This window comes from uncultured Anaerococcus sp. (assembly GCF_963512375.1).
Taxonomy (GTDB): domain Bacteria; phylum Bacillota; class Clostridia; order Tissierellales; family Peptoniphilaceae; genus Anaerococcus.
The window spans coordinates 1-115343 of the sequence record NZ_CAUPMI010000005.1 but is presented as its reverse complement, the minus strand read 5'-3'; the positions used below and the strand labels follow the sequence as shown (position 1 = coordinate 115343).

The 115343-nt window shown below is 36.9% G+C and carries 104 protein-coding genes; 54 read left to right on the top strand and 50 right to left on the bottom strand.

Annotation, left to right across the window (positions count from 1 at the left end; translation table 11 throughout):
* Positions 1-551: 551 nt before the first annotated feature.
* Both RRB46_RS03750 and RRB46_RS03745 read left to right on the top strand, forming a co-directional pair.
* A complete protein-coding gene (locus RRB46_RS03750; RefSeq protein ID WP_311537538.1) occupies positions 552-1043 on the top strand; it encodes a sigma-70 family RNA polymerase sigma factor in 492 nt (163 codons plus the stop codon).
* A complete protein-coding gene (locus RRB46_RS03745) occupies positions 1033-1608 on the top strand; it encodes a zf-HC2 domain-containing protein (RefSeq protein ID WP_311537537.1) in 576 nt (191 codons plus the stop codon). Before RRB46_RS03750 ends, RRB46_RS03745 begins: the two co-directional genes overlap by 11 nt.
* A gap of 59 nt (positions 1609-1667) precedes the next feature.
* Here the strand turns inward: RRB46_RS03745 and pepF are convergent, their stop codons facing one another.
* Genes pepF through RRB46_RS03725 form a run of 4 tightly spaced genes read right to left on the bottom strand, consistent with a single transcriptional unit; the run spans position 1668 to position 6069 of the window.
* Positions 1668-3446: an oligoendopeptidase F gene (gene pepF, locus RRB46_RS03740; RefSeq protein ID WP_297687796.1), complete on the bottom strand. Its 1779-nt coding sequence runs from the start codon at positions 3444-3446 to the stop codon at positions 1668-1670.
* An 11-nt stretch (positions 3447-3457) separates the two neighbouring features.
* Complete coding sequence (locus RRB46_RS03735) at positions 3458-4273, bottom strand: hypothetical protein (RefSeq protein ID WP_297687798.1); 816 nt, start codon at positions 4271-4273, stop codon at positions 3458-3460.
* A gap of 1 nt (position 4274) precedes the next feature.
* Complete coding sequence (locus RRB46_RS03730) at positions 4275-4958, bottom strand: rhomboid family intramembrane serine protease (RefSeq protein WP_297687800.1); 684 nt, start codon at positions 4956-4958, stop codon at positions 4275-4277.
* Between the two features lie 28 nt (positions 4959-4986).
* Positions 4987-6069, bottom strand: coding sequence for a glycerate kinase (locus tag RRB46_RS03725; protein WP_311537536.1), 1083 nt, complete (start codon positions 6067-6069; stop codon positions 4987-4989).
* Positions 6070-7292: 1223 nt separating this feature from the next.
* On the opposite strand from RRB46_RS03725, the gene RRB46_RS03720 reads away from it, so the two are divergent.
* The 7 genes from RRB46_RS03720 (at position 7293) to RRB46_RS03690 (ending at position 14791) form a co-directional block, all read left to right on the top strand.
* A complete protein-coding gene (locus RRB46_RS03720; RefSeq protein WP_297687805.1) occupies positions 7293-8201 on the top strand; it encodes a DMT family transporter in 909 nt (302 codons plus the stop codon).
* Positions 8202-8326: 125 nt separating this feature from the next.
* Positions 8327-8896, top strand: coding sequence for an alkyl hydroperoxide reductase subunit C (gene ahpC, locus RRB46_RS03715; RefSeq protein WP_296128529.1), 570 nt, complete (start codon positions 8327-8329; stop codon positions 8894-8896).
* Positions 8897-8898: 2 nt separating this feature from the next.
* Positions 8899-10428 carry an alkyl hydroperoxide reductase subunit F gene (gene ahpF, locus RRB46_RS03710; RefSeq protein ID WP_297687807.1) on the top strand — a complete coding sequence of 510 codons (1530 nt, stop codon included), beginning with the start codon at positions 8899-8901 and terminating at the stop codon, positions 10426-10428.
* 875 nt (positions 10429-11303) lie between these two features.
* Positions 11304-11987, top strand: coding sequence for a ZinT/AdcA family metal-binding protein (locus RRB46_RS03705; RefSeq protein WP_311537535.1), 684 nt, complete (start codon positions 11304-11306; stop codon positions 11985-11987).
* Entirely contained in the window at positions 11971-13335 is a 1365-nt protein-coding gene (locus tag RRB46_RS03700; protein WP_296128520.1) for a metal ABC transporter solute-binding protein, Zn/Mn family, read from the top strand. Before RRB46_RS03705 ends, RRB46_RS03700 begins: the two co-directional genes overlap by 17 nt.
* Positions 13332-14003, top strand: a complete 672-nt coding sequence (locus tag RRB46_RS03695) for an ATP-binding cassette domain-containing protein (RefSeq protein WP_311537534.1) — start codon at positions 13332-13334, stop codon at positions 14001-14003. Before RRB46_RS03700 ends, RRB46_RS03695 begins: the two co-directional genes overlap by 4 nt.
* Complete coding sequence (locus tag RRB46_RS03690) at positions 13997-14791, top strand: metal ABC transporter permease (RefSeq protein WP_311537533.1); 795 nt, start codon at positions 13997-13999, stop codon at positions 14789-14791. Before RRB46_RS03695 ends, RRB46_RS03690 begins: the two co-directional genes overlap by 7 nt.
* A gap of 125 nt (positions 14792-14916) precedes the next feature.
* Here the strand turns inward: RRB46_RS03690 and RRB46_RS03685 are convergent, their stop codons facing one another.
* The 7 genes from RRB46_RS03685 to deoC all read right to left on the bottom strand — a co-directional run bounded on the left by RRB46_RS03685 (position 14917) and on the right by deoC (position 22327).
* Positions 14917-15678 carry an ATP-binding cassette domain-containing protein gene (locus tag RRB46_RS03685; protein ID WP_311537532.1) on the bottom strand — a complete coding sequence of 254 codons (762 nt, stop codon included), beginning with the start codon at positions 15676-15678 and terminating at the stop codon, positions 14917-14919.
* Positions 15665-16540, bottom strand: a complete 876-nt coding sequence (locus tag RRB46_RS03680) for an ABC transporter permease subunit (protein ID WP_311537531.1) — start codon at positions 16538-16540, stop codon at positions 15665-15667. The genes RRB46_RS03685 and RRB46_RS03680 overlap by 14 nt, the downstream gene beginning before the upstream one ends.
* A gap of 14 nt (positions 16541-16554) precedes the next feature.
* Entirely contained in the window at positions 16555-17547 is a 993-nt protein-coding gene (locus RRB46_RS03675; RefSeq protein ID WP_296128507.1) for an ABC transporter substrate-binding protein, read from the bottom strand.
* Positions 17548-17948: 401 nt separating this feature from the next.
* Positions 17949-19250 (bottom strand): pyrimidine-nucleoside phosphorylase, encoded by a 1302-nt coding sequence (locus RRB46_RS03670; RefSeq protein ID WP_311537530.1) that lies wholly within the window; start codon positions 19248-19250, stop codon positions 17949-17951.
* Between the two features lie 10 nt (positions 19251-19260).
* Positions 19261-20463 (bottom strand): nucleoside transporter C-terminal domain-containing protein, encoded by a 1203-nt coding sequence (locus tag RRB46_RS03665; protein WP_311537529.1) that lies wholly within the window; start codon positions 20461-20463, stop codon positions 19261-19263.
* A gap of 9 nt (positions 20464-20472) precedes the next feature.
* Positions 20473-21648: a phosphopentomutase gene (locus RRB46_RS03660; RefSeq protein ID WP_311537528.1), complete on the bottom strand. Its 1176-nt coding sequence runs from the start codon at positions 21646-21648 to the stop codon at positions 20473-20475.
* 10 nt (positions 21649-21658) lie between these two features.
* A complete protein-coding gene (deoC, locus tag RRB46_RS03655) occupies positions 21659-22327 on the bottom strand; it encodes a deoxyribose-phosphate aldolase (protein ID WP_296128482.1) in 669 nt (222 codons plus the stop codon).
* A gap of 200 nt (positions 22328-22527) precedes the next feature.
* On the opposite strand from deoC, the gene RRB46_RS03650 reads away from it, so the two are divergent.
* A complete protein-coding gene (locus RRB46_RS03650; RefSeq protein WP_311537527.1) occupies positions 22528-23319 on the top strand; it encodes a DeoR/GlpR family DNA-binding transcription regulator in 792 nt (263 codons plus the stop codon).
* Positions 23320-23388: 69 nt separating this feature from the next.
* Here the strand turns inward: RRB46_RS03650 and RRB46_RS03645 are convergent, their stop codons facing one another.
* The 4 genes from RRB46_RS03645 to RRB46_RS03630 form a co-directional block, all read right to left on the bottom strand.
* The gene (locus RRB46_RS03645) at positions 23389-25464 is read right to left on the bottom strand and encodes a heavy metal translocating P-type ATPase (protein ID WP_311537526.1); all 2076 of its coding nucleotides are present in this window, start codon (positions 25462-25464) and stop codon (positions 23389-23391) included.
* Positions 25461-25796: a DUF6110 family protein gene (locus RRB46_RS03640; protein WP_311537525.1), complete on the bottom strand. Its 336-nt coding sequence runs from the start codon at positions 25794-25796 to the stop codon at positions 25461-25463. The genes RRB46_RS03645 and RRB46_RS03640 overlap by 4 nt, the downstream gene beginning before the upstream one ends.
* Positions 25797-25969: 173 nt before the next feature.
* The gene (gene argF, locus RRB46_RS03635; protein WP_311537524.1) at positions 25970-26980 is read right to left on the bottom strand and encodes an ornithine carbamoyltransferase; all 1011 of its coding nucleotides are present in this window, start codon (positions 26978-26980) and stop codon (positions 25970-25972) included.
* A 68-nt stretch (positions 26981-27048) separates the two neighbouring features.
* Positions 27049-28038, bottom strand: coding sequence for a DUF4236 domain-containing protein (locus RRB46_RS03630; protein WP_311537523.1), 990 nt, complete (start codon positions 28036-28038; stop codon positions 27049-27051).
* 165 nt (positions 28039-28203) lie between these two features.
* On the opposite strand from RRB46_RS03630, the gene RRB46_RS03625 reads away from it, so the two are divergent.
* Positions 28204-28458, top strand: coding sequence for a DUF1232 domain-containing protein (locus tag RRB46_RS03625; RefSeq protein WP_311537522.1), 255 nt, complete (start codon positions 28204-28206; stop codon positions 28456-28458).
* 32 nt (positions 28459-28490) lie between these two features.
* Here the strand turns inward: RRB46_RS03625 and RRB46_RS03620 are convergent, their stop codons facing one another.
* The 11 genes from RRB46_RS03620 to RRB46_RS03570 all read right to left on the bottom strand — a co-directional run bounded on the left by RRB46_RS03620 (position 28491) and on the right by RRB46_RS03570 (position 48031).
* The gene (locus tag RRB46_RS03620; protein ID WP_311537521.1) at positions 28491-28934 is read right to left on the bottom strand and encodes a hypothetical protein; all 444 of its coding nucleotides are present in this window, start codon (positions 28932-28934) and stop codon (positions 28491-28493) included.
* 60 nt (positions 28935-28994) lie between these two features.
* Positions 28995-30809, bottom strand: a complete 1815-nt coding sequence (gene glmS / locus RRB46_RS03615) for a glutamine--fructose-6-phosphate transaminase (isomerizing) (RefSeq protein ID WP_311537520.1) — start codon at positions 30807-30809, stop codon at positions 28995-28997.
* Positions 30810-32076: 1267 nt separating this feature from the next.
* Positions 32077-32265: a hypothetical protein gene (locus RRB46_RS03610; RefSeq protein WP_106461222.1), complete on the bottom strand. Its 189-nt coding sequence runs from the start codon at positions 32263-32265 to the stop codon at positions 32077-32079.
* Positions 32262-33878 carry an oligopeptide/dipeptide ABC transporter ATP-binding protein gene (locus RRB46_RS03605; RefSeq protein WP_311537519.1) on the bottom strand — a complete coding sequence of 539 codons (1617 nt, stop codon included), beginning with the start codon at positions 33876-33878 and terminating at the stop codon, positions 32262-32264. The genes RRB46_RS03610 and RRB46_RS03605 overlap by 4 nt, the downstream gene beginning before the upstream one ends.
* Complete coding sequence (locus RRB46_RS03600; RefSeq protein WP_311537518.1) at positions 33868-34869, bottom strand: ABC transporter ATP-binding protein; 1002 nt, start codon at positions 34867-34869, stop codon at positions 33868-33870. Before RRB46_RS03600 ends, RRB46_RS03605 begins: the two co-directional genes overlap by 11 nt.
* A gap of 8 nt (positions 34870-34877) precedes the next feature.
* Positions 34878-36833: an ABC transporter permease subunit gene (locus tag RRB46_RS03595; RefSeq protein ID WP_311537517.1), complete on the bottom strand. Its 1956-nt coding sequence runs from the start codon at positions 36831-36833 to the stop codon at positions 34878-34880.
* A gap of 1 nt (position 36834) precedes the next feature.
* A complete protein-coding gene (locus RRB46_RS03590) occupies positions 36835-37797 on the bottom strand; it encodes an ABC transporter permease (RefSeq protein WP_296129896.1) in 963 nt (320 codons plus the stop codon).
* 512 nt (positions 37798-38309) lie between these two features.
* Positions 38310-40493: an ABC transporter substrate-binding protein gene (locus RRB46_RS03585; RefSeq protein ID WP_311537516.1), complete on the bottom strand. Its 2184-nt coding sequence runs from the start codon at positions 40491-40493 to the stop codon at positions 38310-38312.
* Between the two features lie 440 nt (positions 40494-40933).
* Positions 40934-43132, bottom strand: coding sequence for an ABC transporter substrate-binding protein (locus RRB46_RS03580; protein WP_311537515.1), 2199 nt, complete (start codon positions 43130-43132; stop codon positions 40934-40936).
* Between the two features lie 349 nt (positions 43133-43481).
* Positions 43482-45698: an ABC transporter substrate-binding protein gene (locus RRB46_RS03575; RefSeq protein ID WP_311537514.1), complete on the bottom strand. Its 2217-nt coding sequence runs from the start codon at positions 45696-45698 to the stop codon at positions 43482-43484.
* Between the two features lie 401 nt (positions 45699-46099).
* The gene (locus RRB46_RS03570; protein ID WP_311537513.1) at positions 46100-48031 is read right to left on the bottom strand and encodes a peptidoglycan amidohydrolase family protein; all 1932 of its coding nucleotides are present in this window, start codon (positions 48029-48031) and stop codon (positions 46100-46102) included.
* A 261-nt stretch (positions 48032-48292) separates the two neighbouring features.
* Here RRB46_RS03570 and RRB46_RS03565 point away from each other — a divergent pair, with 261 nt between their 5' ends.
* The gene (locus RRB46_RS03565; protein ID WP_311537512.1) at positions 48293-49243 is read left to right on the top strand and encodes a hypothetical protein; all 951 of its coding nucleotides are present in this window, start codon (positions 48293-48295) and stop codon (positions 49241-49243) included.
* A gap of 57 nt (positions 49244-49300) precedes the next feature.
* Here the strand turns inward: RRB46_RS03565 and RRB46_RS03560 are convergent, their stop codons facing one another.
* Positions 49301-49810: a GNAT family N-acetyltransferase gene (locus RRB46_RS03560; RefSeq protein WP_311537511.1), complete on the bottom strand. Its 510-nt coding sequence runs from the start codon at positions 49808-49810 to the stop codon at positions 49301-49303.
* A gap of 184 nt (positions 49811-49994) precedes the next feature.
* Between RRB46_RS03560 and RRB46_RS03555 the strand changes: the two genes are divergently transcribed.
* Entirely contained in the window at positions 49995-50447 is a 453-nt protein-coding gene (locus tag RRB46_RS03555; RefSeq protein ID WP_311537510.1) for a YhcH/YjgK/YiaL family protein, read from the top strand.
* A gap of 50 nt (positions 50448-50497) precedes the next feature.
* On the opposite strand, the gene RRB46_RS03550 is transcribed toward RRB46_RS03555, so the two are convergent.
* Positions 50498-52021 (bottom strand): ATP-binding cassette domain-containing protein, encoded by a 1524-nt coding sequence (locus RRB46_RS03550; protein WP_311537509.1) that lies wholly within the window; start codon positions 52019-52021, stop codon positions 50498-50500.
* Between the two features lie 382 nt (positions 52022-52403).
* Here RRB46_RS03550 and RRB46_RS03545 point away from each other — a divergent pair, with 382 nt between their 5' ends.
* Complete coding sequence (locus tag RRB46_RS03545) at positions 52404-52661, top strand: AbrB/MazE/SpoVT family DNA-binding domain-containing protein (protein WP_311537508.1); 258 nt, start codon at positions 52404-52406, stop codon at positions 52659-52661.
* A 359-nt stretch (positions 52662-53020) separates the two neighbouring features.
* Here the strand turns inward: RRB46_RS03545 and RRB46_RS03540 are convergent, their stop codons facing one another.
* The 14 genes from RRB46_RS03540 to dnaA all read right to left on the bottom strand — a co-directional run bounded on the left by RRB46_RS03540 (position 53021) and on the right by dnaA (position 67515).
* Complete coding sequence (locus tag RRB46_RS03540) at positions 53021-54685, bottom strand: zinc-ribbon domain-containing protein (RefSeq protein ID WP_311537507.1); 1665 nt, start codon at positions 54683-54685, stop codon at positions 53021-53023.
* A 96-nt stretch (positions 54686-54781) separates the two neighbouring features.
* Positions 54782-55789, bottom strand: coding sequence for a zinc-ribbon domain-containing protein (locus RRB46_RS03535; RefSeq protein WP_311537506.1), 1008 nt, complete (start codon positions 55787-55789; stop codon positions 54782-54784).
* Positions 55790-55885: 96 nt separating this feature from the next.
* A complete protein-coding gene (locus tag RRB46_RS03530; RefSeq protein ID WP_311537505.1) occupies positions 55886-57187 on the bottom strand; it encodes a DUF438 domain-containing protein in 1302 nt (433 codons plus the stop codon).
* A 70-nt stretch (positions 57188-57257) separates the two neighbouring features.
* A complete protein-coding gene (locus RRB46_RS03525; protein ID WP_311537504.1) occupies positions 57258-57560 on the bottom strand; it encodes a cupin domain-containing protein in 303 nt (100 codons plus the stop codon).
* Positions 57561-57584: 24 nt separating this feature from the next.
* Positions 57585-57749: a hypothetical protein gene (locus tag RRB46_RS03520; protein ID WP_296127617.1), complete on the bottom strand. Its 165-nt coding sequence runs from the start codon at positions 57747-57749 to the stop codon at positions 57585-57587.
* The gene (locus tag RRB46_RS03515) at positions 57746-58513 is read right to left on the bottom strand and encodes a SigB/SigF/SigG family RNA polymerase sigma factor (protein ID WP_311537503.1); all 768 of its coding nucleotides are present in this window, start codon (positions 58511-58513) and stop codon (positions 57746-57748) included. Before RRB46_RS03515 ends, RRB46_RS03520 begins: the two co-directional genes overlap by 4 nt.
* Positions 58506-58847, bottom strand: a complete 342-nt coding sequence (locus tag RRB46_RS03510) for an anti-sigma regulatory factor (RefSeq protein ID WP_311537502.1) — start codon at positions 58845-58847, stop codon at positions 58506-58508. Before RRB46_RS03510 ends, RRB46_RS03515 begins: the two co-directional genes overlap by 8 nt.
* Positions 58848-58849: 2 nt before the next feature.
* Positions 58850-59155, bottom strand: coding sequence for an STAS domain-containing protein (locus tag RRB46_RS03505; protein ID WP_297687868.1), 306 nt, complete (start codon positions 59153-59155; stop codon positions 58850-58852).
* A gap of 1 nt (position 59156) precedes the next feature.
* Positions 59157-61595, bottom strand: coding sequence for a DNA gyrase subunit A (gene gyrA / locus RRB46_RS03500; RefSeq protein ID WP_311537501.1), 2439 nt, complete (start codon positions 61593-61595; stop codon positions 59157-59159).
* An 8-nt stretch (positions 61596-61603) separates the two neighbouring features.
* Positions 61604-63505, bottom strand: coding sequence for a DNA topoisomerase (ATP-hydrolyzing) subunit B (gene gyrB, locus RRB46_RS03495; protein ID WP_311537500.1), 1902 nt, complete (start codon positions 63503-63505; stop codon positions 61604-61606).
* On the bottom strand, positions 63492-64586 hold the full coding sequence (gene recF, locus RRB46_RS03490; protein ID WP_311537499.1) for a DNA replication/repair protein RecF: 1095 nt from the start codon (positions 64584-64586) through the stop codon (positions 63492-63494). Before recF ends, gyrB begins: the two co-directional genes overlap by 14 nt.
* The gene (locus RRB46_RS03485) at positions 64586-64792 is read right to left on the bottom strand and encodes an RNA-binding S4 domain-containing protein (protein ID WP_311537498.1); all 207 of its coding nucleotides are present in this window, start codon (positions 64790-64792) and stop codon (positions 64586-64588) included. The genes recF and RRB46_RS03485 overlap by 1 nt, the downstream gene beginning before the upstream one ends.
* Positions 64793-64799: 7 nt before the next feature.
* Entirely contained in the window at positions 64800-65912 is a 1113-nt protein-coding gene (gene dnaN, locus RRB46_RS03480) for a DNA polymerase III subunit beta (protein WP_311537497.1), read from the bottom strand.
* 223 nt (positions 65913-66135) lie between these two features.
* Complete coding sequence (dnaA, locus tag RRB46_RS03475; protein ID WP_311537496.1) at positions 66136-67515, bottom strand: chromosomal replication initiator protein DnaA; 1380 nt, start codon at positions 67513-67515, stop codon at positions 66136-66138.
* A gap of 721 nt (positions 67516-68236) precedes the next feature.
* On the opposite strand from dnaA, the gene rpmH reads away from it, so the two are divergent.
* From rpmH to dcm, 8 genes are all read left to right on the top strand, one after another.
* Positions 68237-68371, top strand: coding sequence for a 50S ribosomal protein L34 (rpmH, locus tag RRB46_RS03470; protein WP_037326218.1), 135 nt, complete (start codon positions 68237-68239; stop codon positions 68369-68371).
* A gap of 24 nt (positions 68372-68395) precedes the next feature.
* The gene (gene rnpA, locus RRB46_RS03465) at positions 68396-68746 is read left to right on the top strand and encodes a ribonuclease P protein component (RefSeq protein WP_296127595.1); all 351 of its coding nucleotides are present in this window, start codon (positions 68396-68398) and stop codon (positions 68744-68746) included.
* The gene (gene yidD / locus RRB46_RS03460; protein ID WP_234025866.1) at positions 68736-68951 is read left to right on the top strand and encodes a membrane protein insertion efficiency factor YidD; all 216 of its coding nucleotides are present in this window, start codon (positions 68736-68738) and stop codon (positions 68949-68951) included. Before rnpA ends, yidD begins: the two co-directional genes overlap by 11 nt.
* Positions 68952-68992: 41 nt before the next feature.
* Positions 68993-69712 carry a YidC/Oxa1 family membrane protein insertase gene (locus tag RRB46_RS03455; RefSeq protein ID WP_296127592.1) on the top strand — a complete coding sequence of 240 codons (720 nt, stop codon included), beginning with the start codon at positions 68993-68995 and terminating at the stop codon, positions 69710-69712.
* Positions 69709-70731, top strand: coding sequence for an RNA-binding cell elongation regulator Jag/EloR (jag, locus tag RRB46_RS03450; RefSeq protein WP_311537495.1), 1023 nt, complete (start codon positions 69709-69711; stop codon positions 70729-70731). Before RRB46_RS03455 ends, jag begins: the two co-directional genes overlap by 4 nt.
* A 47-nt stretch (positions 70732-70778) precedes the next feature.
* Positions 70779-70967 carry a hypothetical protein gene (locus RRB46_RS03445; RefSeq protein WP_311537494.1) on the top strand — a complete coding sequence of 63 codons (189 nt, stop codon included), beginning with the start codon at positions 70779-70781 and terminating at the stop codon, positions 70965-70967.
* A 118-nt stretch (positions 70968-71085) separates the two neighbouring features.
* Positions 71086-72555 carry a Sau3AI family type II restriction endonuclease gene (locus RRB46_RS03440; protein ID WP_311537493.1) on the top strand — a complete coding sequence of 490 codons (1470 nt, stop codon included), beginning with the start codon at positions 71086-71088 and terminating at the stop codon, positions 72553-72555.
* An 11-nt stretch (positions 72556-72566) separates the two neighbouring features.
* Complete coding sequence (gene dcm / locus RRB46_RS03435; RefSeq protein ID WP_311537492.1) at positions 72567-73826, top strand: DNA (cytosine-5-)-methyltransferase; 1260 nt, start codon at positions 72567-72569, stop codon at positions 73824-73826.
* 370 nt (positions 73827-74196) lie between these two features.
* Here dcm and RRB46_RS03430 read toward each other — a convergent pair whose 3' ends face one another.
* Positions 74197-74850: an MgtC/SapB family protein gene (locus tag RRB46_RS03430; RefSeq protein WP_311537491.1), complete on the bottom strand. Its 654-nt coding sequence runs from the start codon at positions 74848-74850 to the stop codon at positions 74197-74199.
* Positions 74851-74909: 59 nt separating this feature from the next.
* Complete coding sequence (locus tag RRB46_RS03425; protein WP_265237340.1) at positions 74910-76586, bottom strand: Na/Pi cotransporter family protein; 1677 nt, start codon at positions 76584-76586, stop codon at positions 74910-74912.
* 308 nt (positions 76587-76894) lie between these two features.
* On the opposite strand from RRB46_RS03425, the gene mnmE reads away from it, so the two are divergent.
* The 16 genes from mnmE (at position 76895) to ftsH (ending at position 92609) form a co-directional block, all read left to right on the top strand.
* Positions 76895-78259 (top strand): tRNA uridine-5-carboxymethylaminomethyl(34) synthesis GTPase MnmE, encoded by a 1365-nt coding sequence (gene mnmE, locus RRB46_RS03420; protein ID WP_311537490.1) that lies wholly within the window; start codon positions 76895-76897, stop codon positions 78257-78259.
* A complete protein-coding gene (gene mnmG / locus RRB46_RS03415) occupies positions 78249-80144 on the top strand; it encodes a tRNA uridine-5-carboxymethylaminomethyl(34) synthesis enzyme MnmG (RefSeq protein WP_311537489.1) in 1896 nt (631 codons plus the stop codon). Before mnmE ends, mnmG begins: the two co-directional genes overlap by 11 nt.
* Entirely contained in the window at positions 80137-80769 is a 633-nt protein-coding gene (rsmG, locus tag RRB46_RS03410) for a 16S rRNA (guanine(527)-N(7))-methyltransferase RsmG (RefSeq protein ID WP_297687906.1), read from the top strand. The genes mnmG and rsmG overlap by 8 nt, the downstream gene beginning before the upstream one ends.
* 27 nt (positions 80770-80796) lie before the next feature.
* Entirely contained in the window at positions 80797-81588 is a 792-nt protein-coding gene (locus tag RRB46_RS03405; protein WP_311537488.1) for a CPBP family intramembrane glutamic endopeptidase, read from the top strand.
* A 90-nt stretch (positions 81589-81678) separates the two neighbouring features.
* A complete protein-coding gene (locus tag RRB46_RS03400) occupies positions 81679-82887 on the top strand; it encodes a CinA family nicotinamide mononucleotide deamidase-related protein (protein ID WP_296127570.1) in 1209 nt (402 codons plus the stop codon).
* Entirely contained in the window at positions 82865-83740 is an 876-nt protein-coding gene (locus tag RRB46_RS03395; RefSeq protein ID WP_311537487.1) for a ParA family protein, read from the top strand. The genes RRB46_RS03400 and RRB46_RS03395 overlap by 23 nt, the downstream gene beginning before the upstream one ends.
* Complete coding sequence (locus RRB46_RS03390; RefSeq protein WP_311537486.1) at positions 83737-84708, top strand: ParB/RepB/Spo0J family partition protein; 972 nt, start codon at positions 83737-83739, stop codon at positions 84706-84708. The genes RRB46_RS03395 and RRB46_RS03390 overlap by 4 nt, the downstream gene beginning before the upstream one ends.
* Positions 84701-85261, top strand: a complete 561-nt coding sequence (locus RRB46_RS03385) for a cyclodeaminase/cyclohydrolase family protein (protein ID WP_311537485.1) — start codon at positions 84701-84703, stop codon at positions 85259-85261. The genes RRB46_RS03390 and RRB46_RS03385 overlap by 8 nt, the downstream gene beginning before the upstream one ends.
* Complete coding sequence (locus RRB46_RS03380; RefSeq protein ID WP_311537484.1) at positions 85258-85731, top strand: DUF4446 family protein; 474 nt, start codon at positions 85258-85260, stop codon at positions 85729-85731. Before RRB46_RS03385 ends, RRB46_RS03380 begins: the two co-directional genes overlap by 4 nt.
* A gap of 77 nt (positions 85732-85808) precedes the next feature.
* Positions 85809-86801, top strand: a complete 993-nt coding sequence (pta, locus tag RRB46_RS03375) for a phosphate acetyltransferase (RefSeq protein ID WP_311537483.1) — start codon at positions 85809-85811, stop codon at positions 86799-86801.
* A gap of 64 nt (positions 86802-86865) precedes the next feature.
* Positions 86866-88251 (top strand): DUF1538 domain-containing protein, encoded by a 1386-nt coding sequence (locus RRB46_RS03370; protein ID WP_311537482.1) that lies wholly within the window; start codon positions 86866-86868, stop codon positions 88249-88251.
* 1 nt (position 88252) lies between these two features.
* The gene (locus RRB46_RS03365; RefSeq protein WP_311537481.1) at positions 88253-88849 is read left to right on the top strand and encodes a P-II family nitrogen regulator; all 597 of its coding nucleotides are present in this window, start codon (positions 88253-88255) and stop codon (positions 88847-88849) included.
* Positions 88850-88858: 9 nt separating this feature from the next.
* Positions 88859-89167, top strand: a complete 309-nt coding sequence (trxA, locus tag RRB46_RS03360; RefSeq protein ID WP_296127556.1) for a thioredoxin — start codon at positions 88859-88861, stop codon at positions 89165-89167.
* On the top strand, positions 89167-90024 hold the full coding sequence (locus RRB46_RS03355) for an NAD(P)/FAD-dependent oxidoreductase (RefSeq protein WP_311537479.1): 858 nt from the start codon (positions 89167-89169) through the stop codon (positions 90022-90024). Before trxA ends, RRB46_RS03355 begins: the two co-directional genes overlap by 1 nt.
* A gap of 96 nt (positions 90025-90120) precedes the next feature.
* Positions 90121-90591, top strand: coding sequence for a MarR family winged helix-turn-helix transcriptional regulator (locus RRB46_RS03350; RefSeq protein WP_106461269.1), 471 nt, complete (start codon positions 90121-90123; stop codon positions 90589-90591).
* Positions 90588-92609, top strand: coding sequence for an ATP-dependent zinc metalloprotease FtsH (gene ftsH, locus RRB46_RS03345; protein ID WP_311537478.1), 2022 nt, complete (start codon positions 90588-90590; stop codon positions 92607-92609). Before RRB46_RS03350 ends, ftsH begins: the two co-directional genes overlap by 4 nt.
* Before the next feature lie 235 nt (positions 92610-92844).
* On the opposite strand, the gene RRB46_RS03340 is transcribed toward ftsH, so the two are convergent.
* Genes RRB46_RS03340 through larE form a run of 5 tightly spaced genes read right to left on the bottom strand, consistent with a single transcriptional unit; the run spans position 92845 to position 95934 of the window.
* Entirely contained in the window at positions 92845-93045 is a 201-nt protein-coding gene (locus tag RRB46_RS03340; RefSeq protein ID WP_296127548.1) for a DUF4177 domain-containing protein, read from the bottom strand.
* Between the two features lie 28 nt (positions 93046-93073).
* On the bottom strand, positions 93074-93439 hold the full coding sequence (gene larC / locus RRB46_RS03335; RefSeq protein WP_311537477.1) for a nickel insertion protein: 366 nt from the start codon (positions 93437-93439) through the stop codon (positions 93074-93076).
* Positions 93440-93480: 41 nt separating this feature from the next.
* Positions 93481-94338: a LarC family nickel insertion protein gene (locus RRB46_RS03330; protein ID WP_311537476.1), complete on the bottom strand. Its 858-nt coding sequence runs from the start codon at positions 94336-94338 to the stop codon at positions 93481-93483.
* A 1-nt stretch (position 94339) separates the two neighbouring features.
* A complete protein-coding gene (gene larB, locus RRB46_RS03325; RefSeq protein WP_311537475.1) occupies positions 94340-95098 on the bottom strand; it encodes a nickel pincer cofactor biosynthesis protein LarB in 759 nt (252 codons plus the stop codon).
* On the bottom strand, positions 95095-95934 hold the full coding sequence (larE, locus tag RRB46_RS03320; RefSeq protein ID WP_311537474.1) for an ATP-dependent sacrificial sulfur transferase LarE: 840 nt from the start codon (positions 95932-95934) through the stop codon (positions 95095-95097). Before larE ends, larB begins: the two co-directional genes overlap by 4 nt.
* Positions 95935-96165: 231 nt before the next feature.
* Here larE and sppA point away from each other — a divergent pair, with 231 nt between their 5' ends.
* The 5 genes from sppA (at position 96166) to RRB46_RS03295 (ending at position 102974) form a co-directional block, all read left to right on the top strand.
* Positions 96166-97149: a signal peptide peptidase SppA gene (sppA, locus tag RRB46_RS03315; RefSeq protein WP_311537473.1), complete on the top strand. Its 984-nt coding sequence runs from the start codon at positions 96166-96168 to the stop codon at positions 97147-97149.
* Positions 97139-97612, top strand: a complete 474-nt coding sequence (locus RRB46_RS03310) for an RDD family protein (protein ID WP_296127538.1) — start codon at positions 97139-97141, stop codon at positions 97610-97612. The genes sppA and RRB46_RS03310 overlap by 11 nt, the downstream gene beginning before the upstream one ends.
* Before the next feature lie 186 nt (positions 97613-97798).
* Positions 97799-100327, top strand: a complete 2529-nt coding sequence (locus tag RRB46_RS03305) for a ribonucleoside-diphosphate reductase subunit alpha (protein WP_311537472.1) — start codon at positions 97799-97801, stop codon at positions 100325-100327.
* Between the two features lie 1197 nt (positions 100328-101524).
* Positions 101525-101905, top strand: a complete 381-nt coding sequence (locus tag RRB46_RS03300; RefSeq protein ID WP_106461834.1) for a phage holin family protein — start codon at positions 101525-101527, stop codon at positions 101903-101905.
* Positions 101906-101915: 10 nt separating this feature from the next.
* Positions 101916-102974 (top strand): ribonucleotide-diphosphate reductase subunit beta, encoded by a 1059-nt coding sequence (locus RRB46_RS03295; RefSeq protein ID WP_296129994.1) that lies wholly within the window; start codon positions 101916-101918, stop codon positions 102972-102974.
* Between the two features lie 45 nt (positions 102975-103019).
* Here the strand turns inward: RRB46_RS03295 and RRB46_RS03290 are convergent, their stop codons facing one another.
* Entirely contained in the window at positions 103020-104114 is a 1095-nt protein-coding gene (locus tag RRB46_RS03290) for a hypothetical protein (RefSeq protein WP_311537471.1), read from the bottom strand.
* 101 nt (positions 104115-104215) lie between these two features.
* On the opposite strand from RRB46_RS03290, the gene RRB46_RS03285 reads away from it, so the two are divergent.
* From RRB46_RS03285 to RRB46_RS03235, 11 genes are all read left to right on the top strand, one after another.
* Positions 104216-104539: a V-type ATP synthase subunit H gene (locus tag RRB46_RS03285; protein ID WP_296129989.1), complete on the top strand. Its 324-nt coding sequence runs from the start codon at positions 104216-104218 to the stop codon at positions 104537-104539.
* Positions 104526-106451: a V-type ATP synthase subunit I gene (locus RRB46_RS03280; RefSeq protein ID WP_311537470.1), complete on the top strand. Its 1926-nt coding sequence runs from the start codon at positions 104526-104528 to the stop codon at positions 106449-106451. The genes RRB46_RS03285 and RRB46_RS03280 overlap by 14 nt, the downstream gene beginning before the upstream one ends.
* Entirely contained in the window at positions 106448-106915 is a 468-nt protein-coding gene (locus RRB46_RS03275) for a V-type ATP synthase subunit K (RefSeq protein WP_296129985.1), read from the top strand. The genes RRB46_RS03280 and RRB46_RS03275 overlap by 4 nt, the downstream gene beginning before the upstream one ends.
* 15 nt (positions 106916-106930) lie before the next feature.
* Complete coding sequence (locus RRB46_RS03270; protein WP_311537469.1) at positions 106931-107479, top strand: V-type ATP synthase subunit E; 549 nt, start codon at positions 106931-106933, stop codon at positions 107477-107479.
* 2 nt (positions 107480-107481) lie between these two features.
* Positions 107482-108477, top strand: coding sequence for a V-type ATPase subunit (locus RRB46_RS03265; RefSeq protein WP_296129980.1), 996 nt, complete (start codon positions 107482-107484; stop codon positions 108475-108477).
* On the top strand, positions 108470-108781 hold the full coding sequence (locus tag RRB46_RS03260) for a V-type ATP synthase subunit F (RefSeq protein ID WP_297687954.1): 312 nt from the start codon (positions 108470-108472) through the stop codon (positions 108779-108781). The genes RRB46_RS03265 and RRB46_RS03260 overlap by 8 nt, the downstream gene beginning before the upstream one ends.
* Positions 108782-108792: 11 nt before the next feature.
* Positions 108793-110562, top strand: a complete 1770-nt coding sequence (locus RRB46_RS03255) for a V-type ATP synthase subunit A (protein WP_296129973.1) — start codon at positions 108793-108795, stop codon at positions 110560-110562.
* Entirely contained in the window at positions 110555-111922 is a 1368-nt protein-coding gene (locus RRB46_RS03250; protein WP_106461286.1) for a V-type ATP synthase subunit B, read from the top strand. Before RRB46_RS03255 ends, RRB46_RS03250 begins: the two co-directional genes overlap by 8 nt.
* A gap of 9 nt (positions 111923-111931) precedes the next feature.
* Complete coding sequence (locus RRB46_RS03245) at positions 111932-112570, top strand: V-type ATP synthase subunit D (RefSeq protein WP_265215135.1); 639 nt, start codon at positions 111932-111934, stop codon at positions 112568-112570.
* Between the two features lie 125 nt (positions 112571-112695).
* Positions 112696-114282 (top strand): Na+/H+ antiporter NhaC family protein, encoded by a 1587-nt coding sequence (locus tag RRB46_RS03240; protein ID WP_311537468.1) that lies wholly within the window; start codon positions 112696-112698, stop codon positions 114280-114282.
* A gap of 75 nt (positions 114283-114357) precedes the next feature.
* Positions 114358-115343 (top strand): CorA family divalent cation transporter (locus RRB46_RS03235; RefSeq protein WP_311537467.1); only part of this gene is annotated, 986 nt, incomplete at its 3' end.

Below are 115343 nucleotides of genomic sequence, written 5' to 3'. Positions count from 1 at the left end.
TATATCAAGAATCATTTACTGTAAAGAAATTTAACTAGGTTATAGTTGTTATTCTCCAAAGTAATTATTTTTTTCTATATATAATAGAAGTTTAATAATCAACCTTGATTATCTTATTATTATATTTTATTCCGGTTCAGTGTCGCTAACTTGTTGCGACTCTTATATAATACCACGAAGTTTTTATCTTGTCAAATATTTTTTGAAGTTTTTTTAAAATATTTAAGTTTTTCCGATAAATACCTTCAGCAGCATTAATATTAGTATACGATATATTTCTTTGCTTGTCAAATATTTTTTTAAATATTTTTTTGACTTATAAGCACTTCCATATCTCGTGCCTATATAATGTACTAGCTTTTTTTATTTATGTCAAATGATTTTTGACATTTTTTTATATTTTCTTATTATTTTTTTATACCTTCTATATATATGTATTATTTGTCATTTAGAATCTTCTAATATTTGTAACACTTTCAATATTCATTCGTTATTATATTAGAAGGCTCTATTAAGGAGGTAGAATATTTGGTAGATTTAAGGAGATATAGATGGATTTTGCCAAGATTTATGAAGATTACAACAAGGATGTATATAGGTTTACCTTGAGCCTTTGCTCTGATAGTGACTTGGCAATTGATATTTGCCACGAGACCTTTGCCAAGGCCCTTGATAAGATTGATAAGTTTGACGGGTCTGTTGATATTAGGGCCTGGCTTTTTACCATTGCCAGAAATTGCCTATATGATTATTATAGGAAACATAAAAGGATGAGTGATGGTTTTGATCTAAGCAGGGTCGCTGATGATAAAATTTCTTTTGTCGAAAACCTTGCTGATAAGGACCTAGCTCTTAGGGTCCATATCTTTCTTCATTCTATGAAAGAGCCCTACAAGGAGGTTTTTAATCTCAGGGTCTTTGGAGAACTAGATTATAAGAGCATTGGCAAGATTTTTGGCAAGACAAACACCCGGGCTAGGGTTACTTTTTACAGGGCTAAGAATATGATTATAGATTATTTGGAGAAAAATAATGAAATATGATTGTGATATAGTTAAAGACTTGATGCCTCTTTATATAGATGATTTATTAAGCGATAATTCTAAAAAATTCGTAGAAGACCACATAAATAATTGTGAGTCTTGCAAAAAATATTACGAAAAATTATCTGGTGAAGTTAAAATCCCTTCTAGTAAAGACCTTAGAAAATCTGATCTTAAACCTATTGAATATCTTAAGGCAAATCTTTCTAAAAAAATTATAACAAGGGTCTTGGGGACTATCCTTATAATAGGGCTTTCTGTGAGTGGATTTATTTTTGTAAACCATTATGACCTGCCAGTTGACCCAGCTAAGATGGAGTTTTATGAAAAAGACGATTATCTAATGATGAAATACCAAGGCAAGGGTGGAATCTTATTTTCTGCCAACGGCTCTTGGGAAAACCAAAAAATCTGGACAATAAAATTCTGGCAAACCCCTTGGACTAGGTATATAAGACCTTTGTATAGGAATGAACAATATGACAATGATCTTGTTGAACTTGAAAAAGTTGATAAGGTCTACGATGAGAATGGCAATGTTTTATGGGAGAAGAAGGACAAATAAATATTTACATGCAAAAACACCCTCTTTACTTGAGTAAGAAGGGTGTTTTTCGTTTATTATTATAATATTGCTTCTCTTAAGTCCTTCATAGCCTTTCTTGCTACATCCATGGCAGATTCCATGGCTTCTTTGTTTGTCATGTCGACTCCTGCTTTTTTGAGGACTTCTAGTGGATATTCGCTTTCGCCTGCTTTTAGGTAGTTTAGGTAAGCTTTTCTATCTTCGTCTGTTCCGTGTAGGATTTTTTGGCTTAGGGCTACTGCGCTCATGAAGCCTGTTGCGTATTGGAATACATAGTAGAACATGTAGAAGTGTGGGATTCTTGCCCATTCTGCTGCTATATAGTCATCTACTTCTATGTCTTTGCCGAATAATTCTTCGTTTAGGTCTTTGTAGATTGCGTGTAGTCTTTCTGCTGGGATTGGTTCTCCTGCTTCCACTAATTTATTTACCTTGTGTTCAAATTCTGCAAACATTGTTTGTCTAAATACTGTTGATTTGAATTGGTTTACAAAATAGTTTAGGAGATATTTTGTTTCTTCTTCGCTTTGACTATGTTTTAGCATGTAATCTAATAATAGAAGCTCGTTGGTTGTTGATGCTATTTCTGCTAAAAAGATTGAATATGAACCATATTGGTATGGTTGGGTTGATCTTGTGTAGTAGGAATGCATAGAGTGGCCTAGCTCGTGAACTACTGTAAATACGTCATTTATGGTGTTGGTGTGATTTAGTAAGATGAATGGTTGGGTATCATAAGATCCTGATGAATAGGCACCAGATCTCTTGCCTTCGTTTGGCATAACGTCAAACCATCTTGATTCAAAACCTTCTCTTGCAACTTTTACATATTCTTCACCAAGTGGTGCTATAGCTGCTAGGACTATTTCTTTTGCTTCGTCAAATTCGATTTTTCTGTCATAGTCTTCTACTAGTGGCACATAGATATCGTGGAAGCCTAGGTCATCTACGCCTAAGTATTCTTTTCTAAGTGTGGTGTAGTCTCTGTGGATGTCACTATTTTCATGAACTACTTCTAGGAGATTGTCATAAATTTCTTCTGGAAGGTTGTTTTTGAAAAGTGACATTTCTCTTGCTGATGAGAATTTTCTTAATTTCGCTTCTACGTTATGAGCTGTAAATTCACCATCTAGAGTTGATGCTAGGGTGTTTGAGTATTGTCTGTAGGTCTTGTAATATTTCTCATAAACCTGGCGTCTGAAGTCCCTATCTGGGTCTTCTTGGAGGGTTACGAAGTTAGCATCAGATAATCTTATCTCTTCGCCATCCTTTTCTACACTTGGGAAGGATAGGTCGGCGTTATTAAAGATCATGTAGGTGTTTTGTGGGTTATTCTTTAGCTTGCCAAAGGCTGCTAAGATTGTTTCTCCATTTTCATCTAGGACATGGTCTTTGTTTCTGAAAATATCGTCAAAATAGTGTTTTAGGTATGAAATTTCACTATCTTCTAGGTATTTATCTATAACTTTTTTATCTGTTGATAAGAGCTCTGGTTGTACAAATGAAAGGGCACTTGATGCTCCTACCCATGTATTTTGAGCTACTTGGCTCATTTCTTGGTACTTGGTTACCCTGGTATCTTCATCTGATTTTAGGGATGAAAATACATAGGCCTTTTCCATCTTTCTAGAAAATTCTTCATCTAATTTGAGGTAGGCCTTGAAATTTTCAAGGCTTGATGTGATTTTTCCCTTATAAGATGTAAGTTTGTCTACAAGAGCCTTTATCTCTTCTATGTCTTTATAAAAATCTTCATCATTCTCATAAATGGATGAAGTGTCCCATTTTAATCTTTCTTCTATTTCGTTTCTTTGCATTAAATATCCTCCTATTTTATATTTAATATTGTACCTTTTTCATTTTCATATTTTATAGTTAATATCTTATTTTTAGGGTCGCTAGGCATATTTCCTACAGAAATCTCATCGCCGTCTAGGCTCGCCTTTATTTTTTTGTATTTTATGTTATAAGCTGTTAGGATTTCTCCTAGGTGGTCATCTTCTGCACCTAGCCTATCTCCTATGAGACCTTCTAGGTCATGGGCTTGGCCTTGCTTAGTTTCTAGTAGATTGCCTAGCCTATAGACCTTGGTTGTAGGATCTTGTAAGGAATTTTCAAATTTAAAGGAATCTATTAGCGACATATATTTATTGTATAGAAAATATGCCGAAGATGTAGAATCCTCATTTATTACGACCTGACTAGCTAGTAGGACAGGTCCTGAGTCAGATTCTATTACATCAAATGACACCTTAGAAAATAAACCACCTGGGCTTATGACTGGTCCATATTCCTTTTCTACCAATTGGTCGTTCTTCTCAAAAGATAAAACAGCAGAAAAAGAGTCTGGTGAATATGATGACTCAAGAACAGATATACCTAGATAATTATCCCCTAGACCAAAATCCTTTAAAAATCCGATAGCATCTTCTATAGCTACTGCAGATCCCATCTTGCCCTTGCCATAAGTTTCTTCAAAATCAAGGCTAGATGAACCTGAATTTGTAGATGGCAGGTATTTTATCTCTGGAAATTCAATCTCTTCGGATTTTTTAGGAGTGTTTTTGGCTTCAAATTCTGCCTTTGATTCAAAACCGCAAGAGGTCAATGTCAAAAGGATACCCAAAATCAATATTTTTTTCATGTCAGACTCCTAAAAGCGACTTATTGCCTATCCTTATAAGGATAAAGGCCAAAGCTAATGTAGCTAGACCTGCCACAACTTGTCTAGGAATAGATAGGTCTCTTCCAACAACTGGCAAGGCATTGGCAAGGATAAATCCTCCCACAAAACCGCCCAAGTGGCCAAGAACGCCCACTCCAGGCATAAGGAAGGAATAGATCACGTTAATTACAACTATTGACACAAAGCTTGCCCCAAAACTATGGAGGATGGCATCATCCCTATAGACAAGCATCATGCCGATAGCTATACCCAAAAGCCCATAAAGACTAGTAGATGCCCCAGCAGATACCGTATAGACATCGCCAAAAGCGTAAGAAACAAGGTTACCAAAAATCCCGCAGACTAGGTAGATTATAAGAAATCCAACAGATCCATATAGCCTTTCAAATATAGGACCGATATTGTAAAGGAAATACATATTAAACATAATATGAAAAAATCCTATGTGGATAAAAGAAGCCGTAAAAAGCCTCCACCAATCCCCTTGACCTACGAGAATCTTGGAATTTGCACCAAATTTTATCAAATTTTCAATACTTTCACTACCACCGCTAAGGCTCATAAGCACAAAGACAATCACATTAATAATCATCAAAGCCGATGTGACCTTAGCTTGGCTAAGTCTTTCTAAATTAATATTCATAAGATGATTATACCTCTTATCCTCTCAATTAAAGCAAGGTCGCAACCCTTTTGGCAAGAGAGCCTATTTCCTTATACATATCCTGCCTATCAAAAGTATCCCCAAGCTTGTAAGAAATAATCTTATCAAAATCTCCCTTATCCTCAACCTTCTTATTAGAGGCATCTTCAAGAAAGATAATCTCAAGGTCCTTGTTATATCTTTTAGCAAGTTTAGCCACATTTTGAGATGAATAGGCCCCAAATTGCTCTACATTTTCACCTAAAATAAGGACATCCTTATCCCTTATTAGCTTTTCAAAATCAAGGGTCTTCATCATAAAGTCCATAGACTTAGTAATCTTGGTCTTAAAGAAGAGATAAAGGGCCCAAGCCACTCCACCACCAGAACCAAGGCCTGGCATATCTACAGAGCCTGTACCAAGTTCATCTTCGATAATCTTCTTAAAATTCTTAGACCCCTTAAAAAGCCTAGCCGTATCAAGGTCGCTAGCGCCCTTTCTGTAGACCCTATCCTCAAGGAAAGAATTTTCACCAAAAAGAGTCTTAAAGGTGGATGTAGCTATGACAATCTTAACATCTCTAAGCCTCCTATCAAGGCCAGAAATATCAGCCCTAGCCACCCTTTCCATATTTTCGGCAATAGGATTAAGTTCTCTATCATCAGGATCATAAAACCTAGCCCCCAAGGCATAGAGCATACCCATACCCAAATCGTTAGTAGCAGTATCTCCGATACCTATATAAAAGGACTTGGCCCCATTATTAAGGCCATCAAGAATCATCTCCCCAAAACCAAGAGAAGAAGACTCCATAACCCTGAGCTCTTCCTTATACAGAAGCCTAATTCCAGAAGACTCAGCCATCTCCATAACAGCCAAATCATCCTTAAGTATGTATCTGGCTGTGATCACATCATTTAGGGGATTATGTACATTGACATATTTATATTTCCCCTTAATCACAGCCTGCATAGCTTCAACAGTTCCATCACCCCCATCCAAAAAGGGCATGACAGTCACATCTTCATTCATATTGTTTTTAAAAACATTTCCGATTTCAACGGAATTTTCAAAAGTTTTTATAGAATCAATTCCAATTAATATTTTCATCTTATCTCCCATCCTTATAATATATACCCTAGAAAATTAAAATTTATTAAAGAAAAAGGACTTATTCAAAAATAAAGGCAAAAAACTTTACAAATTAGCTATTTGCTGCTATACTAATTAAGAAGGTTAAGAAACTTTCGCTGTTTAACTCATGAAATCTACATAATGATTTCAACCATCAGGGCCATTAGTATTTAGCTAATGGCTCTATTTATATGCAACAGACGAAAGGGCTAGCTGAGGAAAGTAATGTTTTTATCTACGATGCTCCTATTCGTCGCATCTCCGATAAAAAATTACATAAGGTTCTACATCTATTTTTCAAAATTGAAAAATAGTGTAGATCAGCTAGATATCGCCTGCGATATCTAGCTTACCATTAGCTGTTTAACTCATGAAATCTACATATGATTTCAACCATCAGGGCCATTAGTATTTAGCTAATGGCTCTATTTAATGGTAGCAAAAATATTGTAAGCAATATTTTTGCGGTTCTCAACATTTAGCAAATGACGGAGTCCTGAAGCCTAAATGTATGAAGAACCTTATGCAGCGAATAAAAATTGATGCGACGAATAGGAGCATTGATTTTTGTGAGTCGCATGGATAGACAAATAGTATGTTGTCGCATGGGTAGATGAAAAGTATGTTTCCAAAGATGTTAGAACATAAGTTATGTAGGTTTGAGATAATTTTAATAAGCACCTGTAGCCGATGTATATACGAAGCCCAATAAATAAAGAACCATGGTCCTCATAAAGCCGGATGGGCTTGATTTTCACTGCCTTCGAAAGGGGAGTACCGTGAGACTGGCTTGTTCTCTGCCATATCAAAGAAGCTTTACGACCGTGATATCCCATCTTTATTTTTATGAGTCGCATGGATTGTAAATAGCTTATTTCGTATCTTTTATATAGCAGCCTTTAATATCTATAATAATCTAAATAGCCACCTATAACCGATGTACCCACAAAACCTTACATATATAAAGAACCAAGAGTTTTCTCACTACGTTCGAAAAGGAAGGGTCGTAGTGCTGAATAAATTTTTATCCTTAAATATTCTTATTTTCTTATCTTGCATATTTCCCTTTTTCCTACCTGTCATATCGAGGAAGCCTTATAACTGATATATCTCATACTCCTTTAAAATTAGTTAATTTTTGCTATATTCTCTTTATTTGGTAAAGTTAAATAGTAAGTTATTAATTTCAGGAGGAGAATTTGTTAAAAAATAAGAAAACAGCTATTATATTTTCTATCTTTGCCATGTTCCTTTGGGGATCGGCTATTCCTACTATTAAGACTACCTATATAGAGCTTGCTGTGGCTAGTACTGATACAGGTCTTAAGATTCTTATAGCGGGAATTAGGTTTTTTATGGCAGGGATTATTACCCTTATATATTTTAAGATTTTTAATAAAGATGTAGTAGACAAGAGTCAGATTAACTGGAAATTCATTATAATTTTGGGTCTTATCCAGACCTTTATCCAGTATATGTGCTACTATATAGGTCTATCAAATACTGCGGGTGTTAAGTCATCTATTATCCAGTCAGCAAATTCCTTTATAGTGGTTATCATCTCATTTTTCCTACTTCCAGGTGATAAGATTGACAAGAGAATTATCATTGCCCTTATCATGGGTACTGCCGGTATTATTGTCACAAATATGGGCAAGGAAGCAGGAGATAGCCCACTTAAGCTGACTGGTGAGGGTTTGATTCTTTTATCAACTACAATCAACGCCCTATGTACAGTCCTTGTTAGAAAATATGGCCAGGGCCAAAACGCCTATATCATGACAGGGGTCCAATTTTTGATAGGGTCGACTATCCTTATAATAACGGGATCTATACTTAAGGAAGGAAGTCTGGTATTTACAGCCAAGGCTGCCATCTTACTTTTATATGCTGCCTTTATTTCAGCCACCGCCTTTAGCATCTGGACAATTGTCCTTATGAACCACTCGGCAGGAGAATTTGGAATTTACAAGCTCTTTGTCCCACTTTTTGGATCTGTCCTATCAGTTATAATACTAGGAGAGACTTTTACTACAAATCTTGCTATCGGTATGATTTTAGTTTTATCAGGGTCTTTGATTTTAAATACTAAAAAGAAAAGAGCATAAATTTAGCTTTCGCTTATGGCGAAGGCTTTTTTTATGCAAATTTTTATAAAAACTATTTCCCTTGACTTTTTAAATTAGAATGATTATAATTATTATTATAGAATATAAATAAAAAGGAGAAAATTATGGCTTTAATCGGAAAAACATTACCACAATTTGAACTTGACGCATACAATCCAGCTAAGGAAGAATTTATAAAGGTGACAGATGAGGACCTAAAGGGTTCTTGGACTGTTCTTATCTTCTACCCAGCTGACTTTACTTTTGTATGCCCTACAGAGCTTGAAGATATGCAAGAATCATACGCAGAGCTTAAAGAACTTGGTGCTGAAGTTTACTCAGTATCTGTTGATACACACTTTGTTCACAAGGCTTGGCATGATAATTCTGAAGCTATAGGCAAGATTGAATACACAATGATTGGCGATTCTAATAAGGATTTAACAAGAGCTTTAGACCTACTTGATGAATCAGGCAAGGCTCACAGAGCTACTCTTGTTCTCGACCCAGAAAATGTCATCCAAACTGTTGAAATCAACGCTGATGGCATCGGTAGAAAGGCTAATGTAAATATAAACAAGGTTAAGGCTGGAAAATATATAGCAGCTCACCCAGGCGAGGCTTGCCCAGCTAAATGGGAATCAGAAGAAAGCGCAACCCTTACACCAGGACTTGACCTAGTAGGTAAAATCTAATAATGTTAGATAATAATCTAAAAACCCAGCTAGCCCAATACCTTGACCTCCTCAAAGGGGAGGTCACTATTGGGCTTTCTGTTGATAATAGCGAAAATTCCAAAAAAGTTAAGGAATTTATAGACGATGTAGCAAGTCTTTCGTCAAAGATTAAGGTTGAGGAAAAAGACCTTACTTACAAGCCATCCTTTGACCTTAAGGGCGAATTTGACCACGGGCATATAGCCTTTGCAGGCCTTCCTCTAGGCCACGAATTTGCTTCCTTTGCCCTTGCCCTTTTACAAGTTGGAGGAATAGAGCCAAAGGTTGATGAAAGTATAAAGGCTAGGATAAAAGCCCTTGACGGCTGTGATTTTGAGACAATCGTATCTCTTTCTTGCCACAATTGTCCAGATGTTGTCCAAGGCCTAAATATCATGGCCATCCTAAATCCTTCTGTAAATCACACAATGATTGAAGGATCAATGTTCCAAGACCTAGCAGAAGGTCGTGATGTCCTTGCAGTTCCTGCCATCTTTAAGGATGGGGACTTCTTTGAGGGCGGCAAGCAATCAATCGAGACAATCCTTGATAAGCTAGGCTCAAAGATAGATGCCAACCACTTTGCTGATAAGGGACTTTTTGATGTCCTAATAGTAGGTGGAGGTCCAGCAGCAGCAACAGCGGCTATTTATGCAGCTAGAAAGGGAATCAAGACAGGAATAATTGCCAGCGAATTTGGTGGCCAAGTCAATGAGACTCTTTCTATAGAAAATATACCAGGCTTTAAATATACAGAAGGCCCTGAATTTATGAATCAAATGAAAGAGCAAGTTAAGGCTTTAGATGTTGATATAATGACAGGTGCCCTTGCAGAAAATATTGAAAAGAAAGATTCTAATATTGAAATCAACCTAGACAATGGGGCTAAGCTTGAATCAAAAACTGCAATAATTGCCACAGGAGCTAGGTGGAGACTCATCGGCATCCCTGGAGAGACTGAATTTAGAAACAAGGGTGTAGCCTATTGTACCCACTGCGACGGCCCACTCTTTAAGGGCAAGAATGTAGCAGTAATTGGCGGAGGTAACTCAGGAATTGAGGCTGCAATCGACCTAGCAGGCATGGTTAGCCATGTAACAGTCCTTGAATTCCTTCCAGAGCTAAAGGCTGATGAGGTCCTACAAAAGAAGGTCAAATCCCTTTCAAATGTAGAAATCATAACCAATGCCCAAACCACAGGCCTCTACGGTTCTAACAGGCTAGAAAACCTAGAATATACAGATAGGATTTCTGGAGAAGACCACAAGCTTGATATAGCTGGCTGCTTTATCCAAGTAGGTCTTGTACCAAATACAGAATGGCTTGAAAAATCTGAAGTAAGCCTAAGCCAAAGAGGAGAAATCATCACATCCGCAGATGGGTCTACAAATGTAGAAGGCATCTTTGCAGCAGGAGATGTGACAGAAGAGCTCTTCAAGCAAATAGTAATAGCAGCAGGATCTGGCGCAACAGCAGCCCTTGGTGCATTCAACTACCTAATGAGAAAATAAATTTAGAGATAGAAAAGACAGGTTCAGGTCAAAAATGAATCCTGTCTTTTTTATTACTACTTTGTTATGAGGACTAGCTGGGTTTTGCTAATTTTCATCACCACTGATAAATAAAATTCGCTTTCCACGAATAGTATAGAATATATTGATTTTTCAAGGAAATTGTGAGTTTTTGATAATTGTAAAGAAAGAATAACAAAAATAGAAAAGAAGTACAATTTATCCTTTATAATTTTAAACTTATCTTTTTTCATATACTTACCCCTGAATTAATTGTATTATTTGCCTTATTAAATTTATGTTAGTATATAAATTATAAATAAAGCAATCCCACTACTTTGTTTTGCATAGTAGTGGGGTTGCTTTATTTATCGAAATTTTATCAAAAAATAATTTCAACAAAAATCTATCAGTAATTCAAATATATAATCTAGTAAGCATAGAAAAATAATAAACTTTTCTAAATATCAAATCTAGCTTTATCTTTTTCATAATTTCACTTCCTCTTAAATAAATTATTATCTTAGCTTTCCTATAAATTTATTCAGCGATATGCTAATAATTATTTAATGCTTAATGATCAACAAGAAATTTTTTTATCTTATGTTTTATGAAAAATTATATAAACTATTTCTCTTTTTACTATATTTTTCTAAACTTAAGAAAATTTAGCTTCTAACATTATTTTCAATCTAACCTAGAATATAGCGCTTATTTACGAGCTTTTGAAGGTATTGTTAGAAAAAATATTTTTTGTTAAAATATTAATTTCGATTGATAATGCAAATCACTCTTGACTTTTTGGATGATAAGTGTTATTATTATCAATGTCAGTTAGTCGATTAACAATTAATAAAAATTTATGAGGTGAAACTATGAAAAACAAAAATAAATATACTATTGCAGCCCTACTTTCATTAGGACTTGTTCTTTCTGCTTGCCAAAAAGATGCAGCTGATACAAAAACCAAAGAAGATACTAAGGCTGAAACAAAGGTTGAAGAAACAGCTAAAGAAGAAAAACCAGCTGAAGAAGCTAAAGAAGCTGAAAAGCCTGCTGAAGAAGTAAGCATGGCTGATTGGGAAGGCCAATGGAACGGCATGGGCGGATATCTAGAAAAACCTGAAATCCAAGAAGCTTACAAGACTTTAGCAGAAAAAGAAAATACTGATGAAGCTAGCGCTAAGGAAGCTTATCTTAAGAAGAGAAAATGTGACTTTGGCGGTCTTGAAATCTCTGGCGACCATGTTAAATTCCTAAAAGAATTCCCTGAAGCTAAGGGCGAGGTAATAGGTGAAGCAGATTACAAATACAAAGAAAAAGTAGAAGTTGAGCACGGTGGACACAAACTTGAATGGGATATATTTGAAGCTACAAACGAAGATGCTCCTTACAAGGTTCTTATGATGATGCCTATCCATGGTGAAGAAACTCTAACCCACTTCCATATGAGATATGGTGATGATAAGGATAGCCTACTTAAGGAAGAAGGCTGGTACCCAACATTTGTAAAACCTACTTCTACAGATCAACAAATAATAGATGAAATTACTGAATAGGATACTATCCCTCGATCTTAGTAGAATTAAGAAGAATTTTTCAATAGTATTTTCGCTCCTTGTCTTAATACTTGTCAGCGGATGTTCTAAGGATGTTAAAAAAACAAGTGATTCCCCTTTAGTTTACACTTCCTTTTATCCGGTAAATGACCTTACGAAGATGATTGGTGGAGATACTATCAATGTTAAAAGCTTTATGCCTTTGGATAAGGATCCCCATATTTGGGAACCTAGTCCAAAGGATATGAAAAAACTAGCCTCATGTGATTTATTAGTTGTAAATGGGGCAAATATGGAGCCTTGGCTTGATACTGTTAGGGAAAATCTTCCAAATCTTGATATCCTTAAGCTTTCAGATTCTGTGGACCTTATTACCTATAAGGGTGCTGCAGCAATCGGTGATTTTCAATACTTATCAAGAATTGAAGTAGAAGCTGGCAAAAATAAAATCGACTTCGGTCATACTCATGAAGATGTGATGAGAGTTGCTTTTATTAAAGATGAGGGCCTTAATCAAAAAGACTTAGTCAAGAAGGCTAAGGAAATTATGAGCCAAAAAGGTGAACTTGTCCCACAAAAATCTACCAATGATGTAGAGGAAGGCAAGGTTTATGGAATTGAAATGGGTCATGAATCTGGCGAAGTATTTTTCAACTTCCCTGAAGGAGGCAAGTGGATTTTCATTTCAGATAGGATTAGTGAAGATTTGCTGCCATATAATCTCATGGATGGCAAGGGCAGAATCCTAAAAGATGAAGGCAAGGAAGAATCCCTTATGGAAGGATCCTCATCAGGTTTTGATAAGATTACCTATGATCCCCATTCTTGGCTATCTATTGTAAATGCCAAGAGATACCTAAATGCAATCCAGGAAAAGCTAGTAGAAAAATATCCAGAAAATGAAAGACTTTACAGAAAAAACAAATTAAAATACGTAGATCAGTTGACAGATATAGATGCAGAATATAAAGAGAAGTTCTCTAAGCTTGATAAGGCAAGGAAAAATTTCCTAACCCTCCACTATGCTTACGCCTATATAGCTAGAGACTTTGACTTAACCCAGTACCCTCTCCAAGGTCTAACTAGTATTGAAAGCCCAAGTCTTAAGACAATAAAAAAGGCAATTGATTTTTCTGATTATCACCACATCTCAACAGTCTTTTATGAATATGGACAAAATCCTAAACAGGCAAAAGCCCTTGCAGAAGAAATTGGCGGTAAGGTTTCTCCCCTTGCCTCTATGGAATATTTAAGCAAGGAACAAAAGGAAAAGGATCAAAATTACATTGATTTGATGCGTATGAACCTAGAAAATCTCTACAATTCTATGGTCGAGGAGGAAAAATGAAAGCGATAGAAATAAAAAATCTTACCTTTGGCTATAATAAAATCCCCGTCATAAAATCTTGTGATTTTAGTCTAGAAATGGGAGATTTAGCACTTATACTTGGTGGCAATGGTAGCGGTAAGTCAACTTTAATAAAATTGATGTTGGGAGAATTAAAGAAAGATACAGGAAGTATTCAAATTTTGGGGAAAAATATCGAAGATTATAAGTCATACAAAGATATAGGTTATGTTCCCCAAATAAATATAGTCAACAAAATATCCTTTCCTATAACTTGTTTAGAGCTTGTATCTTTAAACCTCTATGAGGATTTTGGCTTTATTAAAATCCCCAAAAAATCCCATTACCAAAAGGCTAAAGATATCCTTATTAAGATGGGTATGGAAGATTATATAAACACACCAGTTAATGAATTGTCTGGCGGCCTTGCTCAAAGAGCTATGATTGCCAAGGCAATGATTAATAATCCCCAAATCCTAATTCTAGACGAACCTACAGCCGGGGTTGATAAGGAAAGTAAGGAGAATTTCTTTGAAACTATAGACATACTTTCAGAAAAATTCTCAATTACTATAGTTATGGTTACTCATGAATTAAAGGAAATGGAAAGTCTTAAGTTGAATATGAAAAAATACGAAATGTCAGAAGGGAGGCTAATAGAATGTTAGAATTTGCATTTATGAGAAAAGCTTTATTTTTAGGCTTCCTCCTTTCAATTATGATTCCTATTATAGGAATTGTCATGGTCAATAGGAAGACTTCTATGATAGGCGATGCCCTATCGCATACCGCTCTTGCTGGAGTTGGTATGGGTTTAATTCTTGGTTTTGACCCACTCCTAGGATCTGCTATTATTTGTGTGTTGGCAGCCTTCCTAATTGAATTAATTAGAAAGAAATTCCCACAATATGGAGATATGGCAACAGCTGTAATAATGTCAACAGGCCTTGGTATAGCGGCAATTCTTTCAGATTTTGCACCAGGCGGAAATTCCTTTGAATCCTATCTTTTTGGTTCGATTTCATCGGTTACAAGCGCTGATATTATAAATACTTCCTTAGTATTTATCTTTGTTATAATTCTTTCTGTTAGCAGATATTCAGCCCTTTTGGCTATAGCTATAGATCCAAATACCGCAAGACTTTCTGGAGTTAAAGTTCAAGCCCTTGATGCTGTCTTTACCCTACTTGCAGCTATAACAATAGCCCTTTCTGTTAAGATAATCGGAGCTTTGATGGTTACAAGCCTGATAGTGCTCCCTGTGGCTACAGCCCTTATAGTTGCTAAATCCTACAAGCAGACATTTTTCATAACTACTATACTGGGTGTAATTTACATGATGGTGGGAATAATCATGTCTTACAATTTTGATATCAAACCAGGTGGCGCTATAGTAGTAAATGCAATTTTGGGAATGGCGATATTTGCTCTATATAAAAAAATTTCAAAAAAATAGGTAAATAACTTGAACCCTCCTTTTATTTCAAGACTTAACTTATTTTTATAAGATAAATTGTTTACCCCTTTATATAAAAACTGGCTAGGCTCTAATCAAAATGATTAAGGGCTTAGCCAGTTTTTCTAATTATTTTCTCCGAGGATTTCCTTATAAGACCTTATAAGTTCATCTTCTCTTATATCTTTGGCCCTCACATCTAGGGCAATTTGTCCCTTATTTAGCATGATTATCCTGTCGGAATATCTTACTACATCTCTTAGGTTGTGGGAGATTAAGAGGGTGGTGATTTTTTCTGTGTCGATTAGGCTCCTAGTCTTATCCATGACATTTCTACTTGTCTTTGGGTCAAGGGCTGCTGTGTGCTCGTCCAAAAGAAGGAGTTTAGGCCTGATATTTGTGGCCATAAGGAGGGCTAGGGATTGCCTTTGGCCGCCTGATAAGAGTCCAGTCTTGGTGTGAAGCTTATATTCAAGTCCTAGATTTAAACTATTAAGTCTTTCGATAATTTCTTTTTCATTAGCGTTTTTCCTTAGGGATTTGAGGGTGAATTTGCCTGACTTTTTGAGGGATAGGGCCATATTTTCGTAAATATCTAGGTTTGTTGCCACCCCATCTTTGGGATCTTGGCTTACCTTGCCGATGTAGGCTGCTCTTTTTTCCTCACTAAGGCCTGTTACATCTTCCCCATCTATTAAAATTGACCCCCCATCGACAGGTAGAGCTCCAGAGATTATCCTCATGAGGGTTGACTTGCCACAGCCATTTGGACCTATGATTGTTGTGGCAATGCCTTCTTCTACCTTGAGGGAGAAGTCTTTGAATATGGTATTTTCTTCTTCTGTTCCTGGGTTAAAGGTCTTTGAAATATTTCTAATTTCCAACATTTTTTACCAACTTTCTATGCTTAGCTCCTGCTAGGTAGTTATTGTAGGCTATGAAGGCTATTACAATTAAGGCTGTGATTAGCTTTAGGTCGTTTGGATTTAAGCCCAAATAAATTGCAATACCAGATATTATCCTATAAATTATAGCACCTATGATTGCCTTGCTAGTGTCCCTAAGCTTTGATGAATTTTTGCCAAGGGTATCGCCAATTATAATTGAAGCGATTCCTGTTACAATCATGGCTGTCCCCATGCCTATATCTGCAAAACCTTGGTAATTTGCCATAAGTCCTCCGGAAAGTCCTATGAGAGCGTTGGATAAGATTAGGCCGAGGGCCACGTAAGTATCTGGGTCCTTTCCTAGGGATTTGACAAGCTTTCTATTATTGCCTGTGACCTTTAAGAGATATCCTTGCTCGCTTCTTAGGAAATAGTCTAGGCCAAGCTTTATGATAATTACAAGGCCAAGAAGGACTGTCCATTTAGGAAGTGATCCAAAAATCGATGGGTATTGGGCAATTGGAATGTTGCTTGCCCCGCCTATCCTCAAATTTAGGGAATAGAGGATGGTTAAGGTAAGGATACCTGTTAGGAGGGGTTGGACCTTGACTTTTTTGTATAAGATATAGGTCAAAAATCCTGCCAAGCCCCCGCCTATGCTTGATAAGACTAAGCCGAGGTGGGGATTTAGGCCTTTTGCAATTATTACCGCTGTGAGGAAAGCTCCCATTGGATAAGACCCTTCAAGGGATAGGTCGTAATATTCTAATATTTTATATGATAGCATATAGCCCATGGCCAAGATTCCAAAGATTAATCCAATCTCTGTTGATGTGGCCAAGGACCCTAATAGTCCAGTCATTTTTTCTCTCTTTCTTATTTTTCGATATATTCTGCATCCTTTAGGACTTCATTATTTAAGTCAAGTCCAAGGATTTCTGCTGTCTTTTTATTTACTAAGGTTTTTAGACTTTCAGCATCTTGGTAAGGGATGTCTTTTATAGCTTTTCCATCCTTTAGGATAGATACAGCCATCTCTCCGACCTTCTTGCCACAGTCCTTGTAGTTAACTCCTTCTGAAATTAGGGCTCCATTTTCTACCGACCCTTCATCGCAGGCTATGGATGGGATTTTATCCTTGTTTAAATTTTCAGATAGGACTGGCATAGCATTTACAACTACATTATCTGTAACTGTAAACATGGCATCTATCTTAGACTTTAGGGATGATATTGCTTGTGGGATGTCGTTTATAGTTGAAACCCCTTGTTTTTCAAGCTTTAGGCCTCTTTCATCTAGAGCCTTCTCTAAGGCTTCTATTTGAACTACAGAGTTTTGCTCGTTGGTGTTATAGATTGTGCCAAAGGTCTTTGTTTCTGGATATAATTTTAAGAAATCATCTATGAGCTTACCTGGCTCTACATAATCGCTTACCCCTGTGATATTTGCCCCAACCTTGGTATTTTCATCTACAAGACCAGCCCCAATAGGGTCTGTTACAGCTGAAAATAGGATTGGTAGGTCAGTTATAGCATTAGCTACTCCCTGAGCTGCTGGTGTACCTATGGTGTAGATTAGGTCTGCCTTTTTATTTTTTAAATCAGATGCAAATTGAGGAATGAGGGCCAAATCACCATTTGCCCTATGATCTACTAATTCATAGTCAAGACCTGCCTCATCAAGCTTTTCTATAAAGCCTTCTCTTGCAGCATCTAGGGATGGATGGTCAGCTATTTGGACTATGCCAATTGTAAGCTTTCCTCCGCTTTTTGCATCTGTTTTTGCTTCTTCATTTGACTTTGCCCCACAAGAAGCAAGTAAGATTGCTCCAAGGGCTAGGCTTGTGATTTTTTTAAGTAAGTTTTTCATTTTCTTCTCCCAAAATTTATTTGATAGATCTTAGCTTGACCAATAAAAAAAACCCGTCCATATAGGACGAGTGTAAATTCGTGGTACCACCTAAGTTTATAATCTAAAAGATTACCTTAACAGAAGTCTATCAACTTCTTGCTTCTGATAACGGTAGCTTCCGTAATAGCTTACTAATTTCGGCTATTCTGCATACAGAGGGAATAAGTAGATAATCCTTATAAGACTTTCACCAAGCGTCTCTTCTCTAAGATAATTCATATAAACTGTCTTTCTGTAATCACATTTATTTGTTAGTTAGATAATACATCAGGATATAATTTTTGTCAAATTTTTATTTAATTTTCTTAATAATTATTAGTAATAGCCTACAAAAAAGGGGCTATAGAAGCCCCAGTTTGTTATTTAATTATTTCTTCTACTATTGGAATTGGTTCTACTTCATGGTCAGTGAAAGCAAAAGTATTGTAGAAGTCTTCTATCCATTCTTCGCTAAGTTCTGTATCATGATATACTGTGCAAAGAAGGTCTCCTACCTTTACATAATCTCCCTTTTTGGCATTCATTTCTAGGCCTACTGCATAGTTGATTGGATCAGTTTTCTTAGCCCTACCTGCTCCAAGTTTCATAGCTTGGATACCAAGTCCCATTGAGTGGATACTTTCGATGTAGCCTTCTTCTTTGGCTAGCATTTTTGTTTGATATTTGGCTTGTGGAAGAAGATCTGTATTTCTAATTTGCTCTACATTTCCGCCTTGGTATTCTACCATTTTTTCTAGTTTTTCGTAGGCTTTGCCTGATGCTACTGCCTCTTCTAGCATTTTTCTTGCTTGGTCTTTGTTTTCTGCCTTTCCTGCTTGCATTAGCATTATTTCACCAGCACACATACAAAGTTCTGTAAAGTCTTTTGGTCCATGACCCTTTACAGTCTCAACAGCTTCTCTTACTTCAAGGGCATTACCTATTGTATTTCCAAGTGGTTGATTCATATCTGTTATCATAGCCATAGTATTTCTACCCAGGCTATTTCCTATAGAAATCATTGCTTTCGCAAGCTTCTTAGCATCTTCTATAGTGTGCATGAAGGCGCCCTCACCATATTTTACATCAAGAAGGATTGTATCAGAGCCTGATGCTAGCTTTTTGGACATGATTGATGAAGCTATTAGTGGGATTGAATCTACTGTAGCTGTAACATCTCTTAAGGCGTAAAGCTTCTTATCTGCTGGCACCAAATCTCCTGTTTGGCCAATTATAGCTAGGCCTATTTCATTTACTTGTTTTTTAAATTCTTCTTCTGTTAAGGAAATATTGAATCCATCTATAGACTCTAACTTATCAAGGGTTCCACCTGTGTGTCCTAATCCCCTACCACTCATCTTAGCAAGCTTAAGGCCACAAGCTGCAACCATTGCTCCAAGTGCCATTGAGGTCTTATCCCCTACCCCTCCTGTTGAGTGCTTATCTGATTTGATACCATCAATTTCTGATAGGTCAATTACATCTCCAGAATGCATCATTGCTTCTGCAAGCTTAGCTATTTCATGATCTGTCATACCATTTAGTCTAATCGCCATAAGAAGAGCTGCTATTTGGTAATCTTCAACACTTCCATCAGTTACCTTATCTATAAAAAATTGTATTTCTTGATCTGTTAGTTCTTCTTTATTTTTCTTTTTTTCAATTATGTCTATAAATCTCATTATTATCTCCTTAAAATATTAACCAAATTCCAACTATTAAAGCTGATAGTACACTGACACAAAAACCTGCAAGCATCGCTCTTAGGGCAAGTTTAGCAAGTATTGGTCTTTTTTCTGGACAAAGTACTGATATACCTGATATACAAATTCCTATTGAGCTTACATTTGCAAAACCAGCTAGGGATACAGCTAGCATCAAACCTGTTCTCTCGCTCATATCGGCAAGCATTGGTCCAAGCTTACCAAAGGCTACAAACTCATTTAAAATAAGTTTTGAACCCAAAAGCTCTCCTGCTGTTAGTACTTCTTTGCCTTCAAGGCCCATTAAATAACCCATAGGTGCAAATACATATGAAAGTATTGTTTCTAGGGAGATATTAAATATTCCCAAAATTCCATTTATTAAAGCAACTATAGAAATTATAGCTATAAGACTTGCTCCGATAGCCATTGCCATGTTCATTCCATCAAGGGCACCACTTGCTAGGGCATCTAGTACATTTTCGTTATTGCCCTTCCTATCCATCTTTATCTCTCCCAACTCTTGGATTTTATCTGTTTGTGGACAAACGATTTTAGATAGAAGGATTGAGCCAACAGGAACCATTGTAGATGCTATAAGGAGTGATTCCATAGGGATGCCTAGGGCAACATATCCTGCTATAATTGATACAGACATAGAGCCCATACCAGAAACAAGAACAAGCATCACTTCACTTTCTGTCATGAAGTTTAAATATTTAGCAACAAGGATTGGTGAGTCTGTTTGACCTAAAAACATATTAGCTACAGCTACAAAGGATTCAACTTCTGATGTCTTAAATAACTTACCAATTACCCATCCAATCTTAGAAACTACAAATCCCAAGATTCCTGTATAGAATAAAACAGCTACAAGAGAGGAAATAAATATAATATTTGTTAGGGTTTGGAAGGCGAAAATGTAGCCCGAACTAGCTGCAGGGTCTCCTAAAGATCCAAATACAAATTGAATACCCTGGCTACCATAAGATAAAACCTTTTCTACAACCTTACTTATGGCTGCAATAGCAGCCCTTCCTTGAGGCAATTTTACTAGCAGACCCGCTATAATAAACTGAGCAAGGAGGGCTGTCAAAATTCTCTTAGTATTAACAGCCTTTCTATTCATGGAAATAGCAAACATAAAGGCAATTACAAGTACTATTCCCAAGATATTTAATAATAATTTCATAAGATACTCCTATTTTTTAACTTCATCATAGAAGCTTTCACCAGGGATAGGACTTTCTATTTCAAAAATATCAGCAATAGTCTTGCCTATATCAGCAAAAGTCTTTCTGGTCTTAAGGTCAACTCCCGACTTAATCTTATCTCCAAAAATTAACATCGGAACATATTCTCTAGAGTGGTCTGTAGAAGGAGTTGATGGGTCACATCCATGATCTGCTGTGATTATAACAATATCATCTTCCCTAAGCTTTTCAATCATTTGTCCTAATTGCTTATCAAAATCAGAAAAAGCTTGAGCATAGCCATCTACATCATTTCTATGACCATAAATCATATCAAAGTCAACTAAATTTACAAAACATAAACCATTGAAATCCTTATCACAAAGATCAAGAGTGATATTCATACCATCTATATTATCTTTCATCTTATATGTTTCAGGAACTGATTTTCCAGCAAAAATATCATATATTTTTCCCACCCCTATTGAATCATAGCCATTTTTTACTAAATCATCCATGATAATAGGTCCTGTTGGATTTAGGGCGTAGTCGTGTCTATTCCTTGTTCTTTCAAAAGATCCAAGCTCACCTACAAAAGGTCTTGCTATAACCCTACCTACAGCCATATCTCCCTGGAGCATCTGTCTTGCAATTTCACAGCAACGATATAGTTCATCAAGACCAACAAGATCTTCGTGAGCTGCTACTTGGAAGACTGAATCAGCTGAAGTATAAACTATTAGGGCTCCTGTTTCCAAATGTTCCTTACCATAATCTTTAATAACTTCTGTTCCTGAATATGGTTTATTGCAAAGAATCTTTCTACCAACTCTTTTTGAATATTCTTCTAGGAAATCTTCTGGAAATCCATTAGGAAAGGTTGGAAATGGTTTTTCTGAAATGATACCTGCCATCTCCCAATGACCTGTTGTTGTATCCTTACCATTTGATGCTTCAGCTAGTCTTGCAAAAGATCCTTTAGGATTTTCCACACTTTCTTTACAGCTAACACCTTCTATATTGAAAAACCCAAGTTTTTCTAAGTTTGGTGCATAGCATTTATCACTCTTTACAATAGCAGCAAGGGTATCGCTACCCTCATCGCCATATTTTCCAGCATCAGGCATCTCTCCAATACCTAAAGAATCTAAAACTATTAAAAATACTCTCTTATCATTTTTCATTTCTTACTTCCTAATAATCTGATTTATTTTCTTCGCCCTTTAACATTTTTATAGCAGAGCTTGTTCCAATCCTATCGCAGCCTTCTTCTAGGAATCTTATTAGGTCTTCTTTTGTTCTAACTCCACCAGCTGCTTTAATTTTAACATTTTTACCTATGTGTTTTTTAAATAAAATTATATCTTCAAGCTTAGCTCCATCTGTTCCAAATCCTGTAGAGGTTTTTATATAATCAGCTCCAGCCTTGGTTACAGCATCGCACATAGCAACTTTTTCTTCCTCTGTAAGATAGCAGGTTTCTATTATTACCTTAAGAATCTTATCTCCTACTACTTCTTTTATAGCTCTAATCTCATCTTCAACCTTTTTGTAGTCTCCATTTTTAACATCAGAGATATTAACTACCATGTCTATCTCACTTGCACCCTTGGCAATAGATTCTTTTGCCTCAACAAGCTTAGATTCTGTTAGGTTATAACCTAAAGGAAAGCCGATTACTGTACAAATTGTTAGTTTATTACCATATTCTTTTTTTACTCTTTCTATATAGGTTTGTGGTATGCAGACTGATGCGGTTTGATACTCAACAGCTTCATCACAAAGTTTTTTAATATCTTCCCATTTTGCAAAAGCTTTTAGTAAAGTGTGATCTATATGGGCAAAAATTTCTTTATTTTCCATCATTTCCTCTTTCTTTTTTAAAATTGTTAAAGGTTTTCCTCTTGTCTAGACTTATATTTCCTTTTGATATTTTTATATTACATCATTTTTGTTATTTTGTCAACATAAAATGTTATAATTTTACCATTTTTTTCAAAAACGCTTACAGCTATTAATTTTTAGGGGATTTTATGGTACAATTAAGCTAAGGGTGGAATATTATGTCTAAAAAAGATGAAAGATTAAATAAAATTATTAACATTATAAAAAATAAAAATGGCAGCTCTGTTAGAGAGTTGGCACAAAAAATATCGGTTTCTGAGATGACTATAAGAAGAGATTTAAAAATACTTGAGGATAGAGATATAATCGAGTCCTACCACGGAGCTGTTGTCTATAATCAATCTATAGACAACCCTACAATTTTGGGAAATGATTCTTTCTACGACCTAGATCAAAATCTAAAACTAAATAATAAGGAAAAACATATCATAGGAAAAACAGCTGCCAAGCTTATAAAAGATGATGATATTATAATAATTGACACCGGTACTACAACTGATGGTTTATCAAGAAATATTGCAGATAATTTGAAATGCACTTGTTTGGTATTCTCATCGAATAATTTCCTTAATTTGATGTATAAGGACAATATCGACTTAATTCTGGCCGGGGGAGTTTTCCACAGAAATACTGGTATGTTTGAATCTTCTGAAAGTCTAGGAATTATTGAAAGCACAAGGGCCAACAAAGTTTTCCTATCCGCTGCTGGTGTTCACAAGGATTTGGGAATTACCTGCGCTAATACATATGAGCTTTCCACCAAGAAAACCATTATAAAGAATTCTATGGAGGTTATCTTGCTCGTTGATTCAAGCAAATTTGATACTGTGAAATCCGTTCATTTTTGTGATTTAGATGACATAGATGTTATAGTTACAGACTCCAATATTAGCAAAGAGTGGATTGATTATCTAGAAAGTAAAAATATAAAACTTATCTTAGCTAAATAAAAAAAGACAAGTATTTGATGATAAAATTTTTATCCAAATTTTATATCATTCATTACTTGTCTTTTTTTATTAAATTTTATAATCTTTCATATTTTGACCACCTATCATGACTGTGGATAGGTTGTGGATTAGGGATGATGTTGTGTTTGTGAGATAGCCTAGGACTCCTAGGGCTATTAGGCTTGAGTTTATGCCTACTATTTTTTTGTAATCATCTTTTATCCTTTTATCCATGGATTTGGCGAGCTTTATAGCATCTATTAGGCCGTAGAGGCTATCTGTGCCTATGGATATGTCTGAGATTTCCTTGGCTATATCTGCTCCTTGGTGCATGGCTATGCCTACATCTGCTGCAGATAGGGCTACTGAGTCATTTATTCCATCGCCTATCATGATTACTGTCCTGCCTTCTGCCTTTTTCTTTTTGATATAAGCCTGTTTATCTTCTGGCAAGACTTGGGATTGGTAATGGTCTATACCTAGCTTTTCTGCCACCGCTCTTGCTGCGTTTTCTGCATCGCCTGTAAGCATGGCTATCTCATTAATCCCAAGTTTTCTAAGCTCTTTTATTACATCTTTTGCATCTTCTCTTATTGGATCTTCAATGCATAAAACTGCAATGAGTCTACCTGAGAAGGCTAGATAAAGAAGTGAATAGTGTTCCTTAAGGTCATCTATCATAGCTCTAGTTTGGTCAGATATCTCTATTCCCTCATCTTCTAGGACAAAGTGCTCTGATCCTATTAGGGCTGGCTTGTCGACTATATATGACCTTATGCCGTGGGCTACTATATATTCTGGTTTTGAGTGCATCTCTTCGTGGTGAAGATCCTTATCCTTGGCCGCCTTTACTACAGCATTGGCTATGGAATGTGGGAAGTGCTCTTCAAGACAAGCAGCAATCCTTAGGCACTCATCTTCGTTTATGTCTGTTAGGGCAATGACCTTTGCAAGCTTTGGCTCAGACTTGGTTAGGGTTCCTGTCTTATCAAAGACTATGGTGTCAGCCTTTGAAAGATTTTCTAAAAACCTACCGCCCTTTACAATTACATCCATGTCAGACGATTGGCTAATAGCCTTCATGACAGCTATTGGAATTGTTAGTTTTAGGGCACAAGAAAAGTCTACCATTAAAAATGACTTGGCCTTGGTGAAATTCCTAGTAAGTAGGTAGGTTAGACCTGCTCCTATGAAGGAGTATTTGACTAGGGAATCTGCCATATTTTCTGCCTTTTTCTGTGATAAGGACTTATTTCTCTCACTTTCTGAAATCAGATTTATGATGTGGCTTAGCCTTGAATCGTCATATTTTTTAGAAACTTTTATAAGAATATTACCTTCTTCAAGGGCTGTTCCTGCAAAAACTACCGATCCCTTGTTTTTCTTAACTGCTTCGCTTTCACCTGTAAAGGACGCTTCATTTACCATGGCAAGGCCTTCTACAACCTCTCCATCAACTGGTATGGTTGACCCCATTTCAACCTCTACTAAATCGCCAATTTCAACATCTTTTAGAGCTTTTAATACCTTTTGGCCATTCTCCTGGACAAATACCTTGTCTATATTTAGGGCCAAGGAATGGGCTAGGTCATCTTGAGATTTCTTTAGGGTGTATTCTTCCAGCCTTTCGCCAAGGTCTAGCAAGAACATGATGTTGGCAGCATCTCCATATTCTCCTGTTGCAAGGGATACAGAAATGGCTGTGGCATCCAAGAGGTCTACATTGAGCTTCCTCTTCCATAGAGCCTTGATTCCATCTCTAATAAATGGGTAGGCCCTAACAAAAATTAGATAAGAGCTTAATGGAGCTGGAATGCAATACCTAAAAAAGGCCCTCCTATAAAGGGCATCTCTTACTATCCTAAATACATCTTCCTCTTCTTGAGGGTAGAAGTCAGGATCATCAATTTCTAGCTCTTTTACCTCATTTATGTCAAGATTTAAAACAAATTTTGCAAGCCTAGCTAGGCTTCCCTTTTCAAAATATACTGTAAATGAATTGGCCAAAGGATTAATCTTGCAAAGATTAACCCCCTTTACACCCTCAATAAGATATTTTAAATTATTGGCTAGATCAAAGCTTAGGTTCTCTTCGTAGACGAACCTAGCTCTAGTATCTAGCCTATGGGCTAAACTTGCCCTCATTCTTTCTCTTCTTCCTCTTTAAGTTCTGCCTTAATTTCTTCTTTTATTTGTTCTTTAAGGTCATCTTGAGCAACCTTTTCTATATCTAGGTCAGCTTCTTTTTGAGCTTTTTCTAAATCTTCTTTTAAGTTTGCTTCCTTAGCTTCTGCAACTATGTCATCAGCAGAAACTCTAACTTGTTCGATTGTCTTATCTAGTGATTCCTTTACTCTTAATCCGCCAGCAACAGCTCCTACAGCTGCTTTTTTTGCTAATTGTGAAGTAAGAACCTTTCCTCCAAGAGCTCCAACTAAAACTCCTGCACCTATTCTTAATACTTTTTTATTAATCATAACTCCTCCTATATTGTATAAATATTATACTTATATTATATTATATCTATTATCACAAGTCAATAAAAAACTCTTGTTTTTCCCTTGTTTTAAATGATTATCAAATTCATTTATTTGATTCAATCTTTTTCAACTCGATTCATATGAATAATATTTCATAAGATGGCCGTAGACTATTCATATCTTAAAGTTGAATATAAAATCGCCTTTACAGCCCCAATCCTATTTTCAGTTTGGTCAAAAACCATAGATTTTTCAGACCTAAAGACCTCATCTGCTACCTCCATCCCATCTAGGTCCATATCGCTAGGTAGCTTTTCTATTACCTTTTGGGCAAGGGTCGATTTCTTATCGTGGAAGGCTGGCAAACAGTGCATGAAAATCGAATCTTCCTTAGTCATATCCATAATCTCTTGGGTAACCCTAAATGGATAAAGCTTTTTAATCCTATCTACAGGCACATCATCCTTTTCATTTAGACCAATCCACATGTCTGTATAAATTATATCTGCATCTTTAACCGCTTCCTTGACATTGTCAGTATAGATTACATCTGAGTGGTGGTTTTTAGAAAACATATTTGATAGGCTTACTACATCCTTATCAGCAGCATAATCAAGAGGTCCACAACCTACAAAATTTATCCCAAGCTTAGCACAAGTAATGGCAAGGGATGATGGCATATTATCTCCTGTATAGCCCAAATAAACAAGTTTAAGACCTTCAAGTCTGCCAAATTTTTCCCTGATTGTAAGCATATCAGCTATCATCTGGCTTGGGTGGAACTTGTCTGTGAGAGCATTATAGATAGGTATTTCTGTCAAATCTATCATGTACTCTAGAAGCTTTTGGTCAGGCCCCCTATAAACTATCCCGTCATAGTATCTATCATAGACTGAGATGGCATCTTCTAATGATTCATTAGTTCCTAGGGTATTGTATCTTAGGTCTACTAAGGACACACCGAGGCCTAAGTCAAAAGCTGCCACCTCAAAGGAAGTCCTAGTCCTATTAGAGCTTTGCTCAAAAAGCAGGATAATATTTTGTCCCTCCAAGTATTTGTGGGGCTTTCTCTTAGCCTTTAGGTCCTTAAACCTTGCTGCCTCATCTATTAAATATAGGATTTCTTTTTCGCTAAAATCCTTTAAGGCTATTACATTTCTATTTCTTAAATCGACTTGCATCTTCTCTCCTTTTGTAAGTCTAAAATACCCTCTTAAATTTAAAATAAAAAGGGCCTTGTAACTAATTATTATTTACCATCAATAACCGTATCTGAAAATACGATTAGAAGTTCTAAATCATCGGCTTTTATCTCCAAAATCCCATAGTCTACCAAATACATCTCTGGATTATCCTTGTATCTCTTATCGCAAGTCCCATCCTTATTTACATGGAGAAAGGATTTTGAAATTAGGGTCGCATCAGGGATTTTCTCTTCTTCTAGGAAAGTCTCAGCTCTTAGATCAATTTTTAAATTCTCATAGGAAAGAGCCCTGTAATCACCATCTTGATATAAAAGCAGACAGTCTGGCAAGAAGCTCATAGTAAAATTCTTAGCTGCTAGGCTTTTAACCTTGACATTTGTATCAAGCGGGCCTTCTATGTCATTTTTTATGGCCAAAGACTCTCTAGATCTGATTATATTATCGTCATTGTCCCTTTCCATTTCCCTTACAAGCCAAACAGCGTCAGATTCTAAAATTCCCTCCAAAAGCTTATTTGTTAGGTCATATTCATCTTTTGCATCATTTTCAAAATCATAGTCGATTTTTATTGAATCTGTCCCCTTCTTGTAAAAATACATGATAGCCCCGATTATAGCTACAATTACCAAATATGGTTGGATAAAAGTCAATATGATTCCAGCTATAAAGACCAAAAGTCCCGGCATTCTCAAAGGATAAGTCCTGCCTGTCTTAGTTAGGACTTCTTCAAGAGCATCACTCTTAATATTTTTAAAATCTAAATCGTAAGACTTGGTCGAAAAATCTTCCCTAGGACCGGTGGTCTTTGGACTAGATTTCTTTTCTCCCTTAAAGACAGAATCTAAAGGATTTGAAAATTCCTTTTGGTAGGAAAGGCCTGTGCCTGGTATATAAGCTGATCCTCTAATCTTGCCGCCTGCGGTGCGAGTTATCCTAAAGCCCTTGCCGCCCCAAGAAAATCCCGGACCGGTCTTAGACATATTTATTCTAAAACCCTTGCCAAGGTTTATACTTTTTCTAAATCTAAATCCCATAATCCCTCCTTCTTACTAGTATTATATCACAAAAGCAAATTTCTTCCTTATCGATGGTTGATTTTAATATAATTGATTTGACATTAAAGTTTTTCAAGTATAATAAAGATAGAAGTTAATATTATTAAAATAAATATTAATATTTTAAAAAGAAATGGAGATTTTATGAACAAAATTAGAAAAACCCTACCAACTTATATAAAGGCTCTTTTTAATAAAAACACACCAACATCTTCCAAAATCCTGGCCCTTCTAGCCATAACCTATATAGTACTACCGGCAGATGTCTTGCCAGATGTCCTTCCCTTCCTAGGTTGGCTTGATGATGGGCTTATAACAATCTTGCTCATATATTTTTCAAACAAAATGATACCAGATATGGTAAAAAATGAAGAAATCCAAAAACAAATAGAAAACTAAAAAGAGGGCGGCTCTTCTAGCTGCCCCCTTTTTTAGTAGGTCTCTTTAAAATAATAAATCTCATCTTCTATCTTTTTAAGTCTTATCTCATTGTCAGAATCTTTTTCCTTAAAAAAATATTCGCCATCCGACTTAGGTTCAAGTTTGTTCAGTCCCAATAAAGTCAGGTCGTCATCTTTTATATAGTAGAATCCATAATAAATAGACGCAGATCCAAAGCCCTTGGACTTATAGACAAATTTAGCAAGGTCTGGAAACTTATCAAACTTTCTTAGGTCAAAACTTTTGTATTTGAATTTTTGATCCAAGCTAGAATCAGCATCATTTATGAAAGACACTATCTCAGCTTTATCATCCTTTAAGGATTCCCTTATTTCTTTTTCAATCTTTAAGTCTTGGTATATAAAATAAGCTCTCGCCGTAAAAAACATTATAAATATTAGTCCAATTGCCATGAATATTTTTCTATGTTTCATAGGTAACTCCTTTATATTTCAATATTTTTACGAATAGATAGTGAAATTTATAATTATATTTTATTCAACAGTTACAGATTTGGCTAGATTTCTTGGCTTATCTACATTTAGGCCCTTGGCTAGGGATGTGTAGTAGGCAAGGATTTGGCAAGGAACTACTGAAAGGATTGGGGCTAGGATATCTAGGGTTTCATCAAAGATAAAGCTTGCAACTCCTATATCGCTTATTCTCTTATCCTTTAGATTTGTTATGGTAAAGACCTCTGCCTTTCTAGCTTTTACCTCTTCTAGATTTGAAAGAGCCTTATCCAAAAGGTCTTTTTGACTTAGGATGCCTATGACAGGAGTGCCATCTTCTATTAGGGCTATGGTGCCGTGTTTTAGCTCTCCTGAAGCGAAGGCTTCGCTGTGGATATAGGATATCTCCTTTACCTTTAGGCTTGCTTCTATGGCTGTTTGGTAGTCAAGTCCTCTTGCTAGGTAGAAAAGATGTTCCTTATCCTTAAGCTCGTTTGCAAAATATTTTAGCTCTTCTTTCCTATCAATTATATTTTTTATCTTTTGAGGAAGGGCAAATATTTCTTCGATAATCTCCTTAGCATCAAACTTTCCTAAGACTTCATTAAATTCTAGGCCTAGGATGTAGAGATTTAAAAGTTGGCTGGTGTAGGCCTTGGTTGATGCTACCGCTATCTCAGGGCCTGCCTCGGTGTAGATTGTTCTTTCTGCTTGCCTATCAATTGATGATTCTCTTACATTTGTAATTGCAAGTGTCATGGCTCCTAGGCTTTTTGCAAGGTCTAGGGCCTTTAGGGTATCGGCTGTTTCTCCAGATTGGGATAGGAAAATTACCAAGGTATTTTCATCTACAAGTGGGTCAGAGTACCTAAATTCTGAAGCCAAATCGCAAGTAACAGGTATCCTTAAATATTTTTCAAAAAGAGCCTTGCCAACTAGGCCAGCATTGTAGGCTGTACCACAAGCAACTATATAGATTTTATTAAAGGATTTGATTTCTTCTTCGCTAAAGACCTTACTCTTTACTTTTAGGCCTTCCTTATCTAGGTGGGCTTCAGCTAATCTTCCTATGACATCAGCTTGCTCCTCAATTTCCTTAAGCATGAAGTGGTCATAGTCTTCTTTTGATGCATCATTTGCCCCAAAAGATGTAGTTTTTTCTTCTCTTGCTACTTCCTTTAGGTCCTTGTCATAAATCTTGTAAGAATCGCCCTTGATGTCGATTATATCTTCATTTTCTAGATAGATTAGCTTATTGGTATATTTTATAAAAGATGGGCTGTCAGATGCTAAAATAAAGCCATCATCCATAAGGCCAAGTACCATAGGAGAATCCTTCCTGATGCCTACAAGCCTATCTGGCTCATCTTCTGATATTGCCCCGATAGCAAAGGAACCTTCAATCATTGATTTAACTTTAATTAAGGCCTTTAGAAGATCCCCGTCATAAAATTTGCCAAGTAAAATAGCAACAAGTTCTGTATCTGTTTGAGACTTGAAAGAATAGCCTTCCTTGGCTAATTCATCCTTAAGGTCCTTATAATTTTCTATAATACCATTGTGAACTATAGCAATCTTGCCATCGGCAGATGTGTGTGGGTGGGCATTTTCCTTGCTAGCCTCACCGTGGGTTGCCCATCTAATATGGCCAATGCCTATGTGAGAAGATAAGTCTTTGCCTGCTATTTCTTCCTTAAGACTTAAAATAGGGCCCTTCTCCTTGTGGATCTCAAGCTTAGAATCCTTAATAATAGCTATACCACTTGAGTCATAACCTCTGTATTCTAGCTTTTCTAGACCATCAAGGATGATATCCTTAGCATCAAGACTTCCTTTGTAACATACTATTCCGCACATAGTGCCTCCTTATTAATTTTTATAGATATTAATGAGGCCACTGTGTCTTCTCTGTAACAGAAATTACTCTCTGCTTTTGTCTAACACTAGGGCTGTGAACCCAGGAAGCTCCCGCCGAATTTTCGATAACTTCCTCCCTCGTCATCCCAAAGGGATCTGGCGCTTTTTTATTTTTACCTCATTAGGAAATATTATATTCTTTTTTTCTTTATTATCCAAGATAAAATTATTTTAGGGGCATCCCCTAAAAATCCCTTTTTTATTATCCAAGATAATATTATTATAAGTTTTAATTCTTCGTAATATCATCTCATAATAAAGGGTTGTCATCAAGCTGATGACTTCGCCAAAGGGGGAGGGCCAAGGACCCTTTCGCATGGGTCCTCATCGCCCTCCCCCTTACACCCCCACTTCGTTACACCCCGCAAGCGACTCCTTAGCGGAGGGCGAAATATGTAGATTTTTTTCAAAAATCTTCTTTATTATGATGGATTACTTCGTATTTATCTAGCCTTGTTCTTACTGATTTAAAAACAAAAGTCCCCTAAAAATCACAATCTAGTCCAACTATACTTTTTATAGTTACTTGTCGTCTTAGTAGTTATAGTATTTGTATTTAAATGTGGCTGTCAGTGTGATTTTCTTAACGGGTACTTCTTATTTTAAATCTTTCAATAAATTAGAAAATTCATCGCTATCGCGATAAAAATAAGACCCACCGACCGCGATGTTTGCGAAGTAAACGAGCCTAAGACCTGCTTTGCAGTTAATATTCTCTCAGAATACAGAATAAAAACCCCAAGGTCGGGAGATTTTGTAAATGGAGATGCCGTTAAGAAAATCTCCTGACGCACGAGTAAAAATAAAAATTCTATAAGTGCTGAGATGTAGAGTAAATAAAAAAGAAATATTTGGACTAGATTGAGATTTTTAGGCATCGGAATGTCAAAATCAGTAAGTATAGAGATAGCTAATACAAGGGATTCTGTATACAAATAGTGGCTTGCCGAAGGCAAGCTTCTAATCATGCTCCCCGCTTTAGGGGCCGCCTGGGGGTGTAACGGGGAGGGGGTGCAAGGGGGAGGCCAATGAGGGACCATGCGGAAGGTCCCTTGGGCCTCCCCCTTAAACGAAGATTCAATTGTATATAATAATTATTTATTATGAGATAACATTACGAGGAATTAAGGTAAATAATAATATTAAATTTAATAATATAAATCTAGTTTCTGGAACAAAAAAACCAGAATTTATAAAATCCTGGTTTTCACATAAAGTATGCTAATAAAAATATTGGCGCTAGAAGTAGGAGGACGAAGGGCATGAAGACTCTCATGGCTGCTAGAAACATTGCTAGCTTGTCTCCTCTTTCTAGGTTGTCCCTGTCTAGGAGGTCTTCTTTTGCTTCGATTTCCTCCCTGGACTTGCCTTTAAATCTGTCTATTGGTCTTTTCATATGGCAGATATTTCTTCTAATTCTTCGGCTTCTTTGGCTCTCTTGGCCATGTTTTTCTCGTAAGCTTTTTGTTTTTCTTCTTCTGATACATCCATTAGGTGGCAGGCTACGAAGTGGCCGTCGCCATTATCTTTTAATTCTGGCTCAAAGTTTGAGCAGATATCCATGGCGTATTCGCACCTTGTATGGAACCTACATCCCTTTGGTGGTTTTACTGCTGAAGGTATATCTCCTTCTATTACTGCTAGCTCTTGACCTTGCTCTACATCTGTCCTTGGTATGGCTTGTAGTAGGGCTTTGGTGTATGGGTGAAGTGGGTTTGCGAAGATTTTTTCTGAGTCTGCAAGCTCTACCATTACTCCTAAATACATTACCCCTATCCTGTCAGAGATATATTTTACTACTGATAGGTCGTGGGTGATGAATAGGTAGGTTAGGTTATTTTCTTCTTTTAGGTCTTGAAGAAGGTTGATGATTTGTGACTGGATAGATACGTCTAGGGCTGATACTGCCTCATCGCAAACTATAAAGCTTGGTTTTAGGGCTAGGGCTCTGGCTATACCTATTCTTTGTCTTTGTCCACCTGAGAATTGGTGTGGATATCTGTGAAGGAAGTATGGGGCTAGACCGCATTTTTCCATTGTTTCTTGGATATATTCGTTGTAGCCTTTTTCATTTCTAGATTTGAATAATTCGTGGCCTAGAACACCTTCACCGATGATGTTACCTACTGTCATCTTTGTATCAAGGGATCCGTATGGGTCTTGGAAGATCATTTGTAGGTCTTTACGGAGTTGTCTCATCTCTTCTTTTGTTAACTCTGATAAGTCTATACCGTGGTCTAGTTGACTTTCTAGCTCATTAAACTTATCTTTATCTTTTAGGGTTTGTCTGTAAGCTTCGATTTCATCTCTTTTTTCTTGGACTCTCTTTGAGATTTCATCAAGCTTGTTTGTTAATTCTTTATACTTTGGATCTTCTGCCAAGATCTTGTCGTAATCTTCCCAGGTTCTTACCATCATTTGAGATTTTTGTTCAAATTCTTCTATGGCTGTAAAAACTTTGGCTCTTTCTTTTAGGATTTGATATTCCTCATTTAGCAGGCTTGCTACCTTGTTTAGATCATCTGATGCAAGAAGACCTCCTGCTATTCTAATCATGTTTAGGTATTCTTCTTCTATTTCACGACGTTTGAACATAGCTTTTTCGTTGTTCATAGCCCTGTCTTCGTCTGTTTCAGCCTTTTCTAGGTCCTCATAGATTTTGTTTAACTCATCTAGTTCCTTGTGGTAGTTTGGGAATTTTGATGGGATTTTATTAATCATATTGCCCATATACTCTGGGGCTAAATCTTCTAGAGTTTTGCCGTAGTATAGGGTTGTTCCCTCTGTTTGTTCATATATTTGTAGTAAGGTTCTACCGAAGGTTGACTTACCACAACCTGACTCTCCTACTAGACCAAGTGTTTCACCCTCATAGATATCTATTGATATAGATTCATTGGCGTGGACATATTCGCCTGGACCTCTGTTGAAAAAGCCCTTTTTCTTAAGAGGGAAATATTTTTTGAGGTTTCTTATCTTAAATAAGACCTTCTTGTCTTTATTTTCCATCTTCTTCTCTTTCCTTTCTATTTGGGTAGTGGCACCTGATTAGTTGGTTCTCGCTTACCTTTCTAAGCTCAGGCATCTCTTTTATACATCTTTCTGTAGCAAATTTACACCTATCAGCAAATTTACAACCATCTGGTAGGTTAAGTGGGTGAGGTACACTTCCTGGTATGATATCTAATCTCTCGTTTCTATCTGATGTGATAGATGGGATTGAGTTTAGAAGGGCTACTGTGTATGGGTGGTTGAAATCTGTTATGTCACGTTTGAAGATAAATTCTACTGGTGATTGTTCTACGATTTGTCCACAATACATTACTGCTACTTCATCAGCCATTTGGTTGATTACACCTAAATCGTGGGTGATAAAGAGGATTGATGTTCCAGCCTTATGTTTTAGGTCATTCATTAGCCTTAAGATTTGGGCTTGGATTGTTACATCAAGTGCTGTTGTAGGCTCATCTGCTATTAGTAATTTTGGTTCACAAGCAAGGGCCATGGCTATCATTACTCTTTGGTTCATACCACCTGATAATTCAAATGGGTATTGCTTGGTTACTACGTGTGGGTTTGGTATTTTAACAGCTGCTAAGAGTTCTTCAACTCTTTCAGCTGCTTGTTTTTTATTCATTCCCTTATGGAGCATTAGAACTTCTGAAAGTTGCTTTTCTACTGTAAATACAGGGTTTAGGGAGCTCATTGGCTCTTGGAAGATCATTGAAATCTTATTTCCCCTGATATGCTCCATCTGGCTTGTATTGTATTCTGAGATTTTTTCTCCATCGAAGTATATCTCACCACCATAAATCTTTTGGTTTGATTCAAATAATTGGAGAATACTCATAGCTGTCTGGCTCTTACCAGATCCAGACTCGCCTACAAGTCCTAGGGTTTTTCCTGCGTCAACTGACAAGCTTACGTCGTTAACTGCCTTTATTAGACCACGTCTTGTAGAAAAGTAGGTATGGAGATTTTTTATTTCTAGTAAACTCATATTTTCACCTATCTTTCGTTTGCTCTTGGGTCGATTGCATCTCTTAGGGCATCACCTATAAGGTTAACTGAGAAGGATGTCAAGAATACTGCTAGGGCTGGGAATACCCATCTCCACCAGTAAGTGTTAAGTACATCCGAACTTTGGGCTGCTGTAAGCATGTTACCCCAAGATGGTGTAGGCTCTTGAACACCGAATCCTAAGAATGATAGACCACTTTCAGTTAGGAGGTTGCCCGCATAACCTATGGTCGCATTTACTATAACTATTGATAAGACGTTTGGTAAAATGTGTTTGATCATGATTGACCAGTCTTTTACACCAAGTGCCTTGGCTGCTGTAATATAATCTCTTTCACGCTCTGCAAGGATTTGTCCACGTACAAGACGGGCAAGTCCTGTCCAACCTAGAACACCTAAAAGAATCATAACCATAGTTATTCTTTGCTCTTGGCTTGCTCCTGGTGGAAGGAGTGCAGATAGGGAAATTAGCATTGGGTAGAATGGGAAGGATGCAACGATCTCTGATATTCTCATAAGCACGTTATCAACCCTACCACCGACGAAACCTGATACCATACCTATTAAAACACCAAGTCCGATTTGGATAATTGATGAAATAAGTGAGATAATCATGGTCATCTTTCCACCGTGGATTAGTCTTGTAAATATATCACGTCCTTGGTCATCTGAACCAAATCTAAAACCATTTAGTCCCCAAGTATCGATTTTTCCATTTTCATCTACTGCATAATTGTTGAAGTAGTTTGCAAATACTTGCTTAAATTTGCCGTCTGGAGTCTTAAGCTCTCCGTAGTTTTCTATACCCCATTGGTAGATTTTTCCATTTTCATCTAGGGCTGTTAGAACTGAATCGCTTGCTTGAATGTCTACAAGTTTTCCGTCAAATTTTGGAACATTGTCTCCAGATAATTTATCTCTAGATGGACCCCAAACAAATAACTTGCCATCTTCAGTAAGGGCTGCTGCAGAGTTGGCTGTAAGAACGGCTTTTTTGACCTTTTCCTTACCTTCTCTTAGTTCAGCAGGCATAGCTGTATCATTTTCAGCTCCTCTTACACCTAAAAGGTCGATTGAGCCATCTTTTTTAACTACTATTACGTTGATTGTGTTTGTATCAAAGTCGACTATTTGACCTTGAATCTTTGAAGGAATCATATCCAGTCTTGATGCAAGGGTTGAACCCCATACTATAAGGTTGTTCTTGTTTGTAAGAACTACTGAATATTGACTACCACCGCCAATTTTTGCAATACCCTCTTCTTTGATTTTAGCTTCTTGCATTGGAGGTGTTTTTGTTTGGTCAAAGGTCTTATTACCCCAACCATATATTTGATCATCTTTTGTAGCAACTAGGATATGTCTATCACCTGCTGCCACATCTTTGATATTACCTTGTTTAATCTTATCCTTTATATTATCCGGAATATTTAATACATTATCTTCGTTATTTGAACCCCAAACATAAAGGTTATTTTCTTCTGTAAGACCTACTGCAAAGGTGTTACCTATAGAAATTTTAGACACACCTTCCTTTTCCATTTCACTAGGATAATTCATATAACCTGCTCCTGGTGATACGTTTGTAAGGTTACCTTGAGAATAGTATTGGTCAAAAGGAAGCATTTTTGATCCGACAAAGATTACAAGAACTATAGCTATAAACATAGCAAGTCCTATAACACCAAGTGGATTTCTAAAATAGTTTCTAACTGCTACCTTGCCAGGGCTCATGATAGCTTCTTCTTTTAGCTTATCATTTTCAGGGCTCTGTTTTGGGCCGCCCTCAAGGTTAGCATTAAGGTCACTTTTTGGACCTTGGTTTTCTGAATTTTGCGAATTTAAATCGCTATCCATGCCATTTGCAAAGGTAAAGCCTCTTAAGAGGTAAGCTTTTAGGAAGCTAAAATAAGATTTGAATGGTTTATTTAATTTTCTATTCATATTAAGCCTCCAATTTTACTCTTGGGTCTACTAGGGCATAGGCTATATCCATTAGGAGGTTACCTAAAAGTGTAAGTATAGCATAGAACATTGATAGGGCAAGGATTACATTGTAATCTTGAGCCATTACCGCAGAAATAAGCTCATTACCAATTCCCCTATAAGAGAAGATTCTCTCTGTTATAGCAGAACCTGAGAACATTCCAAGAACCGCCCATGTCAAAGCTGTTACTACTGGAATAAGAGCATTTCTAAAGGCGTGAGAATATACTACTGTTTTTTCCTTAAGACCCTTAGATCTTGCTGTTCTTATATAGTCTTGGTCAAGAGCATCAAGCATTGAGTTTCTTACATATCTAGAAAGAGATGCAAGAGAACCTACTGTAAGGGTAAGGGTAGGTAGGGTTAGATATTTAAGCCATTCAGCGAAGGTATTTTCTCTAGGCATACCATTAGCTGGGAACATCTTTAGCCTAAAGGCAAAGAAGAATATCATAATCAAACCTATAAAGAAAGTCGGAATTGAAAGACCAACCAAGGTTAGGGTCTGACTCGTCTTATCAAAGACTCCTCCCTTCCTGGTCGCCGACCTAATTCCTATGAGCACCGAAAGCACAAAGGAAATTATTGTAGAACCAATATTTAAATAAACTGTATTTTTAAGTGGTTCAGACAAGTATTCCTTAACAGGTCTTCTAACTCTGGTAGATTCACCAAAGTCACCCTTAAGGGTTCTGCCTAACCATCTGACATATTGTTCTGGTAATGGCTTATCATATCCATATCTTGCTTGTAAGTTCTTATACATCTCTTCTTTTTGTGCCTTGGTAATCCTACCTGTAGTAGGGATCATTGCCTGGATTGGGTCACCTGGCATGGCCTTTGAAAAGGCAAAAAGCATGATTGATATAATAAGAGCAACTGGTATTAAGTTTAATACTCTCTTAACTATATAACGTAACATAAGTTTCCTTCCTATTCTCGTCTAGTTTCTGCTGCCTATGTATTATTACTTTAATATATTAGTAAAATGAATTTTGGGCATAGTCCTAGACCATTATAATTTATACATACAAGTTTAATATATTTAGCCATTTTTGTCAACCTTAATTTTCCTACAAACCCTTGGACTGATTAATAAAAATTCTTCAAAAAATTTGCATACTTGTTAACAATTGACTTGTCATGTATATTTATAAAGTTTTCTAAATATTGATAATCATACTTTCAAATGAGTATTTTTTCAACATTCTTAATCTTAATTCATAGCCTATGTTAAAAGGTCCACCCAGACTTGGACTTAGTGTTTGAATATCTATAAATATCATTGTAGAAAGCTTAGGATTGGAAATTAAGCTTTATTTTCAAGGTTTTTCCATAAAATAAATCCTATCTTCCAATCCTTTGTTAATAAAATTTTACAATTCTCAATTAGATATTTTTATCACTCTTATCCATCCTAGGTGGACTTTATTTTTATTCTAGGGTCATAACATTGATCTGATATTCAGATTCCCAAATTGGGGTATTGATATCAAAGCCCTTAACCCTTGTTGAATAGCCTGTATGGTATTGGTTAGAATATAGTGGGATTTCTGGTAGGTAGTCGTTATACCACATCTCAAATTTCTCCCAAGTATCTAGGTAGGCTTCGTTATCGCCTGGTTTTGTTTGGCGAAGTTTGACTGTTAGCTCATCTGCTAGAGGGTCATTGGTCTTTGTTCTATTATCAAAACCTTGGCTGTTGTATTGGTAGTAAGGGTCAAATGGTGTACCAAAGTCTGTTCCCATGTTGAAGGCTGTATATTCTGCATCTTCTTTTGGGAAGTTGTAGTATTCTAGTAGGGTTGCAAATGAACCACTTGTTACGTTATATTCCATACCAACTTGCTTAGCATTTACTGGAACTTGATTAGATATGAGGGTTGTGATTGGTGAATCATCTGAACCATATTGGTTGACTTGAAGTTTTTTGCCATTTTCATCATACCTATAGTAATCAAAAGCATCTGCATTTTTAGCAAATTCTTCATCTGCCTTCGCCTTATCCCAAGGAGTTTTACCGTCTGCTTCAAACTTGTATGGGGTCTTATCAAGTAGACTGTTAGCCTCTTCTAGGTTTAATTGGTATTTCTTAAATTCTGGATTTAGTTCAAGGTCTGCTCCTCTTTCCTTATACATCCATTGACTTGTACCATACATACCATTTGTTACTACTCCATAGCCGCCAGCGTAGGATTGGACAAAGTTATTTCTGTCCATAAGGTGGGCTATAGCTTGTCTTACTTCTTTATATTTTGTAGATCCCCTGTCTGTTAGGAAGGTCACATTTCCATAACCATTTCTTTCAAAGGTGTTGTAGCCACCGATTTTTCCTTCTTCCGCAGCTTGTCTCATCTGATCAATTTTTGCTCCGTCTGCTTCAGATTCCCAAATATCGATGTCCCCATTTTCTAAGAGGTCTACTGCTATTTTTTTGTTGACTGTTTGAAGGATTATATTTTTGATTGTGGCCTTATCACCCTTGAAGTTGCCTGCGTAGTTTTCATTTAGGCTTAGCTTAACCATGTTGTTTTCAAAAGATTCAAACTTATATGGTCCTTCTGTTACATTTGGTTTTATCCTATATTCATTGGCATATCTTAGCATGGCATCTTCTATCAATAGCTCTGTAGGGTCTACATCGCCACCTTTTCTAGCTTCAAGCTCTGCTATATTCTTATCTAGTTCTGCCTTGGCTTCTTCGTATTCTTTCTTTTCTTCTTCTGTTACATCTTTTTCAGTTTCAATGAAGGACCAGTTTTCTTCAAAGTCTTCCTTGGCCTTGCCTATAGAGGTATCTAGGTTTTTATAGTATCTGTCCTTATCCTCATCTGTTACTTGGTAACCTTCCTTGGCTACAAGCTTTTTGCCATCTTTGGATACTTCTAGATTTTCTGTGATGGCTGAAATTGGGAATGGGCCAAAGCCTCTTAGGGCTGCTTCTTCAAAATATGGAAGGTATTCTGCATCTACTGTTGCCTTGAAGGTGTGGTCATCTACTATTTCAAAACCTGTAAATTCTGGGTTTTTACCTGCAAAATAATCCTTATATCCTGCTACAGAGTCTGCTCCTACATTTGTTGATCCTGTTACAACTTGGTATTCTGGGTGGGATTGGAGTAGAGAACCGAAAATGTAGTTAGCGCTTGTAATTGGTGAACCATCTGAGAATTTGAGGTCTTTTTTGATTGTGTAGGTGGTTGTTTCTGATCCATCTTCATTTTTGACAGTTTCTGGCTCTTTTTCAAGAACAGTCATATTATCAATCCACTTACCACCTTCATCTTGGACTACTGTGGAATAGCCGTTGTTGCCTTCTATACCCATTAGCCTACGGGCTTTGACGTCTGTCTTGTTGTTAGTCCAACCACCGACAAAGTCGCCATTTATTTCTTCTACTCCTATTACTAGGGTATCGTCAGATGTTTGTTTATCAAAATCAGCTATATCTTGGCTTTCATCACCGGCTTCTAGAGCATCTCCCTCAGCGTTTGTTGCATCTTCCTTAGCTGCATCATCTGCTGGAGCTTTTGTGTTGTCTGTACTAGATCCACATGCTGCAATCGTTACCATTAGGCCTAAAGCCATCATTGATGAAAAGACTCTTTTTAACTTCATTTTTTCCTCCTAAATTAATAAGGATGTCTTTTTGGAAAGGTTTTTATTAGGGTTGATTTTTCAGATTATTTATTTAAAATCTCCCTTGATTTTGAAAGTACTTTCCTTATAAAGTTCTTATTAATATGTAATTTATACAATAATTGTAAAACATCTATATTTTTTTGTCAAGGTTTTCCTAAATTAATTAATCTTTGCTCCATAATTATTAATCTTCTTTAAAAGTTTTACATTTTCATCTGAGCTTCTTATAAATTTTAATATATATTTATTCATAATATCCAGGTTTTTTGCATGGAATTTTGTTTTTTCCTAATTTTTATTTAACTTTACCATTTTTCCATAAATAATTTTCATGAATAAATATTATTTTATATAAAGTAAAGATTTCTACATAAAAAGACAAGACTCCTAAGAGTCCTGCCTTAAATGTTTTTTTCTTATTTTTCGATGCTCATGGCATTGATTTGATATTCAGATTCCCAAACTGGTGTATTGATATCAAATCCTTTTACTCTCTTTGTGTAACCTGTGTGGTATTGGTTAGAGTAAAGTGGAATTTCTGGTAGATAGTCGTTGTACCACATTTGGAAAGCTTCCCAGTTATCTAGGTATTCGTCTTTCTTTGTTGGATCTGTTTGACGAAGTTTAACTGTGATTTCATCAGCTTTTGGATCGTTTGTCTTGGTTGTGTTGTTTGATCCTTTTGAGTTGTATTGATACCATGGATCAAATGGTGTACCAAATCCTGTACCCATGTTGAAGGCTGTATATTCAGCATCTTCTTTTGGATAGTAGTAGTAATCAAGTAGGGTTGCGAATGAACCAGCTGTTACGTTGTATTCCATACCAACTTGTTTAGCGTTTACTGGAACTTGGTTTGAAATTAATGTTGTGATTGGAGATTCATCAGAACCGTATTGGTTTACTTGAAGTTTCTTACCATCTTTATCATATCTGTAGTAATCGAATCCATCAGCATTTTTAGCAAATTCTTCGTCAGCTTTTGCCTTATCCCATGGAGTTTTTCCGTCAGCTTCGAATGTGTATGGACTTGCATCAAGAAGTTTGTTAGCTTCATCAAGGTTTAATTGATATTTCTTGAATTCTGGGTTAGCTTCAAGATCAGCTCCTCTTTCTTTGTACATCCATTGGCTTGTACCATACATACCGTTTGTTACTACACCGTAACCACCAGCAAATGATTGTACGAAGTTGTTTCTATCCATTAGTGAAGCTATAGCTTGTCTAACTTCTTTGTATTTTGTAGCTCCTCTGTCTGTTAGGAATGTTACGTTACCATAACCATTTCTTTCAAATGTGTTGTAGCCACCGATTTTACCTTCATCAGCTGCAGCTCTCATTTGGTCTATTAGTGGGCCTTCGCCTTCAGCTTCCCAAATATCGATATCGCCATTGATTAGTAGGTCGATAGCTATATTTTTGTTTACGTATTGTAGGATTACGTGTGGGATTGATGGTTTTTCACCTTTGAAGTTACCAGCGTAGTTTTCGTTGATGCTTAGCTTAACCATGTTGTTTTCGAATCCATCGAATTTGTAAGGACCAGCTGTTACAGTTGGTTTAATTCTGTATTCATTGTATTCTCTTTGCATTGCATCTTCTATAAGCATGCTTGTTGGGTCGATATCGCCTGTTTTTCTTGATTCAAGTTTAGCTATATCTTCATCGTGAGCTTTTTTAGCTTCTTCGTATGCTGCTTTTTCTTCATCTTTAGCATCATCTTTTGGAGCTGGGTTGTTTTCGTCAAAGTCTTCTTTATTTTTAGCTATTTGATTATCGATATTTTCGATGTATTTTTTCTTATCTTCTTCTGTTGGCTTATAACCATCTTTAGCTACGATCTTGTTTCCTTCTGGTGCTACAGCAAGGTTTTCAGATACAGCGTGGATTGGGTATGGACCAAAGCCTCTTAGGGCTGCTTCTTCGTAGTAAGGTAGGAATGATGCATCTACTGTTATGCTGAAAGTATAGTCATCAATCTTTTTAAGACCATCAAATGTGTCCTTGTCACCATTTTTGTATGCTTCATAGCCCATTAGTGGGTCATCACCGATTGATGTTGAACCTGTTACTAATTGGTATGATGGATAGGTGTGAAGAAGTGAACCGAATAGGTAGTCATCAGCTGTAATTGGTGTTCCGTCTGACCATTTTAGGTCTTCTTTGATCTTGTAGGTTGTTGTTTCAGAACCATCTTCATTTTTAACTATTTGTGGTTCTTCTTTAAGAACGGTCATGTTGTTTATCCATTGACCACTTTCATCTTGAACTACAGTTCCATAGCCGTTGTTACCTTCGATACCCATGTATCTACGAGCTTTAACGTCCATTGAGTTGTTTGTCCAACCTTGTAGGAAGTCACCGTTAAACTCTTGAACAGCACCTACTACTAGGGTATCATCTGATGTTTGTTTGTCAAATGATTCTAGTTCAGCCTTATCATCAGCCGCTGTTTCTTCGCCTTCAGCTGGAGCTTCTTTATTATCAGCAGGAGCTTCTGCAGCTTTGTCGTCTTTTTTTTCTTCAGCGTCTTTTGCTGTGTCTCCACCACAAGCAACTAGAGTTGTCGCTAGGCCTAGGGCCATAAGTGATGAGAATACTTTTTTCATTTTCATAGTTTTCCCCCTAAAAAATTAAGTAACTTTTTTATAGTATAATATTTTATTCTATTAAACCGATTTTGTCAAGTTTGTTAGCGTTTTACTTTTCGCTTTCATGAATATTTATTCTAATACTTTGTCATGTTTTCAAGGAATTTGTTATTTATTCTTGCAAGTTCTTTCATTTCCGGTTAGCTCTTTATCTAGCTAAACGCTTAATCACAAGCTTATCTTAGGCTAGGATGGAAAGCCTTATCTCCTCCATTTTTGTGGAATATCCTTGAATATTATTCAAGAAATTTTCCCACAACAAAAGCAAGGACTAAGCCTTGCTTTCGTTGTGTACTTAATTTTATTTGGGTGTTTAATTTTCTAAGCTCATTGCGTTGATTTGATATTCAGATTCCCAAACTGGTGTATTTATATCAAAGCCTTTTACCCTCTTAGAGTAACCTGAGTGGTATTGGTTTGAATATAGTGGGATTTCTGGTAGGTAGTCGTTGTACCATTTTTCAAATTCTTCCCAAGTATCTAGATAACCTTCCTTGTCTTCTGGATCTGTTTGACGTAGCTTAACTGTTAGTTCATCTGCCTTTGGATCATTTGTCCTTGTCATATTATCAGAACCTTTTGAGTTATATTGATACCAAGGATCAAATGGTGTACCAAAGCTTAAGCCCATGTTGAAGACTGTATATTCAGCATCTTCTTTTGGATGGTAGTAGTAATCTAGGAGGGTTGCAAAGGATCCTGCTGTTACGTTATATTCCATACCAACTTGCTTAGCATTTACTGGAACTTGGTTTGAGATTAGGGTTGTGATTGGTGATTCATCAGAACCGTATTGGTTTACTTGAAGTTTATTACCATTTTCATCATACCTATAGTAATCAAAACCATCTGCGTTTTTAGCATATTCTTCATCAGCTTTTGCCTTATCCCAAGGTGTCTTACCATCTTTTTCAAATTTGAATGGTGTTTTATCTAATAATTCATTTGCTTTTTCTAGGTTTAGGGTGTATTTATTAAAGTCATCAGAAGCTTCTAGGTCTGCTCCTCTTTCCTTATACATCCATTGGCTGGTACCGTACATACCATTTGTTACTACTCCGTAGCCACCTGCAAATGATTGAACATATGAGTTTCTATCCATTAGGTGGGCAATTGCTTGTCTTACTTCCTTATATTTTGTAGTTCCCCTGTCTGTTAGGAATACTACGTTACCATAACCATTTCTCTCAAAGGTATTGTAACCACCGATTTTGCCTTCATCAGCTGCAGCTCTCATTTGATCTATTAGAGCACCTTCAGCTTCTGATTCCCAAAGATCGATGTCACCATTTTCAAGTAAGTCAACAGCTATCTTACTATTTACATATTGAACTATTACATGTGGGATGGTTGCTTTTTCACCCTTGAAGTTGCCTGCGTAGTTTTCGTTTAGGCTTAATTTTGCCATGTTATTTTCATAAGAATCAAACTTGTATGGACCACAAGAAACTGTTGGTTTTATCCTATATTCGTTGAATTCTTTTTGCATAGCTTCTTCTATTAGCATGCTTGTTGGGTCTATATCGCCTGACTTACGTCCTTCAAGGTCTGCTACCTTTTTATCATTTTCTGCCTTAGCTTCTTCGTAGGCCTTCTTTTCATCTTCGCTTGCATCATCTTTTGGTGCTGGATTTTGTTCATTGAAGTCCTCGTTGGTCTTAGCTATTTGAGCATCTATGTTTTCTATATATTTTTTCTTTTCATCTTCTGTTGGTTTATAGCCATCTTTAGCAACTATCTTATTTCCTTCTTTTGCTACTTCGATATTATCAGCTATAGCGTGAATTGGGAAAGGTGACACTTGTTTTAAGAAGGCTGATTCATAATATGGTAGGTATGAAGCATCAGTTGTAACCTTAAAGGTATAATCATCAACTTTTTCAAGACCTTCAAACTTATCATCATTTCCACCCTTATAAGCCTCATAACCCTTTACAGAGTCTGCACCTATAGTAAATGCTCCTGTTACCAATTGATAAGAAGGATAAGCATGGAATAGCATATCGAAAAGATAGTTATCTGCTGTTATAGGTTGTCCATCAGACCATTTCAAATCTTTTTTGATTGTGAAAGTTGTTGTTTCAGATCCATCTTCATTTTTAACTGTTTCTGGTTCTTTTTCAAGAACAGTCATATTAGCTTGCCACTGGCCGCCTTCATCTTGTACCATTGTTAGGTAAGCATTATTACCTTCTGTACCTATGTAGCGTCTAACCTTAACATCGTAAGAGTTATTTGACCAGGAGCCGTAGAAGTCCCCGCTCATCTCAGATGTACCTACTACTAGGGTGTCATCAGCTGTTTGTTTGTCGAAGTTATCTAACTCTGCCTTTTCATCATCAGAAAGAGCATTTTCATCAGCATCTTTTGCGTCTTTGTCGTCTTCTTTTTTATCTTCTGCTTGATCTACTGCTTGATCTTCTTTTTTGTCAGCAGCGTCATCTTTTTTAGCTTCTTCTCCACCACAGGCAGCAAGAGTTGCTGCAAGGCCAAGGGCCATCATGGTCGAGAATACTTTTTTCATTTTCATTTTTATTCCCCCATTTAATTAACTTTTCTTATGTAGTATTTTATCCTGCTAATGTAGTTTTGTCAAGTCGTATTTTGAATTTATTTTTATATGTAAGAATAAAAATACAATATCACTCTATATTTTCAAGGTCTTTGCAATTAAAGATGCGAGTTTTTACATTTACTTGCTAACCTTATCAGGCTAAAGCTTTATTTTTAGCCCAAGGTCTGTAAAATCTTAGACAAGCCTAGGCTTATTATTTTATTCTTGTATCTGGATAATATTCATTATTTTTTTTTGAAAATTTCTAGAAAAATAGGAAATATAAGCAATAGAATTTTTGATTTCTATTATAATTTAAGGATTGATATGGGAAATTTTGGGTAAAAAAACTAGCCCCTAAGGACTAGTCTTTAATCTTATTTTTTATCTACAAAGATCCTGCTTGATTTAGCTCCAACAAGCCTGTAATATTTTACTGGTCTACCTGAAGCATCTCCCATTCTGCCCTTTCTTTGGGTTACCTTTACCCCATTGTCAGAATAGTTCATGTGGATTATTGTATCTTCTTTTTTATTTAGGACAAAGCCTGTATGACCACCTGCTCCTAGAGAATTTCCTGGAGTACCTGATACGAATATATCACCGTAGTCGATTTCACTTTCCTTGATTTCATACATGACAGATCCCTTTGCTCCCATTGAAAATAGGGTTTCTGTGTTGCCTATATAGGCATCAGATTTTAGGAATCCTCCGTAAATTAGGGCTCTATATACAGCTGATGAGCAGTCTGCTTGTTTTTCTGAGTTTCTGCCAACACCCATATCATAAGTCATTCGTTTATTTTTGGCTTGGAACATCCAATCCATTACTGAGTCGATGTTTTTATTGCCCTTTACTTCATAACCTGTTCTTCTTGCAAGGCCCTTATCATCTGTAGTGTATTCTATGCCATTTTGTAGGTATTTAGAATTTCTAACTAGACCATTATCATCAAAGCAATAGAGCTTGCCCTCTATTTCCCAGACACCTTCTTGGAGATAACCATTTGCATTGGTATGGAAGGTCTTGCCTTCATGACTTACCCATGCATCTTTAGGATTTGTTGCTACTCCACGATTGTCAATTTCAAAGAATTTACCATTGGCTAGGGCAGTTTTTCCTATAACCATAGCTCCGGTTTTGTGGTCAAATACATAGGTATTATTATTTATTTCTTGGGCATTTTTTAAAAGCTTGCCGTCTTTGTCTGTCCTGTAGGTAAGGCCATCTAGGGTTAGCCATTCATTTTTAGGATTTGTTACTACTCCTGTTGCATTTACTGAGTAGAATTTATCATTTAGGATTAACTTCTTATTTGTTTGAAGTTTACCAGCATTGTCAAACATATAGTCATTGTCCCCAATTTTAATGATGCCTCTTGCTATTGAGCCATCATTTTGAGTACGGTAGACTGCACCATCTACATTAACCCATTTATTTGGACTTGTATTTATTTGACCAAGTTTGTTTACTTCATAATAGGTATTTTGTGTTACTAGCTTTTGATTTCTTTGTAGAATACCATCGTTATTAAAGAAGTATTTTTTATCTTTAATTTGGGTGATTCCTCTTACGATCACTCCATTACTTCCGTTGTAATAGATGTCTTTGCCTACATTTAGCCAAGCGTTTTTAGGATTTGATAGGGAACCCTTACTATTAGCCCTGTATATCCTATCTTTAAGCCTAATTGATTCATTTGTGACGATTTTGTTATTTCTAAAGTATTTGATTTCACCTTTGTTTTTAACAAAATAACCACTTGTGCTTGGTGCGTAGTATTTCTTTTCTTCTATTTGAGTTTGGCTATTGTGAATAATATTTGTAGCTTCATTGCTAACTTCGCCACTATTTGCTTCTGGTATGCTTAGGTCTGAATTATCATAATAAATTACATCAGCAAGCTTCTTAGGGTTTTCCTCAAGGACTTGATCAAGGCTATCATCTGTTTGATTTTGCTCTTGATTTTCTTCTACTGAAGGAGCTTGAGCTTGCTTTTCATCTACTAGTTCCTTGTTTTCTAGAGAGATTTCAGGGTCAGAAACAGCAGGCGCATCTAGGTCTTTGATTATTGGATCTAGGGCCTTAATTTTATCAAGTTCTGCCTTTTCTTCTGGATTTGTTTGAAGATCTGTGAAATTTTCACTTGTGATAAGTTCACTATTATCTGAACTGTCGATACTCTCTTTTAAGTCTAGCTTATAATCATTTTTAAAATCTTCGCTTGCGTAAGTTTTATTAGATAACAAGAAAGCTTGCGAAATAAGAAATGATGAGGCGAGTAGGACAGTTTTATTAATTTTTTTCATTGTCTTTACCTCACTTTTATTACAAATAATTTACAAAAATATAGTCTTTTACTCAAATTCTATTCCTATTATAATACAAAGCCAGAAAAAATGCAACAAAAAGGTTACAAATTTGTTAAGATTTGTAATTTTTTTTGCTAAAATACATATGCCTGCTAAAATAAGCTAGGCCATATCTTTTAAAAAAGCTTTAAAAATGGTATGATTGTATAAGAAATATCTATCACTTTTATCAAAATTTAAAATAAAGAGAGGATAAGCATGAAAAATAAAACTATAGTCCTAGCCCTTGCCCTAAGTATTTTAGTGACAGGCTGTAATGGAGCAAATCCTACTTCTTCAAAGGTCTCTGAAGAAACCATTGCCAAGGCCCTAGATAGCAAGGTCGACCTAGAAAAGGAAAAAGCAGCAGAAAAAAAGGAAAAAGCTGACGAAAAAACAGAAGAAGCGAAATTTGAAATAAACGGCGAAAACCTAAAGATGATGCTAAGAGACATCGGGGAGTTTGACCCATCTTTTGTTAGAAAATTAGATGATGATGACCTTATAGACCTCTATGAAAAGGCAGAGGAAATAAGCAAGGAAACAGGTTATTGGGATGTAAAAGACTTCTTCTTCCAAGAACTAGCCAAGGAAAACCCAGATACCTCCCTAAAATTCCCACTAGATTCAGTAGAAAGCAAATATAATTGGCAGGCCAGCCAAGATGACACCATAGGCAATAAATTTGAATACGAAAGAAACCTCATGGTAGAAAAAGGAGAAAACTACAACGAAGTATGGTCCTACACCGACCAAGAAGTAGAAGAAGCCTTCCATGAAGCCTACGAAAAAGACCCACTAGCCTACTATGATGACTATGTAAAAATGGCCTATGAAATTCTTTCAGGAAATGAAAATGAATCTCCAAGCCAAGATGATGAAGAGTCTGGTTCAAAATCAGAAGGTGCTGCAGATCCAGCAGATTACGAAAACCTACTCAAATTTGGTTCAAGCCAAAAAGACTACGATGCCATCAAAGATGCAATGGTAAACCATTACGAATTTGATAAGGCTATAGTTAAAGATATACCAAACAAGGACATAGACCTAGCCTACACCAGGGCCCAAAAACGCCTAGAAGAAACAGGCTTTGGAGACATAGGACTAGTCTTTGATGAACTAGGCAAATTATATCCAGGCGCATCTACACTCTATACTGGCAAAAACTAAAAACTTACAAAGCTAAAGACGAGGAAATCCTCGTCTTTTTGCATCTTTGTTTAAGATCTAACTAATCTTCTTTCTAAGTTCTAAAGCATGGTAAATAATATCAGTCCCAGATTTTTTAAAAGTCATATTCTTATAATTTTTGAAACCATTTTTATAGCAAGCCTTTAAAGAGCCAATATTTTCTTTAGCCACTTCTGCTGATATAAATTTACCACCTCTAGATTTAATAAATTTTTCCAAAGCAGAAATCAAGTCTGTCCCAAGGCCCTTGCCCCAAAATTCTTTTTTAAAAGTATAACCAATCCCCCAAAGATATCCATCCATTTTCCAGGTGCAAGCAGTGCCGATTATTTGATTATTTATTTTATCTAGCAAAATAAAATAAAAATCATCATCCCAATAAGGGCTATCATCAAGCACGCCGTTTTCAAAACAATCTCTCAACTCATCTCCATCCTTATAATATGGATCAGATAGGTATTTTCCAACATCAATATTTCCCCAAATCTTTGCAACTTGGTCTAAATCTTCTAAAGTCATGTCACGAATAATTAACCTATCCGTCATAAATCTATACTCCTCCATAAAAATCCTCTCCAAATTCTATATAGTAATATAATACCTCATAGGTCGATGTTTAATAAAAGCTTTTTCAAACCTATAAAATTGACCTATTTTAGAAAGTATTTTCACATTCCTTGGACCTTGTTTCTATCTCTTTGCAGCGTATATTGACTAAAAAGGGGGATTTATGATAGTTGATAATATAAAAAACTTAGGAAAATATGAACAAGTCCACAATCAGATAAAGAATATAATAAATTTCTTGGAAAATTTTGACAAAAATGATTTTAAAACACGAAGAATTGATATAAATAATAATCTTTTTGCTTCTCTTCAGACCTATGAGCCCCTTAAGGCTTGCGAAAAGGAATTTGAAGTCCATAAAGACTATATAGACCTTCAATACATAGTGACTTCTTCTGAAAGAATAGACTTTGCCACAGAAGATTCTTATGGTAAGGCTTATGAAATGGATAAGGATGGGGATTTCTTTTTGACAAATGATATAAAAAACTTCTCAAAACTCATCCTTAATGAGGGAGACTTCGCTATCTTCTTCCCTGGCGAATTCCACAAACCAGCTTGTGCCCTAGAAGATAGTAGCCAAGTTAAAAAAATCGTATTTAAAATCAAGGCCTAATAAAAAGGTGGTAAGATTTAGAAAAAATTTCTAAGTTTACCACCTTTTTATTAATTTATTTGCCTAAGGCCCTTAGAATCTAACTCATATACCCTATCAAAGACCTCCCTTATGAAGTTCCTATCGTGAGATACAGCAATTATAGCTCCTTTGTAAGATTTAAGACTTTCTATGATCTCTGGCTGGGAAGTTGGGGATAAGTTTCTGGTCGGCTCATCTAAAAGCAATACCTCTGCCTTATCCATATTCATCTTAGCAAAAAATACCTTGGCCTTTTGGCCGCCTGATAGGCTCTTTAGACTTCTTTCCATCTCCTGTCTGGTGAAATTAAGGCTTCCAAGCAAGTTTGCCACCCTAGTTTTTTCATCCTTAGATCCAGTCCTAGCAAGAAAACTTATGGCAGTTTCTGTATCTTTCAAGTAAGTGGAATAATCCTGTGGCATATAGGCAACTTTAAGCTTAGAATTCCTAAGCTCTCGGTAAATCTCTTTTAAAAGACTAGTTTTGCCTGCACCATTCTTGCCAACCAGGCAGATTTTCTCAGGTCCTATCATTTTTACTTCTATATTTTCAGATAATTTCTTATCTCCCACCCTAAGCTCATCCAATCTAAAATCCAAAAGCTCCTTTGATTTAGGAATTTCTATCTTATCATCAAAAAATATCCCAATCGCATCTTCCACATCAGGTCTTAAGGTAATTTTTTCCCTTTCCTTATTAAGCCTCTTGCCAAGAGCCTTGACACTTGCCATCTTATCCTTAAGATTTTTGCCTTCTATATCATTTTTTGTGGCATTTATAGCATGATTTACAGAATCATAGACCTTCCTATACCTGGCAGCCTTTTTGTCAAATTCCTCCCTTTCCTTCTTGGCCCTCATGCCTTGAATCCTCAGCTGGTTTTCCCTATCCCCTATATAAATGTCATAGGGCCCATTAAAGATAGTATGCCTTGGGGCCTGCCTCCTGTGGACCTGCTCCAAATGGACAATCCTATTTGCTACATCCCTTAAGAGGGCTGGATCATGGGATACAAATATTAGGGGAATTTCCATCTTTTTCATAATTTTAGAAAGAAAGTTAAGGGAATCATAATCAAGATCATTGCTAGGTTCATCAAATAAAAATAGGGTCGGATCCTTTAAAATTTCAAACAAAAGGATAATTTTAACCCTCTCACCACCTGAAAGATCTCTTAGCTTCATATTTCCAAAAATCAAATCTTCCCCAAGTTCAAATTTATCTAGGTAGCGATAAAATTTATTATAATCTAAGAGATTTGGATCAAGAATCCTTCCCATATAAGAAGAAACTTCCATATCTAGGTATTTTTCATCCAGGCTTTGGGGAAAATATCCAATGATTTCATCCTTCTTGTGGATTTCTCCCCTAATTTGGCAATATTTCGAAACCTCTACCTTATCCACAAGAGCCTTAAGAAGAATCGACTTGCCATTGCCCTCTTCACCGATAAGTCCGACCTTATCTCCAGGATTTAGAGCAAGATCAAAATTTTCAAACAATTTTCTATCGTCTTTAATCAAGTTAATATCTAAGTTTTTAATCTGTAACATATATCCTCCTCGGATGATATGCCACTTATGAATAATATCTTATTTTCTTATAATTTAAATAAATTTTCACAAAAAAAGTCCGTCCCAAGTGAACAGACCTATCCTAAAAAGAATAATCTTATCCACAATATGGCATACCAAAACACGCCAAGGCAAAGCCTTAGCAAAATCAGTATCTATTTCCATATTGCTTATAAAATCATCTATATATTTCTCCTTATTTGTTTATGAAGTTACTATACTGGTTTTGTAAGAAATTCAAAGTATAAGTATTTACCTACTAAAATAAAAATACTCCCCCTTATTCACTACTTGACTTTTAGCTTAAAAATAATTATAATTTAGTTAGAAAGTAAGAATTTCTAACCTAGGAGGTTTTATTATGTTAGTAGAACTAAAAGCTAAATCACAAGTAACTATCCCAAAAGATATTGTAAATTCTATGGAATTAAATCAAGGAGATCAATTTGAAGTGATTGAAGATGATGGGAAAATTGTCCTAGTTCCAGTTGCAGTCTACCCAGAACACGTCATAAAAAAATTAAAAGCCCAGGTAAAAGAAATCAAAGACTCTATAAAAAATGGAGAAACTCCTGTTTTTGATTCTATAGACTCACTCTTTGAAGACTTAGATAAGTAATGACCTATAATATAACCTATTCGTAGGCTTTTAAAAAGAATTATAAAAGACTATCTGATACTGAAAAGAAACAAACTAAAAAGAAAATAAAGTTTTTTGTAGAAAATCCCACCCATCCATCTTTAAGAACCAAGAAAATTCAAGGTACAGATGGTATCTGGGAATCTTCTATAAATATGGATATCAGGATTATTTGGTTTTACGAAAATAATGAATTGATATTTCTATTAGATATCGGACATCATGATATTTTGGATAAATTTTATGGTGATATCTGAAAATATCTTTTTGCATTCTCAAAAATCACCTTATATATCAAACTAAGACCCAAGCACGTGCTCGGGTCTTTTCTTGAGATTTTACTTATCTCTGTATTCTCCTGTTATTAGTTTTGATGAGATCCAGGCGTCATCGCCTATATTTAGCCAATATCTCTCGCCATCGCTTACTACGTCGTAGACGTGGTAAACTTCTCCCCTGTAGACATCTCCGTATTTTTCTGAGTTCATGTCTGGAGCTGTCCTTGCTTGACCGTTTCCTGTGTCGATTTTAAAAGACTTGTTTAGGAAGTCTTCTGGCTTATAGATTTCTGTGTATTTTGGATTGCCATTTTCGCCGTAGGAATTATTTTTTCTCATATCATCTAGGTCGTAGTCGGTGCTTGCCTCTAAATCTTCCGGATGATTTTCCCTATTTTTCGCGAACTTTTCGCCATTATTTCCAGCCTTGGCTTTTTTGTATATGTCTTTTATTTTTTGTGAATTTGGGATGATTTTTAGGTAAGTTTCAGCTAGGCTTTGAGCTGTTATATAATCTTCATCTTCCATATAGGAATTTAGGTCGCTTACCAATTTTTTTTCTATGTCTGCTAGGTTTTTCTGGGCCTTGGTATGGAGGTCTACCTCTTCTTCTGGGATTGATTTGAATTTCTCTGCAGCCTCGTTGTAGTCTTCGCTGTAGTAGGCATCTATGGCCTGGTCGTAGATTTCTTGATAGGATGCACTACCGTTTTGATCTGTGGCTGCTTTTTTATCTTTTTTGGCTCCAAAATATCCTACAGCCACTACCACTGTTAGGACTATTAGGCAAAAGCCCGCTATAAGGGCGTAGACTAGGGTATTTTTCTTTTCCTTTTCTTGGGTATTTGAGAAATCTTCTCCACTTTTATCGTGTCTTTTGGCCCTCCTATTTTTATCAAGCTCTCTGTCCAGGTCTTTTTGGAAGTCTTGACCTAGCCTTTCGGTTTGGCTTCTTTTTTTGATTACTATGAAGGATGCCTTGCTTAGGTCAGTTTTTTCCCTTTCCTGGTTTTCTTCTATTTTTGGACTTTTAGGGATTTCTTGCCTAGTTTTTTCTATTTCTTTTTTACCAAAATCAGTAAGATTTTTTGGGCTTTCTTTTTTGATTTGACCTAGATCTGTATCTTTATTTTCTCTTGGATTTTCTTTTTTAAGGTCTGAAGGCTCTTCTTTTTTGGCTTGATCTAGCTTTTGCTTTTGAAAATCAAGAGGCTTTTCTTCTTTCTCTGCTTGTGGATTTTTATCTTCTAGAATTATTGGTGTAGAAGTCTTATCCTCTTCTATTGGAGATTCTTTATTTTCTTCTATTTTGGAAGTCTCTGGGAGGCTTGGCTCTTCCCTTTTCTCCTCATTTTTTTCTATTATCTCTTCTATTTTTTCTTTATCTATAATCCTTGTTTGGCCTAGGTCTTCTTGGTCTTTTCCTAATTTCTTTCCACAAGCTTCACAGAATTTGGCATCTTTATCATTCCTATAAGCACAGCTTGGGCAAGGAATGCGGTCATCTTTAACTTCTTCGATTTTTTCGCCTTCTTCTAATTTCAATCCGCAAGCCTCGCAGAATTTAGCGTCTATATCATTTTCATAGCCACATTTGGGGCAAGTTTTTGCATCTGTTAATTTTTCTTCTTTGACTTGCGGCTTTATTTCTTCTAATTTTGATCCGCAGTTTTCACAAAACTTGGCGTCTTTTTCGTTTTCATATCCGCAGTTTTTACAAATCATTGAGAACTCCTTTTCTCTACTGGATTAGGATAATTATATCACATCTTGATTTTTTTTACTAGAAAAGACCCAGCTTAGGGCCGGGCCTTTGTATGATTAGTCTCTAAATTCTCCTGTGACAAGTTTGGATGATATCCAACCCTTGCCTATATTTAGCCAATATCTGCCGCCATCGTTGTAGACTTCGCCTACCTTGTAGGTTTCGTTGCGGTTAACATAGCCTGCTACTCCTGAGTTTAGGCTTGGTTCTGTCCTTATCTCACCCATGTTGGCATCGATCTTGATGGTTTTGTTTAAGAAGTCGCTTTCGCTGTAGACTTCTGTATAGGCTGGGTTGCCATTTTGGCCGTAAGAATTTGTTCTTCTTAGGTATTCCTTGTCGTAGTTTTTACTTGACTTATTAGATTCTTCCTCAGTTTCTTTTTCTTCTTCCTTTGGAGTCTCTTCTTTTTTCTCGCTTGTTTCTTCTTCTTTTTGGTCTTCTGTATCTTTATTTTCTTCAGTATCTTTTAATTTAGAGCTGATTTCCTTTATATTTTTAGCATCAGCATTGGCCTTTAGGTATTCATCAGCAAGTTCTTTGGCCTTAGCCTCATCATTTGCTTCTATTAGCTCATTTATCTTAGCTTCTACGTCTTTTTCTATATCTTTTACCTGCTTTTGAGCCTTTTTATAAAAGTCACCACTAGCTTCTGGTATGGCATTTAAAATCTTAAGCGCACTTAAGTAATCCCCATCTTTTATAGTTTCATCAGCTTTTTCTAGGGCTTGTTTGTAGAGGGCTTCGTTATCCTTTACTTGCTCTTCTACTTGTTTTTGAGGAGTCTCCTCTTTCTTTGAACCGAGGTTGGCAAAGTAGGAGAAAATTATGGCTGCCACAGCAAATATCAATATTCCACCGAATATCATACCTACTGTTATTAGGTCCATGTCCTTTTCTTTCCTATTTTCTCTTTTTCTGATGACTATTTTCTCATCATCAGCCTTTTGGCTTCTTCTTTGTCTTCTTCTATCTCTTTGGTCAGATTTTTCTAATTCTTGTCCGCAATTTTCACAGATTTTCTTGCCATCTTCATTTTCATGGCCACAATTTTTACAAATCATAAAATCTCCTTTACTATCTTCTCATATTATTATATCACAAGTTGACTAAAATTATTAGTTTATCAGGGATTTTTTTAAGATTTGCCTAAAATTTCTTCATTTGTTTAGATTATCTGTATAAAAGCTTAGGTCTTGAACTGTTTCTAGGACCCCCTTATAGGCCCCTTTCTTATCTCTGACTGCAAAATATCCAATTGCTATATCCTTACCTCCAATATTTTTTACAAGCTTGAAGGAATCTCTTTTGCCTTCCTTAAAGTCCTTGATAAGGCCCCTAACTATAGGCTCAACTTGAGGAGGGTGGCAAGAATAGACTTCTCTACCTAGGGATGACTTTGGCCTTTTGAATAATTTTGCCCCCTCGTGATTATTGTAATAAGAATTTATATCATTTTCATCAACAAAGGTTATTTCAATTTCCATGGTATCTAGCATGGCTTCTAGCTGGTCAATCCTCATCTTACCCTTGGCAAAATGTATATAATTATCATCTGCTAAGGCCTTGCTCGCTGTTTCTTCTTGATTATAGGCTACTAGGTCGTGGTCATAATCTGCTAGGTCTTCGTAAAGGATAGCTAAATCTTGGCTTGTTAGGGTATCTTTCATAAGAGGATAGAGGATATTTTCCTCCTTGTAGGTCATCTCCTTAGCCCTTTCGATAGATTTTTCTAATAGGTCTTCATTTTGTAATTTCAAAGCCTTTTTGATATTATTTACAATCTCAATATCCACAGCCCACATGACATCAGAAGGGCCCGGCTTATTATATTTAGCCTTTAGGATTGGGTAGATGAGGTCTCCCTTTTTCTTGTAATGCTTGGCTAAAATTCCTCTTAGCTTTTCAAAATCTCCATCATGGTTTTCTAATATTTCTTTTATCTTTTGATTTTCTCTAGCAAAGTAGGAAATAAATGGAATGTCATCATAGGATGTTTTTTCATTTTCATTTTCAGTCATCCCATGGAAAAGACTTGAGTGAACATCGCAAAGCTTTCTGACCTCAGCCTTGTCCATGCCAGATGCCAAGAGCTCTTCTTCTGCATCCATTATCTCCGCTGATGAAACTCCCTCAAAGTTTGCCCTAAAATCAGCCCTCACACTTTCAAGATCTTCGCCAGCTGTAAGTCTTTCTATAAAGGACTTGATGAGTTTTTTCCTTTCTATGACTTCTGGGTCTTGGGATGAATCAATCACCTCATAGCCAAGCCCCCTTAGCTTATCTTCAAGATTTTCTATCTTCATCATTGAGGCCCCACGCTTTAGGCTCATCTTCTTGCCTACTGTACTTACCATTAGCGGATTGGCCAAGGCATTGAAACCTAGGTCTATTAGGTCGTTTTTTAGTTTGTCATTATCTTTTATTAGATCTGCCACTGGCATATTTATATCAATTATCATAAAATCCTCCTAATCTTACCATAATTATATCACCATAGATAATGATTATCAGTAACATTTGTTACATTTTTTAATTTTTTACAAAAATACAAAGCCAGACTACATGGTCTTGGTAGGTAACTTTGTGGATTTGGTGGGGAAGGATTGGGAGGATGTCGCCCTTTTTGAGCTTAATTTCTTCTCCTTCGATTTCAAGAATAGCAGATCCTTCTACTATTTTTACTATTTCAAGCTCTTCCTGATCATAATAGTCTGTAACTTGGTCAAGGGAGCTAGTTCTTAGGATTTTTATTTTATCATTTTCAAAGATTATTTCTTCTATTTCTTTATCTTTATCGAAGTTTATATTTTCGTAGATGTTGTAGATTTTCATATTTCTCCTTAAAAAAAGCAGCTCTTAACAAGCTGCTGATTTTTTCTTTAATCCCATTAGGAGTGTCCCGATTGCAAGTCCATAGGCTAGGCCCTTTGCTAGGTCTGGGATATTGGGGTTTTGGTTTATTACTAAGGCTAGGACTAAAAAGGCAAGTCCTACCCTTGTTGGGTTTTGGATTTTTTTCATTCTGTCATCCTTTCAAATTCTATGGAGAATTTCTTGAGGATTTTCTTCTCTAGTCTTGATACGGTCATCTGGCTTATATCCAGGCTTTCTGCTATGTCTACCTGAGTTCTGCCTTCGTAGTATCTGAGTTCTAGGATTTGCTTTTCTAGGTCGGTGAGCCTTTCTTTTGACTTGTCTATCATATCTTTTAGCTCGATTGAGTCGAAGTTTTTGTCTTCTTCGCCGACTATATCTGCTAAGTCTATGGCATTTTCTCCCTTTTGGACCTGGTATTTCATGTCCAAGGATTGAGGAGTGTAGACCTTGCTTGCTTCCATGGTTTCTAGGATTGTCTCTTCATCTTCTCCCAGATAGTCGGCTATGTCCTTGGTTGTTGGAACCCTTTGAAGCTCTTGGGTCAGAGTCTTCTTGGCTGTATTTATCTTTTTGTAGAGATTTTGGATGCGTCTTGGCACTCTTATTACCCAGCCCTTGTCCCTAAAATATCTCTTTAGCTCGCCCATGATTGTTGGGGTGGCAAAGGATGAAAAGGCATAGCCCTTTGATGGGTCAAACCTATCTACTGCATTGATTAGGCCAAGGCTTGCCACCTGGTAGAGGTCGTCTTTTTCTATGCCCTTGCCTACGTATTTGTTTGATAGGATATCGACTATATACATGTGCTCTTCGATGAGCTCATCTCTTAGCTTCTTGTCCCTAGTTTTGGCAAATTCTTCAAATTTCTGGTTGATTTCATCCTTACGTTCTTGGCTTTCCTTAGTCATAAGTCTTCCTCATACTTATTTTTAGGAAATCTTCTCCTGTTTCAAGGTCATCTGCTAGGGCCTTTAGAATGGCATCTCTCATTGATATTGCCTTTGGATCAGCTGTCTTATCCTTGCCCCTTACTTCTATGGATAGGGCATCTTTTTCTACTAGGAAGTCTATTTTTACATCTTCTTCTGTTATTTTGTAGTTTATGGCCTCGCTTACTAGGACTTTGAGGTCTTCGATTTGTTCTATATCAAAGTCAAGGTCTGAGCCAAGGCCTGCCACAAAGAGCCTTAAGGCCTTGAGGTAGAGGCTATTTTGTGGTAGTTTTATGCTTATTTTTTCCATGTCTACTCCATATTGAAGACTTCTGTTAGGTCTGTTATCTTAAAGAGCTTGTAGATATTTTCTTTTGGGTTTTTTATTGTGGTTTTATAGCCCTTTTCATTTACAAGCTTGTATATTTTCATAAATTGGCCAAGGCCTGTTGAGTCTAGGTAGTCCAAATTCTCTAAATCTATGCTTAGGTCCTTGTCTATGTCTCTTAGGTTTTCTTCGATGAAGTCCCTGAATTTTTCTTCAGAATAGACGTCTAGGTCACCTTCAACTTTTACTAATAAGTGGTCGTCTTTGTCAATAATAAAGCTTTGAAACATTTTATTCCTCTTCTTCTAGTGTGTTGTCATATTTGGTTACTGAAACAATCTTATCCTTATCATTGGCTAGATTTTTAAGTTTTACACCTACGGTATTTCTACCTGTTGTAGATATATCTCTTACACTTAGTCTAATCATATCGCCTGTTAGTGATACCATCATTATATCTGTATCTAAATCTACTGCCAAGCTGTCTACTAATTGACCTGTCTTTTCGGTTATCTTGTGGCATCTGACACCCTTTCCTCCCCTATTTTGGTTTTTGAAATTGGTGAAGGAGGTCTTCTTGCCGTAACCATTTTCTGTCACAACTAGAAGATAAGTTTCATCGCCCTTGATATTCATTGATACTACTTCATCACCCTTATCAAGCTTGATTGCTCTAACTCCTGCTGCCGCTCTTCCCATGCTTCTAACATCTTTGGTGTTAAATTGGATGGTCATACCGTTTTTTGTGGAAATAATTAGCTCTTCATCCTTTTCGATTTGTCTAACTGATATTAACTTATCGTCATCCTTGAGGGAGATAGCTATGATGCCATTTCTTCTAATCTTAGTAAAGTTTTCTGCATCAGTTTTCTTTATCTGACCATTTTTGGTTTGAAGAACCATCTGGCTATCCTTGCTTAATTCAGATAGGGTCACCATTTCGGTGATTTTCTCGCCACTTTCTAGGTTTAGGATGTTGATTATCGCTTGACCCCTGGATGTGCGGCTGCCTTCTGGAATCTTGTAGGCTTCTAGAGAGTAAACCTTGCCCATTGATGTGAAGAATAAGAGGTCTTCGTGGGTGTTGGTTGTGATTATCTTTTTGATGAAATCGCCCTCTTTGGTATTGCCTGCTGCAATTCCCTTGCCTCCCCTATTTTGTACCTTGTAGGTATCTATAGGAAGTCTTTTGATATATCCTTCCTTGGTTAGGGTTATTAGGATATCTTCTTCTTCAATTAGTTCTGTTATGTCCATCTCTCCCTCATCTGGGACTATTTTTGTCCTTCTATCATCGGCGTATTTTTCTTTGATTTCAGTCATTTCATCGATGATTAGGTTGATTAGGGTTTCTTCAGAGTTTAGGATTGAAAGTAGGTATTCAATTGTTCTTGCTAGCTCATCATTTTCTGCATTTAGCTTTTCAATTTCTAGTCCTGATAGGCGTTTTAGTTGCATGTCTAAGATGGCTTGGGATTGGATATCTGTTAGCTTGTATTTGTCGTAGAAGATTTTCTTGATTTGGTCATTGTCATAGGATGATCTGATTATCTTGATGATCTCATCTATGTGGTCAATGGCTATGATAAGACCTTCTACTATGTGCTTACGGTCCCTGGCCTTTGATAGGTCAAATGTAGTCCTTCTGGTTACTACTTCCTTTTGGTGGTCTACGTAATATTCGATTAATTCTTTTAGATTTAGAATCTTTGGCTCGCCTCCAACTAGGGCTAGGTTTATGATACCGAAAGTATTTTCTAGTTGGGTGTATTTGTAGAGGTTGTTTAGGACGATGTTGGCATTGGAATCTCTCTTGATTTCAACTACTATCCTCATTCCTTTTCTGTCTGATTCATCTCTGATGTCAGATATACCATCTACCCTCTTTTCCTTTACTAGGTCGGCGATTTTTTCGATTAGTCTTGCCTTATTTACCTGGTAAGGGATTTCTGAGATTATGATTCTTTCCCTATTTTTCTTGAAGGGCTCGATTCTTGCTACTGCCCTTTGCTTAATCTTGCCCCTGCCTGTGTGGTAGGCATCTTTTATGCCGGATTTTCCTAGGATTAGGGCACCTGTTGGGAAGTCTGGACCTGGGATTATTTTTATCAGGTCATCTATGGATATTTCTGGGTCTTTCATGTAGGCTACACAAGCATCGATTGCTTCGCCTAGGTTGTGTGGGGCCATGTTTGTGGCCATTCCTACTGCTATACCATTTGACCCATTTACTAGTAGGTTTGGAAATCTTGATGGAAGGACTGATGGCTCTAGCTCTTCTTCATCGAAGTTTGGCACGAAGTCAACTGTATCCTTGTTTATATCCCTTAGCATTTCCTTGGCTATCTTGCTCATTCTGACTTCTGTATAACGCATGGCTGCTGCCGCATCCCCGTCTATGGAACCGAAGTTACCTTGGCCTTGGGCAAGTGGATATCTGGTTGAGAAGTCTTGGGCTAGCCTTACTAGGGCATAATAGATTGCAGAGTCGCCGTGAGGGTGAAATTTACCCATTACATCTCCGACTACCCTGGCTGATTTTCTGGTTGGTTTATTTGGATCAAGGCCCAGTAGCTGCATGTCATAGAGGATTCTCCTATGAACTGGCTTAAGGCCATCACGCACATCTGGTAGGGCTCTTGATACTATTACAGACATTGAGTACTCAAGATAAGATGTTTTCATCTTGGTTTCAAGGTCTATATTCATTATATTTTGATTTTCTGTCATTTTGCCTCCTATACGTCTATATCTTTAACGTACTTGGCGTTTTCTTGGATGAAGTTACGTCTAGGTTCTACCTTTTCTCCCATGAGGAGGGCGAAGGTGTCATCGGTTGTGGTTGATTCCATATCTTCTACTACCCTTAGGAGGACACGCCTGTCTGGATCCATGGTTGTTTCCCATAATTGTTCGGCATTCATTTCACCAAGACCCTTGTATCTGTTGATCTTGTAGTTGTCTACTCCAAACTCTTTGATTACCTTATCTCTCTCATCATCTGAATAAACGTATCTTTCCTTCTTGCCTACGCTTATCCTGTATAAGGGTGGGAGGGCTACATATACGTGGCCTTCGTCGATTAAATCCTTCATATATCTGTAGAAGAAGGTTAAAAGCAAGGTTCTGATGTGGGCACCGTCGACGTCCGCATCGGTCATGATTATGATCTTGCCGTAGCGAAGTTTTTCTAGGTCAAATTCCTTGCCTATGCCTGTACCGAAGGCTGTGATCATGTTTTTGATCTCTTCTGAGTTTAGGACCCTGTCTAGGTGGGCCTTTTCTACATTCATTATCTTTCCTCTTAGAGGAAGGATGGCTTGGATTCTATTATCTCTACCACCTTTGGCAGAACCTCCCGCAGAATTACCCTCGACTATAAAGATTTCGTTTTCGCCAATGTCTGTTGATTGGCAGTCGGCAAGCTTGCCTGGAAGGGTAGCAGAATCTAGGATTGACCTCTTACGGGTTAAATCTCTTGCCTTTCTAGCTGCTTCTCTGGCACGTCTGCTGGCAAGGGCCTTGTCTAATATGGCCTTGGCTGGCTTTGGATTTTCTTCAAGGAAGGCTTGTAAGTGTTCTGTAATAAAGGTATCTACAGCACCCCTTACCTCTGAGTTTCCAAGCTTGGATTTGGTTTGACCTTCAAATTGAGGTTCAGATATTTTTACAGAAATTACTGCTGTAATTCCCTCTCTTATGTCCTCACCTTGGAGGTTATCTTCGTTATCTTTTAGGAAATTATATTTTCTTGCGTAATCATTTACAGTTCTTGTAAGTGATGACCTAAGTCCTGCCAAGTGGCTTCCGCCCTCTGGGGTTTGGATGTTGTTGGCATAGGATAGGATGTTTTCGCTATAAGCATCTGTATATTGGAAGGCAAATTCAACTTCGACATCTTCTTGGTAACCATCAAAGTGTGGAATCATCTCCATTATTGGGTCTTTATTCCTATTTAAATAGGCTACAAATTCTGATATTCCTCCTTCAAATTTGAAGCTTGTTAGGAAATCTTCTCTTTGGTCTTCAAAGATAATTTCTACTCCCTTATTTAAGAAGGCCATTTCCCTAAACCTATTTTCTAGGATTGTCCTGTCATAGATTGTTGTATCAAAGATTGTTCCATCTGCCTTGAAGGTGATTTTTGTACCAGTTTCGTCAGTGTCGCCTATTACTTCTATATCTTTTGTGACCTGGCCTCTGGCAAATTCCATCCTATAGATGTGGCCATCTCTTTTTACTTCTGCTATTAGGTATTCAGAAAGGGCGTTTACTACTGAAACACCTACACCGTGAAGACCTCCTGATACCTTGTAGGCTGAGTCGTCAAACTTACCACCAGCGTGGAGGACTGTAAGAACGGTCTCTAGGGTTGATTTGTGGGTTGTTGGGTGTTCTTTGACTGGGATTCCTGATCCGTCATCTTCTACACTTACAACATTGTCCTTGTCTATGGTAACTTTTATGTAGTCACAACGTCCGGCTAGGGCCTCATCTACCGAGTTATCTACTACTTCGTAGACTAGGTGGTGAAGTCCCCTCTGGCTGGTTGATCCTATATACATACCAGGTCTTAGACGAACGGGTTCTAGTCCCTCTAAGACCCTGATATTACCAGCATCATAATTATTTTCTGTCATACTTATCCTTTCTAATTCTGCCATCCTTGATATATGATATCTTATCAGCTGGCACTTCTTCTAGACTCTTGGTGTTGGTGGCTGTGATTATAGTTTGGTAGTCAGCTAGGTTTTCTAATAAGAATTTCGACCTAGATTCATCTAACTCTGAAAATACATCATCAAGTAAAATTACAGCCCTATCCCCGCTTATCTCCCTTAAAAGCCTTACCTCGGCTAGCTTTATATTGATAATTGCTGATCTCTGCTGGCCTTGAGAGGCGAAGAGCCTGGTGTTTTTGCCATTTATTTTGATAATTATATCATCTCTGTGGATGCCAGACTTCGTTGTTTGGTATCTTAAATCCTCATCCCTACTTGCTAAAAACTTCTCCTGATATTCTTCAAGACTACTTGCCTTTATATCCGGTATATATTCTATCTCTAGCTTTTCAGCCCCCTTAGTTAGGGCATTTTGGAAGTCATTGGCATATTTTTCTACATAGCCTATAAATTTATTTCTTCTCTTATAAATTTTGTAGGCTTCTCTTACCAAGGACTGGTCAAAAGCATCTAGCTGCTCTTTGAAAAATGAGGAAGATCTATTTTTTAGCAATTTATTTCTAGAATAAAGAAGCTTATCATAGTCTTTTTTGACCTGCTTATAGGAAAAATCAATGCTTGTTATGATTTCATCTAAGAGGTCCCTCCTAAGATTTGGTCCTTCCTTTATAATAAGGAGGTCTTCTGGAGTGAATAAGACTAGCTTGAATAATGATCTTAAATCCTTGTTCCTTGTATATTTTACTTCATTTACGAAAATATTCTTATCAGAAGAATCTACTTCTATCCTTACTTGTTTAAAGGAGCGGCCCTTTCTAATGGTGCCAGCAAGCTCCATCCTTTCCTGGCCAAACTGAATTAAATCCTTATCCCTTAGCTTCTTAAAGGAAGTGGCATTGGCTAGGTAATAACAAGATTCAAGAAGATTTGTCTTGCCCTGGGCATTGTCCCCTATAAAGATATTTATATTATCATTGAAACTTACATTTTCATAGAAATAATTCCTAAAATTGTATAATTTTATATCTTGTATCCACATTATTTGATTATAATCTTGTAATCATCAAAGATTACAAAGTCGCCTGGGTGGACTTTCTTGCCAGCTACAAAGCAAGGCTCATCGTTTAGGATGATGCCTTCTTCTTTGATTATGGCCTTGGCAATGCCTCCTGTTGGCACTAGGTTTAGGACCTTTAGGAGGTCCTTTAGCTTTATTTCCTTACTTTCAAATTCAATTATTTCCATAAGGGCCTCACTTAGCAAGTCTAACTGGTAGGACTAGGTAGGTATAGTCTTCACCCTCATGACTTGAATCTGTTGGGTAGATTAGACATGGGTTTAGGCTTGATTTGAAATTTAGCTTGATTTTTTCACTATCACAAGCCTTGACCCCATCCTGCATGTATTTGGCATTGAAGGCTATATCAAGGCCCTCGCCCTCTTGATCTACTTCTATAACTTCTTTTACATCACCGATTTCAGAATTTGACATGATTGTCATCATGCCCTCATCGATATTGACCCTGATAAGGTTGGCCCTGCCTGGGTCTGAAAGGACTTGGGCCCTGTCTAGGGCAGATGTTAACTCTCTTTTTTCTAGGACTATGGATGTTTCTGATATATCATTTATTATATTTCTGTAGTCGATATAATTTTTATCTATTACCTTGCATAACATAGTAGTGGATTCTGATACAAACATCAAGTCGTTGTCATTTTTATAAAGACTAGTTTTGCTATCATCTGAAACTATCCTTGACCATTCTAAAAGTGATCTCTTTGGAATAATGTATTCAGTATTTTCAAAATCTGCTGGATAATCTAGGGCAAGCTTCTTAAGGGCTACCCTATAGCCGTCAAGGGCTACCATATTTAGGGACCCTTCCTTTAATTCAAAGAGAATTCCTGTTAGGGCAAGCTTTGTTTCATCAAGGCTTGTAGCAAATTCTGTTTGATTTATAGATCTTTTTAGCTTGTCATTATCTATTTTTATAGGCATAGAATCTGGCTTTTTGATTTCTTCCTTCTCAAAATATTCAAAGGATATGAGGTTAAAGTTTGATCTCTTGCACTTGATATTAATCTTGCTATTTTCAAGCTCAATCTTTACAAGCTCATCTGGAAGCTTTCTTATTATATTACTAATGAGGTCTGCCTTTACAGCCATCACTCCTTCTTCTATAATATTGGCTTTGGCATAAGTTTTGATTGAGATTTCTCCATCGAAAGAAGTCAATGAGAGTCCATCCTTATCAGCGCTAAAGTATATTAATTCATGGATTTGTATATTGGTTGACTTGGATACGGCCCTATTGGCAATATTGATTGCTCCTAGTAGATCTTTTTGTTTGATTTCAAATTTCATGGTTGCTCCTTAACTATTATTTAAACTTAGTAGTATTAGTAGTAGGGAGTGTATAAATGTGGATATCTTTTATTGATATTAGTATTTCAAGCTTCATTGATGTGAATATCTCCTTGATATCTCTATGAATAAATGGCTAGTTTTCCACACTTTCCCCAAGAGATTTTTGAAGATTTGTAAAATTTAACTTATCAACAGACTTATCCACAAGATTATACACAAATCACTCTTTTATTTCTTTTATTAGAGATTCGATCTCGTTTTTTATGTCGTTATCTTCTTCCATCATCAGGCTAATTTTATCTATGCCGTGGATGACAGTTGTATGGTCCCTATCAAAGGCATTTGCAATAGTTACTAGGCTATCATCAAGAAGTTCTCTAGCTATAAACATGGCTATCTGCCTAGGATTGACTATTTCCTTCTTGCGGCTTTTGCCCTTAAGGTCGGAAAGCTTTATATTGTACTTACTTGCTACAGCCTGCTGGATATCGCCAATAGATAGCTTTTTCTTGGTATTTTTAACCCTAGTTCCCACACCCTTTATGGCATCTTCCATAGATACCTCTATCCTGCCGTCGCTTTTGGCATAGGCAATGGCTGTAGAAAGAGCTCCTTCCAGGTCTCTGATATTTGTGTCAATCTCATGGGCTATATAGGAAAGGATTGAATTATCAATAATTGCTCCCAAATCCTCAAGCTTTTTCTGAAGGATTGCCACCCTTGTTTCATAATCAGGCCTTGAGATATCTGCTATAATACCGTAGTTAAACCTTGAAACTAGCCTATCTTCTAGGTGTTTGATCTCTCTTGGTGGCTTATCTGAGGTTATAACTATTTGCTTGCCTGCATTGTAGAGGTCGTTAAAGGTATGGAAAAATTCCTCCTGGGTCGCCTCCTTATTGGCGATAAATTGGATATCATCTATAAGAAGGATATCAACTGACCTGTACCTGGACCTAAATTCTTGGTTCTTATTAGTCCTAAGGGCTGCTATCATCTCATTTGTAAACTTTTCACTAGATAGATACATGACATAGACATCATCCCTAGCTTCTAGTACCTGGTGGGCAATAGCCTGGATTAAGTGGGTCTTGCCAAGACCGCTATCCCCGTAGATAAAGAGGGGATTGTAGACTTTTGACTGCTCCCTCCTAGAAATAGTGTCAGCGACAGCCTGGCTAATAGATAGGGCGTATTGGTTGGATTTGCCTTGGACAAAATTTTCAAAGACATTGGCCTCCTCAAGCTGAGGTCTAGGGTAGGATTTAACCTTATCAATTCTCATCTGCCCATCCCCATCATATTCCTTGCCTAGGGTAAGGATCTTATCATAATCATCCCCATCCTTGGCCACAACCCTAACCTCAAGACTAGCTCCAATCTTATCTTCAATAGCATAAAGGGCCTCTTGTAACTTTGGAAGCCATATGCCATCAAAAATAAAGAGGGTGTCCTTCTTAGGAATTTCTAGATAAAGGGTGCCTTCATGCAAATTTAGGGGCTTTAGTATGTTAATCCATGTATTAAATTGCTGTGAATCGGTAACATGCATTTTCATTTCATTTTTTAATTCATTGGTAATGAATTCTAAACTTCGCATATAAACCTTCCTTTCTTACGGCTTATCCACATAGATAAAAGTCTTTAAATTTAGCTCTTATATAAAAAAATAGACAGCTTATCCCCAAAATAGGGATAAGTTGTGGATAAGTCCCTTGTTGATAAAAATAATCTTGATATTTAAAGCAAAATTAGGATAAGCAAAAAATTTTATATGTAAAAAATCAATCTTATCCACAAAATAATCTAAAATTAATGTTCAAAACTAAGTTTTACCCTTACTTTTACACAAGCAATTATACCATAAACAAGCCATTAATTCAACTTATCCACAAGAAGTAGATAAAAATATGGATAAGTCCCAAGTCATAAAAAGCAAAGCCCCAAAATCATTGTTGATATGTGGATAAGTCTGTGTATTTATTTAAATTTTGTATAAGAAAAATCAAATTTCCCTTGATTTTAGGATTTAAAAGTCAAAATAATCAGTCAAGTAAAAAAATATTCAGTCCAAATTTTATCTTGAAAATATGTGGATAAAATATTATCAAGAATCTTATCCACAATTAATATTTATACCAAAAATCCCAGGGAAAAAGAATAATTTTTAATTTTTCCCCTAATACTTATGCAAATATTAGGAAAAATTTATAAAGGCTCTTTTCTTTTGGAAAATACTTATAAAAAAATAATAAAAACCTTGACATATATGCTTATTTTCAATATAATAGTAAGAGTCAAAAATTATAGGAGGTGTAAAGATGAAAAGAACCTATCAACCAAATAGAAGAAAAAGATCTAAAGATCACGGTTTTAGAAAAAGAATGTCTTCTCCAGGCGGAAGAAGAGTACTTAAAGCTAGAAGAAAGAAAAACAGAAAAAGACTTTCAGCTTAATCTTTATAAGTAAAGAAGCTCTTAATGGAAAAAAGACTAAGCTTAAGGAAAGACAAAGACTTCCAGAAAGTCTACAAAAAAAACTTTGCATGTTATAATAGAGATTTCACAGTTCTAGTCAAAGATAACGGAACAAAGACTCCAAGATTTGGTTTCACAATCAGCAAGAAAATTGGCAAGGCGCATACCAGAAATTCTCTAAAAAGAAAGCTTAGAGAGATAATAAGGTTACATTACAAAAATCTCAATGGAGTAGATATAGTAATAATACCCAAAAAGCATACCACAGAATTTGACTACCAAAAATTAAAATCCTCTCTAGGTCATGCTCTTAACCAGGCATTTAAGAAAAAAAAGATATACTATGCTAAATAAAGTTTTTATAAAAATGATAAGATTTTATCAAAAATTCATTTCTCCACAATTAGGCAGTTCAAAATGCAAATACTACCCTACTTGTTCCAACTATGCCCTAGAGGCCTTTAGGAAATACGGGCCAGTAAAGGCTTTTTTTATGTCTTTGTGGAGAATTTTAAGATGTAATCCATTTTCAAAGGGCGGCTATGACCCAGTAAAATAAAATCTAGCCAGTTAATACCACAGATAAAAAACGGAGAAAATATGTTCAATTTTATAGCGATAATACTTGGTAAGCTCATGAGGTTCATCTATGATATCCTCTCAGCAAACTTCACAGAGCCAGGATCTGTAAGTTTCTATGCCTTATCAATAATCATAATGACCCTACTAGTAAGTCTTATGACAATACCAATAACCATATCAAGCCAAAAACAAGCAGAAAAAGCAAGAAGATTCAAGCCAAAAATGGACGAAATCCAAAAAAAATACGGCTATGACCAACAAGTTCTGCAAAAAAAGATGCAAGAACTCTACAAAGAAGAAGGCGTAGGACCAGGACTTGGAGGATGTCTACCAATGCTAATCCAACTGCTCGTAATAATAGCCCTCTTTAGAGTAATGCAAAATACCACAAAGTACGTATTCCCAGAAGGAGTAACCCACCTAAAAACCAACTTCTTTTGGATCGAAAACCTACTAAACCCAGACCCACTATGGTATGGTCTACCCCTACTAACATCCCTATCACAATTTGGTGTAACCTTATTCTCAATGAAGACAAACCCACAAATGCAACAGCAAGGCGGGGCAATGGGATCAATGAACACAATGATGCTAGTAATGCCACTAGCTTACTACTTCTTCTTTGTGAAACTCCCAGCAGGTCTTCCCCTATACTACACCCTATCATCAGTCTTTAGATTAATAATAATGGTAGGAATGCACTTATTTATGAGTAAAGATGAGGCAACAGAAAAATGAAAAAATCAGTAATCAAATCAGCAAAAACAGCCGACGAAGCTATAAAACTAGCCCTAGATGAAATAGGCAAAAAGAGAAGCGAAGTAAGCATAGAAATCCTAGAAGAAGCATCAGCAGGCTTCTTAGGACTCATAGGCGGCAAGGATGCCCTAGTAAGAGTATCCTATGAAGAAGACATCAAGGAAGTTTTAGACGACCTAAAAAGCGAAATAGAAGTCGAATCCTTCAAAGAAGCCAGCAAAGACTACGACGTCAAAGAAAGAAGCAGCTACTTCCAAAAAGAAGAAGGCCTAGAAGAAGAAAAAGAAACAATCACAGAAAAAGCCAAAGACCTAGGCGAAAAAGTCACAGAAGAAGCCAAAGATTTTGGTGAAAAAGTCACAGAAGAAGCTCAAGACCTAGGTGAAACAGTCAAAGATAAATTCGAAGAAGTAAAAGAAAAAGCAGAAGAAGGTGTAGACCAACTAATCGAAGATATCAAAGAAGACGGTCAAGAACTAGAAAACGCAATAGATGAAGTAGAAACAAGAGACTACGCCCTAAACAAAAAGCGTTCAAACATTGACAACTACTACAAAGCCAAAGAGCTCTTAGAAGAAATTCTAAAAGCTATGCACTTTGAAAACACAAGCGTCATCGGCAACCTCGACGGCCAACTAATCAAGCTAGAAGCAAAAGTAGATGAAAATGACACAGGCATCGCCATAGGCAAAAGCGGATCCACCCTAGATGCCATAGAATTCATAATCAGAAAAGCCATCGACTCAAGAGCCAACAGCCTAAGAGTAAACGTAGACATCAACGGCTACAAAAAGCGTCGTGACGAAAAAATCGTAAGACTAGCAAGAGAAACAGCAGAAAAAGTAGCCAAAAGCCAAAAATCATGGAACTTACGCTACATGAACTCCTACGAAAGACGCCTAGCCCACGAAGAAATCAGCAAACACAAAAACGTAACAAGCCACTCAGAAGGCCGCGAACCACAAAGATACGTAGTAGTAGACTATGTAGAAGAATAAAGATAAGAGTACTCGAAAGGGTGCTCTTTTTTAATGAAAGGATAAAAATGACTTACAAAGAAATAAAAGAAAGCCTAGAAAAATACGCCAAAGATAATTATAAAGACCTAATAAAAGCCATAATAAGCCTAGAAAGCCCAGAAACAAGCGAAGAGAAATTAGAAGAAATATATAATTACTACATGGAAAATGATGAGGTAAGGCTCTTAAGTGATGAAATTTTGGAGAGTTTGTAGGATATAATGCTATAGATGATTTTATAAAAATCTAAATTCTGATATAATTAATGTTAAGATTATAGTTTTATTTTAGCTAGAATTAATAAGAGAGTTTTTAAACTAATTGGAGAATATTATGAATAAGTTATTTGATGAATCAGATCCAAAATCAATAGAAAATTATGCTAAAAAATTAATAGGATATAGTTTTTCAGATGTTATTTATAGTGTCTCAAATAATGAATATGATTATAACATGCTAGTTGATTATTATAAATCACCTTATGGAAAAGGGTCATTAGGTAATTTACTAGAAAGATTATATTTTTTTTATCAACCAAATAGTGATTCAAGACCAGATTTTCCGGAAGCGGGTGTAGAGCTTAAAGTAACCCCATATGAATATACCAAAAAAGGCGATATAAAGGCTGGTGAAAGACTTGTAATAACAATGATACCATTTGATAGGCCTTTAAATAATGATATAATGCAGTCACATTTGCTTTCAAAATTAGAGTTGATATTATTTATTTTCTATTATAGAAATAAAGAACTATTAAGAACTGATTATAAAATTGGTTATGTGAATTTATTTCATATGCTTAGTGAAAAAACTAAAGAAGATTTTGAAATTATAAAAGATGATTATAAAAAAATAATAGATAAAATAAAAGCTGGAAAGGCGCATGAATTATCTGAAGGAGATACATTATACTTAGGAGCTTGCACTAAAGGAGCTACAGCTAAATCTAGTTATAGAAGTCAATATTATAGCAATATACCTGCAAAGAGTCGAGCTTTTTCTTTAAAACAATCATACATGAAATATGTTTTAAATCACTATATATTAAATGAAGTCGAAACATATGAAAGGGCTTTTGCTGAAGAAGAAATAGAAAATTCTGATTTTGAAAGCCTAGTGCTAAATAAGATTAATAATTATGTAGGCTATAAAGTTGAAGATTTATATAAAGAGTATAATATTAAATCTGGAACAAAATCTAGAAATCACTTACTTATTATGAGGCTTTTGGGAGTAAATACAGATAATGCCCAAGAGTTTGTCAAAGCAAATATTCAAATTAAAACAATTAGAGTAAAAAACAGCGGAGTATTAAGAGAGCATATGTCTTTTCCTAATTTTGTTATAGAAGAATTTATAGATGAAGACTGGGAAGAATCGGAAGTATATGAATTGTTTTCTCAAACAAAATTTATTTTTGTTGTTTTTAAAGAAGATGGCAATGGTGATGATATTTTGATGGGAGCTAAATTCTGGACTATGCCTATTTCAGACTTAGACAATGAAGGTAAGAAAGAATGGCGAATGTTCCAAGATAAATTTATATCTGGTATCAACTTTGAAGTAAAAGAAACCAATAATGGTGACTATAGAATAGATAATGATATACCAAAAGCTAGTCAAACAGAAATATTTCATGTTAGATTACATAGTAGTAATACAGGATATGTAATAGATGGTAAAAGGTATGGTAAGGGTAAAGACTCAGATATGGATACTTTGCCAAATGGAGATAAGATGACTAAACAATGTTTTTGGCTTAATAAAGATTATGTTAAAAATCAGATTGATGATTTAATATAGAAAGAGGATAGATGAAACTTAGTGTAGTAGAGTTATTTGCAGGTGTTGGTGGATTTAGAGTTGGCTTAAATGATATTAAGTCGTTTGATTATGAAACGGGCCTTGCAATTGAAAATAGAGATTGGGATTTTGTGTGGGCAAATCAATTTGAACCAGCATATAAAACCCAAGATGCATATGAATGTTACGCAAAAAGATTTGGTAAAGAAGATGTTTCGAATCTTGATATAAATTTAGTAGATAAAAAAATTATCCCAGACCATAGTTTACTTGTGGGAGGTTTTCCTTGCCAAGATTATTCTGTAGCAAGGTCCTTATCAAATGAACAAGGTATAGAAGGTAAAAAAGGTGTTTTATTTTGGCAAATTAGAGATACTCTGATTGAAAAAAATACTCCTTTTGTACTTCTTGAAAATGTTGACAGATTATTAAAATCTCCTGCCTCTATGAGAGGAAGAGATTTTGCTATAATGTTAAAAACCTTGGATGATTTAGGTTATAACGTAATTTGGAGAATGATTAATGCAGGAGAATATTCTATGCCACAAAAAAGACGTAGGGTATTTATATTTGCATTTAAAAATGATACAAAATTCTCTAAACAATTAGTCGATAAGGAATTAAATGAAATTCTTAAGGATAATTTTATTAATAAATTATTCCCTATAAATATGGAAGAAAAAAATAATAAATTGATAAGATTAGAAGAATACAAAGATATAGCAGATGTTTCAGATAATTATAAAGATGGGAAATTTTTTGAAACAGGGGTTATGATTAATCAAGAAGTTTTTACAAGTGAATTAGAACCAATAAGCGAAGATATTTATCCACTTAGCAAAGTTCTTATGGAAGCTAATTATTATAATTTAGCCGACTTATCAGCTTATGTAGTAGAAGATGAAAAACTAGATAAATGGAAATATCTAAAAGGATCCAAAAGGATTGAAAGAACTAATAAGAATGGTCACAAATATGTTTATAGTGAAGGCTCAATGTCCTTTCCTGAAGATTTAAATTCACCAGCTAGAACCATGCTCACAAGCGAGGGAACTTTAAATAGGTCATCCCATATAATATATGATGAAAATATTAAAAAATATAGGATTTTAACAGAAATTGAAGCTGAATTAATACAGATGTTTCCACCAAATTGGACAAATACAATGCCAAAAAGAAAAAGATATTTTATGATGGGTAATGCTCTAGTAACAGGAATTATCAATAGAATGGAAGCTGATTTAAGAGAAATAATATTAGGGGAAGATTAATCATAATTAGTAGAAAGATTATGGTGCAGAATAGGTGATTTTATTCCAATAATTGAATTTTCAATGCTTGATAAATTATAAAAATCATAAAAATTTTGTTACTAATAAAAGACAAGGCAGTAGTTCGCACCTACTGCCTTTTTTAATGTCTTGATTATCATGGAGAATCGCAATCTTTCTTTTCCTTGATATGGGTCAAGGGCTTTTTTGATTTAAGAGGTGGCTTCTCTTGCTTTTATTATATATAGAATTGCTTATATTTCAAATTCTCTCCCATATGGTCCAACATATTGACTTAAAAAATTAGATTTAGCTACTAAGTTAACAAAAGCTCTTAAAAAATATCATAGAGATTAAGTTTTATTTTGTGCTAAAATATATCAAACTTCTCCACATGGAGGTCGTTTTCTAGGAAGGTGATGAAGTTGTTTAGCTCTTCCTTATCCTTTGGATAGAAGTTGAAGTTTAGGATGAATTTGTCATCTTTAAATCTTAGGTTGTAGCCTTTTTTGTGGAGGTTGTTTTCTTCGACGTAGGTGTCGATTTTTTCTAGGATTTTGGAGTCTTTTGATTCTATTAGGGCTGTGTATTGGGTGTGTCTTTGGAAGATTTCTCCTTTGAACATATAGGATTGGAAGAAGACTATGAAGCAGGTGGCTATGATTCCTATGAAGTACATCCCTGCTCCAAAGGCCATGCCTATGATGGATGTGGTCCAGATGCCTGCTGCTGTGGTAAGTCCTGTGACCCCGTAGTTTTTTACGAAAATTAGGCCTGCTCCTAAGAATCCTACTCCTGATACGATTTGGGCTGCAACTCTTGCTGCATCGAAGTGTTTGACATCGTAAAAGCCGTATTTGGAGATTATCATGGCAAGGCATGCTCCTAGGCAGACTAGGGTGTGGGTTCTGGATCCTGCTGATTTGTTTTTGTATTCTCTTTCTGTTCCTATTATGAAGCCTGATGCCAGGGCGAGGGTCATCCTTGCTAGGAGGTAGAGGTTGAAGATGTATGATTTGTCCATTGGGTCCTTCTTTTATTTTTAATAAGAAAAGCTTGAGTTTTTGCTCAAGCCTTTTGTTTTTAGTTTTCACCTTCTATGTGGTAGCCGGTGTGGGTTTTTACTGGTTCTACTGTTAGTCTAGCTATGTTGTAGGCGTGGTCTCCGATTCTTTCCATGGTTGATAGGATGTCGTTGAAGACGTAGCTTGCCATTGTTGTGATGTCTAGACCTTGTTTTAGTCTCTTGTAGTGGGACTTTCTTAGTTTTACTTCCATTAGGTCAAGGGCGGCTTCGTCTTCTTTTAGCTTGTTATATTTGGCTAAGTCTTTTAGCTCGAAGACTTCTACTGCGCTTGCTATGTTGTTTATTACTAGATCGTAGATTTCGTTTAGGTCTGCTACCGCTTCTTCATTGTAGGATGAACCTGATTCTAGGATTTCGTTGAAGTATTCTGCTAGGTTTTCTCCTAGGTCTGATATTCTTTCGACGTTGATTTGGACTTGTAGGTAGGATTGTAGCTCTGCTTCTATGTCTACTGGAGCCTGGTTTTGTGCAAAGTTTAGTAGGTAGGCTTGGATTTTGGTGTCCATATCGTTGACCATTGACTCAGCTTCTTTGACTGTTTGGTAGTATTTTTTGTCTTTGGTGTTTAGGTATTCCTTGCTGGCCTTGATTGTTTCTAGGGCTACTACTGATTCCTGGATGATGGCTGTCCTTATTTGATCTAGGGCTGCTGCTGGGAATTTTTCTATTAGCATTTCATCAAGTTCTAGGTTGCCTAGGTCGGTTAGGATTGAATCCTTGCCTGGTATTATGTGTCTTAAGAGCCTTGCTGTTTGGCTGATTAGTGGCAAGAAGACTACCATACCTATGAAGTTGAAGGTGAAGTGTCCTACCGCTATGGTCATGAGCTTGTTGGCTCCAATGGCTGCTGCTATGTGTTCTACTAGAATTTTGTATGGGTTTAGGAAGATTAAGAAGATCAATGACACTGACACATTAAAGAGGATGTGGAAGAGTGATGTTCTTTTTGCTGATAGGGATCCTCCAAGGCTTGCTAGGATTGCTGTGATACAGGTACCTATGTTTGCACCAAACATGAGTGCTAGGGCGACGTTTAGGTCTATTGCCCCTGATGCAAAGAGGGACTGGGCTATACCGATGAAGGCTGATGATGATTGGATTAGGGCTGTGAGGGCCGCACCGATTATTACTGCTATGATTGGGTTTTGGGCCATATTTGCTACTACATCTTCAAAGCCTGGCACATCCTTTAGGGCTGTGAGGGATCCTCCCATCATTTCTAGACCTATGAATAATAGGCCAAAACCGACTAAGATTTCTCCTATGTATTTATTTTTTCTTCTGGCTGAGAACATGAAGATACCTACACCGATTAGGGCTATGAAGTAGGCGAAGTATCCTAGATCAAAACCTATTAAGATTGATGTGACTGTGGTACCTATATTTGCTCCAAGGGTTATACCTATGGCTTGTTCTAGGCTCATGATGCCTGCTCTTACGAAGCTTATGGCTATTACTGTTGTTGCTGATGATGATTGGATAAGTCCTGTTATAAAGATTCCGACAAAGACACCCTTGATTGGATTTGAGGTGTATTTTTCTACATAGCCTCTTAATTTTGGGCCTGCAAAGTTGGTTAGGGCATCACCCATTAGACTTATACCAAATAAGAATATGGCTAGCCCACCTGCGATTAGGTTCCATTCTAGGCTAGACAGTGACGATAATTGCATATTTCCTCCAAAAAAATTTTTGCGATTATTCGCTAAGGACTTTTGAATCTGGTCCCCTAAATAAAAATTATTTAGATTATCTTAATAAACTATACTTCTAATATATCATAATTTAGCCTTAAAACCAAAGATTTTATCATATTTTTTTATAAGATTTCATATTTTTTTAAAAATTCTTTACAAAGGGCTTGTTTCTATGAGTTATAGGTCCTATAAATGTTGACAAATTCCTATTTTCTATTATAATCCTTATGTTAAAGACCACTAGTCAAAGTAGTGGATTATCACTAATTTTATAAGGAGGAATGATGGCAAGTACAATAGCAGCTATATCTACTCCAGCAGGGACTGGTGGGATATCAATTGTCAGAATGAGCGGGGATAAGTCCCTGGAGATTATTAATAAGATTTTTAGGCCTCTTAATAAAAGGCCGGTTGACCCTGATAAGGACAATAGGTATTTGCGTTATGGAAATATCGTAAATAAGGATGGGGATGTTATAGATGAGGTGATGGTGGCCTTTATGAAGGGGCCTGGCACCTATACTAGAGAAGATGTGTGCGAGATTAACTGCCACGGGTCTTTTATTTCTGTAAGAGAGATTTTAAACCTTCTCCTAGATCAGGGCTGCGAACTTGCAGAGCCTGGTGAATTTACCAAGAGGGCCTTTCTTAATGGAAGGATTGACCTTTCTCAGGCTGAGGCTGTTCTTGATATTATTAATTCGACTAATAAGCTTTCAGCAAGCCAAGGTATCAGCCACTTGCAAGGCTCTCTTAGCAAGAAGATTGAAGATATCAGAAATGACTTAAAAGAAGGCCTTGCCCGCCTAGAATATTCTATTAATTTTACAGAAGATGGGGAAGATTTGCCTGTGTCAGATATAGAAGCCTATTTGATCAAGGCTAAGGATAAGATTGATGAGCTTTCTTCTACTTCTAATAAGGGAAAGCTTGTAAAAGATGGTATAAATACGACAATTATCGGTAAGCCAAATGTTGGCAAGTCTTCACTTATGAATGTCCTTCTTGATGAAAATAGGGCTATTGTTACAGATATACCAGGTACTACCCGTGACCTCATTACAGAATATATTTCTCTTGGAGATTTCACCCTTAAGATTAACGATACAGCAGGGATTAGGGATACTAATGATTTGGTTGAAAAAATCGGAGTTGATAAGTCAATCGATTTGGTAGATAAGTCTGACCTTATCCTTGCAATTTTTGACCTATCTAGGGATTTTGATGAAGAAGATCAAAAGATTTTAGACCTTATCAAGGATAAGAACGCTATAATTATCCTCAATAAGACTGACCTTGACCCTGTTTTTGATGAAAAAGTTTTTGATCTAAACCTACCAATCATTAGGACATCTATGACCGACCTTTTGGGTATAAAGGAATTGGAAGATACAATTAGAGATATTTTTGATACCAAGGATTTAAATAGGGAATCAGTCCTTATTACCAATACTAGACATGAAAGGCTCCTAGCTTCTGCTAGGGAAAAGCTTGCTTCATCCCTAAAAGATATGCAGATGGGTGTGCCTATAGATGCTTGTGAGGTGGACCTATCTTCTGCCTATGAAGATCTGGGTCTAATAATTGGTGAGAGTGTATCAGGAGAGATAATGGATAAAGTATTTAAGGAGTTTTGCGTTGGAAAATAGAAAATATAAGGCTGGGTCCTATGATGTAGTAGTCGTTGGGGCTGGCCATGCAGGATGTGAAGCGGGTCTTGCAGCAGCTAGACTTGGCATGAAGACTCTTGTCCTTACCACATCTATGGAATCAGTGGCAGATATGCCTTGCAATCCAAATATAGGTGGTACAGGCAAGGGCCATATAGTAAGAGAAATTGACGCCCTGGGCGGAGAAATGGCAATAAATATTGATAAGACCTTCATCCAATCAAGGATGCTCAATACCTCAAAGGGACCTGCTGTTCATTCGCTAAGGGTTCAGGCTGATAAGAGACGCTACCACGAAGAGATGAAAAAGGTCCTCGAGGATGAGCCAAAGCTCGATTTATTTGAGCAGGAAGTAGATAAGATTAATTATGAAGATGGAAAAATTGTTTCATGTGAAACAGTTCAAGGGGCAATCTTTGCAACAAAGGCTCTTATAATTTGTACAGGCACCTACCTAAATGGAACAATATTAATCGGTGATTATGCTAAAGTAAGTGGCCCTCATGGCTTATCAGCAGCGACCTTTTTAAGCGATTCCTTAGAGGAAATGGGCTTTTATATCCGCAGATTTAAGACAGGAACACCAGCCAGAATTCATAGGTCTTCCGTAAATTATGAAAAGACTACAGTCCAAGCGGGCGATAGCGAAGTAATACCATTTTCCTTTATAAATGAAGGCAAGGACTTTTCTGACAGGCAGCAAGAAAATTGTTTCCTAACTTATACCACAGAAAAGACCAAGGAAATAATCATGGATAATCTTGACAGGTCACCAATTTATGGGGGCAAGGTCAAGGGCATAGGTCCTAGGTATTGTCCATCAATTGAAGATAAGATGGTAAGATTCCCAGATAGGGACATCCACCAAGTCTTTATCGAACCAGAAAGTCTTTCAACAAATGAGATGTATGTTCAAGGTGTTTCATCATCCCTACCTCAAGAGGTTCAGGAAGAATTTTACAGGACAATTATCGGTCTTGAAGATGTAAAAATTATGAGACCTGCCTACGCTATCGAATATGACATGATCGATACCAGACAGCTAAAGAGAACCTTGGAATCAAAAGACTATGAAGGTCTATATTTTGCAGGCCAAATCAATGGCTCATCTGGCTATGAGGAAGCTGCAGGCCAGGGCCTTGTGGCAGGTATCAATGCTGCCCTTAAGATTAAGGGTGAGGATGAATTTATCCTAGATAGGTCAGATGCCTATATTGGAGTTCTAATCGATGACCTAGTCACAGAAGGAACTAATGAGCCTTATAGGATGATGACTTCAAGATGTGAGTACAGGCTAACTATGAGACAGGACAATGCCGATCAAAGATTATCCAAAAAGGGCCATGACATAGGTCTTGTATCTGATGAACGCTATCAAAAGATGCTTGATAAGAGGGCTATGATAGAAGCTGAAATAGAAAGGCTTAAAAACGTCCACATCACACCAAAGGATGAAACAAACAAGGCCTTAGAAGAAATGGGCTCTACTATCCTTAACAAGGGTCTAAGCCTATATGAACTTATCAAAAGACCAGAAATCACCTATCAGATGACAGAAATTTTTGACTCAGAAAGGCCAGACCTTCCTAAGTATATAAAAATCCAAGTACAAACAGAAATCAAATACGAAGGCTATATTAAAAAGCAAATGGCTGATATAGAAAAATTCAAGAAGCTAGAAGGTCATAAATTATCAGCAGATATCGACTACAGCCAAATAAAAGGCCTTAAAAAGGAATCAGCAGAAAAACTTAACGAAATCAAACCAGAATCAATCGGCCAAGCTAGCCGTATATCTGGAGTAAGTCCAGCTGATGTTAACGTGCTTTTAATAAGACTAAAGACAGGAGAGCTTTATGGATAAGAAGTATCAGATTTATACAGACTATCTTTTGGAGGTCAATTCCCATACAAATTTAACAACAATCACAGACCCAGAAGAAATTGACCTTAAACATTTTAAGGATTCCCTTACAGTCTTAGACTATATAAAGGAAGGCGATAAGGTCCTAGACATAGGTGCTGGGGCTGGTTTTCCTGGAATACCTTTAAGGATAGAAAAAGATTTTGACCTAACCCTGATTGATTCTGTAAATAAAAAGGTCAACTTCATGAACCAAGTAATAGAAAAGCTTGACTTAAAAAATGCAAGGGCCATCCACACAAGAGCAGAAGATTTTGCCAAGGACCATAGGGAGGGCTTTGATGTGGTAGTATCTCGTGCTGTGGCAAATATGGCAACCCTTTCTGAGCTATGTCTGCCTTTCGTAAAAGTCGGCGGGTTATTCATTGCCCTTAAGGGGCCAAAGGCAGATGAGGAAGTAAAAAATGCTGCTAATGCCTTAGAGATTTTGGGCGGAGAAGTGATAAAAATGGAAAAGCTCGACCTTGCTGGCAATGAAAGGGTAAATGTCATTGTCAAAAAGCTAAGATCGTGCAAGAAAAGCTACCCAAGGGGACAAAATCTCCCAAAGAGAAAACCCCTTTAGCCTTTCATATGAAACAAAGGAGTCTATATGAAATTTTTAAAATCATTACTTATTATAGTATTATTTCTGGCCTTTAATATAATAATAGATGCTCTCACAGGTGTCTTTATTCCAGGCCTTTTAGCAGTCCTAAAAACAGGAGACTTCCTTAAGTCTGCTAACTATATGGTCTACGGGCTTTTGGCAGGCCAGTTGGTTAAGCTTACCATCCTTGCCATATACATGGATAAGCGTGATAAGACATTTTATAGAAATTTTGGTCAAAGGTATATAAAAAATGAAAAACTAGAAAATCCTTTAAGATTTGTGGGAATCGGCTTAGGTACAGTTGGCTTTGGTCTACTCTTAACGAATATTATAATGAAAGCTATGGCAGGTACTGACCTATTAACATCAGCTCTCAAGCTTATGGAAAATGCCTTTAATGCTCAGACAAATCTTGATGGTCTAGTATTAATACTTACAGTTGCAGTTGGGGCACCAATAGTCGAAGAGCTTCTTTTTAGGGGAGTCCTCTTTGAAGAATTAAATAGGTATGTTTCTGTAAAGACTACTATTTTTCTAACTGCTTTAATTTTTGGTTTATATCATTTTAATATCCTCCAATCTCCAAACACCTTGGTAATGGGCTTGGTAATGGCATGGACCTATTACAAGACAAGGTCCATAAAGGCTTCAATTATAATCCATGCTACAAATAATATCCTCGCCTTGATACCGATAATAGACCAAGGTCTTAGCCCAATAGGACTTGCTATCTATATAATATTTATGGTCATAGGAATATATTCACTAAATACACTTAGGCAAAGAGCCTAGGTGTTTTTTGTTTCACAAAATTAGATTTTATGACTAATAGGAGTAAAATATAAGTAGAAAAGTTTCACATGAAACATTAAGGCGGTTGAAATGAAAGCTATAATTTATTCGGTAGGGACAGAAATCCTACTAGGATCGATACTAGATACAAATTCTAAATTTATCGCAGAAAGGCTCCAGGACCTAGGCATAAATTTATATAAGATGGAAACAATCGGTGATAATCCGGATAGACTCTATCAAGGATTAAAGGAAGCAGATGGGGTCTATGATTATATTTTTATAACAGGTGGCCTTGGACCTACAGAAGATGACATAACAAAAGAAGTCGCCGTTAAGGTCTGTGGTCTAGAGGATGAAATGGTCCTTGACTCATATTCCTATGAAGAACTACAAAAATACTTTGATAATAGGAATAGGGCTATGGAAGTAAATAGAAAGCAAGCAATATTTCCAAGATCAGCGGTGATTTTAAAAAACACCCAAGGGACAGCACCTGGTTGCATCCTAGAATCAAAAAATAAGTCTAAGTACATACTTATGCCTGGCCCACCTAATGAGATGAGAAATATGTTTGATACCGAAGTTACTCCTAGAATTAGGACTGATAGGCTTATAAGGTCTATAAACTGTAAGATAGGCCTACTCGGTGAATGGGATGTGGCAAGTAGGATTGACCTATCAGGAGCTGATCCAACTATAAGCCCTTATGCCAAAACTAGTGGGGTTGAGCTAAGGATAACAGCATCTGCCCCTGATGAAGAGATACTAAATGAGTCTTTAGAAAGGGGTCTAAAAAGTGTAAAAGATGCCTTTGGGGGCTTAGTCCTAACTACAGATGATAGGGCCCGTGAAGCAGTCTTAATAGATGAACTAAGAAATAAGGGCCAGACAGTCTCTACTGCTGAATCAATAACAGGAGGCCTAATCGCAAGCTCTATCATAGATATAAGTGGGGCAAGCGATGTGCTAAAAGAATCCTTTGTGACTTATTCTAATGAAGCCAAGCACAGGATATTAGGTGTTTCATATGAAACAATTGATAAGTATGATGTGGTAAGCAAGGAAGTTGTAAGCGAGATGCTCGATGGCCTTGATTCTGACTTAAGAATTGCCACATCTGGTTATGCCCATTTGGGTGTAGCCTATGTAGGAGTCTCCTACAAGGGAAATAAATATATAAAGGAAGTAAAAGTCAAGGGCGATCGCAACAAGGTAAGAAGAGTATGCAAGAATAAAGTCATTGACATGAGTATTTTAATAGTAAGAGGTGTTTATGAAGATTATATCAGTTTTTAACCAAAAGGGAGGAGTAGGAAAGACCACTACAGTTGTAAATCTGGCAGTTGCCCTTGCCTACCTAGATAAGAAGGTCCTAGTAATAGATATGGATCCCCAGGCCAACGCGACAACAGGTCTTGGCATAGATAAGAATAAGCTAGAATCTTCTATCTATGATTTGTTCTACCTATTTAGCCCTGAAGAGGAAATAGTAGTTGAAGCGGAAAATGAAGAAGAAATAGAAGAAGAAAATTCTGATGCAAGCGAGGAAGACTACCAAGTGGTGGGAGAAGATATTGAAGAGAAAATCGACCTAGACCCATATATTATAAAAACAAAATCGGGTGTAGATTTAATTCCTTCAGAAAATTCCCTATCAGGCCTTGAGGTGGAACTGGTAGAACTTGACCCACTAGAAAGAACCCAAAAGCTTAAGGAAATAATAGGTGCAATTAACAAAGATTATGACTTTGTCTTAATTGACCTACCACCATCCTTAGGACTTTTGTCAATAAATGCCCTAGTAGCATCAAATTCAATAATTATCCCAATACAGACAGAATACTATGCTTTAGAGGGGGTAAGCGAGCTTATGAATACTTTCGAGCTTGTAAAAGAATCCCTAAATAAGGACCTATATGTGGAGGGAGTACTCTTATCAATGTTTGATAAAAGGACAAAACTTGCCTATGAGGTAGTAGAAGAAGTTAAAAAATATTTCAAGTCCAAAGTCTTTATGACAATGATTCCAAGAAATGTAAAATTAGCTGAAGCTCCATCACATGGTCAGTCAGCAGTAGAATATGATCCTAAAAGCCAGGGAGCCATGGCCTACATCAGCCTAGCCCAAGAAATTTCGGAGGATATATGAACAAGAAAAGAAGCCTAGGCAGGGGTCTATCATCTCTGATACCAGAAGCAAAAGAAGTAGATCAAGAAGGCAAGATAATAAAGGTAAGCCTAGACAAAATAAAGCCACGAGAAGGTCAGCCAAGAAAAAACTTTGACCAAAAGGGCTTAGAAGATTTGGCAAGGTCAATAAAAGAATATGGTCTATTAAACCCAATCAGCCTATCAAAAGTTGACGACCACTACGAAATCCTTGCAGGGGAGCGTAGGTTTAGGGCAAGCCTTCTAAATGGGGCTACAGAAATAGAAGCTATAATCAAAGACTATGAAGATAAGGATATAGAAATCCTATCCCTTATAGAAAATGTCCAAAGAGAAGATTTATCATCTATTGAAGAAGCCTCAGCCTATAAGAAGCTTTACGAAAAATATAAGCTAACCCAAGATCAAATAGCAGAAAAGATGGGCAAGTCCAGGTCCTATATAGCCAATACCATGCGACTTTTAAAGCTTGAAGAAGATGAAAAGGAAGCCCTAAACAAGGGAGAGATTTCATCATCCCAAGCCAGAAGCCTCTTATCCCTAAAAGATGAAGAGGACAGGAAAAAGGCCCTGGATGATTACAAGAATAAGAAAACAGTTGTAAGAGAGGTAGAAGAACTATCAAGGGCCAAGGCTGAGGAGAAAAAAACAGAAACTATCCAAGCTGAAAAAGTTGAAGCAAAAAAAGGGCCTGATAAAGCCAATGAAAAACACAAGGGCAAATATCTAGACTTAAGTAAGGATAATAAAGAAGATAAGGAAGAAAAGAAGGACAATATTCCAAACCTTGACCAACTTCTCTTTGATGATTTTGAAGAAAAATTCATGGATAAGCTTGCAACAAAAGTATCCATCAAAAAGGATAAGGACACCTATAGGCTTGTAATAGATTGCTATTCTATAGAAGATTTAGAAAATATTTATAAGAGGCTTGGAGAAGATGATTAATACTTATTCATTTGAAAAGCTTTTAGCTGAGATTAAAAAGCCAAGCGCAAATCCAGGCGGAGGAGCCTTAGTAATCATGGTTGCCAATATGGCAGTAAATCTAATTTTTATGATGGATAAGAAGGACTACGGGGGCTTAGAAAAGCAGGCGAATGTTTCACGTGAAACACTAAATCATATCTCAGACCTACTCACAAATCTTGCTGATGAAGATATAGAATATGCGACCATCTTGGTAGAAAAGTGCATTAAAGAAAAAAATGTCGATGAAAAATATTTTATAGATGCCACAAGGCCTCAGATTAAACTTAACACCTTGGCCCTTGAAGCAATGAAGCACTTGGGATTTTTCTTAGAACATGGCAAGACCTACACTATTTCAGACGGAGAGATAGCAAATATTCTCCTTAAAGCTGTAATTGATGCCAGTCTTCCAACTATAAAATTAAATTTAAGGCAAACAAGTTTTAAGTATAATATAGAAGAAGTAGAAAAAGAGGCTAGAAGGCTTTATGAAAAAAATCGTATTATTATAGAAAGAAGGAAATCTTGACAGGATTATATATAGGAATGGGATGCTTGGCACTTGTCATAGTCATACAATTTGCCATGATCAAGTCCCTACAAAATAGAACACGCAGACAAAAACAAAGATATGACCACCTCCTAAGGGGAAATGACCCAGATGTAAATATAGAAGAGCTTTTAAATAGGCTAAATGACCAGATAGAATCATCCCACAAGGAGCTAAAAAACATCAACAAGACTGCAGCAGATGCAAAAGATACCACAATGGGTGCTGTAAGCAATATTTCTACAGTTCACTTTGATGCCTTTGATGGCCAAACTAGGGAACTTTCCTTTTGCTTATGCATGCTAGATAATTTTCATAATGGAATTATCCTAACAAGCCTTTATGGAGAAAACTCTTCAAACGTCTATTTAAAGGAAATTGTAAGCGGCAAGGCCAAGGAAGAATTATCCGAAGCTGAAGAAAAAGCTTTAAAAAAGGCTAAAAGATAAAAAATAACTAGCAATTTCATATATTTTACAATATAATATTAGTAATAATATTAAGTAGTAAAAATTAGGAGGACTTAATGGGACAAACAGGTATTTTAAATCAAGCAATCGAAGCTATCAAAGGGAAAAACCTTACCATAGTCTTACCAGAAGGTAAAGACGAGAGAGTTTTGGAAGCTGCAATCAGACACCAAGAAGAGGGTTTATTACAACCAATCGTTTTAGGTGACCAAGGAGAAATCCAAAAAACAGCTGATAAACTAGGTAAGAGCATATCTAATATAAAGATATTAAACCCAGAAACCTTTGAAAAATTTGATGAATTAGTTGATTCTTTTACAGAAATAAGAAAAGGCAAAATCGACAGAGAAGAAGCAGAATTTATCCTCAGAAGAGATTTAAACTACTTCGGTGTTATGCTAGTTAAATCTGGTTATGCAGATGGTCTTGTATCAGGTGCAATCCACACAACAGCAGACACAATTAGACCTGCCCTACAAATTATTAGAACAAAACCTGGTCAAAAGAGAGTATCAGGTGTTATGGTAATGTTAGGACCTAACGGTGAACAATTAGTATTTGCAGATACTGCAGTAAATATAACCCTAGAAGCTGACGAGCTTGCAGAAGTAGCAGTAGAAACAAGCCATACAGCTAAGACCTTTGGTATAGACCCATATGTAGCACTTTTATCATTCTCAACCCTAGGATCAGCTCACCACGACCTAGCTACAAAGGTTGCAAGAGCTACCCAACTTGCTAGAGAAATTGACCCAGAAATAAAAGTAGAAGGAGAAATCCAATTTGACGCTGCTATTGATCCAAAGACAGCAGCCAATAAGGCACCAAATTCAGATGTAGCTGGTAAGTGTAATGTATTTGTTTTCCCAGACCTACAAGCAGGAAATATCGGTTATAAGATAGCACAAAGACTTGGCGGTTATAAAGCCCTAGGACCAATACTCCAAGGACTAAATGCACCAGTTAACGACCTTTCAAGAGGCTGCTCTGCTGAAGATGTATATGAAATAGCTATTATTACAGCTATGCAAGCTGCAGAAGAAAAATAATTAAATAATACTTTTAAGGGGCAATCTTATTAGGTTGTCCCCTTTTTTATAAAAAGAAAGAAAGGTGAGGATTATATTTTTAGAAGAGATTAAAAACACATCCAAGTCCGTAATACCTATAGCCATCCTAGTAGTTATATTAAACTTCTTTGTGGGAGTGGAAAGTAAGCTACTAATCAACTTTTTTATAGGATGTGTGGGTGTAATCTTAGGCCTGGGAGTATTTTTAACAGGAGTAGAGATTTCAATTTCAGAAATTGGATCTATGATGGGAGATTTTATAGCAAGATTTGATAAGATAGCAAGAGTAATTATTTTTGGTATTTTTATTGGCTTTATCATATCAATTGCAGAGCCAGATTTGCTTATACTTGCTAATGAAGTAACAAGTGCTGTGGGAATCCCTGCCCAAATTATTGTTATGATTATATCCTTAGGAGTAGGTCTTATGATTTCCCTAGGATTATTTAGGATTTTTAAGGAAATAAGACTATCAAATATGATGTGGGCAATCTATCTTTTAGTTTTTGTCCTAATGATTTTTACAGATAATGTAGGCCACGCCATTGCCTTTGACGCATCGGGGGCGACGACAGGAGCTATGACTACACCCTTTATAATTGCCCTAGGCCTAGGGGTGGCATCTCTTAAGGGCGAGAGGACTGAAGATGATTCCTTTGGGCTAGTGGGTCTTGCATCTACTGGACCAATCCTTGCGGGCCTACTAATGAGCCTATTTTCAAAAGGAGGAGATGTCCTAATCGAAGAAGCAGCCCATAGGTCGGCCCTATATAGTGGTTTTATTAATTCTACCTTTGCTATAGTGCCTATTGCCCTTGTCTTTTATATAATGAATTTTTTATATTTTAAGGTAGAAAAAGATGAACTTAGGAGAATTAGTATAGGAATGCTTTATACCTATCTTGGCCTTATAGTATTTTTGGCAAGTGTTGAAGGCGGCTTTATGGAGCTTGCAAGAGTCATGGGCGAAGGCCTTGCTGATTCCAAATTCCTTCCTCTAATAGGCTTTGTACTTGGGCTTTTGGTAGTCTTGGCAGAGCCAGCCGTATCTGTTCTTGCCGAGCAGGTAGAGGATGTAACTGGTGGTTCTATACCAAGGAAAAATATCCTAGTAGCCCTATCGATAGGGGTGGCCTTTGCGGTGATGCTTGCCATCTTTAGGATAAGAATCGATGGTTTTGCCCTATGGATGCTAATTGTGCCAGGCTTTCTTTTATCGCTTATCCTATCAAGGAGGGTTGACCAAATCTTTGTGGGTATAGCCTTTGACTCAGGCGGGGTAGCCTCAGGGCCTATGACAGCCACCTTCATCTTGGCCTTTTGCCAGGGAGTTGCTGGAAATATAGCAGATGGATTCGGAGTAATATCCTTTGTAGCCATGATGCCAGTTTTGACTATCATGATAATGGGTAACTTATATAGGAGATAAAATGCAATTTTTAAGAATAGTTCTTCCGAGAGGTAAGGGATCAGGATTTATGAAAATTCTACAAGACCACGGTGCAAGTGCTGTTTCATGTTTTTATGGAGAAGGATCAGCACCAAGCCACATTCTAAATTCCCTAGCCATTGACAAGACCAAGAAGGAAGTAGTGGTTGGTCTAATAGAGGAAGATATAGCAGGTAAGATTATAGAGAAAATTTCAGATAAGCTTAAGTCTGTAAATACAGCCATAGCTTATTCGACAGCTTTAGAGGGAGAGAATAAGATGGAATATGTATGTTTGTATGTCATAGTGGATAGACATATGGGCCAAAAAGCCATCCACATTGCTCAGGATAATGGAGCAAGGGGTGCAACTGTCATCCATGGCAGGGGCGCAGGAGAAGAAATAAAGGGCAGGATATTTTTTAATATGAATATAGAGCCTGAAAAAGACATGGTAGTCATGCTAATCAAAAAAGATCTTGAAGAAAAAATTACACAAGAAATATATAAGCAGATGGATTTGGAAGTACCTGGAAAGGGTATAATATATTCTGTACCAGTAAACCATGTAGCAGGACTAGTGGAACAAAATAAATAAGGAGAAATTATGAAACAACTAGATACATTTGAATTTAGAGAGCATGTAGAAAATGGAAGTGGCCTTTGCCTAGTAGATTTTTCTGCAACTTGGTGTGGCCCATGCAAGATGCAAACACCAATTCTTGAAGAATTGGCAGATGAAGTTGACTATAAAATATATAAGTTAGATGTGGATGAATCTAACGAAATAGCCGCCCAATACAATGTAAATGCTGTACCAAGCCTATTTATATTTAAAGATGGCGTCCTAAAACAAAACCTAGTAGGCTTTCATACCAAAGATGCCATAATAGAGGAAATGAGTAAATTCATATAATGAGATATGACATTGCAATAATAGGCGCAGGTCCTGCAGGACTTAGCGCCGCTTTAAATTCTAAGGTGAGAAACAAGTCGGTAATAATTTTTGGGACTGATTCAAAAAAAGTTACACAGACTAAATCTATCAGAAATTACCTGGGCTTTGGGGAAATAAGCGGCAAGGACTTAAATGATAATTTCAAAAAGTCCCTTGCAGGCTATCCTTTAGAAAGGTCAAATAAGAGGGTCAAAACAGTCTATGCCATGGGCAAGTATTTTGCCCTGGAAATCGAAAATGAAGATACAATGATAGAAGCATCTGCTGTAATAATTGCCACAGGCATAGAGCTTGCAAGAGATTTAGAAAATGAAGAGAAATTTTTTGCAAGGGGTGTCAATTATTGTGCAACCTGTGATGCAGCCCTCTACAGAGGCAAGAAAGTCGTAATCATAGGATACAACCAAGAGTCGATTGAGGATGCAAATTTCACTTCAGAAATAGTTGGAAAAGTTACCTTTGTTAACATGACAAAAAAGGAAGTAAAACTTAATGATTCTATAGAAGTAATTGAAGGAGAAATCCCACTAGGCTTTGAAGGAGAAAATCACGCAGATAAGCTCATCTTTAAGTCAGGTAAGGAAATTGAGGCTGATGGATTTTTTATAATAAAAGACTCATCAAAGCCTGAAAGACTTATTCCATCCATAAAGCTAGATGGAAACCACATCCTTGTAAATAGAGACCTTGAGACAAGTATCAAGGGGCTTTTTGCAGCAGGAGATATCACTGGCAAGCCTTATCAAATAGCCAAGGCTGTGGGTGAAGGCCAGGTGGCAGGGCTTAATGCAGCAAGCTACCTTTCAAGCCTATAATATTCTCCATGATATTAAATGTAAAATATAGACTTTTTATAAAAAAGTAGTTTAATATAGGTAGTGAAAACACTGTAAAAAGAAATGGAGGAGACCGTGGCAACAGAACACATAGATTTTTTTGAATTTAACAATACAATCTTCTCTTTGATTAGAGAGATTTCACATAAAATAGACCTATTATTGACAGAAACAGCAAATAAGCTAGATCTAACACCCCTACAGATTAAGATTATAATCGCCCTATTTTCAAGCGACCAAGACGTATCCATAGGCAGCCTTGGAAAGACCATAGGCGTAACTGGGGGCAATATCTCAAATATTTGCAAAAAATTAGAGAAAAAGGGCTTTGTTGTTAGAAAAAGAAGCGAAGCTGATGAAAGAGTAGTAAACGTTGAGCTAACTGAAGAGGGAATCAAGGCAAGCCATGTGGTTGGTGAATATTTTGATAAAATCAGAAAAGATTTCCCAGATGATATGGTAGATTTAAACCTTGAAACCATAGTCTCAGAGCTTAGAGAATTAGACGTGTTACTTGATAAGTATATATCAAGGAGAAGTATATGAATCAAAAAGGAAAGAAAAATAGACCTTTAATCTACTATTGGATAGGGGCTTTAATAGTATATTTTGTTTTTAGTTTCCTCTTTAATCCGATTGCCAAAAACGACGGAGCCAAGGAAGTAAACTACAGTCAATTTGTATCAATGATCGAAAATGACCAGGTAACAGAAGTAAGCAAGGACAATTTAAAATACACCTTCAAGGCTAAGGTAGATGGCAAAGAAAAAACCTACCAAACAGGTCTTTGGGAAGATACAGACCTAACAGAAAGACTCCTTGCAGCAAAAAAAAGAAATGATAAGTTAGAATTTGGCAAAGACATAGAAACAAGGATGAACCCTTACCTATCAGTCTTTCTCCAAAGTATCCTTCCACTTATCTTTATAATGGTAATCTTCTACTTCGCATCCAGGTCTTTATCAAAGACCATGGGTGGTAGAGGAGGAGCTGATTTCATGAACTTTGGCAAGTCCAATGCCAAGGTCTACATGGAAAATGAAACAGGCAAGACCTTTAAAGATGTGGCAGGCCAGGAAGAGGCCAAAGAAAGCCTAAGTGAAATAGTAGACTTCTTGCACAATCCTAGAAAATACAAGGAAATAGGAGCCAGAGTTCCAAAGGGAGTTCTTTTAGTAGGCCCTCCAGGAACAGGTAAGACTCTCCTTGCCCAAGCGGTAGCAGGCGAGGCCAAGGTACCATTCTTCTCTATATCAGGATCTGAATTTGTAGAGATGTTTGTAGGTATGGGTGCATCCAAGGTAAGAGACTTATTCAAGCAAGCCAAGGAAAAGGCCCCATGTATAGTCTTCATAGACGAGATAGATGCCATAGGTAAAAAGCGTGATGTTTCAGGCTATTCAGGCAATGATGAGCGTGAACAAACCCTAAACCAACTTCTAAACGAAATGGACGGTTTTGATGCGACAGAGGGAGTAGTATTACTTGCTGCAACCAACAGGCCAGAAATCCTAGACCCAGCCCTAAAAAGACCGGGAAGGTTTGATAGGCAAGTCCAAGTAGAACTTCCAGACCTAAAGGGCCGTGAAGACATCCTAAAAGTCCACGCAAAGAAAATTAAAAAAGAAGAAAATATAGACTATGAAGAAATAGCCAAGAGAACTGCCGGTACATCCGGAGCAGACCTTGCAAATATAGTAAATGAAGGTGCCCTAAGAGCTGTAAGAGAAGGCAGAAATAAGCTAAGTCAAGAGGACTTAGAAGAATCAATTGAAACAGTAATAGCAGGAATGCAAAAGAAAAATGCTGTAATTTCAGATGATCAAAAGAAAATCATAGCCTACCATGAAGTGGGCCATGCCCTAGTAGCAGCCATCCAAACCCACAAGACACCAGTCACAAAGATAACCATAGTCCCAAGAACAGGCGGGGCCCTAGGTTACACCATGACAGTCGATAAGGATGAGAAATATATCATGACCAAGCAAGAGTTATTTGATGAAATAGTAACCCTTGCAGGAGGTAGGTCAGCAGAAGAGCTAATCTTTAACACCAAGACAACAGGTGCCTCAAACGATATAGAAAGAGCTACAGCTATAGCCAGAAACATGGTAACAATCTACGGTATGGATGAAGACTTTGACTTCATGCAACTAGAACAAATCCAAGGCCGCTACCTAGGTGGCCAAAGAGCCATGATAGTATCAAATGGTACAGGCAATAAGATAGATGAAAAGGTAGGAAAAATAATAGCAAATGCTCACATGAGAGCTATAGAAATCCTAAAAGATAACATCGACAAACTCCACGAAATCTCAGACTTCCTATTAAAAGAAGAAACCATCACAGGTGAGGAATTCATGGAAATCCTAGAAGGAAAGAAAAATAAAGAAGTAAGCGAAGAAAAAATCGCAGACAACATCGATGTAGATGTCAAAGATTTAGAAGATTCTAAAGAAAATATAAAAGAAGAAAATCCACAAGAAGGCCCAAAAGAGGACGAAAAAGTGGAAGAAGATAAGGAAAATAAGAGATTTATAGACTTATCAGGCGATCAAGAATAAGAAAAACCGGCCAATTGGTCGGTTTTTTGCTTGGGTAAATATATTTATAATGATTTATAATTTTAAAAATTAACAAGGTCTATAGATATCCATAAGTTAATTTCGTTTGTTTAATTGAGATAAGGGAGGAGTTTTTAGTTTTCTTGATCATAATTTTATAGAAAATATTTAATCAAAAGAGAAATATAGACAAGCAAAAAGAGCTGGAATCATCTACCAGCTCTTTTTGCTTGTCTTAATCATCAACCTTAAAAACCAAAGTGTAATTAAGAAAAGCATAGGATGACCATTTTTCATTGGTTACTGGGACTATCTGAACGAGTTCCCAGCCTTCCTTTGCCTTCTCATTGATGATTTCCTTGCACTTTTCAAAGGTGTCTGTCTTTCCTGCCTTAAGGCCGCCCTCTAGAGGGACTTCGATAAATTCGTATCTCATATCTGCCTCCTATTACTTTTATACCCACTTATAGGGATTTTAGGATGTCATAGGCTTCTTTTAGGGAGATATTTTCATCTTTTGCCAAGGTCTTGGCGGATTCATATTCTGGATAGGTGAAAATTTTATCCTTGTAGCTAACTTGCTTTGCAAGGTAGTCCTTGCCCTTATAAGAGATTTTGATAATTTCCCTATCTAAAACTGTCCTGTCTAGGTCAAATTTCCTTAGACCGATGGATGTGGTTTGGGTAAAGATTATATCTTCGATTTTCTCTTCATCGCATGCCTTATAAATTACTGATAATTTATAGGCTGGGCGGTTTTTCTTCATAAAGATTGGAGAAAAGTAGCAATCAAGTGCTACTTCCATGATTTTTTCTAAGGTGTAAGCCAAAAGCTCCCCGCTTTGGTCATCTATATTTGTTTCAAGCAGCCTTACAGTTTTTTTTTATCTATTTCAATTTCCATGACCCTTAGGATGTTGGTTGACTTTTCAAAGTCCTTGTTTCCAGCTCCTAGGCCGATTTTTTTGATTTTAAAGCTTGTTGGGGCCTTTTTATAGAAATATTTGACTATGGCTGCTCCTGTTGGGGTGATGTGCTCGCCTTCTTCTCCTATAAAATTAAGATTTATATCTGAATCAGCTAGGATATTTGCCACAGCTGGTACAGGTATTGGCATTGGTCCGTGGGCGCACATTTGATAGCCACTTCCTTCATAGAGGTCTGAGAAGTAAATATTTTCTACCCCCAGGTCGTCAAGAAGGATTGCTACTCCTACTATATCTATGATTGAATCAACAGCTCCAACTTCGTGGAAGTGGACCTCTGTTTTATCAATACCATGGGCCTTGGCTTCTGCATCTGCTATTATATCGAAGATTCCAAGGGCATTTTTCTTGATATTATCATTGAGGTCTGAGCCTTCTATGATTTTTCTAATATTCTCGATATTTCTATGGACGTGGTCGTGGTGATGGTCGTGTTCATGGTTATGGTGCTGATTGTGGTTATGGTCATGAGTATGGATATGGTCATGATGGTGATGATCGTGGTCATGTTCATGATGATGGTCATGGTCATGATGATCGTGATGGTGACCTTCTAGGATGACATCAAAATTATAGGCATCTATGCCATTTTTCTTAGCCCTTTCAAATACTAGCTCGTAGCCATCAAGATTTAGAGATTTGATGCCTTCGACTAATTTTTCCTTGCTTGCTCCCAAATCTAGGAGGGCTCCTATGGTCATGTCTCCTGCTATGCCTGAATACATTTCAAAATATAGGTCCATTTTAATTTCCTTTCGCTATTAATTTATTTATCTGACAGGCTGCGTAGGCTGCTCCGTAGCCATTGTCTATATTTACAACGCTAACTCCCTCTGCACAAGAATTAATCATGGAAAGAAGGGCTGTGATTCCGCCAAGATTTGCCCCATAGCCTACTGAGGTTGGTACAGCTATGATTGGCTTATCCACAAGGCCTGCAAGGACTGTAGCCAGGGCTGCCTCCATGCCGGCTATGGCTATTATGACATTGGCTTTTTTTATTTCTTCTATCTTATCAAGGAGCCTGTGTATGCCTGCAACACCCACATCTGTGTAGGTTTTAACCCTTGCTCCCAAAAATCTTGCGGTAATTTCTGCTTCAAGGAGGACTGGCAAATCGCTTGTACCGGCGCAGACTATGGCAATCTCGCCGATTTTCTCTTCTTCCTTGCTAAAATCTAGGGAGATAATTCTTGCTAGGTCGTTGTAGGTGGCTTCCTTTACCTTGGCCTTAACTAGGTCAAATTGGTCTTTGCTTGCCCTAGTTCCTATTACAGATTCTTTTTTCTTGGCAAAGGCTTCAAAAATCCTTACCAGGCTTTCATCATCTTTTGATGCGCAATAGATGGCTTCAGGAAAGCCCCTGCGAGATTTTCTATCAAAATCTATCTTGCTAGTTTCGCCTACATCTTCATAGCCCTTGTCATTTAGGATTTTAAGAGCCTCTTCATCGCTTATTTTGCCATTTTTTATATCATCAATTAGTTGTTTCTTATCAATCATAGGCTGTACTTATCCTTTTCTTCCTTGGAGAGATTTATATCCATTGAACCAGACCTAAAGCCCTCCATGTCAAGGCAAACATAGGAATAACCCAGGTCTTTTAGCTTTTTAACAACAAGGTCATATTCCTTAAAGAATTTAGGGAAGTCTGCCTTTTCTATTTCAAGCCTTGCAAGGTCATCGTGGTCCCTTATTCTAAATTTCCCATAGCCAAGACTTCTTATAAAGCCTTCTGCCATCTCTAGCCTATCTAGCTTTTCTTTCTTGATTTCTGTCCCATAAGGAAATCTAGTTAAAAGACAAGGAGCTGATGGCTTTTTGGCTACCCTAAGGTCAAGTTCTTCTGCAAGGCGTCTGACATCTGCCTTAGAAAAGCCTGCCTCATTTAGGGGGCTTACAACCCCTAAATCCCTTAGGGCCATAAGGCCTGGCCTATAAACCTTGTGATCGTCTGTATTTGTCCCATCGACAACTGCTCCAAAAGCCAGGTCTTCCTTTAGCTTTATAGCTTCGCTAAAGAGGGTTTTCTTGCAATGATAGCACCTGTCCTTGGCATTGTGGGCGATTTTATCATTGGTGAGTATATCGACTTCTCTTATGACAAGGTCCACACCCATTTCCCTGGCTAGCCTTATGGCATTTTCCTCTTCTTCCTTTGTGGTGGACATGGCCTTAAAAAACATAGCCCTAACATCGTTTTCACTTTCCCTATAAAGGCTTGCAAGCTTCATGATGAGGGCTGAATCAACTCCGCCAGAAAAGGCTAGGATAAATTTATCTTTTAAGAGGTCTTTGATAATTTTTATTAGTTTCTCTTTTTTTTCTATATATTTCATAAGTATCCTTATTAAAAAAATAATTAAGCCATATTTTTGGAAAAAATACAGCTTAATTTATGTAGATAGGTCCACATGGACCTATACATAACAATGTAATCGAGTGTTAACGATAATTGTGATGTATATTCATTGTACTTAAAGCTTAGCAAAATGCAATTAACTTGATTAAGTCTTGATTTTTTTCGGGTATAATAATTTTAGTTAAGATTGAAATATAAAGGAGTTTTTATGAAAAATAATGCAAAAAGATGGATAGCAGTAGGGCTTGCAGTCCTCATCCTAGTTGCTTCCATGCTTATGAAAGACACTAGCGAGCAAAAAGAGGCTAAGGGCCTATCATACCTTAAAGATTTGGGCAAGTCTCAACTATTTGACCAAGAAGTTATCCAAGGAACAAATCCTAGCCAAAAGATTAGAAAAATTTCTCTAGAAGGGGTAATCCAAGGTGATGACAACAGCCAATTTGTAATCGACCAGCTTAAGGAAGCAGCAGATGACCCAACTACAAAGGGTGTTATCCTTGCTGTAAATTCACCAGGTGGTTCTGTTTATGTTTCAGAAAAAATTGCCAAGGAAATTAAAAAACTTAAAGAGATGAAAATCCCAGTTTATTCTGTAATGGAAGAGATGGCAGCATCTGGAGGTTATTATATATCTGCCCCTACAGATAGAATTTATGCTTCAAACGAGACCCTTACAGGATCAATCGGGGTAATAATGGGTGGACGTTCCTTCCAAGGACTTTTTGAAAAATATGGAATCAAGGAGCAAAACGTGGTTTCTGGCAAGATGAAGGACACAGGTACCATGGGAAGAGATTTAAATGATGAAGAAAAAGCCTACCTCCAAGGTCTCGTAGATTCAGCCTTTGGCCGTTTTGTAAAAATTGTCTCTGAAGGAAGGAAAATGAGTGAAGCCGATGTTAGAAAGCTTGCCGATGGTAGGGTTTATGACGGAGCCCAAGCTATAAAAAATGGCCTAGTGGATAAGATTGGCGATATTGACATGGCAATAGAAGATATGATTAAGGAAAATAAGCTAGATGACCCACAAGTAGTGGAAAGCTCATTTGCAAATCTTTCTTTCAGACAACTTTTCCAAAAGGTGGAAGACCTTAAGAAATCATCTTCTGATCTTGCCATTTTAAAGGAACTAATGGAAGAAAATAGGCAGGCTCCTATGTATATTTACGGGGGAGTCTATGGAAAATAATAAGATTTATAAGGAAAGAGATTTTGCTTACGCTTACTCATCCTTTGGTATAAGGCTACTTGCCTATATCATAGATATGATGATCGTATCTGCTCTTTTTACCATAATTAAATTTTTTATCCCTCTTGGAGAAGATGCAAAATTTATGGGTATAGGTATTTATGCATGCCTTAATACAATCATAAGCCTGGCCTATTTTACAATCACATCCCTAATCACTAGAGGTCAATCCCTAGGCAAGATGATAACTGGTCTTAGGGTGGTATCCTTAGATGGCTTTGACCTATCAAATAGCCAAATCCTAATAAGGGAAATTGCAGGAAGATATGTCCAAAACAAATTAATTTTCCTATATGCCCTAGCCCTTTTTACACCTAAAAAGCAAACTTTAATCGACCTTTTCACAGACACAGCTGTCGTAAGGGAAGATGCCTATAGGGATTTGTATGCAAAAGAAATTTAGCTAAATTGACTTTTTAGGAAATTTATTATTAAAAATCGATGAAAATTTTAAAAGAAAGCACGAAGATAAGCTTTGAAGGCCTTTGTGCTTTTTTTATCTATATTTCGCACTAGCCACCATATAAGGTATGATAAGTATAGATTTTGAGAAAATACCACTACATCTAGTAGTTAGTTTGGAGATATAATGAAGATAATTAAAAGAGACGGATCAAAGGTTGATTTCGAGATAGAAAAAATAAAAAGAGCCATATCAAAGGCATTTATCTCGGTAGATTCATCCATAAGCGATGAGAAATTAGACAGCATAGCTCAAAAAATAAGGGATACCATCAAGAAGAAATTCCCAAAAGACCACACAGTAACAGTAGAAGAAGTCCAAGACCTGGTAGAGCTTGGCCTTATTGATGAAAACTACTACAGAGAGGTAAAATCTTTTATCCTCTACCGTGCCAAGCACAATATGGATAGAAAGGTAATCTACGATTTTAAGGAATATATAGATGATAAGGACCTTATGGAAATAATTGCCAAGGTTCAAAGAGAATTTGACAGTCAAAGATATCCAATAGAAAGCCTATATTTCAAATTTGAATCATTCACCAAACCAGACATGAATGAAAAACAAATCCTAGAGGCTATTATAAGGGCTGCAAGCGAATTAACAAGCAAGGAAGCTCCAGATTGGGAAATAATCGCAGCCAGATTTTTAGCCTACAAGATGAATCTAGAAATCAAGGAATATGAAGAAAGATATGAGCTTTATGATTTTAAATCCAAAATAAAATTCCTTACAGAAAAGGGTCTTTATGGGTCATACATGCTTGAAAATTACACATCTGATCAGATAGATGAATTAGAAGCCTACCTAGATTATAAAAGGGATGACATCTTTACCTACTCAGGCCTAGACCTAGTAAGGAAGAGATACCTAATAAGAAGCCATGACGGCCACCTCATTGAAAATATCCAGGAAATGTTCATGGGCATTGCCATGCACCTAGCCATTCCAGAAAAGGATAAGATTGGCTTTGCCAAAAGACTCTACGATATATTGTCAAGCCTAAAGGCAACCATGGCCACACCTACCATGACCAACGCTAGAAAGCCATTTAATCAGCTTTCATCATGCTTTATAGAAACAGTTCCAGATACACTTAAGGGCATTTACAGGTCCATAACTAACTTTGCCGAGGTTTCCAAACACGGAGGCGGCATGGGCATGTATTTTGGAAAAGTAAGGGCTTCTGGCTCAGATATAAGGGGCTTTGAAGGAGTAGCAGGAGGAGTAATCCGCTGGATAAGACTTGCCAATGACACAGCAGTAGCAGTAGACCAACTTGGAGTAAGGCAGGGAGCAGTTGCAGTTTATCTAGATATTTGGCATAAGGACATGCCAGAATTCTTAGGTCTAAGGACAAATAACGGCGATGACAGGATGAAAGCCCACGACGTCTTCCCAGGAGTCTGCGTGCCAGACCTCTTCTGGAGAGAAGTAAGGGATAATATGGAAGGCGATTGGCATATGTTTGACCCACACGAAGTGGAGAAAAAATATGGCAAGGCCATAGAAGACACCTACGGTGAAGAATTTGAAGTCTTTTACCATAAACTTGTAGCAGACAAGGACATATCAAGAAGAATCATGCCAATCAAAGACATGGTAAGACTATTAATTAAATCTTGGTCAGAAACAGGAACTCCATTTATCTTCAATAGAGACCTAGTAAATAAGGCCAATCCAAACAAGCACGCAGGCATGATCTATTCATCAAACCTCTGCACAGAGATTGCCCAAAACATGAGCCCATCAGAAACCATCTCCCAAGAGATAGTCACAGAAAATGGGGAAAAAGTCATAGTAAATAAGACAAGGCCAGGCGACTTTGTAGAATGTAACCTAGCAAGCCTAACACTCGGAAAACTTGACGTAAACAATGACCAAGAGCTTGAAGAAACAGTAAGAACAGTAGTAAGGGCCCTAGACAATGTAATAGACCTAAACTACTATCCAACCCCATATGCTAAGGTAACCAACAAAAAATACAGGGCCATAGGCCTGGGCACAAGTGGCTACCACCACATGCTAGTTAAAAACGACATAAGCTGGTCAGATGAAGAAAGACACGCCGACCTAGCAGACAGGGTCTATGAAGATATAAACTATTATGCCATCAAAGAAAGTGTAGAAATAGCTAAAGAAAAGGGATCCTACCAAGTATTTGAAGGCAGCGATTGGCAAAATGGGGACTACTTCACAGATAGAGATTACACAAGCGAAAGATGGGTAAAACTAGCCAAAGATGTAAGGGAAAATGGTCTAAGAAATGGCTACCTGATGGCAGTAGCCCCAACAGGATCAACATCAATAATCTCAGGCACATCAGCAGGCGTAGACCCAATAATGAGCCGCTACTTCCTAGAAGAAAAAAAGGGAGCTATAGTACCAAGAGTAGCCCCAGGACTTACAACAAAGACCTTCTGGCTCTATGAAAATGCCCACGATATAGACCAAAACATCTCCATGAGAATGGCAGGAGTAAGACAAAGACACATGGACCAAGCCCAATCTGTCAATATCTATATCACAACAGAATACACCATGAGACAAATCCTAAATATCTACCTTACAGCTTGGGAAAGTGGAGTAAAAAGCATCTACTATGTAAGAGGAAAGAGCCTCGAAGTGGAAGAATGTGATACTTGCTCCGCATAGGATTTAAGGAATTTATCCAAGATAAATATATTTTAGGGGATTATACCCTAAGACCTCTTTTTGAGGGGATATGATTTTTTATGGGAGGGCTCCCAAAAGCCCTCTCTTTTTTTATGCAATATAAATTGTTTTTTCTTTTATTTTATAATGAATTATTGTTAATAACTATTATTCTTCGTAACTTAATCTCATTATGAATTATTTCTATATACAACTGAATCTTCGTCTCAAGGGGGAGCCCCAAGGGACCTTCCGCATGGTCCCTCATTGGGCTCCCCCTTGCACCCCCTCCCCGTTACACCCCCAGGCGGCCCCTAAGGCGGGGAGCATGATTAGAAGCTTGCCTTCGGCAAGCCACTCTTTTTAGACAGAACTCCTTGTTTTAGCTATTCTTATCCTTACTGATTTTGACATTCCGATGCCTAAAAATCTCAATCTAGCCCAAATGTTTCTTTTATATGCACTCTATATCTTAGTAATTACAGGAATTTAATTTTAACTCGTGCGTCAGGAGATTTTATTAACGGCATCTCCATTTACAAAATCTCCCGACCTTGGGGATATAGTTCTGTATTCTGAGAGAATTATAACGACGAATCAGTTCTAAGGCTCGTTTGCTCTCGCAAACATTGCAATTAGTATGTCTAGAGAAGGTGATCTTAAGATTTACTGAAATAAAATCGTCAATTATTTTAAATCAAGGAAGCGTTAATAAAATTTTGTTGAGCGTAACGAAGTGAAGCGAATCTAAATTTTTAGCTGACGAGATTTGAAATAATAGATTTTGCTCCAGGATGAATTGCAGTCAGGTCTAACAAAGAAGATTGCCAGAGGCAATCTTCAATTTGCCCTCTGCAAGAGTCGCTTGCGGGGTGTAAGTCTCCATGAGCCGACGGGCTTGCCGGGGGTATAAGGGGGAGGGCGATGTGGACCCAATTTGCCTTAGCGGCCGAGAGCGACGAAAGGGTCCTTGGGCCTCCCCTTGGAACGAAGATTCAATAGTAAATATAAATAATTCATAATGAGATTAAGTTACGAAGAGAACAACTTTATAATGCTATTATCTTGGATAGTATAAAAAAGGGTTTTTAGGGGAAAACCCCCTAAAATAATTTATCTTGGTTAAAATAAAAAATAATCTGGTATAATAGTATATAAGCAACAATAACAAATCTTGGATTTTAAAAGGAGTATTTTATGAATAGACGTAAGAAAAAGAATTTTGCTAAGGAAAGTGGAAATGTTTTACTAGCTTTATTTGTTGTAAATTTAATTTCATTATTTATATTGAGTAAACTTATCAGAAGTATCAGTTTTGATAAGACATCTGCCCTTTTTATTACAGCAGGAGTTTTGACTATACTTGAAAAGTTTGTAGAGCCAGTACTTAGATTTTTTGCCTTTCCTATCACAATTTTGACTTTTGGCTTATTTTCCCTTGTGATTTCTGCCTTTGTTTTATCTTTGGCATTTAAATTTGTAGGCGGGGCATATATTAATAGTAGCTTTTTTAGTTTGATTTTTGCAAGCATTGTCTTATCAATTGTTTCATCATTTGTAATGAAGTTATTATCTTAAGGAGGTTATAATGGAAGAAAGTAAAAAGAAAGAAGTTGAAAAGCGTGGTATTTTCAATGAAGATGGGGATATAGACCTAGCTAAGAGAAAGATTATCCAAGGTAATACCACAAATCTTAATGATTTTAACAACCTAAAATATACCTGGACAAGCGATTGGTATAGGCAGGCTATGAATAACTTTTGGATACCTGAGGAGATTAACTTAAACCAGGATATCAAGGATTATAGGAAGCTTGATCAATATGAGAAGAGGGCTTTTGATAGGATTTTATCCTTTCTAACCTACCTTGATTCGATCCAAACAGCCAATTTGCCAAACCTACAAACCTATGTTACAGCAAATGAGATTAACCTTTGTTTGTCAATTCAGACCTACCAAGAGTCAATCCACTCCCAATCTTATTCTTATATCCTAGATACAATTTGTTCTCCAGAAGAAAGAACTAGGATTTTATACCTTTGGAAGGAAGATGACCACTTGCTTCGTCGTAATGAGTTTATTGGTGACCAATACAATGAATTCTTGCAAAAAGATAATGAATTCCAATTTGTAAAGGCCCTAATAGCAAATTATATCTTAGAAGGAATCTACTTCTATTCAGGCTTTTCCTTCTTCTACAACCTAGGTAGAAATGGCAAGATGCCAGGAACTGTTCAAGAGATTAGATATATAAATAGGGACGAAAATACCCACCTATGGCTCTTTAGATCCCTTATAAATGACCTTAAGAAGGAAAGACCTGACCTCTTTACAGATGAGGCGGTAGAAATCTACAGGGACATGCTTAAAGAAGGTGTTAGACAAGAAATCGAATGGGGCAAATATGCCATAGGCGATAATATAGCAGGCCTTTCTACAAAGATGATTGAAGATTACATCAAATACCTAGGCAATCTCCGTGCTCTAGGCCTTGGTTTTGAGCCACTTTTTGAAGGCTACAAGGAAATTCCACAAGCAATGAAATGGGTAGATGAAATCTCAGATCCAAACGCAGTAAAAACCGACTTCTTCGAAGCCAAGGTAACAGCTTATTCTAAATCATCAATAATTGAAGATGACCTATAAAATAAAAAGAGAAAGTTGCTTTTTTAGCGCTTTCTCTTTTTTAAACTATTTAATTGAGTTTTTAATAGACTCAGCCATGGATTTGACTAGGGATTCGTTAGCAAGGGGGCCAGCTACTATTAGGCTTATATAGGAGTCATTTGTTTTTATTAGGTATTTTTTGCCTGTGAGGGTGTCATTTTGTAGGTAGATTCTGACATCTCCTTCTAGGATGCCTTTGCTTTTATCTAGTTTTCCCATATTTACGATTTGGGCTGGGTAGAGTATTTGGCCTGAGTTTTGGCTATAAGCTTCGTAGATATCGCTACTTTCTTTATCTTCTTTTATTATTATCTCGGCTATGACTTCGTTGTGGTCCTTGGCTATGAATGATTTAAGGTCATCATCATCTTGGTGGAGGTAGAAGTTTTCTGGGATTTTTATTTTTTGCTTATCTATTAGGACTTCTTTTGTGGCAAAGACTGATAGGGCCTCCTTGTGGTCTTTGAAGGATTTATTTATTTCAAAAGGGTCATCTGACATGTTATAGGCTGTCATTAGGATATCTGCCATGATGGCTGCGGATGCGTTTGACTTGCTGGTATCTTCTCTGATTACAAAGTAGACTAGACTGCTGTCTCCTTTTATAAAAAAGTGACTTGAACTCTTGTTGCCATCTTTGCTTATAAAATAGGCGCTATCAAGGTTGGTCATGATGTTTTTTATAGGCATAGAACTTATTTTTTGACTTAATTTTTTTTCTTTTATTATTTTGCTAGATAAGTCTATCAGGTCGGAGTCATAAAAGTCACTTAAATCCTCAAAAGATATGACTATGTCGTAGGCAGGGTTTGTTGGAAAATCTATATAGTATATATTATCGTTTTTGAAGATTTGGCCCTTTTCCGGTATCCTAAAGAAAAGGTCTCCTAGTCTTACTTCCTTGTTATAATCAAGATTGGCTAGGTCTTTTTTATCATAGGAGCTTTTACCTTTGATATTTGACGGATAATCTATTATTCTTGTCCTTGTGTAAAGACTTTCATCATAGGTGTAAGATTTTATTTTTGAAAGTGGATAGGCTTCTAAATTTGGGGCCTCTTTGCTTTTGCAAGCTACTAATAGGATTGCAAAAATGAGGGCGATTAGGGTTTTTTTCATAAAATTTCCTTTTTATTTACAATATTACGATTATTTTGTCTAGATTATACCCGTTTTGGGTAAAAATATGATATAATTTAAGTATAAATAGGGGGTGAAATATGACTGATGATATTCTAAGTCAAGTTAAGCTTGCAGAAGAAACTGCGGCAAAAGAGCTTGACGCTGCCAAAGATCAGGCTAGAGTTCTCATCGAAGAGGCAAAAAACCAAGCAAATCTTGCCTATAAAGATGAGATTGCTAAGGCTAAGAAAAAGGCTGAAGAGATTCTAGCTGATGCTAAAAAAGAGGCAGAAAAAAAGAGAGAACCAGTGATAGCAAAAGCAAGAGATGAGTCAAAAAAAATCTTGGATGTAGATAAGGCCAAGGTTGAAGCGACTATCAATACTCTTGTAGAAAGGATAGTAAATAATGGCAATAGTTAAGATGAATAAGTTTAGCTTACTTGCCTTTGAGGAAAAAAGGAGCTTATTACTTGATATTCTTCAAAATTTTAACTATGTGCATTTTAACGATCTAAAGGTAAAAGAAGACGAGACTTATCTAAAGGAGCTTACAAATTCTACTAAGATTCAAGCCTTGGATGAAAAGCTTGATAAATTGGCCTTTGCCATTGAAACAAGCTTAAAATATTCTTCTAAAGAAGAAGATAAGGATTTCAAAAGGCTAGATATTGATGAGGTCTATAAGGACTCTAAGAATTTTGATTTCAATCTCATTTATGATAAGCTTATAAAATTAGTTAAAGAAAGAGAAGGGCTGGTTGATAAAAACCAAGCCATAGAGCAGAAAATAGGAGACCTTAATCCATGGAAGGATATAGATGTCGATATTAGAAGTCTGTACGATTCTAAGAGAGTCTATGTGGAAACAGGTACTATTTCTAGCCAGTTTTACGATGGCCTAAAGAAGAGCCTAGTCGATAAAAGCTTTAATGAATCCCTAATCTATAGGTATTCGGAAGTGGATAAGACTAGCTTTATTGTTGCTATCGCTTCTCTTGATGAGGAAGAAAGATTTAAAGAACTTTTAAGAGAGTACGGATTTTCAAGAATAAGTATTAAGGCAGATGCTTCTGTAAGTCAGAGCCTAAGTGCCCTTAAGAAAGAAGAAGCTAATCTTAAGACAGAAATTAAGAAAATTGAGGCTGAAATAGGAGATTTTGATAAATATTTAGAAGATTTCTACCTATATCAATCATATCTTGTCAATGAAAAGAGCAAGGAAGAAGCTACAGAAAACTTCCTTAAGACTTCGCAAATGGATGTTATCGAAGGATACATACCTGAGTCCATGACTGACAGGTTTAAAGCCGACATAGAAAAATCCTTAGATAAAGAATATATCCTAGATATAAAAGAAGCCAGTAAGGATGATCCAGATGTACCTATTATCCTTGAAAATAACGCAATAGTTGAACCTTACGAATCTGTTGTTGAAACCTATGCCCTACCTAAATATAACGAATTTGACCCATCCTTGCTTGTGGCCATTTTCTATACTATATTTACAGGCTTTATGATTGGAGACTTAGGTTATGGAGCTCTTGGTGTGATTGCAACCCTTGTAATCCTTAAGACAAAAGACTTACCAAAATCAACAGAGAAGATGATTAAACTATTTTTAGGCATTTCCCTATCAGCCTGCTGTTTTGGTATATTATTTGGATCGGTTTTTGGTGGAATCATCGATGTGCCATTTGGCTGGATTGATACCCAGACTGATATCAATACCCTAATAGTAATGAGTCTTGTGATAGGTGGTATTGCCTTATTTACAGCCCTAGGCATGAAAGCCTATATGTATATTAGGGATGGCAAGGTCCTTGATGCTGTTTATGATGTAGTATTTTGGTATATGGCTCTAGCAGGACCTATTGCTTACGCTTTAACTAAAAATAAGATTGGCTTATATGTAATGGGAGTCGGTATGATTGGTATTGTCCTATTTGCAGGACGTGATGCTAAATCAATCGGCGGCAGGATTGGTTCAGGTGTCTATGAATTATACGGCATAAGCTCTTGGGTAGGAGATATAGTTTCTTTCCTTAGACTAATGGCCCTTGTTCTATCAGGCGGCTTTGTAGCTTATGCGGTAAATGTAATTGTTAAGATGTTATTTGGGGCAGGTATTGGCGGAATTATAGGCGGAATCCTAGTCTTTGTACTATTCCAACTATTTAATATGTTCCTATCCTACTTGTCAGCCTACGTTCACTCACTAAGACTTATCTATGTAGAGATGTTTGGTAAGTTTTATGAAGGCGGCGGCGTAAAATTTAAAGAAATGTTAGAAGATACTAAAAAAATATTAATTAATAGAGGAGAAAGAAAATGACAGAATTTTTAATTCAAAATGGCGGACTAGTTTTTGGTGCCCTAGCAATGGCAATAGCAACCCTTATTTCAGGTATGGGAAGTGCTAAGGGAACAGGTATGGCAGGTGAGGCTGCAGCAGCTCTTACAGTAGAACAACCAGAAAAGTTTGGTAAGGTACTAATCCTTCAACTTCTACCAGGTACCCAAGGTCTTTACGGCTTTGCTATAGCATTCTTTATCATGCTAAGACTTGATGCAAATATCGACTTTGCAAAGGGCCTATACCTACTAATGGCAGCTCTTCCAGTAGCAATAGTTGGATATTTTTCAGCTGTAAAACAAGCTAAGGTAGCTATAGCTGGTATCAATATCCTAGCTAAAAACGAACCTGAATTTACAAAAGGTATGATTTATTCAGTAATGGTTGAGCTTTACGCTATCCTAGGATTTGTTATCTCTCTACTACTAGTTCTAAGAGCCTAATATTAGGGTAAGATTATGACTAATCTTGATTTAATATTAGATTCAATAAGGAAAAAAGGCGAAGAGGAAAAAAATCAGATATTAAAGGCCGCAGAAGGCGAGGCTAAAGAAATTAGAGAAAAATCTGAAGCTGAAGTAAAGGGCCAAGTAGACAAGATTATAGATGCAGCCAAAAAAGAAGCTAAGCAAATTTTGGCTAATGAAGAGCTTTCAGCATCAAGAAATGCCCGTGATATAAAAATCGCAGCTAAAAACGAGCTCATAAACTCTATAATCGAAAGGCTCATGGAAGAGCTCAAAGGCCTAGATAATCATTCTTACAAGAAATTTGTCCTAAATAGACTTAAGGACTTCCCAGGCAAGAAGGCAGATATCCTTCTAAGGGATGGAACCTTCTTTGACTCAGAAGACCTAAAAGGACTAAATGTTTCATATGAAACAGTCGATGATGGTTTCATAATTAAAGATGGGGATGTTATCTATGACAATAGCTTTTCATCAATAATCGACTATGACAAGGATGAGATCAAGAAAATAATATCTGGTATTTTTGAAGAAAGGTAATTATGAAAAGAGATGACTTCATAGGAGCTTCTATATCAACTAGAATATATGAAGATGATCTAGTAAAGGATTTTTATAGGCTAAATGAATTAGACTCCCTAAGCGAGATAATGAATGCCCTATCAGATTCATCCTATGGTAGATATATCCAAGAATTAAGAAGGCCAGAAGAATATGAAGAAATCCTAAGCAAGGAACTAGTAAGGGTGTATGACAAAATCGAAGATATAACCCCAGATAAGAATCTGACAGACTATCTAAGAGAAAAGTACAACTTCCATAATTTAAAGGTCCTTGCCAAGGAAATTATCCAAGATGAAGATTATAAGTATTCCCCAATGGGCAATATAGATGTAGACTATCTTAAAAGACAGATTTTAAAGACAGATGAAAAAGACATCTTTGAAGACGAGGAAGATAATATATATCTTAGCTATCTAAAAAGAGCCATAGATGCTTATGAGGATAGGAAAGACCCAGCCATGATAGACATATCCTTAGATAAGTCTTATTATGAAAGGGAGCTTGATATAGCAAATGCCACCGGCATGGATTCACTTATAACTTATACCAAAGAAGCCATTGACCTTATAAATGTCAAAACCCTACTAAGGGTAAGAGACTTAGACCAACTGGGTGATTCCCTAATAGATGGCGGCTTTATAGACAAGGACAGATTTCTTGAAATGTATAAGCTTGATATGACAGGACTTTTGATAAAAATGTCCAATGATAAGATTTATCCATATCTAGCAAAGGCTCTTGACAATGATAAGGGAGAGGTTGAAAATCTCCTAAATCTAGAAAAGGCAATAGATGATCACTTTATGGACTTTGCCAAAAAAGCCAAGGCTGTAACCTATGGTCCAGAAGTCCTACTTGCCTATCTAATCAGCAAGGAGCAAGAAATCAAAAACCTAAGGATAATCTTTATATCTAAGCTAAATGGCCTTTCAAAAGAATTCACAAAAGATAGATTGAGAGAAGCTTATGTATAAAATAGCAGTAATAGGCGATAAGGATTCGATACTAGCCTTTAAGGCCATAGGTATCGAGGTTTTTACAGCCATAGACAAAGACGATGCAAGTAAACTTGTAAAAAAATTAGCAGGGGATAATTATGGAGTAATCTTCATAACAGAAGCCTTTGCCAAAGAAATACAAGAAACAATAGATAAATATAGAGAAGCTCTTACACCAGCCATTATCCTAATCCCATCTAATAAGGGATCTTTAGGAATCGGCCTTGCCGATATCAACCGTTCAGTTGAGAAGGCAGTCGGAGCAAACATTCTAAATTAAAGGAGCTTAATTTGAATATAGGTAAAATTACTAAAGTATCTGGACCACTAATAGAGGCATCAGGCCTATCTGATGCTAATATCTATGACGTGGTAGAGGTATCAAAAGATAAGCTCATCGGCGAAATAATTGAGATGAGGGGAGATGTAGCAAGTATTCAAGTTTATGAAGAGACAACTGGTATAGGACCTGGCGATGAAGTTAGGTCAACAGGTAGGCCTCTATCAGTAGAGCTTGGACCAGGCATGCTTGAAAGAATGTATGATGGTATCCAAAGACCACTAGAAAAACTTGAAGAGCTTGCAGGAAATTTCCTAACAAGAGGGGTAACTTCCCCAGGACTAGACAGGGACAAAGTTTGGGAATTTAAAGCTCTTTTAGAAAAGGGCGCAGAAGTTGAAGCTGGTGATATACTAGGAGAAGTTGAAGAAACTACAGTTATCACCCACAAGATCATGGTACCAAACGGGGTAAAAGGAAGATTAAAAGAGATTAAATCTGGAGAATTTAAGGTAGCTGACACCATAGCTGTTGTAGAAACAGAAGATGGGGACAAAGAGCTAAATATGATTCAATATTGGCCAGTAAGAAAGGCTCGTCCTATCAAAAGAAAGATAGACCCAAATGAGCCACTTATCACAGGTCAAAGGGTAATAGATACCTTCTTCCCAGTAGCCAAGGGCGGTACAGCTGCAATCCCAGGACCATTTGGTTCAGGAAAAACAGTAGTCCAACACCAGATAGCAAAATATGCAGATGCTGACATAGTAATCTATGTAGGTTGTGGTGAACGTGGAAACGAGATGACAGACGTACTTAACGAATTCCCAGAGCTAATCGATCCAAAAACTGGCGAATCAATCATGAAACGTACAGTTCTTATAGCAAATACATCAAACATGCCAGTAGCAGCCAGAGAGGCTTCAATCTATACAGGTATAACCCTTGCTGAATATTTCAGAGATATGGGCTATAACGTAGCTATGATGGCAGACTCTACAAGCCGTTGGGCAGAGGCCCTTCGTGAGATGAGTGGTCGTCTAGAAGAGATGCCTGGTGATGAAGGTTATCCAGCTTATCTAGCAAGTAGGGTTGCAGAATTTTATGAAAGAGCTGGTAAGGTAGAAGTTTTAGGAAATAGAGATGATATAGGTACACTTTCAGTAATAGGAGCCGTATCTCCTCCAGGTGGAGACTTGTCAGAACCAGTAACCCAAGCTACCCTACGTATAGTAAAGGTATTCTGGGGACTAGATTATGACTTATCCTACCAAAGACACTTCCCAGCTATCAACTGGTTATCATCATATTCACTCTACCAAGACAAGATGGACCAATTTATAGATAAGGCAGTTGACCAAGATTTCTCAACTCATAGAAAACGTGCAATGAGCCTACTCCAACAAGAATCTGGCCTTTTAGAGGTTGTAAGACTTGTAGGTCGTGATGCCCTATCAGATGATGATAAGCTTAAGCTAAATGTAACCAAATCTATAAGAGAAGACTACTTGCAACAAAACGCCTTCCATGATATAGATACCTACTGTTCACTAAATAAACAGAATAAGATGCTTGGAATAATACTCTATAACTACGATAAGTCCCTAGAGGCTCTTGGAGCAGGAGTAGAGTTAAAAGATATAGAAAATCTAGATGTAGTAGAATCAATCACCAGACTAAAACTAGTAAGTGAAGATGACAAGGCTAGATTTGACCAAATTAAAGAAGAAATAGACAAACAAATCGGCGAACTAATTAAGAGGGAGGCAAAAGATGCTTAAGGAATATAAAACCGTAACAGAAGTAGTTGGCCCTCTTATGCTCGTAGAAGGAGTAGAGGGAGTCGATAACGAAGAGCTTGTTGATATCAAGCTTCAAAATGGCGAACACCGCAGAGGTAGGGTAATAGAAATCGAAAAAGACCGTGCCATGGTTCAGCTATTTGAAGGATCAACAGGTATCAACCTAAAATCAACCTCAGTAAGATTTTTGGGAAGGCCACTAGAGCTTGCAGTAAGCGAGGACATGATTGGTCGTGCCTTCAATGGTCTAGGTGAAGCCATAGATGATGGTCCAGAAATTATCCCTGAAGAAAAAAGAGACGTAAATGGTACAGCCATCAACCCTGTATCAAGGGACTATCCATCAGAATTTATCCAAACAGGTATATCAACAATCGACGGCCTAAACACCCTAGTTCGTGGCCAAAAGCTACCAATATTTTCTGGAAACGGTCTGCCACACAACCAAGTAGCAGCCCAAATTGCCAGACAAGCAAGGGTACTAGGAGATGACGAAGGCTTTGCCGTAGTCTTTGCAGCCATAGGTATCACCTTTGAAGAAGCACAATTTTTCATGGATGACTTCAAAAAGACAGGGGCAATCGACCGTTCAGTACTATTTATGAACCTAGCAGATGACCCAGCCATAGAGCGTCTATCAACACCAAAAATGGCTCTAACCTGCGCTGAATACCTAGCCTTCGAAAAGGATATGCAAGTATTAGTAATCATGACAGACATGACAAACTACGCAGAAGCCCTTCGTGAAGTATCAGCAGCTAGAAAAGAAGTACCAGGTCGTCGTGGTTACCCAGGTTACCTATATACAGACCTTTCAACAATATATGAAAGAGCTGGAAAACTTCGTGGCAAACCAGGAACAATTACACAAATTCCAATCCTATCCATGCCAGAAGATGATATAACCCACCCAATCCCAGACCTAACAGGCTACATCACAGAAGGACAAATCATCCTAGATAGGAGCCTATATAACCAAGGAGCCCAACCACCAGTATCAATCCTACCATCCCTATCAAGACTTAAAGATAAGGGTATAGGCAAGGGCAAAACTAGAGAAGACCACGCAGATACCATGAACCAAATCTATGCAGCCTACGCCTCAGGTGTAGATGCCCGTGAGCTTCAAAAAATCCTAGGTGACTCAGCCCTATCAGATGCAGACCTTGCCTTTGCAGAATTTGCCAAGGCCTTTGAGGAAAAATACATCAATCAAGGTTACTACACAAATAGGACCATAGAAGAAACCCTAAACTTGGGTTGGGAACTCTTAAAAATAATACCAAAATCAGAACTTAAGAGAATTGATGATGCCCTTATTGAAAAATACATGGATTAGGAGCATAAAATGGCAAGACTAAAAGTAACTCCAACAAGGATGAACCTAAACACCCTTAAGGATAGGCTTGCCACTGCCAAAAGAGGCTACAAGCTATTAAAAGATAAGCAAGATGAGCTAATGAGACAATTCCTAGAATTAATCAGGAAAAACAAGACCCTAAGAGAAGAAGTCGAAAAAGAATTATCAGATTCCTTCGCCTCCTTCCTTATGGCCTCAGCCTTCATGAGCCCAGAAGTCCTCGAAGAAGCAGTAAGCTTTCCAACACAAAAGGTAGGCATTGACATAAAAACAGCCAATGTCATGAGTGTTAGGATTCCTAAGATGGAGTTTAAAGTAGAAAAAAACGAAAACGCAAGCGATTTGCCATATGGTTATGCTACAACAAGTGCAGGCCTAGATGAGGCCCTACTTAAGCTAAACCATGTCACAGACAGACTTCTAAGCCTAGCCGAGCTAGAAAAGACAACCCAGCTAATGGCTGACGAAATAGAATCAACCAGAAGAAGGGTAAACGCCCTAGAATATAGGACAATCCCAGACTTAGAAGAAACAATTAAATATATAAGAAGCAAACTAGAAGAAAACGAAAGAGCAACCATCTCTCGTTTGATGAAGGTAAAAGATATAATTTCAGAAGAAAGATAAGAAACTCCCCAGACGGGGAGTTTTAAATTTGTTTAAAATTTAAATGATTTTTAGCAAATTCCTTTATAATAAATTTTTAGTCAGTATAATATAAATCGTGACGCAAAATTTATGAGAGGAAAGAAATGAAAAAGAACAAATTATCAATAGTATTCCTAAGCTTAGTTGGGATATTATCAATATATATAGCAAATACACATCCAGAAACTTTCGCAAGTATCTGGGCCCTCATGCCACCTATCGTGGCAATCCTTATGGCCCTAATCACCAAGGAAGTCTATTCTTCCTTGTTTATAGGCCTTGTAATCGGGGCAATTCTTGCAAGTGGTGGTTCGATTGGAAAATTTTTAGACAATGTAATAGTAGAAGGCTTTATCAAGGCCATACAGGATAATGGGGGAATCTTTATCTTCCTTATTTCATTAGGAGTCATGGTAAGTCTTATAAATGAATCAGGAGGGTCTAAGGCCTTTGGTAAGTGGGCTCATTCTAAGATTAAATCTAGGAAACAAGCCCAAATCTCGACCTATTTCCTATCAGCCATGCTCTTTATAGATGATTATTTTAATTGCCTAACCACAGGCTCAGTCATGCAGCCAATCACAGATTCCTATAAGATTTCAAGGGCCAAGCTTGCCTATATAATAGATGCAACAGCAGCCCCAATCTGCATGATAGCACCTATTTCATCTTGGGCAGCGGCTGTATCAGGTTATGCAGAAGGAACAGGTCTTTCTGGTATAGAGATGTTTATAAGGGCCATTCCCTTTAATTTCTATTCGCTCTTAACCCTAGTCTTTGTTGCTACAATAATCCTTACAGACAATGACTACGGCCCAATGAAAGAATTTGAACAAAGGGCAAAAGAAAGCGGAGAGCTTGGGATAAATAGCAAAAAGCAAATAGAAACTAGTGATGATGGGATAGAAGGCAGGGTTAGAGATCTGGTCTTCCCAATTATAATCCTAATCATATCCTGCATCAGTAGCCTAATCTATGTGGGTGGATTTTTTGATAAGGCAAGTCCATATTATTTGGACTTTGTAAATGCCTTTGCCAATACAGATTCCCAGGTAGCCCTAGCAACAGGATCAGTCATTGCCCTAATAATTTCTATGGCATTTTTAAATGTCAGTGGTAGGATTAGCTTTGAAAGGTCTATGGAACTCCTTCCAGAGGGCTTTTCATCTATGACCTCAGCCATCCTTATTTTAAGCCTTGCCACCAGCCTTAAAAATATTTCTAATGACCTTCTAGGCTCTGCAGCCTTTGTTGGAAATATCATGACAAATGTGGCAGGAAGTTTAAATAATTTCTTGCCTGCGGTTATCTTTGTTGTAGCCATAGCCCTAGCCTTTGCCACAGGCACAAGTTGGGGGACCTTTGGTATCCTTATACCAATAGTCGCATCTATGTTTGACCCAACAAATCCCCTATTTTTCATAGGCATATCAGCCTGCCTATCTGGGGCAGTGTGCGGAGACCACATCTCTCCAATATCAGATACAACCATCATGTCATCAGCAGGGGCAGGAGCCAACCATATCGACCATGTCAAAACCCAACTTCCCTATGGCCTTACAGTAGCGTCCATAGCCTTTATATCCTATATAATAGCGGGCTTTAGCAAAAGTGCCATAATCTCCCTTGCCTTTGGGATAATAGTTATAATGTTCATCATGTATGTAATAAAAAAGTTAAAGCAAGCCTAGGCTTGCTTTTTTAGTGGGCGAAACTTTGACAGCTAAGGCCTAAATCCATATAGTCATAGAGATTAAGGAGAGAAAATGGATTATATTTATAAATTTGATACCGATAACGGTTTTGAAAAAACCAACATAGATAGTTTTTATGATGTAATAGAAGATGAAGATTTTTACCTTATGTATCTGGGAAAGGATTCCTTTATAGATTTTGCCAAGACCTATGATATAGATACAGCAATCATTGACCTGCTTTTGACAGATTCATCCAAGAAATCCTACATGGCAGTAGAAGATAAGTACACCTTCGCCATCCTTGAGATGCTTGATATAAGAGGCAATTTAGATGCATCTGATCTTATAGGATTTTATATAGAAAATAACAGGCTAATAATAGTAGACCTCTACGACAGAGACCAGTCTTCAGCCAGAGCCTTTAAGAAAATATTGACCAAGAAATTTTCAGCCAGGTCTCCAGGAAGAATCTTAAAACATTTCATAACAGCCCTAATAGAAAATCACAACTCAATCTTTGACCAGATCAAAAATTCAACAGCTTCCATAGAAGACGGGATAAACAAGAACAAAAAGCCCAAAAATTCTATAGAGATGATTTCAGATAATAGGCACAAGGCCCTAAATCTCTACACATCTTACGAAAGACTTCTGGATACCATAGAAGTCCTGGTAGAAAATGAAAACGACATCTTTGATGAAGATGACATCAAACACCTAAAGAGCGTATCCTTTAGGGTAGAAAGGTACTCATCAAACATATCTTATCTTTCAGACTATATAACAAATGTAAAGGACTCCTACGCCTCAAAAATGGACCTAACCATGAACAACACCATGAAAGTCCTAACAGTAGTAACAACAATCTTCACTCCAATAACAATACTCACAGGCTGGTATGGGATGAACTTTGAAAACATGCCAGAACTAAATTGGGAACATGGCTACCTATATGTGATAGTCTTATCATTATTTTCACTTTTAGTTGGGACCTTATTATTTAGACCAGCTATCAAATGTCAAGAGAAAATAATTAATCTTGTAATTTATGGCAC

Bases quoted from the DNA above. Each gene is read 5' to 3' on its own strand.
- RRB46_RS03750 (WP_311537538.1), top strand. From the start codon at position 552: ATGGATTTTGCCAAGATTTATGAAGATTACAACAAGGATGTATATAGG.
- RRB46_RS03745 (WP_311537537.1), top strand. From the start codon at position 1,033: ATGAAATATGATTGTGATATAGTTAAAGACTTGATGCCTCTTTATATA.
- pepF (WP_297687796.1), bottom strand. From the start codon at position 3,446: ATGCAAAGAAACGAAATAGAAGAAAGATTAAAATGGGACACTTCATCC.
- RRB46_RS03735 (WP_297687798.1), bottom strand. From the start codon at position 4,273: ATGAAAAAAATATTGATTTTGGGTATCCTTTTGACATTGACCTCTTGC.
- RRB46_RS03730 (WP_297687800.1), bottom strand. From the start codon at position 4,958: ATGAATATTAATTTAGAAAGACTTAGCCAAGCTAAGGTCACATCGGCT.
- RRB46_RS03725 (WP_311537536.1), bottom strand. From the start codon at position 6,069: ATGAAAATATTAATTGGAATTGATTCTATAAAAACTTTTGAAAATTCC.
- ahpC (WP_296128529.1), top strand. From the start codon at position 8,327: ATGGCTTTAATCGGAAAAACATTACCACAATTTGAACTTGACGCATAC.
- ahpF (WP_297687807.1), top strand. From the start codon at position 8,899: ATGTTAGATAATAATCTAAAAACCCAGCTAGCCCAATACCTTGACCTC.
- RRB46_RS03705 (WP_311537535.1), top strand. From the start codon at position 11,304: ATGAAAAACAAAAATAAATATACTATTGCAGCCCTACTTTCATTAGGA.
- RRB46_RS03700 (WP_296128520.1), top strand. From the start codon at position 11,971: ATGAAATTACTGAATAGGATACTATCCCTCGATCTTAGTAGAATTAAG.
- RRB46_RS03695 (WP_311537534.1), top strand. From the start codon at position 13,332: ATGAAAGCGATAGAAATAAAAAATCTTACCTTTGGCTATAATAAAATC.
- RRB46_RS03690 (WP_311537533.1), top strand. From the start codon at position 13,997: ATGTTAGAATTTGCATTTATGAGAAAAGCTTTATTTTTAGGCTTCCTC.
- RRB46_RS03685 (WP_311537532.1), bottom strand. From the start codon at position 15,678: ATGTTGGAAATTAGAAATATTTCAAAGACCTTTAACCCAGGAACAGAA.
- RRB46_RS03680 (WP_311537531.1), bottom strand. From the start codon at position 16,540: ATGACTGGACTATTAGGGTCCTTGGCCACATCAACAGAGATTGGATTA.
- RRB46_RS03675 (WP_296128507.1), bottom strand. From the start codon at position 17,547: ATGAAAAACTTACTTAAAAAAATCACAAGCCTAGCCCTTGGAGCAATC.
- RRB46_RS03670 (WP_311537530.1), bottom strand. From the start codon at position 19,250: ATGAGATTTATAGACATAATTGAAAAAAAGAAAAATAAAGAAGAACTA.
- RRB46_RS03665 (WP_311537529.1), bottom strand. From the start codon at position 20,463: ATGAAATTATTATTAAATATCTTGGGAATAGTACTTGTAATTGCCTTT.
- RRB46_RS03660 (WP_311537528.1), bottom strand. From the start codon at position 21,648: ATGAAAAATGATAAGAGAGTATTTTTAATAGTTTTAGATTCTTTAGGT.
- deoC (WP_296128482.1), bottom strand. From the start codon at position 22,327: ATGGAAAATAAAGAAATTTTTGCCCATATAGATCACACTTTACTAAAA.
- RRB46_RS03650 (WP_311537527.1), top strand. From the start codon at position 22,528: ATGTCTAAAAAAGATGAAAGATTAAATAAAATTATTAACATTATAAAA.
- RRB46_RS03645 (WP_311537526.1), bottom strand. From the start codon at position 25,464: ATGAGGGCAAGTTTAGCCCATAGGCTAGATACTAGAGCTAGGTTCGTC.
- RRB46_RS03640 (WP_311537525.1), bottom strand. From the start codon at position 25,796: ATGATTAATAAAAAAGTATTAAGAATAGGTGCAGGAGTTTTAGTTGGA.
- argF (WP_311537524.1), bottom strand. From the start codon at position 26,980: ATGCAAGTCGATTTAAGAAATAGAAATGTAATAGCCTTAAAGGATTTT.
- RRB46_RS03630 (WP_311537523.1), bottom strand. From the start codon at position 28,038: ATGGGATTTAGATTTAGAAAAAGTATAAACCTTGGCAAGGGTTTTAGA.
- RRB46_RS03625 (WP_311537522.1), top strand. From the start codon at position 28,204: ATGAACAAAATTAGAAAAACCCTACCAACTTATATAAAGGCTCTTTTT.
- RRB46_RS03620 (WP_311537521.1), bottom strand. From the start codon at position 28,934: ATGAAACATAGAAAAATATTCATGGCAATTGGACTAATATTTATAATG.
- glmS (WP_311537520.1), bottom strand. From the start codon at position 30,809: ATGTGCGGAATAGTATGTTACAAAGGAAGTCTTGATGCTAAGGATATC.
- RRB46_RS03610 (WP_106461222.1), bottom strand. From the start codon at position 32,265: ATGAAAAGACCAATAGACAGATTTAAAGGCAAGTCCAGGGAGGAAATC.
- RRB46_RS03605 (WP_311537519.1), bottom strand. From the start codon at position 33,878: ATGGAAAATAAAGACAAGAAGGTCTTATTTAAGATAAGAAACCTCAAA.
- RRB46_RS03600 (WP_311537518.1), bottom strand. From the start codon at position 34,869: ATGAGTTTACTAGAAATAAAAAATCTCCATACCTACTTTTCTACAAGA.
- RRB46_RS03595 (WP_311537517.1), bottom strand. From the start codon at position 36,833: ATGAATAGAAAATTAAATAAACCATTCAAATCTTATTTTAGCTTCCTA.
- RRB46_RS03590 (WP_296129896.1), bottom strand. From the start codon at position 37,797: ATGTTACGTTATATAGTTAAGAGAGTATTAAACTTAATACCAGTTGCT.
- RRB46_RS03585 (WP_311537516.1), bottom strand. From the start codon at position 40,493: ATGAAGTTAAAAAGAGTCTTTTCATCAATGATGGCTTTAGGCCTAATG.
- RRB46_RS03580 (WP_311537515.1), bottom strand. From the start codon at position 43,132: ATGAAAATGAAAAAAGTATTCTCATCACTTATGGCCCTAGGCCTAGCG.
- RRB46_RS03575 (WP_311537514.1), bottom strand. From the start codon at position 45,698: ATGAAAATGAAAAAAGTATTCTCGACCATGATGGCCCTTGGCCTTGCA.
- RRB46_RS03570 (WP_311537513.1), bottom strand. From the start codon at position 48,031: ATGAAAAAAATTAATAAAACTGTCCTACTCGCCTCATCATTTCTTATT.
- RRB46_RS03565 (WP_311537512.1), top strand. From the start codon at position 48,293: ATGAAAAATAAAACTATAGTCCTAGCCCTTGCCCTAAGTATTTTAGTG.
- RRB46_RS03560 (WP_311537511.1), bottom strand. From the start codon at position 49,810: ATGACGGATAGGTTAATTATTCGTGACATGACTTTAGAAGATTTAGAC.
- RRB46_RS03555 (WP_311537510.1), top strand. From the start codon at position 49,995: ATGATAGTTGATAATATAAAAAACTTAGGAAAATATGAACAAGTCCAC.
- RRB46_RS03550 (WP_311537509.1), bottom strand. From the start codon at position 52,021: ATGTTACAGATTAAAAACTTAGATATTAACTTGATTAAAGACGATAGA.
- RRB46_RS03545 (WP_311537508.1), top strand. From the start codon at position 52,404: ATGTTAGTAGAACTAAAAGCTAAATCACAAGTAACTATCCCAAAAGAT.
- RRB46_RS03540 (WP_311537507.1), bottom strand. From the start codon at position 54,685: ATGATTTGTAAAAACTGCGGATATGAAAACGAAAAAGACGCCAAGTTT.
- RRB46_RS03535 (WP_311537506.1), bottom strand. From the start codon at position 55,789: ATGATTTGTAAAAATTGTGGCCATGAAAATGAAGATGGCAAGAAAATC.
- RRB46_RS03530 (WP_311537505.1), bottom strand. From the start codon at position 57,187: ATGATAATTGATATAAATATGCCAGTGGCAGATCTAATAAAAGATAAT.
- RRB46_RS03525 (WP_311537504.1), bottom strand. From the start codon at position 57,560: ATGAAAATCTACAACATCTACGAAAATATAAACTTCGATAAAGATAAA.
- RRB46_RS03520 (WP_296127617.1), bottom strand. From the start codon at position 57,749: ATGAAAAAAATCCAAAACCCAACAAGGGTAGGACTTGCCTTTTTAGTC.
- RRB46_RS03515 (WP_311537503.1), bottom strand. From the start codon at position 58,513: ATGACTAAGGAAAGCCAAGAACGTAAGGATGAAATCAACCAGAAATTT.
- RRB46_RS03510 (WP_311537502.1), bottom strand. From the start codon at position 58,847: ATGGAAAAAATAAGCATAAAACTACCACAAAATAGCCTCTACCTCAAG.
- RRB46_RS03505 (WP_297687868.1), bottom strand. From the start codon at position 59,155: ATGTTTCAAAGCTTTATTATTGACAAAGACGACCACTTATTAGTAAAA.
- gyrA (WP_311537501.1), bottom strand. From the start codon at position 61,595: ATGACAGAAAATCAAAATATAATGAATATAGACCTTGAAACCAAGATG.
- gyrB (WP_311537500.1), bottom strand. From the start codon at position 63,505: ATGACAGAAAATAATTATGATGCTGGTAATATCAGGGTCTTAGAGGGA.
- recF (WP_311537499.1), bottom strand. From the start codon at position 64,586: ATGTGGATACAAGATATAAAATTATACAATTTTAGGAATTATTTCTAT.
- RRB46_RS03485 (WP_311537498.1), bottom strand. From the start codon at position 64,792: ATGGAAATAATTGAATTTGAAAGTAAGGAAATAAAGCTAAAGGACCTC.
- dnaN (WP_311537497.1), bottom strand. From the start codon at position 65,912: ATGAAATTTGAAATCAAACAAAAAGATCTACTAGGAGCAATCAATATT.
- dnaA (WP_311537496.1), bottom strand. From the start codon at position 67,515: ATGCGAAGTTTAGAATTCATTACCAATGAATTAAAAAATGAAATGAAA.
- rpmH (WP_037326218.1), top strand. From the start codon at position 68,237: ATGAAAAGAACCTATCAACCAAATAGAAGAAAAAGATCTAAAGATCAC.
- rnpA (WP_296127595.1), top strand. From the start codon at position 68,396: ATGGAAAAAAGACTAAGCTTAAGGAAAGACAAAGACTTCCAGAAAGTC.
- yidD (WP_234025866.1), top strand. From the start codon at position 68,736: ATGCTAAATAAAGTTTTTATAAAAATGATAAGATTTTATCAAAAATTC.
- RRB46_RS03455 (WP_296127592.1), top strand. From the start codon at position 68,993: ATGTTCAATTTTATAGCGATAATACTTGGTAAGCTCATGAGGTTCATC.
- jag (WP_311537495.1), top strand. From the start codon at position 69,709: ATGAAAAAATCAGTAATCAAATCAGCAAAAACAGCCGACGAAGCTATA.
- RRB46_RS03445 (WP_311537494.1), top strand. From the start codon at position 70,779: ATGACTTACAAAGAAATAAAAGAAAGCCTAGAAAAATACGCCAAAGAT.
- RRB46_RS03440 (WP_311537493.1), top strand. From the start codon at position 71,086: ATGAATAAGTTATTTGATGAATCAGATCCAAAATCAATAGAAAATTAT.
- dcm (WP_311537492.1), top strand. From the start codon at position 72,567: ATGAAACTTAGTGTAGTAGAGTTATTTGCAGGTGTTGGTGGATTTAGA.
- RRB46_RS03430 (WP_311537491.1), bottom strand. From the start codon at position 74,850: ATGGACAAATCATACATCTTCAACCTCTACCTCCTAGCAAGGATGACC.
- RRB46_RS03425 (WP_265237340.1), bottom strand. From the start codon at position 76,586: ATGCAATTATCGTCACTGTCTAGCCTAGAATGGAACCTAATCGCAGGT.
- mnmE (WP_311537490.1), top strand. From the start codon at position 76,895: ATGGCAAGTACAATAGCAGCTATATCTACTCCAGCAGGGACTGGTGGG.
- rsmG (WP_297687906.1), top strand. From the start codon at position 80,137: ATGGATAAGAAGTATCAGATTTATACAGACTATCTTTTGGAGGTCAAT.
- RRB46_RS03405 (WP_311537488.1), top strand. From the start codon at position 80,797: ATGAAATTTTTAAAATCATTACTTATTATAGTATTATTTCTGGCCTTT.
- RRB46_RS03400 (WP_296127570.1), top strand. From the start codon at position 81,679: ATGAAAGCTATAATTTATTCGGTAGGGACAGAAATCCTACTAGGATCG.
- RRB46_RS03395 (WP_311537487.1), top strand. From the start codon at position 82,865: ATGAAGATTATATCAGTTTTTAACCAAAAGGGAGGAGTAGGAAAGACC.
- RRB46_RS03390 (WP_311537486.1), top strand. From the start codon at position 83,737: ATGAACAAGAAAAGAAGCCTAGGCAGGGGTCTATCATCTCTGATACCA.
- RRB46_RS03385 (WP_311537485.1), top strand. From the start codon at position 84,701: ATGATTAATACTTATTCATTTGAAAAGCTTTTAGCTGAGATTAAAAAG.
- pta (WP_311537483.1), top strand. From the start codon at position 85,809: ATGGGACAAACAGGTATTTTAAATCAAGCAATCGAAGCTATCAAAGGG.
- RRB46_RS03365 (WP_311537481.1), top strand. From the start codon at position 88,253: ATGCAATTTTTAAGAATAGTTCTTCCGAGAGGTAAGGGATCAGGATTT.
- trxA (WP_296127556.1), top strand. From the start codon at position 88,859: ATGAAACAACTAGATACATTTGAATTTAGAGAGCATGTAGAAAATGGA.
- RRB46_RS03355 (WP_311537479.1), top strand. From the start codon at position 89,167: ATGAGATATGACATTGCAATAATAGGCGCAGGTCCTGCAGGACTTAGC.
- ftsH (WP_311537478.1), top strand. From the start codon at position 90,588: ATGAATCAAAAAGGAAAGAAAAATAGACCTTTAATCTACTATTGGATA.
- RRB46_RS03340 (WP_296127548.1), bottom strand. From the start codon at position 93,045: ATGAGATACGAATTTATCGAAGTCCCTCTAGAGGGCGGCCTTAAGGCA.
- RRB46_RS03330 (WP_311537476.1), bottom strand. From the start codon at position 94,338: ATGGACCTATATTTTGAAATGTATTCAGGCATAGCAGGAGACATGACC.
- larB (WP_311537475.1), bottom strand. From the start codon at position 95,098: ATGATTGATAAGAAACAACTAATTGATGATATAAAAAATGGCAAAATA.
- larE (WP_311537474.1), bottom strand. From the start codon at position 95,934: ATGAAATATATAGAAAAAAAAGAGAAACTAATAAAAATTATCAAAGAC.
- sppA (WP_311537473.1), top strand. From the start codon at position 96,166: ATGAAAAATAATGCAAAAAGATGGATAGCAGTAGGGCTTGCAGTCCTC.
- RRB46_RS03310 (WP_296127538.1), top strand. From the start codon at position 97,139: ATGGAAAATAATAAGATTTATAAGGAAAGAGATTTTGCTTACGCTTAC.
- RRB46_RS03305 (WP_311537472.1), top strand. From the start codon at position 97,799: ATGAAGATAATTAAAAGAGACGGATCAAAGGTTGATTTCGAGATAGAA.
- RRB46_RS03300 (WP_106461834.1), top strand. From the start codon at position 101,525: ATGAATAGACGTAAGAAAAAGAATTTTGCTAAGGAAAGTGGAAATGTT.
- RRB46_RS03295 (WP_296129994.1), top strand. From the start codon at position 101,916: ATGGAAGAAAGTAAAAAGAAAGAAGTTGAAAAGCGTGGTATTTTCAAT.
- RRB46_RS03290 (WP_311537471.1), bottom strand. From the start codon at position 104,114: ATGAAAAAAACCCTAATCGCCCTCATTTTTGCAATCCTATTAGTAGCT.
- RRB46_RS03285 (WP_296129989.1), top strand. From the start codon at position 104,216: ATGACTGATGATATTCTAAGTCAAGTTAAGCTTGCAGAAGAAACTGCG.
- RRB46_RS03280 (WP_311537470.1), top strand. From the start codon at position 104,526: ATGGCAATAGTTAAGATGAATAAGTTTAGCTTACTTGCCTTTGAGGAA.
- RRB46_RS03275 (WP_296129985.1), top strand. From the start codon at position 106,448: ATGACAGAATTTTTAATTCAAAATGGCGGACTAGTTTTTGGTGCCCTA.
- RRB46_RS03270 (WP_311537469.1), top strand. From the start codon at position 106,931: ATGACTAATCTTGATTTAATATTAGATTCAATAAGGAAAAAAGGCGAA.
- RRB46_RS03265 (WP_296129980.1), top strand. From the start codon at position 107,482: ATGAAAAGAGATGACTTCATAGGAGCTTCTATATCAACTAGAATATAT.
- RRB46_RS03260 (WP_297687954.1), top strand. From the start codon at position 108,470: ATGTATAAAATAGCAGTAATAGGCGATAAGGATTCGATACTAGCCTTT.
- RRB46_RS03250 (WP_106461286.1), top strand. From the start codon at position 110,555: ATGCTTAAGGAATATAAAACCGTAACAGAAGTAGTTGGCCCTCTTATG.
- RRB46_RS03245 (WP_265215135.1), top strand. From the start codon at position 111,932: ATGGCAAGACTAAAAGTAACTCCAACAAGGATGAACCTAAACACCCTT.
- RRB46_RS03240 (WP_311537468.1), top strand. From the start codon at position 112,696: ATGAAAAAGAACAAATTATCAATAGTATTCCTAAGCTTAGTTGGGATA.